Below are 115,343 nucleotides of genomic sequence, written 5' to 3' on the forward strand. Positions count from 1 at the left end.
GTTGGTCAGACTTTGCCCACCTGTGGGCGACATCAGACAAATACCCTAGAATGTCTGCCCGGGAGCCACAGGCACCACGACACGGACCCTCCGACCGCAGGTCGCCACCCCGGCCCCCACCCACCTACGCGGACAGAGCGACCACCCACACCATGGGTAACGACACGGCAACGCGCTGGCACGTAGGGCGACAATTGAAACAGGCACCCGTAGCTCAGTGGATAGAGCGTCGGACTTCTAATCCGGGGGTCGCAGGTTCGAATCCTGCCGGGTGCGCCACAAAACCCCAGGTCAAACGGGGTGCGCGAGTCGAACAGACGAGGTGCCGGACCTCGTCTGGGGGCGGATTTTGCTCCTCGTGTGCTCCCCAGTGCAAGGTCCCGTACAGGTGGGCACCCACCTCCCGGAGCATTTTGCCATCCCGTGACCCAACGGGGGCGCCCCGAGGACGGCCCGCCAGCGCCCCACAGCCGCCCCGACACGGCCCCACACGGGCACGCCAGCCCCACAACACGTCCCCCTGCCCCTGGGGCCGCCCAAGGGCGTCAGCCGCCCACACGTCCCCTTCCGGGCGCCATCCCACAACAGATGTAGCTTGCCCCTGAACGGAGTGGGCGCCTCGGCGAGGTCCTCTTCACAGGAGGAGTTCGCGCACCCACTGATGCGCCCGGCTAAAGCGCTGGTGGGCATCCTCCGGGTCGGCTGGAACATGCCCCTCGGCAGTAGTCTCCACCATGTCAACATCAACCCCCATCTCGCTGGCACGGTGGCAGAAGTCGGCGATGTGCTCGGTGTCGATCACCTCGTCACCTTGGGAGTACAGCACGCGCAGCGATGGGGCTCTCGCAAGAAGTTCTTCAGAACAGAGGTATCCGCCCTGGTCAGGGCTCCTGAAGAGAGTATCGAAGAAGCGTGTGAAGGAGTCCAGACCTGGCGTGGCGCGAATACGGCCCCGATGGCGCTCAAGGTCGACCATCGGAGAGAGCAGCACCGCCCCGACGGGTTGGGGCAGATGGGATGTACTGGCTGCTTGAAGAGCTACCCAAGCACCAAAGCTCACGCCGAGGAAACAATATGTGAGCTGCTCCATGCCCAGCTCTGCAAGGATCGAGTTCAGGCTCTGGCTAAGGGACTCGCCCCAGCAACCATGCGGTTCACCACGCCACCGAGTGCCGAAGCCGGTGCCGCCTGGATAGTTCCATACAACGACGGCAATACCGTCGTCGAGGAATCGCCGGTACAGACCGGAGTAACGCAGCCCGTCGTACTCACACGACTCCGGGCCTCCATGGCAGGAGACCACGGCGCGCAGCGCAGCGGTTTGGTCGATATCAGGGGGCAGCCAGGCCCAGGAGCGTCCCCCGTCCAGTTCGACGAGTCGAGGCTCGCTGCCGGCATGTCCGATGGGTGTCGGGAAGGAACGCACCTCGTCTTCGCTCACGGCGAGGAAGCGCACGCCTGTGAGTAGTGACTCCTCACGCAGAAACACGGCCGAGCCATCAGTGCCGACTACGGTGAGAGCGGCGAAGTCACCGATCAGATCGACCGGTACAGATCGGCCAGGAGTCCATCGTAGGAGATGCTGCCGCGGCCCACGGTTCACCACCAGCAGAGCGGTACCGTCGAGCAGCAATGCCCCGTCAACGACCTCGCCGGAGGTTTCGATGCGAGCGTTGCCGTGACCACCTGCGCGGGCGTCTACCAGCATCACGATGCTTCCGTCAGGAGACGGTGTGGTACAAAGCCCTCGCGGTCCCTGTGTGGCCAACAGACTCCCTGGGACGATCCATGGCTTCCCCGTGCGCGGATAGCAACGGAACGTGGGACGGGGCTGATGGAGGCGTTCCCAACACCATGATTGAGTCCCTTCGGTGGCGAACAGGATGATCTCCCCTGTATCGTCCCCCGCATCGAGCCACGTTGTCGTCCTTCCGGAGAACGGCTCCACAAGTCTGAAGCCCTCAGGGGACTCAAACAGCAACAGCGGAACCCCAACACCATCAGTGTTACCGAGGACGAGGTCGGTCCAGGTGTGCTGTGGATCGAGTGTAAACGTGGTCGCTCGGCTCGGGGAACCGGTGACTGCATCCACGCCTTCCACATGCACGCTGTTCTCGCCCTCAACGGCCACCACCAACTCCCGTGCGCAGGGCAGGAGCAGGCAGGTCTCGACCGGACCGTCGAGGACAGCGACAGGGACAGGTGACCATCTGTCGATGCGGGTTCGGTACCAAGTAAGCCTCTCCCCCAGATGAAGAAAGGTGAGATCATCGGAGAAAGCTACAGGAACGACGTTCTCCAGATCCGCCAAAGTGTCGATCCTCTGGGATGGCAGGGTCATGAACGGTTCACCTCTTGTGTGGCGGACACCGGAGCCGGTTTCGACTTACGGGAACCGGCCTGCACTCGGCGTCTCCAGACGACGAAGAGCGGGTAGGCCACGCAGTTCGCCGCGATGAGAACTAACGAAATCGTCAACGCCGTGGAGGACCCATGGAGGTTGTAGACGAAACCGCTAGCGAGACCGCCCAGGGCATCACCCGCCAGAAATCCACCCTGGGAAACACCGAAAAGCAAACCTAGGTGAGCGGCAGGGAAGTACTTTCCTTGAACAACCTCCTCACTCGTGGCAGAGCTAGCAAAGCCGACCGCTCGCAATGTGAGAGCCGCCACTGCTACGATCACGCCCCAACCAGGGATAAGCAATGCAGTCGCAATTAGGGCGGTACTTTCGGCAGCCACCAGTGCCGGGAGTGCGCGTTCAGCCTTCACTTTGGCGGCGATTACGGGGCCGACAAGGCCCGTCACCACGCCCACCGCAGCGACGGTAAGACCTACCAATGCCACGTCCATTCCCTTATCCCGAAGGATCAACGGAATATACGGTGTGACAAAGCTCGTGTACAAGCCACCGATAGCCCCCAAAGCCGCCACGGCCAAGGCAAGCGAGACCGGCCGTTCCGTTGGTGGTGACAGATCTGTGTGCTCTTCGGCGGAGGGTGTCGTGCGTATGCGGCCGGGGGCAAGAAGGGCGAGCAGCGCGGACATGGCTACCAGGACCGCAGCTGTCAGTAGAACGCTGCGGGCGCCACTGGTGAATCCGTAGAGGCCAAGTGCCAAACCTGCAACACCCGTGCCTAGGGAAGTGCCGAGCTGCTGTCCGACGCGTCTCGCTCCGACGACCTTGGGGCGATTGCCCTCGTTCGTCACTCCAAACGTCCACACGCGCATACCGATCAAGACGATGCTGGCGCCAATTCCAGCGAGAAGACCGGAAAGAACGACGAAGGCTGTGGAGGCATAGTGTACGCGGAGTGCCAAGCCAAGCGCATAGAGGACAGAACCAGCGATGATGAATCCGCGTGCTCCCCAACGGTCCTGGAGAGAACCAACGAAGAACGTGCTGGCCCCCGCTAGGGCCATGGTCGCATAACTGACACCAAACAACGGCAAGGCGTCGTGCTCGTCAAAGTAAAGAGGATGCGCCATCTTCGAGAGCCACATGCCGCCGAAGAAGAGGAACTGGAAGGCAATCAGCGCAACGATCGATCGATTGGAGAAGAGTTTAGGCATGGGCGCGCGCGACCTGTTTCACCGTCGCAAGGTTGTCGCGAAGATCTTCATCGTCGGGTTTCAGTTCAAGCGCATTTTCGAGGATTTCGACAGCCTTGTTAACTCTGCCAACGTTCAGGAGAGCCTCAGCAAGGACAGAGCTGATATCTGCGTGCAGGTCGGCGGGCATCCCATAAAGATCGAAGCCCTCGAGCAGGGAAATCACATTTCCCCATTCTTCGGCTTCCGACAATGAATACGCATAACTGTATGCGAGATCAATGCGCCCTGGGGCAATCCGCCACGCCTCTCGATGAAATTCGATCGCCTGACTGGTTTCTCCCATGCTCTCGGCAACTTGAGCACGCAAGGTGTGACCTTCAGGGATATAGGGGTCCAGGGAGCATGCATGGTCCAATTGACGAGCCGCCTCTTCCCAATCTCCAATCCCCATATAGCACAGAGCCAATTCCAAGTAGTATTCGGGCATATTGGGGTCAACGTCGAGGAGGGTGCGGTACTCATAGATGGCCGCAGCATTATTTCCGGTACGGCGCAGCACCTGAGCCCGATTATACATTAGTACAGACCGATGAAGGCGGTTGCGTTCGCTTGTGGCGGCGAGCTCGACAAGCGCTTCGTCGATAAAAGCTGAAGCTTCCTCTATCTGGCCAGCACGAAATTGCAGGAGAGCATACCCGTTCCGATTAAATATACGGTCGAATTTTACTTCTTCACTGAAAGAAGGATCCGCTTCGTTCAAGTCATCGAGGGCTCGGTCGAGCAGAGTTGCAGCTTTGGCATCGTCAAGCAAATATGGAGGGTGGTGACGGGCGTATAGCATGGCCTGACCATAACGAGCACGAGCAGCGTCGATCGGGGAACCAGTGGCTGCCCATGCTTCATAGTAACGTTCGGCCCTCTCGGGATATCCGAGCATGACGTTCCCGATCGCCATTACCTGGTAGAGAGAGGGGCAGCCATGATCGCGTGCCAAAGGCGCCAGAAGTTCGGTTGCAGTCCAGGAATCACCGACATGTAGATGACGCTGCGCTCGTTCGATCAGCCAGAGTATGTCGTCATCCGACTTTGTTTCGGCGGCAAACAACGTAAGCGCCTGGTGTTCGCCGTCGGTTAGAACACGTCGAGGACCATGGAAATTCCCAGGCTCGAAACTTACGGCCACCTGTTCACATATGCTACTCACCCAGGCGAACAGGCGGCGTGTGCCCTCATCAAGGTACTGGGCCCCGGACAGCCGGATGGTAGTAGGCCTGTTTATGTGCTGGTTTAGAAGGTCAGCGAAGGCAGCAAAAACACGATCCACCCGTTCCAGAAGCTGATACCGAATCTGACTCTCAACGCTGGTGGCGTCAGTAAGACTGACACCCTCCTGTCGACCGTCACGATCGAAACGGTGCAGCACAGTGGTGGCAACCCTGTCCGGCACGGTGTCACTGTCAGAAACACCCAGAAGGTTCAGCAGTTGCCGGGCCGGACCAAATGCTATGGGACCTGGTTCTGCACGAAGAAGAACTTCGTTAACCACTTTTCATCTCCCCGATTGCAATGATACGGAGGAGCCCCGAACGGGGCTCCTCCTAGACAGACCAACCGACCTACATGATGTCGATCTTACCGCCGTACATCACGGCGAAATTGACCTTGGCCGCCTTCGGCTGACGCTTCTTGAGCTTCATGAGAGGCTCCTCTCACTAGACAGCAGGGACAGTTAAGGAAGCTAGCGCATAGTGACTCAGATCCTCAAGCCCCATAGTCACGGTTAAAGAGACGGCCGAGAAGTGATCATACTGCTCTAGCTCATCTATCTCTCCTGGTAGACGCAGGTTTGATCATGGTGTTTCCTCAGAGCGGGAAGCCCAATGTCTCTCAGGTGTCCGGTTTCGGCCACCTACCGTTCTGAGATCACCCCTTCGCCTATACACCCCCCAACCTCATGCTCCAAGGAACCTTTGATCCGATCGGATGACGACCCCGGACACACGGAAACCCCAGGCCAGCAGGGGTGAACATCCCGCATGGCCTGGGGTGTGGGGCGGCGAATCGCTCCTGGTGTGCTCCCCGGTCCGGCTACCCCGCCGCTACGCGCGCACGGGCCTGAGCAGGGCCGCTGTGGCCTCGGCCGCCGCCTTGGCGACCTCGGGGAACACCGTCTGGTAGGTGTCCTGGGTGAAATGGGTGGTCGCGTGGCCCAGCTCGGTGGAGACCACCTTCACATCCGCCCCCGCCGCAAGGGCGAGGGAGGCGGCCCCGTGGCGGAGCCCGTGCAGGTGGATCGGCGGGAGCCCCGCCGCACGCACGATCCGGTTGAACCAGCGGGTCACCACCCCCGGATGCCACCCGGTCCCATCAGGCTGGGTGAACACCAACCCCGAATCCGCCCACCCCTGCCCCGCCGCGAGCCGGGCTTCGTTCTGGAACCGCTTCCAGGAACGCAACACCTTGACCGTGTCCTTGTCCAGAGTGATCGTCCTCCGTCCGGCCGCGCTCTTCGGGATGGTCGTGATCGTCTTCCACCCCAACGTCACCACCTGGGTGCGGATGTCGACCTGACCATCGGTCAACCGGGTGTTCGCCCACGGAAGGCCCACGGCCTCGCCTCGCCGCAGGCCCTTGACCGCGATGAGGTGGAACATCGGGAACAACCACACGTACTTCTTCGCGTGGGTCAGGAAGGTGATGGTCTGCTCCGGGGTCCACACCATCACCTCCCCCGGCACCACCCCGTCGATCTGCCACTGACGCACCCGCTCGGCCGTCCACACCAACGGCTTGCTGCGCGGACACGACGGCAACCGGGCGTGCGAGGCGATGTTCACGCTCACCGGCAGGTCCGGGCGTCGCACCGCTTCGGAGAACGCGCTGCGAAGGGTCGCGCGGATGCGGTGCTTGGTCGACAGCGAGATCACCCGCTGCCCACGAACGGACGCCCGCACCTTCGCGTTGTCGGACTCGCGGCACTCCAGGATGCGCTGGTTGTTCTCCTCGATCGCGGCGAACATCTCCTCCACCTGCCAGGACGTCAGCTTGTCCAGACGCGTGGCCCCCAGGTACGGCACGAGATGGTTACGGATATGGCCCTCGTAGGAAGCCCGAGTCTTCAACGCCAGATCGGGCTTGCCGTCCAACCACTCCTTGAGCCACTGAGCGACGGTGGGGATCTTCTCTCGGGTGCGGACCCCGTGCCCGATGCGGCGTTTGACCTCGACCGCCTCTGGCAAGGGGCGGCGGGCCTTGAGCGCCTGCTGGATGAGGTCGGCGACCTGCACCTCGACGTCCGTCTCCTCGTCGGCCAGGCGGATCAGCGCCTTGAGGTGATCGAGCTGGGCCTGGGCCTGCTCCTGCGAGCCCAATCCACCCCGCCGCGCCTGACGGCGCTTCCCCTCACTGGTGCGGGGAAGTTCGAGTTGGAAGGCCCACTCGCCGTGCCGGGGGTTCCAGGTCCCGTCCTCACGGCGCAGCTTCGGACACTTCACGCCCAACAGCTTGCCGGTGGTCTCGTGGCGGCATCCGCAGCGTTTGAACACCGACCCGTCCTGAGAAGCCATCAACGCCCCTCGCTTTCTGTCTGGTCACCACGCGCACCACACCCGCACCCACCCCGGTGGAAGAGAGGGGTGTCCAGGCCGAGGTGGGCCAACACCCCCACGGTGGGCACCACCCACGCCCTGCCCGAACGATGCGCGGGAACCGGGAAGACGCCTTGGCGCAGGAGCCGGTAGGTGGTGGTCCGGCCCAGGCCGAGCATTCGGCCCGCTGTGACCGGGTCCAGGACCACCGGCAGGGAGCCGATCTCGTCCAACGTCACCGGAGTCGCCTCCTTCACCTGCCCCACCTCCCCACCGTGGTTGACGTGCACGAACGCGGTGCGCGGCCCCGCGCTGTGCGGGGCAGCAGACATCCACGCTCGACCTCGTCGAGGTGGTCAAGCGGATTCGACATGTTCGCCACCGGTTCCACGCTCCCCCGTTCACCACCCGCCCCATTCGGGCGGTATGTCGCTTTCCCTGGTCAGGGCGTGTGTGCGGCCCTATCGGCCCCACCACCCCCGGATGGGGTGGTGGGGCCAGCCCGGGGCGGTGGGGCCGGTGTGGGGCGCTTGCAGCGCCCCGTACCGGCCCCGGTCCCCAGCCGCCCCGCCCACACCCGTCGCCGGGGGCGTGCCCCCGCCCCCGGCGGCGGTTGTGGGTCAGTCCGGGCGGACGTGGCCCGTGTAGGTCAACCACGCCCGGTACTCGGCGCGGACCTTCTCCGGGATCGCCACCACCCGATACCGGGCACTACCTCGGACGTGTTCGACCACGAGGTGCTCCCCCTCCCAGGCGGGCATCACCCCCAGCACGGCGCCGACACGGGAGACCTCGGCGAAGGCTTCGGCGTCACGGTCGGTACGTGGGAAGTAGGCCAGGTCCACGCTCGTGTGTGGGCTGATCGGCAGGTCCGGGTACGCCTCGAGGAAATCGGCCAGCTCCCGCAGATCGCCGATGATCCGGGCACGCCGCTCACCACTGGCCGCGCCACGGAACGCCTCGGGTGTCTGCCCCGCCTCGGGGACTCGGTCGCTGTCGTGGTGATGGTTCATGCGGCCTGGACCTCCTGGTCGGTGGCGGGGTTGGTGAAGACGAGGGCGTCCTCGTGCTGGATCACGTGCACCGGGATCCCCGCCTTGCGCAAGCGGCGGGTCTCGATGAGTTGGAAGAACGAGGTCCGCGAGACCGCCTCGCCGTCCCGCAGGGCGCACAGCAGCGCGACGCACCGGTCGACCTGCACCAGCCCCGCACGCCGGCCCGCGTCGGCCACCTGGCCGGGGAAGTCCACGAGGTGGCCGTCCTTGCGGAACGGGCGGGTGGTCACCACGACCACTCCGCCCGGAGCTAGCAGCGGGCGGCACGCCGCCAGAATCCGGGAGAACGAACCCAACAGGACCTCGGGCTTCTGGTAGGCGAGGTTGGCGACCTTCTCGTCGCGCTCCCGGGCGTAGACGTGGGCGTACTTCTCCACCGCCCGAGCCCCGTCACGGCGTGAGCGCACCTGGCCGTGGGTCATCGACCCGTACGGCGGCGAGGTCAACACCAACCGCACCCGCCCCACCAGAGGCGAGTCAGCCAGCTCGGTGGCGACCGCGGCGCCTTCTCCGGTGTGCACCCGTCCCTGGCCTCGGGCTCCTTGGATGGCTGCGGTCTCCAGGTTGAAGCGGGCGGTGGAGGCCCACTTGGGCTCCAGCTCGATCCCGACCGCGTCACGCCCGAGGTGGACGGCCTCGACCAGGGTGGTGCCGATCCCGCACATCGGGTCCAACACCACCTCCCCCGGGCGGGTGTAGGCGGAGATGGCGTGCTGGGCGATCGCGGGCAGCATCTTGGCGGGGTGCTCCACCGACAACCGCGAGTACCTGCTTCCTCGCTGCTGACGGGCCTGGTGTTGCCCGGTCACCCACACCGACCAGCCCGCCCCCGCGAGCTGGTCCTGTTCCCGAAGGTGGTCGTGGCCGTGGCCGCGGTCAGGGAAGGCGAGGTCGTTGTCGTGGTGGTCCTGGCTCACGCGTCCACCTCCCCACGGACGTCCGCGGTGGCGGGCCGGTACCGCTTGGGCAGGCGAAACACCGACACGTTCAGGTGCGCGGGCGAGGTGATGGTGGCCGCCGCTTCGGCGACCGAGGCCGGCAAGGCGTCCCCCACCTCCTCGTCGTCGGGATCCAGGTCCCGGCCCCGAACGGGGATGGTGGCGCCGAGCCCTTCCTCGCAGATCGGGACGGTCAACGCGATCACGTGCTGCACGTACACCAGCCCCGCGCACGAGGCGGCCCGCACCACCCCAGGAGCGGGGTCCACCACCTCTCCGGTGGGGGCGTGCCCGATGGGGGTGATGACGGCGACGATCCCGCCCGGGCGGGTGATGGTCGCGGCGAAGGCCACCCGTCCCCGGGTGCGGCGTTGGTGCCCGCGCCGGTTCTCCTCCCAGGCAGCGGGCAGGAGGGCGATAGTCAGGTCGGCCCAGGCCACCCCGAACACCGCCGCCTCCTTGCTCTGGTCAGCGACCGCACGGGCGGCCACCTCGCTGGAGCGCCCCCGCAGCTTCGCGATCGCCGCCACCCGGCCACTGCTCCCGGTCAGGTCCGCGACCACCTGCCCGGGGCGGGTGTACTCGCCCACCAGCCGGTGCGCCAGGCGGTCCGGCACCACATCGCCGCCCGTCGCGGGCTGGGCGGGGTGGGGTGTCGGTGCGCACGGCCACACCGCCAGCGGCGGTCGGCCCGTGGGGGTGTCGTAGCTCTGGTGTGTCATCAGGTGCACCCTCCTTCTTCTTTTTCGCCCTGATGACCTCCTAGGAAGACGCCCCCACCGCGAATGCGACACCGACCCCGGAAAAGTTCGGGGGAAGCTGAAGGCCCGGGACCCACACCAGCCGGACGCTGGTGTGGGTCCCGGGCCTTCACCCGGTGGTGTGTGGTTGCCTCAGTCGCCCGTCCGGTGGAGGCGGCAGGGACATCCGGCCTCCTGCACCATGTCCCGAACCAGTAGGGGCAGCGGGAGGGCGATGATCACCGCGAGGTGGTCCAACGGGGTGCCGTGACAGCACCGGCCGGTGTCCGCGTCGTGGACCGCGAGGTGGTGGCCGCACGCCCCGCACACCGTCCCCGGGCCGGTCTCCTCCCGGTGCACGATGCCGGGCCACCGGTTCTGGACGTAGTAGGTGCGCAGCAGCCGGTGGGTGCGGTTGACGACCCCCACCAGGGTCACGGTCACGCACAGGGCGGCCAGGGTAGCGGTGTACTCCCATTCGACACAGCCCAGGTCGGGCCAGGGCCACACGTCATCAAACACTTTATACTCCCTAGGGGTATTTGGAAGATGGGGGTGTGGGCTGGTGTTCGTCCACACCCCCGGGGCGGGGTGTTAGTTCGGGGCCTTGGCGGACTGGTAGCGGCGCGGTCGGTCGCAGGTCTGCACCGCGTAGCCGTCCTTGGCCAGGCGGGCGAGGTTGTTCTGGATCGCCCCGATCGACCGGCCCTGCAACAGGTGGCTGATCATGGTGGCGGTGAACTCCTCACCAGGGTCGGAGTCGAGGATCGCCCGCACCATCAGCTTCAGCTCGCCGGGAGCCAGCCGGGTCGGCCCGCTGACCGGGTTCACGTCCTCTGCCGTCGTGGTGACGTGGGTTCGGTGCGAGGCCGCCCGGGGCTGGGGCAAGGTGGCCGGGACCGGGGCGGGCTGTGTGGGGGCGGGCTGGGCCGGAACATCCGGGGTACGCGAGGTTGTCGTGGCCGCCTCCTCATCCGGGGTTTCCTCAACCAGGTTCTCCTCTGTGTGCGCCGTCGGCACGGAGTCCTCCGCCCGCGCCTCCAGAACAGGTGCGACCGGGGCGGAAGCGGTGTCCGGGGCGGGGGCGGGCTTTGCGGGTACGGTGTCGGCCGAGTCCACCTCCGGCTCCTCGCCCCCGTCGTCGTTGGTGGTGGCGACCTCGAGGGAGGTAGCTGCCTGCCAGGTGTCGGGCAGGCGACGGCGTCCCTCCCGCCCGCCCGGGGTGCGCACGGCCAGCCCGTCCTTCTCCAACGCGGGCAGGTGCTTGCCCAGGGTCGACCTGCCCACCCCCGCAGCCTCAGCGAGGTCGGTGACGGTGATGGGTTCGGTGGCCTCGGCCAGGGCGGCCAGGATGAGGTCGCGGGTGCGGGTCGCGGTACGGTGCGCAGTCGTAGTGGTCATGACGAACGGTTCCCTTCGGGTTACGGGTTGGATGGGGTCGCCCCGCCCCCGTGGAGGGGCGACCTGGAGACGGTTGTCGTGTTAGGCGTGGTCGGTCAGGTGGGCGGTGATCCGGTCGCGGATCCGCGTCGGCAGGCGGTGCAGCTCCTCGGTGAGGGTGCGCCAGCCGGTGACGAACGAGCCCCGGTCGGTGAACCAGGTGAGGGTCGAGGTGTCCTCAGCCGCCGTGTCCGGATACGGGGTGGAGACGGTGACCGCGACGTTCGGGTGTGCGGTGTCCAGGTAGGTGTCCTGCAGGCGGCACACGTCCTCGTTGTCGGTGTGGCCGATGTAGATCGGGCGGCGCATGAGAACGAACCCGTGGGTGCGCATGGCGTGGCGGAACCGGCCCAGGTGCGTGCGGTGGCGCGGACGGCCGGGTTCCCAGGGGTCCCATTCCAGACAGGCGTGGGCGACGTGGTCGGCAGCGGCCACAATCGCGTCCCATGCCCGCTCCGGCGGGAGGAGGCGGGCCCAGTCCAGATCGTGGACCAGGTCGCCGTAGCCGTAGACGACCGTCTCCCGCGAGTTGGTCGTCAGCCACCGGTGGTGGGTGAGCCGGTACTCAGCGGTGTCGGAGTTGGCGGTGATCAGCCCGCCGGGCCCGGTACGGGCTAGGGCTTGCAGGAGGTGGCCGGTCAGGCGTTGGCGAGTGAACCTCTCACGCATCGTGCGATACACGTTCACAGGGAGTCCCTTCGTGTGGGCGCGCCGAACACGACGCTCAGCGCGCGGGTGTGGGTGTGGGTGTGGAGGGGGTCGCCCCGCCCCCGTGGCGGGGCGACCCGGTGAGGTGGTGGTCAGGTGCGGGTGCGGCGCAGGTGCGCGTCGACCTCGGCGCGCACCCGACGGGCGTGTGTGGCGGCGAGGAACTGGTTGCGCATCCGGGCGGGCCAACCCCTCACGTGACGCCCCTGGTCCTCGACCGTGATCAGGGACAAGGCCCCAATGACTTCCTGGAGGGGCATCTTCACCGTGACCGTGATGGTCGGATTGGTGCGGTCGGTGTAGCGGTCGGCCACCATCCGGGTGGTGGGGTGCTTGTAGACCCCGGGGTCGGCGTAGCGGTGGTAGTAGTGCGGCGCGGAGGTCAGGTCGAACCCGCACGCCTGCATGTGCTGGCGCATCCGGGTAACGACGAACCCGGTCCCGGCCAGGTCCTCCAGGCGTTCGGTCATGGTGTCCCAGGTGGATTCGTCGACCGCATCCACCAGCTTCTGCCAGCCCCGCTCGGTGTACGCGGCGGTGTACTCGGCGAGGTTGAAAACAAGGTCGTGGTAGCCGAACACGATGAAGGAGGTCTGGGTAGCCGGGTTGAGGGTGCGGGCGTGGGTGACGTAGTAGTCGCGCTCGTACAGGTCGGCGATGATTACCCCGCCCGGGCCGATCCTGCCCAGGGTGCGCAGCATCCGCGAGGTGATCTCGGCCCCGGAGAACCAGTCGGCGATCGTCACTTCGGGCACGTCTTTGAACACGGTGAGTCCCTTCTTGTGGGCGCGCCGAACCACACGCTCGGCGCGAGATACATGGGTGTTGGGTGGCCGGGGCCGCCCCGCCCCTCGGGTAGGGGGCGGCCCCGGGTGGTGTCAGCGGGCTAGGACTCCAGGTGCGGCAACACCTCGCGGATCGTGTCGTGCAACACCTCGGCGGTGGCATCGACGCTGTCGGCGGTCAGTTCCCCGGACCCGTGGGCCAGTCCTCGGGTGTAGGCCTGGTACACCTCGAGGGTGAAGGGCAGGGGCGGCGGGCCGAAGGCGGCGGGGAACAGGTTGAGTGTCACGGCCATGTTGGGCGTGTACACGTAGGAGTCGACGACGGCCCCGTCCTCGCGGAACCAGGAGCGGCCGTTGATCTCGAACCCCTGGGCGCGCATGGCCTGCCGCATCTGGATCACGACCGGGTTGACCCGCACGGTGTCGGCCAGCCAGTCGTCCATCATGTCCAGGACGGTGTGGTCGACGTTGTGGGCCACGTCCTGCCAGGTGAACCCCTCGGGCTTGGTCAGGTCGGCGACCAGGTCGGCGTAGCCGTACACGATGAAGGTCGACTGTGAGGTCAGGTCCAGGGAGCGGGAGTTGACGACCCAGTAGCGGCGTCGGGGCACGTCGGCGACGATCACCGCCTGGCGTCCCTTGGCGAGCAGCTTCTTGAGCAGGCGCTCGGTGATGCGGGCATGGGCGAACCATTCCCCGGCGGTGGCGGTGGTGATTCCTGCGATCACAGTGAGTCCCTTCTTGCGGGCGCGCCGAACCACACGCTCGGCGCGAGATACACGGGTGTTGGGTGACCGGGGCCGCCTCCGCCCCTTCCGGATGGGGGCGGCCCTGGGCGGTGTGCGCGGTTAGGGGCGCAGGTCCAGGTGGGCGCGGGCGCGCACGGGGGCCTCCCTGACCGGGTCGGGCACCCCGGTCCGGGTCAGGGGCATGGGCCAGGCCCCGACCTGGTGGCCGTGGTCGAACATGGTCAGCAGGGCGCGGCCTCGGGCGGAGGTGTACTGCACCGCGCACGTGGTGAACGTGATCCGGGGGTTGTCCCGGAAGGTGTAGGTGTCGGTGACTGTGGTCAGACTCGCCTCGGTGCGCCCGTAGACCGGGCGGCGGTTCAGGTTCATCCCGTGCAGGCGCATGTCGTCGCGCAGGGCGCGGATGAGGGCCCCGGTGCGCATGGTGCGGTGGGCCCAGTTGTCCAGGCAGTCCCAGGTCTGCTCGGTCAACGCGTGAGCGATCTTGGCCAGGTTCCCGTCGTAGTGATCGAGGTCGTGGGCGAGGTCGCCGTGGCCGTAGAGGATGACGTTGGCGCGGTTGCCGGGGGCGAGCATCTGGGCGCGGGTGGCCTCGATGATGTTCTGGTTCAGCCCTGCGGTGATCAGGGTGCCCGGACCGGCCTGGCGCAGGTGGTCGAGCATGTCGGTGGTGACTTCCTGATCGGAGAACCGGTCACGCATCGTACGAACGATCGTCACGGTGAGTCCCTTCGTGTGGGCGCGCCGAGCACAGCGCTCGGCGCGAGGTGTGTGGGTTCGGGGTGGGGCCGCCCCGCCCCCGTGAGGTGGGGTGGCCCCGAGGGTGCGGTGCGGTTAGCCGTTCAGGTCCAGGGCCTGCCAGACCGTGCCCGCGATCAGGTCCGAGGCCGCCCGGTAGGTCAGCGTTCCGCCGGTGTCCAGAGCCAGGTCCGCGACCGGTCGCGCCTCGTCGGTCGGGTTATGGCTGAGGATCCGGGTCGGTTCCTGGAAGGCCCAGGTCATGGTCACCTCTGCGATCCGGTCGCAGTCGGCCAGGCGGTAGTAGTCCGTCATCCGGGGCAGCCCCCGCGTGCGCGGCTCAACGGTGGGGGCCTGCGTCAGGTATACGCACCAGTCGGCCAGGTGGCTGCGCAGGTCCTCACACATCAGGTTCATGGTGCGGACCTCCGGCCACGTGGTCAGCCAGTCGGTGGCGATGTCGGTCAGGTCCTCGGCGAGGTCCTCATCGGTGGCCTTCCGTCCCTCGGCCGTGTAGAGGTCGGTCAGCTCGCCCAGCCCGCGCTGGGAGGTGATGATCATCCGGGTCGGGACGATCGCCTTGCGGGGCAGGACCGCTTCGACGTTGCCTGTGCCCTCGTCCCAGGTCAGACACGCGCTGGGCGCGGCCTCGCGCAGATCGGCGATGTGGTCGGGCGTGATGTGGATCGGCGTCCGGTAGGGCATACTCGTGCTCACAGCACACTCCCTTTCGTGGGTTGTTGTGTAAGGCCCGCACCCGACCCGAGACGGGTTGGTAGTTCGTGCCGGGTGGGCGCGGGTGTCTTCGGTGAGGCCGGTCTGAAGGTGGCCGCCTTCAGACCGGCCGCATCAGGCCGAGGTGAACTCCTTCAGGGGCACGAACACGACCGGCCTCACGGTCTGGGCCCCGCTCTTGGTCTGACCGGGCAGGTCACCGTAGGTGGCGCATAGCGTGGACCCGTCCCGGTGGCTGTAGTCGGGCCTGTTCCAGCTCGGTGCCCAGTCGGTGGGCGGGAGGTTGCGCACCCGCTCCAGGCATTCCGGGCACGTCATCAGCGAGCCGAACACCCGAGGTGTGGTCCTCTTCGTCATCACGTCCTCCTTCGTCGTAGCGGTGGATTCAGCGCCGTGCGGTGGCCGGAAGGGTCCGGTGGGCGTGGAGCTGGAACAGCACGCTCCCCAGGTCCTCGCGGTACCGTTCGGCCCGTTCGTGGTCGCTGGCCGCCCGTCGTGCCGCCGAGCTGGTCGGTTGGGTGCGGTGCAGGTGCACCGCCCGCCCCCGTGCGGCCAGCTCCCGACCGATGGCCTCCTCGTAGTCGGTGGCCAGCTCCCGGGCGCGTTGGGCCAGGGCCCGGTTGGCCAGCTCGGCGTCCGTCGGCGGTCGGGGCGGTGCGAATACTCGCCCCGCTATCACCGCGATAGCGCACATGGTGCGCATTAGGTAAACCCCCTAAAATTGCCGGGTGTTCGTGTTTGGCGGTCCGAGGTTCACTTGGTTGACCGGTGTTTGTCAACTCGTGTCGCGAACCTTTTTCCGCCCGCCCCCGAAACGGCCCCCGTTTCCGGGGTGGGACCCAAGGTGAACTTGGGTGACGCGGGTTTGTCAACTCGCGTCGCGGAAGAATCTTCCACCCCACCCCGGGCGGGTGAACCGCCCCGGGGAGCACGCCAATATGAACTTGGTCGAGGCGGGGTTGTCAAACCGTGGCGCGGACTTTTTCACGGAAAATTTTCCGCGCGCGACCACAGGGAGGAACCGCGCCCGCGCGCGTACGCGCGTGAGGGCATCCGCCAGGCGGTGGTGGGCGATCATGATTTTTATGCTCGCCGCTGTTCTGGGTGATCATAGAAAAGGCACACAACGGGCGTTGTGTGCCTGTGGTTGTTTTTATGAGTGGTGGGGGTTGGGAGGAGGGGGAGGGGTGGGTGGGGGGAGAGATAGGGGCTGAGCGGGGGCCGGGGCGGGCCGGGCCCGCCCCGGACAAGGAGGGGGTCGCCCGCCCCCTACGTGAAGATGACTACCCACTGGGTATAAGTCTGGATTGCGAAAGGCCCACCCAGACCGGGCTTGACCTGCATGGATAGTCGCCTGTGGGTGGGCCGATCTAAGCGGCCCGCTTACCGGAACAGGCACAGGACCACTTACCGGCGTACTTACCGGCGGCGTCACAGGACCACTTACCGGACAGCATCACACACCCCTTCCTCGCCTCGACCCATTCAGGCCGTGGAGGGTGTGGCCCCCGCGCCGCGCTCGAGGTTCTCCAAAAGCTCTCTACTGCGCTGGCTCGGTTGACTCTTGACAGCCTTCAAGGATTCAGCCAGGGAATTATACGCTCGGTGCACCGAATCCATGCGCCCCATCGAGGCGTAGACTTCCATTAGTTCCTGATACAGAGCCTCGTTTCGAGTGTCTATGGAGATCACCCTCTCCAGTAGTTCGACGCGCTCTTCATGGCCAGGCACCTTCCGCGCCAGGCGCACACACGTATCCGCAAACATCATCTGCCAATGGCGGCGAGAATCTTCAATCCACTCGCCTTCCACATCACAGAGAAGATGCGCCTTATACACACCGGCCAGTCGCCGCAGGTCCTCTTCTTCGCTCTCCGACCGGTGATTCTTGATCCGAGCGTAGGCTTGCGCAAACTCCCAAACGTCGACATGGAAGAATTCTTCTTGTACCCGGTAGCGCCCCTTGTCCTGCAAGACGATGGGGGAGTTCGTACCCAAGGCATCCCGCACAGGTTTCCGGAGTCGGCTCACGGCATTGTGTACGGCCTTCCTCGCGGCATCGTCCTCGGCGCCAGGGGCGAGGACCTGCGCCGCCTCCGCAAGACTGACCCCGTTTGGGTGCAGCGCGAGAAGCGACAGCAGCGTCCGTGCTGCCGTACGCGCTCCGGTCAAGACGTCCCGACCGTTGACCTCACACACCAGGTGCGGTGCGAACAGCCGAATGGTGACCTTGGGCTGACTCCCCTCAACCTGATCCGTCGCGTCCCTTTCAGGGCCGGGAGCGTGTTCTGACTCGGCGCGGCGCTCGTGGTCGTCACTGGCCCCGGGATGTTCTTCTCCAGAGCTCGCAGGGACCTGGGGCTGTTCCGGTTCTTCCTCGCCCTGGCCGGGTGCCTCCGCCTCCGTTTCAGCGGTGTGTTCCATAACGGGTGGGGGTTCCTTGTCGCTGGGGGCGCCTTCGCGCTCCTCCCGGCCCTGTGGTGGGCTCCACAATCGCAGAGCACCCTCGCGAGTCACCTCCCCCTCCCAGGTTCGAACCCGCACCCGGTGGGTGTCCCCGCAGTCCACCGTGGCCCCGACATGGTCGGTGCCGCCGAGAGCGCACACCAGCACCCCAGAAGTGGCAGTGAGCACGGCTGGCAGCCCCTTGTCGGCGTCCAGGTCGCTCGCTTCCACCAAGACCAGCACAGGCGGAACGATGGCGACAGGTGCGCTAGCCTCGTCGCCGCGCTCGTCCTGGTCTCGTGCGCAGGCCAACAGCTCCGCCTCCACCACAACCAGTGCGTGAGCGAGGTCGGAGGCCACCTGCACACCCCCCAGCGGCGTTCCTGTTGTCAGGAGGGCCGTGGCGACCGGGCGGGTGGCGATAACGGGTCCAGGGGCGTGGCCTGCGGCCAGGGCAGCGAGCACACGCACCGCGTTGACTCCGACGAACGCCACACCCCCAGCGCTGTTCACCCGGACCGTGTCAGCAACGAGCAGGTAGCCGTCCTCGTCGACGACACCACGCGCGAGCCCTTCGGCGTCCTGGCGCACCAGGTTCTCCTGGCTCAGTGAGGTGTCATCGGTGACGGCTCCCGCCGAGAGGTCCTCAGAACCGGTCAGCGACCCACCACCAGTAGCTGGCTTCCGACGCGTCGCCGATGCCCGTCGTCGTCCAGCCGCGTAGCCGACCCCCGCACCGATCGCCCCGGAGACCAGCCCGACCCCGGCGAGGTCAAGCACGGTGTTCTCCTCGGCCGCGGTGGTCACACCGACCCCCTCCCGCTCCGGAGCGGAGGCCGCCTCCGAAGAGGTCTTGAAGGTGGCGTCGGCCCCGGACACCGCTGATGGCTCGGGCACAGGGGCGGGGGTGGGGCGTTGAAGGGTGTAGGAGATCTCCACCCGCCGATACTCGCCATACGACGCGCGAGGATGCGACGGAGGTTGGGCAGCCCCCATCCCGACCACCTGGATCTCGACGTTGGCGTCCAACTGGTCGGCTAGGTGGTCCGCGACCGCCTGGGCGCGCTGCTCGGACAGGCCCCGGTTGTAGGAGGGGTCACCGATCGGGTCGGTGTGCCCGGTCACCACGACCGGCTCCTCCGAGTGCCCGAAGTCGGCGATCAACCCGATGGTCGGCTCCAAGGACTCGGCCATCCCTGGGGTGAGGTCGGCCGAGTCGAACCCGAACCCCGCCAGGATGCTGGTGCGGTCGAAGACGTCTCCCGGCTTCGCTTCCTCCCCCACTTCTGAGGTCTCCTGGGCCGGAGGCGTGGCGGCCACGGTTGGCGCTTCGGCCACCGCGTCCGTCGTGTGCGCCGCCAGAGCCGTGGTCTGAGTAGAGGTCGCGGTCGCACCCCCGGCCACCAGCACCCACATCAATCGCACCAGCCCCACCCGGGGCACCAACCCGCGCGCTACGGCGATGATGTCCAAGGCGACGATCACCAGGTGGACCGCCCAGACCGCCCACAGGAACACGACGAAGAAGGCGAGCACGACCTCGTCGGGGAGGCTCCCTCCGCGCAGGTACTGGAGGAACCACACCCAGGTGGTGTCCTGGCCCAGCGGCCACTCCAACCGGGTCGCCAACCACGGCGGCCCCACCAACAGCACCACCGTGACCAGGACTTCCCCCGCCACGGACCACGCACTTCGCGGCATACCTAGCCCCTTTCGCTCTCTTCCGATCTGTTCCGGGACATGAGCCGCACGCCCCAGGGCGGCATCACCCCAGCGGGGGGTGGAGCGCGGTCGCGGTGGCCTCGGCCTCGATCTCACGGGACCTAACCGGCAACAGGGCGGGGGTGAAGGTGCTACGGGCCAGCACGACCACCCGGTTGTCCTCAACGACCACCTGACCGCCCAAACCTGCTGAGCCCAGGTGGTCGAGGGCGGCCTGGCTGGCCTCGTCAGCGTCCAGGACCGGGCTCCCCCCGGCAAGGCTCGCCGAGCCGTCCAGCTGGTGGGCCCCGGCACGTGCCGCGGAATGCGCCACCGACAACAGCTCCGCCTTGGCCACCAACATCTGTCCCGCCTCCCACACCAACGCGAACACGATCATCACGACGGGCACGAGCATGAGCAGGAACACCGACGCCTGACCCTCGTCCTGACCTCGCCACCGCTCTGTCAGTCGGTTCATGGCTCCTGTCCTCGGTAGGGATCGATCGGTGAGGTAGCGGTGGCGTACAGGGTGCGCTGCCCGCCAAGGCCGCCCAGGTCGATGACGGTGACCGTGCACGCCACCTCCACCGACACAGAGCCACCCGCTTCGAACCGTGTGGTGTCCACGGCGGCGGTAAAGGGGGTGCAGGCTACGCCCCGATCGGCCAGCTCCCGCTTGGCAGTCCCCCATGCCTGGGCGCGAGCGGAGACCGTGTCACGTTGCAGCGAGGCAGCACGTGCAGCGGACGAGGCGGCGCCCTGGACGATCAAGGAGGCCGAGACCTGACGTCCAGCGATAACCACCAGCACCAAGACCACGACCAGTACCGGGGCCAGCAACACCAGCTCCACCGACGCACTCCCGGAATCGTCACGATGCCCGAGCCCACGTCGCGCACACTGAATCAGAGCGTTCATGGTGTGAGGCGCTCGACCGGGCCGGACAGCTCCGAAGCCACCGGCAACCCGACCCCCGGCAGCAGACTCGCGCTTCGCGCTGTCACCTGCACACTCGCGAGGTCGACGGTGCGCTCGACCTCGACCTCCACCCGACGGAGCATCCCGCCGCCCAGCTGGGTCTGGGCCTGCTCGGCCCGCTCGTGGGCCAAGGCGGTGGAGCCGTCGAAAGCACGGGCCGCCGCTAGGGTCTGGGCGGCGATCGCCTGGGCACGGTGCTGGGCATGCGCCCACACCCCCACCTGTGCCACCCCCACCACCATCACGAACACGATCGGCAGGATGAACAGCGGCTCCGCGCTCCCCCGGTCACTGCGGCTCCCCCACCGCTGGTACCGCCTGGTCATCGGTTCACGCCCAGGTCGATGGACTCGGCCGCCGTGGTGAACTCCCTCACGAGGATGCCTCCGACGACGGTGGCGATGGTGATCGACACCATGATGATCAGGATCCAGTCCGTGGTCGCCGACCCCGCATCCGATCTGACACCGCGTGACGATATGAGCCAGGTGCGTACACGGCTGTGGGCACGCCGAAGGAGCCCTTGCATCAGCAACCCTCTTTTTCTGTCTAGAAACCGGCCATCACGTGGGTGAGGGCGACATAGCTGATCAGCACCAGGAACCCGGCCACCAGGCCCGTGGTGGGCAGGGTCATGCGTTCGGTGGCCGCGTGCGCGGCGGCCTCGGCCTCCGCCAAACGGCGGGCCCGCAACGACGACGCCTTCGCCGTCAACGAGGTGCGGGTACGCGCCCCCGACGCACCGCCCAACCGCAACGACGCGGCCAGCTCACCGAGCTCGCGCACCCCCGTCTCCTGGACGAGGGACTCCAGGCCTTCCCACTCGGGCCGGTGGCGCAGGGTCGCAACGTGCACGGCCTGGCGGAGACGCTCCGGAGCGCGGCCGTGCCCGTGTTGAAGGGCGGTGGTGAGGGCGCTGGTGGTTCCCGCGCCCGCCGCCAACCCCATGACGACCAGGTCAGCCAGACCGGAGACGACGGCGCGCAGCTCGGCCCGGTGTTCGGCGGCAGCGTGACGAGCAGCCAGATCCGGGGCCAGGAAGCAGACACCAGCAGCCAGTCCGGCGAGCAGCCACGCGACCCCAGGGGTGGGAAGGACCGCACCGCCGACCGTGACCAGTACCGCTGCCAGCAGGACTCCGACGCCGGTGGCTGCGGCCTTCTCCGCCCGGTAGGCATCCACCGGCGTTCCCAACACCTGAAGGGTTCGGGTCATGGCCGGACCAGGGATACCCGCCCTGGCCATGAGGCGTCCCGCACGGTGACCCATCCGCTGCGCCCACCCTCGTCCGGAAGGAGCCGACGGCTTCGGAGCCGGGCGAGGTGTGAGGCGTTCGACGAGCGTGGGACGACGTAGACCGTAGGCGGCGGCGAACACTCCGGCCCCCAGGAAGGTTCCGGCCGCGCCCAGCATGAGAACGCTCAACGGACGCCACCTCCTACCGTGGCGGCTTCCACGGAGGCGGGGCGGAAGGGGCGCGGTGTCTTCGGCGGTGAGGCGAGGCGGGCCAACCAGAAGAACGAGGCCGCCCACAGCCCTCCGGCCAGTGCGAGCACGAGCTGGCCAGACAGCGTGCCCAGTGGCTGGAGGAAGGCGGGGTTGAACGCAGCCATGCCCAGGAGCATGAGGGTGGTGGCGGCGGCGATGATGCGCACCGAGGAGCGCACCCTGGCCCGCGACGCCGACACCCGGCCCACCGTCGTCGCCCGCTCGCGGGCCGTTTCCGCCAACCTGGACAGGGCCCCGGCCACGTCTCCGCTCTGGCGGGAGGCGCCCATGGTCAGGGTGATCGCGATCAGGTCGCCCAGGTCGGAGTCGACCTTCTCAGCGAACACCGTGGCGGCCTGCTCCATCGGCTGTCCGGCGCGCAGCCGGGCCTCCAACGCCTGGACGTGCTCGCGGATCAGGTCCGGGGCGACGGGCACGGTGGCGGTGATGGCCTGGTGCAACCCCGAGGCTGCGGTGATCATGTCGCGGAGCTGTTCGGCCCAGGAGGCGAGGGCTTCGGCGAGGTCGGCTTCGGCCCGGGCCGTGGTGTCGGGGCCGAGCAGGGCGGGCATCGACCACCCGGCCGCTGCGGCGAGCACGACCCCGATCGGCCACCCCGTCACCACACCAACCACGGCCCCAGCAGCAAGGGCTCCAAACATGCGCATCCACAACCGGCGCTGGCGCAGAAGAGTGGTCCAACGGCGTAGCGAAGGCGCGGTGGAGACCGTGTGCCAGGGGACGAAGCTCAACGCGTAGACGGCACAGACGGCCCCTGCCCCCAGCAGGGCTCCGCCGAAGGCCAGTCCCCCAACCGTCCAATCCCAGCCGGGCATCACGCCCACCCCCGTCCCGTGTACCCGACCCTCACCAGGCGCTGGCCGACCGAACCGCTGGGAGCGCACGCCACGGTCCCGACGGGTTCGTCGACCGCTCGAACATACAGCTCGTTGGAGATGACCTGCTCGCCCTCCGAACCCACGACCTCGCGAACGCTGGTGACTACGCGCTCCCCGGCCGGGGTGGTGTCGATGTGGGCGACCAGGTGCACCGCCGTCCCCACTAGGGATGCTGTCGCCGAAGGTGTCAACCGTTCCGGGGCTTGTGCGCAGTAGGCGGCCAGTTTGGTGAACACCTGCTGGCTGGACGAGGCGTGGATGGTGGACATCGACCCGTCTGTGCCCATCGACATCGCGTTCAGCAGTGCGAGGGTCTCCGGGCCTCGGGTCTCTCCGACGATCACCCGGTCTGGGCACATCCGCAGCGCCGCCCGTACCAGCTCGGCCAATGTCACCTCGCCGACCCCTTCGATGTTCGCGGGGCGGCCCTGCAAGGCGACCACGTCCGCATCGGGCAGGTGTCGGTGCAGCCCCAGTTCGAGGGAGTCCTCGATGGTGATGACCCGCTCTCCATCGAGCAGGCTCAGCAGGGCGCGCAGCAGGGTGGTCTTGCCCGCGTTCGTGGCACCGCTGATGATGAGGTTCGCTCGGGCCCGGAGCGCCGCGATGAGCAACTCGCGTGCGGTCTGGTCGACCATCCCTGAGCGGGCCAGGTCCTTCAATCGCAGGTGGTGGGTGGGGTGGCGGCGGATCGTCACTGTCGGTCGGGCCGCGATGCCGGGCATCACCGCCGACAGCCTCTCCCCTCCGGGCAGTTCCATGGACAGGATCGGCGCCGCTGTATCGAAGCGGCGCTCCCCACCGGGGGCGCGGGCGGCGGCCCGCTGAACGAGCGCGACGAGGTCGGCGTCGGTGTCCGCCACCGCCGGGCGGTGTTCTCGGCGGCCTCCGCCGAAGTCCACGATCACCGGGTCGTTGCCGATGACGTGGATGTTCTCCACGTCCGGTTCGGCGAGCAGCTCCTCCAGCGGGCCCAGTCCCAGGACGTGGTCCAGAACCAGTTGCCGCAGCCGGGCCTCGTCCGCTGGTGTTAATCCTGCTGTTCCCTGGATCAGGGCGGTGCGGGCCCGTTCCTCCAGCAACCGGTTCACGAGCTGGGCCACCCGGTCCTCATCCACCGCCTCGCCGGGGGTGGTGATGAGCTGTTCGGTGACCCGGACGGCCAGGGCCACCGCGGTAGCCCGAAGGGAGACCTCGTCCGCCCCTGCTTCCCGAGGCGACGGGAGGCGCGGGATGTCGTTCGTCGCCGTCACGCTATGTTCACCACCGTCGAGTCACGCTGTTCTTTGGACATGCCGAGATCCTGTTCCTTCTGTTCCTCGTGGGACAGGCCGAGGCCGGAGAAGTCGTCGCACAGCTCCGCCAGGGACTTGGCGGCCTTGATCAACGGCATCCACTCCAGGCTGTCGGGGTCGCGCCGCTCAGACCACCAAGCGGCCCAGCGATCGCGTAGCCGGGTGGGGGGATGATGCTCGCCCCGCACCAGCCCCGCTCCGGTGGGGTCGCGCGGGATACGCGCCCACACCGGCAACCCCGACGCCACCTTCGACACCTCACTGTTGGAGTGCGGGCAGGACCCGGCGATGGTCAACCCCACGCGCGCTCCCTCGTCGCGGAGTGAGGCCAGGACCGGGGCGCACGCCCGCAACCGGGCGGCATGCCCCACATCGCTCGGTTCGGTGAGGACCACGACAACATCGGCGTGACGGACCAGGGCCGCCCCCGCAGACCCCGGTACCGCCCGACCCACATCCACCACGCTCACCCGACCGGTTCGCAGCAGGGCCGGGTTGTGGGCCAGCATGTCCACGGCCCTTCCCGCTTCCAACGGGTCAGCTGGGGCAGGTACGACCCGCAGCCCACCGGGCAGCTCCACCGCGTGGTTCAGCATCGGTGTGTTCGCCTCAGCCGCGTTGGCCACGCCCGCCTCCACCCACACATCCGCAGGCAGAGACACCGGTACTGGTGTGCGGGAGGCGGCGGCCAATGACACCACCCCCGCCGGAGAGTCGTGGAGGTCGATGCCGTGCCAGGCCGCCAGATCCCCACCGGAGGCGTCGGCCTCCACCAGCACCGGAACCGTCACCGGGGACGAGGGCCAGGCCGCCGCCAGGGCGGTCGCCAGACTCGTCACCCCCGGAGCCCCGCCCAGGGAGCACACCGCGACGATCATTCCCCACCTCCCATCACCGCGACCGCCCGCGCATCGTCGTGCGGGTTCAGGACTAGGAGCTGCGCTGGCGCCTGGGCCACCGCACGGGAGACGTAGGTGGCCTGGTTGCGGGACATCACCACCTCCACCACCTGCTGCCCGGCCCCGAGGGTGTCCTCGTCGGGCACGACCCGGTGCACCGACCCCGTGACCGCACGCAGCGGACCGTCCGCATCACCATCGCCTCCTGTGGGGGTGACCACGTCCACGGTGGCCCCTGCCTCCAGGCCCTGGGGCACCGTGGACACGGGAACCGCCACCACCGCCTGCCCCAGATCCGGCCACACCACGCGATCCCCGACCGAACCATCCACCAACAAAGAACCCGCGAGCGTCGGCCGGGTCAACACCTGTCCCTCCACCTCCTGCGGGGACAACATCCGCACTCCGTCAGCCTCGGCCACCTCGACCGACCTCACATCGGAGGCGGTGAGCACGTGCCCGGCCGGGAGATCGGCCGCCAGCACCGCGACCGGACGCGCGTCATCCAACACCCACCCAGCCCAGGCCCCGGCCATACCTCCCGCACCGATCAACCCTGCCGCGAGCAAGGCCCACTTCCACCGGCGGCGTGAGAGGGTCGCCAGCCGCACCGACTCCCATGCCTGTCCGGTGTTCTTCTCATCTGTTTTGCTGGTTTCCCGATCGGTTTGTTTGGGATTCGCGAGCGCGACCATCCCTCCCCCTTCCGTCCTCAACGTGATTGCTGCGCTGTCAGCGGACGTCAGTGACGACCGCGTGGATCTCACTCACCGGCACCGCCACCGTCGACGCGGTGGCCAGGTCCTCCAACTCCCCGCCCCGCCCGTCCGTGGCCGACCATGACACCGCCCACTCCCACACCGCCGTCAGATCCACCCGAGCACCAGCGCCGCCCGGGGGCAGGGTGATGTAGGTGTGGCCGCAGTCCGGAGACCCCTCTTCCCGGTAGACCTGCGGGGAGAACACCGTGCCCGGCACCTCGCACACCACCTCGCGCCCGTCACCGGTGTCCCACACCACCCGCCGCGGAGAGGCGACCACCGTCACCGATCCGGCGCTGACCGACGCGGTCGCCGACACCGGCTCCCAGTCCTGCTCGTCGATCCACATCCAGGCGGGCAGGTTCACGAACCTCGGCCTGTCCAGAGGCGGCGCGGTCCCGATGTCGGGCTCGGGCAGCCGCATCCTCGCCCGGGCCTGCTCAGCCAGCGCTCCTGGGTCAAACTCCGACTCCGCCACCCGAGGCTGTAGGACCCCCCTGCACCGGGTCGTTTCCGGAGTCACACAAGGCGTCTCAGAAACACCTGTGTTCCCGATCTCGCCAGACGGCGTACTGGGCAGGGGCGGCTCACGGGGTGGGCTGTGGATGGTGACCTGACATGAACTGCCCGAGCAGTCGGTATCGGCGAGGAAGTCGTGGGTTTCGGCTGCGGCGGGCCGCGCAGACAAGACCAGGAACACCACAACAAACCCCACACCGAGCGTTGCCCCTGGGTGTGGGAACGTTCGGGTCAGCATGATCCGTAGTCCTCCAGCCAGAGGTCGTCCACGCGCCAGCCATGGTCGGTGGAGACAACCGAGGCGGAGACGAGGCGCTTTCTCTCCCCCACATCGGCGGGTTCGCCTTCGTCCGTGACCAGCCACCCCGAGCTGTCGACGCAATCCTCGACACGCACAGTGACAGGATCGTCATCGAGCTCGGTGGCGACCACCTGGGGATTCAGTACTGGTTCCCCTATCGCCACCACTCCTTGGAGCATCGCTGAGGTGAGTTCAAGTGCCTGCCCCGAGGCGTACTTGTCCAGATCCGGGTGGCCGACCGTGCCTTCGTGGGAGCCTTCGACCACCGTCCCCCACATCCCGAGGTAGGCATCCACCGCCGCCTCCTCCGCTGTCGGAGACGGGCTGGCCTGCGCCGTAAGAGTGGGGGGCGTGGGCATCGGCTCGCTGCTGGGATCGCTCTCCTCTACCGCGCATCCCGCCAGGACCAACGCTGCCGCCACCCAACCCGTCACAGGCCCGCGCATGCCTCACCGCCGTTTCCTCACCGGGCACGGCCCCAACACCGCGCTTTCGATGAGTGACACTAACCACACCCAGAGTAACGACACAACCAGTTTTCGGATACTCACAGTGACCAAAAATGTGAAGAGAACCACCGCGATCTGATGTCGCACGCCCTACCTGCGCAAACACGAAGGCGAGGCAAACGAAAGGGCCCGCCTCCAGCAAGGAGACAGGCCCGAATCACCGCTCGTTCGTCACGCCACGGGCGTGCGTTGCGCGTGCCATTGGCGAATCAGCCCCGCCAATTCGTCCCACTCGCCAGGAGTTCCCGAATCAGTACCTTGGTCACACGCACGAGGTGTGGACGCTGGCTGGAAAGAAGCTTGGGGAGACGTTCGTCGCCGTTCGGCGCGTTGGCGCTGTTCGTGCGCGACCAGATAGGGGCGCACCGCCCGCACTCCGTCGTCGTCCTCACACCACCCGAATTCCGGCAGCTCCACCACGGTGTCGGCCGAGGTTTCCGTCTCGCCCCGGGTGAACAGGTCCCACGCCCGATTCGCGTGGGTGCGCCGCGCCTCCTCGTAGTGCTTGGTCCACTCCGGTTCACGGTCCGGAAGTGAGGTCGGTGGACTCGCGGGTTCCGGTCGCGCGGGCGAAGGCGTCGTGCTGGTCAGCGGGGCTGGGCGTGACGGTTGTGCGGGTTTCCTTCCGGCGATCGTCGCGAGCACCGCGCCCACGGCCTGCCGCGCACGGCTGGCCCATCCTTGTCGGCGCCTGCGGTGCCGACCCGTACCATGGCTCATAGATCTTCCTCCTGCTGCTGTCAGGTGGTGGATCACGCCTCGGTCGGTGCTGCTATCACCGTCCGAGGCGGCTCTCTGTTTGGGTTGTCTTCTCGACGATGGCGTGCTCGTGTTTTGGGCCGGAGAGGTGTCAATGACCCCGAATGTCGGCCGCCCCTCGGAGCTGCGCTTCCTCACCCCGCCCGACACGACGCGATCAGCTCTGCTATCTGGTGTCAGCCCCCGGCGAGGACAGGTCGAGGTGGATGTTTCTCAAGCCGCATACAGGCATGGCGAATGACCCCATTTCAGGCATACGAATAAGACCGGATAATTAGGAATGGTCGTGTTCACCCGGGATGACCAGCGGGTTTGATGTTTCCCCATACTCGCGAGAAGTTTCAACCCGCTTGGTTCAGAAAAGTCATGGCACACGAAAAAAGATGGGCGCTCGACACCGCCGTCAGGTGTGAGGGACTCAGCCGTCCCGACAGAAGTCCAACACGTCGTGGGCGCGGACACCCCCACGCAGGGGGTGTCCGCGCCCACAGCGGCGGTGGGGGGCTGTCAGCCCGGTCGGACGGCCGCCACGAACCGGGCACGGTAGTACTCGCCGTTGACCGGCTCGACCCGCACGAACCGTCCCGTTCCTGGGGCGTTGACCATCTGCCCGTCGCCGACGTACATCGTCACGTGTGAGGGCGACCCACCGGGTGCTCCGGTGTCATAGAACAGCAGATCCCCCGGCCGCACCTCCTTGAGCCCGACGCGCCTTCCCGCGTGGACCTGGTCGGTGGTCACCCGCGGAAGGCCCACACCCGCCGCCTCCCACGCCCGCATCACCAACCCCGAGCAGTCGAACGTCCCCGGCCCCGTGCCACCCCACAGATACGGCTTACCGACCTGGGCCAAAGCCCACTCCACCGCGACCCGCCCCTGCGCGCTACTGGCCTCCGTCCCCGAACCGGGTGCTGAGGCCGAGTGGGCGGCCAGCTCGGCGTAGGCGTCGATATGCCCCCTCACCTCCTCCACGTAGGACGCCGAGCGGTTGTAGCGCAGTAGCGTCGCCTCGAGATCGTCCTCGTCACCGAAGTCCACGACCGTTGCGTGCGGGTTGCTGACGCACAGGTACACCGCCGCACTCCACGCCGCGTCGACGACGTTGTGCGGATCCGCGACGCCGTCACCGATGGCGTCGAAACCATGGGACGCCCAGGTGGATGGGAGGAACTGCATCGGCCCCACCGCCCGGTCGAACTCCACATCCCCGTCCCACACCCCGCCGTCGCTGTCGGTGTGCGCCGTCGTGTTGCCCCCGGCCCCCGACCCGTCCAGACGAGGGCCGATGATCGGCGGGTGCACCCGCCCCTCCGAGGAGATCTTGTGTCCGGCCGCGTGGTTCGACTCAACCTTCCCGATCCCGGCCAGGACGGGCCACGTCATCCCCACACACCCCGGATACTCGACCTCCAACTGCCCCGCCGCTTGGGCGTAGGCGCCCAATACCACATCCGGGATCCCTTCCACTTGGCCGGGAACGGGAGCGGCCCGATGCTCGGTGTCCGACAGTGCGCCGATGAATACCGGCACCACCAGGAAGACCACCCCCGCCGCACCCATCGCGAGTCGGATCACCCTCCTCCCTGCCCCTGCTCGGGGAGGGGGTGGCGGCGGGCGATGTCCACCAACCTCAACCGGTCTCCAGAACCCGAGGAGCCCACGATCCGCCACACCGCTTCTGCCGGTCCCTGCCCGGTGATCTGAGCATGAGTGGTCACATACACCCCGACCGTTTCGGAGACGTCCTGGGCCAGCGTCGTCTCCACGTGCTGGGCGCGCTGGTCGGAGTGGACCGCGAACAGCACGATCGAGGGCACCTCGCGGTGCCGTGCCAGGTTCGCGTACCCCACCATTTTGCGGCGGACCTTGGACAAAGGCTCGGTCCCGGTGTCGTACTCGAAAAAAGCGCGCAGGACGCTCTCCTCCTGGCGCCAGCGCACGTAGCCGTCCGGGCGAATGCGTGACCCCCACTGGCGCGCGCACTCGCGCTGGCCGTACCAGCGCACCAGCTTCCCTGGTCCCCGGCCGGCCTCGGCGAAACGCACGAAGCTCTCGGCCAGCCCCTCGATGTGCCCGAGCTGCCTGGAGTAGCCCAACCGCTCTGCTTGGTCGGAGTGGAAGTCCAGGTCGGATACCTGGACGTGGCGGTGGTAGGCCAGCAGCTCCGCCCCTGTGGGGGCGAGGATCCAGTGGTCGGGGAGTTTGCCTCGCGGCGTGTACCGGCGGAACCGGTCCAGTACCCCGTAGCGGTGCAGGAGCTGCAGACGCCGCCTGGCCCTCCGGGCGCACGCTTCGGGAAAGTGCACCCGGGTGATCTGATGGGTGGTGAGCGTCTGGTGGTCATGGACGTCGCCCACGATCGCCATGTCGCGTTCGGTCAGCCGGGTCATCAACGACACCAGCGTGTACCCGTGCTCAGTCATCCAGCAGCTCCTCACCGAACTCCTCCGACGAGGCGGCCTCGTCTGCCGTCTCCGCGCCATGACGGCGCGCGGCTTCACGGACCTGCGTCGCCCGACCCGGGATCGGGGGTGGGAGGGGGCGGGTGCGCACCGTCGCCGCCCCCTGTTCCTTCGCCTCCACCAGCGGGCGCACCGCCGCCTGGTAGGCGCCCAGGTTCGTCAGGTCGTAGTCCCCCAGCACCGGCAGCGTGTGCTGGCACAGGCTCGCGGCGTCGTCGGGGGAGGCGGTGAAGTAGACCTTCGTGCGCGCGTTCGCCGACACCGCCTTACGCAACTCGGCGGGGAGCTGTCCGAGCTCCTGGTGGGCGAGCGTCAGTCCGAGCCGGTAGCCGCGGGCCTCGGCCAGCATGTCCTCCAGCGACCCGGGCAGGTTCAGGAAGTTCTGGCACTCATCCACGTACGCGCACAGATCGCTGCGCCGGTGTTCGGGGGTGTAGATGCGTGCGGTGACCGCCTGCCACGTGGCTGCCAGCGCGAACGACCCGATCAGGCTGGAGGTGTCCTCACCCAGCCGTCCCTTCGGCAAGCGGAGCAGCACCAGGTGGCCGGTGTCGAACAGGGTCGGCAGGTCGATCGTCGACGGCCCCGACGCGACCACCTGGCGCACCCACCGGCGCAGCAGCGCGGTACGCAGCTTGTTGAGCACAGGCCCCGTGACCGCCGAGCGGGCGGACTCGGTCAGCGCCCCGTACCAGCCCCAGAAGTCGGCCAGGGCGGCGTCCACGCCGGACTTCTCGGAAACCAGCGTCATGACCTGCTTGCGCAGAGCGTCGTCAGCGAGCAGGCGCGGGATGTGCCCGAGAGTGAGGGTGGGATCCTTAGCCCTGGTCAGGGTGAGTGTGGCGGCGCGCAGGATGTCGTCGGTCCGAGGACCCCAGTAGTCGGAGTAGATGCGGCGGAAGATCCCCACCACCGTGTCCGAGACGAAGTCCGGGTCCCCGCCCTGCAGCAGGTTCAACCTCGGCGGTGCGGCGTTGTCGTCGGGGTCGAACAGCACGACCTTGTCGATGGCGTGTTCGGGCAAACGGGCCAGGATGTCGGTGACCAGGTCCCCGCGCGGGTCGATCACCAGACCGGCCCGGCCCGCCTCGGCGTCTTGGAGCACCATGTTCGCCAGCAGGGTGGACTTGCCCGACCCGGTCTTGCCGAGGATGTGGGTGTGCTGGCGCGACTCGGCCACCCCCACCGCCACCGGACGGTCAATTCCGGCGTCGGCATCGCCGATCACCCTGGTGCCCTCACCTCCCCGCGGAATCGCGGGCGAGGGTGCGGCCGGTCGAGCCCCAGCGCGGATCAATCCCGGGACCGTGCTGTCGGTGGGCAGGTGAGCCACCCCTGCCAGCTCGCTGCTGGTGAGCAAGAACCCGCAGCCCAGGAACCGGTTGGTCGCCCACCAGGCGGGCTTGAGCATGAAGCGGCGGTCCAGGTGGTTGGTGCCCGAGGTGAACGCCGCGAAGCTCGAGGCCACCCCATGCGCCCGCCCCCGCAGCCGTTCCTTGGCGGCTTCGCCCTGGTGGGTGGTGGTGAGGATGTAGGCGACATCGCACGCCAACCGAGGGCTGGACGCCTTGGTCAGGATCGCCCTCACGTCATCCCCCGTCCCAGGCAGCATCGCGGGTCGGGGGCGGGTGCTGCCATGGACGGTGGGATCCACGGCATCCAGCAACGTGGTCGCCAAACCAGGGTGGCCGTGTAGGCGGGCCGCCGCCTGGCGGGCCCGGGCCAGCCGCCAGCCCGTCGCCGGACGCGCGGTGATGCGCACCAGGACGTGCTCGCCCTCGGCCAGGTCCTCCAGCGCTCCCAGCAGAGGGCGGGCCGGGTCGGTGGTGAACTTCGTGCGCAGCGGGAACACCTCAGCCCGACCGAGCCGCAGGTGTCCCCCCGTGGTGTAGGCCTCCTCCGGGAGCGGGGATGCGTCGGGGGTGAGGTGGCGGGTGGAGGTGGTGGCGCCGGGCCAGGCCGAGCTGATCGCCCGCTCGACCGCGCCCGGTGGGACGGTCCCGGGCACCCACACCTGAAACCGCACCCCAGCAGCGGAGGCCACAACCTCCAGCGCGAGGTGGGGTTGGATCAACCACCGCGACCAGCGGGGCTTGAGCAAGCCCAGGGTGTGGTTCCAGAACTCCGTGGCGTTGTCCAACGTGGCCTGGGGCGGGGGCAGGATCTCCACCATCCGCGCATCCTTCGACAGGTAGCGGTGGCGGGCCCACCTCACCTCCAACACCGCCGCGACCACCAGCGCACCGGCCGTGGGGATTGCGCCGAGCAGGAGGAAGAACCCTCCATTGAGCAGGAAGTCGACCATCATGCCTCCGACCCGTCCCCGAACCTGTCGGTGCTGTGGCCGGAGACCCCAGATTCCGGCCCATGTTCTGCTCGTTTCTCTGCTTCCAGGGCTGCGAGTTCTGCCGGATCGGAGGTGATCAGCCGATGCTCGGCCGGTGAGGCAATCGGGTGGAACCCCACCCGCTGGTGCCCGGCAACCAACAGCGCGCTGCCTCGTGCGGCGGTGGCGACCAGGTGGGACTCTCCCGCCGAGAGATGGAAGGTCTCGGTCACCTGGTCGAGGTTCTGCGGAGCCTGTTTGAGCAGGATCTGGGTGGCGGCGTTGGCGACGACCACCCGCCCCAGGTCGGTACCGAGCACGTCCCCCACGTCCTGGGTGATCAGGGTCAGCCCCGCCCAGTGCTTGCGTCCGGCCTTGGCCAGGCGGGCGAGGTAGCGGGCCGCGGCCGGATCCTGGAGCAGAAGCCAGGCTTCGTCCACCACGACCATGCGCGGCCCCGTGCGGGTGCTGGTGGTGACGTTCCGCCAGATCGCGTCCAACGCCAACAACACCCCCACCGGGCGGGTCTCGTCGGGCAACTCCTTCAGGGAGACCACGGTCAGGTGCCCGTCCACCTGGCCGGTGGAGGGCCCGTTGAACAGGGCCGCGTGCGACCCATGGACGAAGGGATCCAACCGGTCCGCCAACCGCCCAGCAGCCTGGCCGAGGTCATCCCCCGTCCCGGGGTCGGTCGCGACCTCCTCCAGCGCCGCGGACAGGTCCGCGAGCACGGGTGCAGGCCGTACCCAGGTGGCCGGGTCCCGGGTGATCCCAGCCTCGGCGTAGGCGGCGATGATCGCCCGATCCAACACCGCCTTCTCCGTAGGGGTGAGTTCTCCAACCATCGCGGTGATCAGGGTGTGCAGGAACAGCGCCCGGTTCGTGAAACCCTGCGCGTCGACCTCAACGGCTGAGAGAGCAAGGGGGTTCAACCGGTCTTCCTCCGCCCCCAAACGAAGGGTGGTGCCGCCCACCGCGTCAGCCAGACGGACGTACTCGCCCTCGGGGTCGATGACCGCGACCTGCACCCCCACCAGCAACGACCGCAGGACCTCCAGCTTGGCCAGGTAGGACTTGCCCGCCCCGGAGCGGGCGAGGATCACGCTGTTGTGGTTGTCCAGGCCACCGCAGAACCGGTCCCAGGCCACGACACCGGAGGAGTGGGTGTTGGTTCCATAGACCACCGTCGTCTCCCCCAGGTCCGCGACCAGCTCCGGCGAGGTGAACGGCAACAACGTGGCGACGGCGTCGGTGTCCATCAACCGGCCCATCCCCAGCACATCCGTGCCGAGCGGGAGGGTGGAGATCCACCCCTGCACCGTCCGAAACGTCGCCGGGACCGCGTCCACCAACAACGAGGCACACAGGGCGTGCACCTGCCCCAGTTCGGCCTCCAACGCCTCCACGGTGGGGGCGTGCACCGTGACGTACACCGCCACCTGGAACAACCGGCCCTGTCCGGTAGCGATGCGGTCGGCGATCTCAGCGGCATCCATCGCCGCCGTCACCTGGCGCGGATCCTCCACCCTCCCCTGGGAGGCGCTGGTGCGGTGCGCCGACTCCAACCGCGCCCGCCGCTTACGCAACCGGGCCGCCGCGGTCGGTGCCGGGACCGGGACCAGGTGGAAGGCGATGTCGAGCTGCCCAGGGTAGGTGAGCAAAGGTTCGGCCCACCCCGCACTCACCTGGCGCGGAAACCCGACCACCGCCAGGGTCTGACACACCCCGCCCTCGACCTGAAGGTGGCGTGCCCCCACTCCGATGGCGGGCCCTCCCAAAGCGGGCGACCCGGTTCGTGTCCAGGGCTTGTGGAGTCCCATCAACGCTCTCCTCCCTCTCGTTCGTGTGCGTGTTCCTCGCGGTGGTCGGTGCTGGGGTGGTGATCGACATCGTGGCCGGTAAGCCCCGTTGCTGGGGAGGCCATCGCCTGGCGCAGGACCTGCTCCGCCTCGACTCCCGCCAGGACGTGGGTGCGGATACCGAGAGTCGCGAGCCGATCAGCGGTGTCCTGTGCGGTGCGTCGCAGAGCCGCCCCCGCCCGGTGGGCGGAACCGGTGGCGGTGACCACAACCACCACCTGCTGATGCGACAGCTCGTGAGTGCGGGCCAGCTCGTCCAGGAAGTCGGCGTGCGCCACCGCGGCTTCGACCAACGCCCGATGCGGCAGATGGCTGGTGTTGTCGCGGACCATCGCGGTGAAGGACGACAGGTCCGCCCTGCGCCGCTGCACCAGGACCTGCACCGGCTCGGACAGCGCGTCCACCACCCCGGCGAAAGCGGCCAGGGTCTGGTCCTGCTCACGCCCCGAGGCGAGCTGGAACGGCAGCGTGGTGCAGGAGATCATCACCGCGCACCGCCCACCCAGGTCCACCACCCCGTCCGGGGTGATCGCTGAGGCCGGGAGGCGAAGCGGTTCCAACCGGGGACTCGAGCGAAGGCGCGGGGCCCACCCGGGCACGCGTGGGATCTCCCCCGACGGAGCTGGGACCAGGTGCTTGGGGGCTCGTGCCCACGCCAGCGCGCTGGCCGCGACCCGTTCCAGGCCCCGGCCGTCGCGCTCGCCCAAGGCGACGGCGATGGCCACCCCCAGGACCGGGGCCAAGGCCAGGGCGAAGACCCACAGCGGCACCGCCTCACGCAGCAGCAGGTAGGCGCCCCATGCACCGAGTAGGACGGGGGCGATGATCAGGCACTGGCGGGCGGTCAAGTTGAACAGGACGGGTTCGCTCCGGTCGATGTCGGCGGGGATGCGCCCCTGCCACGACGACGGCTCCTCAGAAACCACGCCGATTCCTTCCTCGTCGGACGATCACTGCGCGTTGTTCTTGGGGCGCGGGAACAGCCCGTACTGCTTCCACCTGCGTTTGGGGTTGGGGAACAGGGGCCGCTGTCCCTTGACGTGCGCGGGCCGCCTCGGCTCGCCCTGCTGCCTCACCCACACGTCCGCCACCCGTTCCGGAGCTCGCCGCCCGGGCACCCGCACAGGCGGCGGTGTCGGCAACACACCCTGGCGCCACCGGCGCTGAGGAGGTGCTCCCGCTGCCGACGGCCCCGCCTGCGGCGAAGCCGGGCGGCCGAACAGCACCTGCTGCCCCGTCCTCGGTGATCCGGGCATCCGTCCTTCCACCAAGGCCCGGCGCGGCGGGGCGGGCGCCCCCACACGGGGGTCAGGAACCGGGGGCAGCGCCCGAGGCCCCGGCAGGCCCGGTGGTCCGGGCGGGCCACCCTGGGGACGAGGCCAAGGCGAACCTCCGCCCGGCCCGGAGAGCGCGAGTCGGGGGCCGGGCAGGGCCCCGATGGGTTCGGGCACCTCGTGCCGGGGCCGGTACCACCACGCCTGCGGCTGCAAAGGCTGGAGTCCGGAAGGCGGCCCGGGCTTGTAGCGGGGCAGCTTCCTGCCCGGGGTGCGGCCCGGCCAGCCCAGCTGGGGCCATTTCAGTCCGAGGTTGAGCCCGTGGGTGAACACCCCGGGCATGCGCAGGTTGCCCAGGGACCGGAAGGCCAGCATCCACGCCAGGTTCCGCACCAGGGCGGCGATCGGTGAACTCCCCGGATGGGTCGGCTCCCAGATCAGCTTCTTCACCCAGGCCGGGATCCGGATCTGCGTATACAGCAGCACCAGAAGCAGCATGATCTGCAGCAGCCAGTCCGCTCCGCCAACGTCGTCGGCGGTGGGGTTCAGGGCGCCGAAGAGGGTCATCTGCCCTTCGAAGAAGAGCCGCATCATCGTGATGAACACCAATGACTGGGCGATCGGGATCGCGCACAGCCCCGCCATCAACTTCCACCACAGCTCGGCGATCCGGTTGGTCTGCGGCAGCGCATGAAACATCAACAGGACCGGCGCGGCGATCACCAGCACGATGACCGTGCAGATGCGCACCGCCTCGGTGACCATCCACACCACCAGCAGCACCACCGCGACCACCAAAAGCAGGATGGTGAAGACCACCGCCTCGGCCAACAGCACATCGAGGCGGTCCCGGAAGTTGACCGCCGCTTCGCGGGCGTTGATGCCATCAGCACCGATAGCCGCCGCCACACCGTTGGACAACCGCACGATCTCCGTGGACACCCACAACGAGGCGTTCGCCGCTACGAAGGCGAACACGAGGCGGGGCAGGATCTCGGTGGCCGAGTAGCGGTCCTGGAAGGTCCGGTAGCCCATGACCACCAGACCGCCTGCCACCACCAACAACACAAACAGGACATTCGCGGTGACCAGGATCCCGGCGTGCAGCCCCTTCATCCCCTCGGACGGCAGCGGGGTGTGGAACGCCTTCTCGGCGAGCCACCCCAGGGCGGGGTTCAACCCGCTGATGACGAAGTCGGCGAACCAGTTGGACACATGACAGCCCGGATCGACCAGGCCGCAGTCGAACACGTTCCCGTCAGTGTCCAGCTCCACCGCATCCTCGGCCGGATCCGGCCCGCGCAGGGGTGGTTCGCCCTCGCGCGTGTCCTCCGGGGGTGGGAGCGGATCATCGGTGATCTCCCGCTCTGGTGCGGGCTCCTGCACCGGTTCGTTCTCCGGTTGCGGGTTTGGCTCCACGTCCTGCGGTGGTGGCAGTGGGTCATCTGAGGGGGGAGGCAACGGCTCATCCGCAGGCAGAGCTGGGCCGGACGGGGCCTGCCGCCTCCACCACTCTGCGGGGCTCACTCGCCGCCCCCGCCCACGGCCACGATCCAGTTCAGGACGTCCATCAACACGGTCGCCAGGACCGCGATCCCGTACCCGATCGCCGCCCCCGACAGGGCGCGCTTGGCCCCATCGATCTGCCCCGGTTCACCGTTAGCGACCAGCCACCGCACCCCCGCGATCGACAAAAACAAGGTGCCAAGCGCCGACGCGAGGGCGATGAGCACCAACCGCACCCGATCCACGACCTGACGCAGCTCGGCGGTCGACTGCCCCGCCCCCGTAGCCTCACCCCCACCTTCACCAGCGTTCTCGGTGTCGGTGGCCCACGCCCACGAGGCGTCCTCTCCCACCATCACCCACCACACGGCCACCCCAACGGCGGCCAGTGCCACCGCCGCCCACCGCCACTGGATTCTGCGCTGCGGTGTGTGCGCACCCCTCGTCCTCACCCGGCCTCCTTGGACCTCGCTCCCTGGCGGGGAACCAGACCCCGCCGGTGTTGCGGCGGGGTCTGGTTCCCGAAATCAACCTCCTAGGAAGCCACCGGCCAGGGCCGATGCGACAACGGGCGCCCGGATTTCATCGGCACGACCTCGGCGGGCGGCGTCCGGTCGACGCCAGCGGTGTCCACGAGCGCGTCACCGATGGCGACCTGCCCCGTGCGTATGGCTGTGATCAGGCGTTCCTCGGCGCGCTCGCGTCGCTTCGCGCACGCCTTGTAGGACACGCCCAGCTCGTCAGCCACCCGGGCCAACGACACCCTCTCCAGCCGGGTGCGGGCGATCAGTCGGGCCTGGGCCGCCGAGAGCACCCCCACCCGGACCGCGGCGACCAGCAACAGGTCGGGGTTGCCCGCCACGGCACCCCGGCAGGTGGCCTGCTGGCCCGCAGCTCCGGCCGGAGTCGGCGCGTCCAGCTCGCGTTTGCGCACCGAGAGCGCGCTCCGGTAAGCGGGACGGGTCAGGTACCAGACCAGGCGGGCGTAGTCGGTGTTGATGGTGCGCACCTGGCGGATGGTCTCGGCCAGGATCGCCGACTCCACCTCGGCGGCGGACCCCCGGGACAGACCTCGGCAGGCGCGTCGGGCGGCGTTCCTCAGCGCGGGCATGCACAGCCCAAGAGCGCCCACCATCCAGTCCTGGGAGTGCCGTGCGGCGCGGATGGTGTGCCGCCACACCTCATCGCGCACCGCGTAGGGGGTGTCCTCGCCCATCAGGACGTCACGGAGTTCGTACAGCGAGTAGGTCCGGTCCTGGAGCCAGGGATGGATCTGGCCTCCGTGCAGGGTCAGGTGGGTGGGTGCCAGGTGAACAAAGCGGGTCTCAACGACCGCCAGCGGTGATGGCGCAAAGGCCACGGGCGCCTCCTCGAATCGCAACGAGAAACGACACCCGCATCAAAACAAACGCGATTCTCAGCAGACACTCAGAATGTGATCACCGAACGCTCAGCCCATACTCATGAGGAACTCACCAAGGCAAAGAAACAGTAAAGTTCGGGGGTTGAGCAGCAGCCAGATCCACAAGCCTTCACCCCTGCGGACCTCTCGCTCACTCATGATGACCTGCATAGACGTCAAGGTGAGCAGTCCGCGAGCATCCTCTCAGGCGACCCTCACCCACACCGCTCGACAGGCCGGGGAAGATTCTTTCGACACGCGCGACGGAGAGCCCGGTGAGGTGTTTTTCATCCCGCGACTTCGGGATGCCGCTCCCGTACTCATGATCTACTCACATCGTCGTCATTCTGTGCTCACTCATGAGGTGTGGCTAGCGTGATTTGCCACAATACGGCGGCAAACCCACCGAGGCGGGTGTCTGCCCACCGAACCGAGGCAGGATCAAACACGGGGTTCTTCCCGAACTCGTTCTTCTGTTCAGCAGTAAGGCAAGTTCGGGGCGCTCACCTTTGTGAGTGAAACGTTTTCCTTCCGTGGCCGACCGTGTGGCGTACTTCGAGCAGCATTGCCGGTCAATGACCTTGACGAGCACTGGCCCGAACACGGACGAGGTTCGGGCCTTCTGCTGCACGCGACTCTTCGGTCTACTTCTCCCGCGCCGTCCCCGAGGGCCAGATCACGTCCACTGGCACCCCACGGTCGCGCGCGGCCTCAACGGCGTCCCCCGTGCCGCCCTTACCGTCGGAGGGCTTGCCGTCCCAGACCGCGAAGAGCCGGTCGATTCCGCCGAGGACAGTCTCGTTGGCGTCCTCGTAAGCAGCCCGTCCAGCGGTCTTGTGCGGCATGTAGCGCACGAGCGTGGAGCGCATCAACAGATCGTCGAACTGGTCCAGGTTATGCGGCTTGACCTTCGTCTCCCGGTAGTCGACGGAGGGCAGGACGACTTCGAGCTGTCCACCGGCGGCGAGCACGGCCAGGGCGAAGAGCTGGTCCGCCCCGCGAGCCAGGCAGGAGACACCAACAAGGGTGTCATCGGTGTAGGAGGTCAAGGCGTCGTCCAGGGCCTTCTGTACCAGAGGGACGCTGTCGGCCGTCAGGTTCGAGTGACCGGTGATCCCAATGCGTGTCATGCCAGCTCCTTCGCGTTCGCCTGTTCGGCCAGCAGCGTAGTGGAGAGCTCTGCACGGGTCGCGGCCACGGAGGGTTCGCGGTGGAAGGCGGCGGCTTCCCGGTACCAGTCGTGGAGGCGTCGTCGCACGCGTCCGGAACCGAGGTCGCGTTCGAGGTCGGCGGCCCGGTTGATGACCCGAGCGGCCTCCTCCGGCTCTCCGAGTACGAGGTAGGTACGGCCCAGGCCGATCAAGTCGAACGCCCTGTTCCTCCGTTTGGCTGGGGCGCGCAACCGGAGGGCCTGATTGATGTAGGTAGCCGACGCCTGCGCGTACCGGTGTCGGGTGGCCTTGTCGTCCTGGGTCAGGGCGAGGTCCCGGTAGCGGGCGCCGACGACCCCCGCGAGTTCGGCGTGGTCGAAGTTGCGCGCCCAGGCCGGAAGCTGCTGGGCGGCTGCGTCGCTGAGAAGGTCTTCAGCTTGGGCGACCGATCGGGTGTAGGCCGCGGTGCGCCCCATATTGGCGTAGGACCAGCCCTCCCGGGTGCGTAGCAGAGAGAGAACCGGCAACGGTGCGTTGTGCGTTTGGGCGCTGTCGAGGGCGATCCGGGAGATGTCGAGGGCGTCCTGGGGGTTGTGGGTGTCGAGCATCTGCCGGGCTATGTCGGCGAGGACCCCGACGCCGTACAAGCGGTGCTCGGGGCCTGCTTGGTGGACAGCTCGTAGTGCGAGCGTGTAATAGCGCTGCGCGGTTGGGTGGTCTCCGGCGTCGTAGGACATCGACGCCGCGATCTTCGACAGTTCGGCCATGACGACGAACAGCCGTTCCTGCACCGGGGCCGGTTGTCCGGTCTCGGCGAGTTCGGAGACTTCGGAGAGTTGACCGACGACGGCCTTGCGGCGGATACCCAGGCGCCATCGGTCGTCCCAGTGCCGGAGTGCGGCGGTGGCGGCCTCGATCCTCTGGAGCTCCGCTTCCCCGAGTGAACCACGCCTGTGGTCGAGGATTCCGGATGTCGGCAGCAGCCAGTGTTCCAGGGTTTCGGTGAGCGCTGTGCCGATGACGAGCGTGCCACCAACGGCCAGGGCCTCTCTACGTTTCATCAGGTCCTTCAGCGTGATCTCGGCGATGTCGTCAACAGTCCTGGACGCTGACCATAGATCACCCGAATCCGCAGGTGGAGAACCGGATGGGGAGTTGCCGCCGGGGTATACGCCGTGTGCATCGGCGAGGCCGAGCAGCCTGCGGCTCTCGTTGGGCATGCCGAGGCCGTCTGCCAAGCGCTGCCAACTCCGGAACGCCGTCACCTGTTGCCGCCCCGCCATGATCCGGCTGACGTGCGGTTGCGCGAGGTCGACGGCGGCGCCGATCGTCTGCTGGCTCGCGCCGCAGTACTGGCGGACGAGTCGGAACAGGGCCCCGGCGTCGTGGTCTTTCAGGGCGTGCACGACGTTGGTGCGGGACCAGAAGGTCAAGGGGACGAACAGGCGCTGCTGGGGGTGGGGGGCACTCATTCCATACCGCCTGTGTATATCGCTGCGGAATTCCTTGTGTGCTGGGTCACGACGTTACATCGCGGTGAGACTTCCCGTCCCGGAAAACAACCGTCCTGCCGAGGTGAAGAGATGGCGATCGTTCTCGCCCAGCCGTGCACACCGGCCCCGCTGCCACGGCGCATCCCGCCCATCAGGCCCGGAGGGTGCGCGGTGGAGTACGGGTCTGACCCTCGTCTTCTGAAACAGGCCCGGCGGTGGGCGTGGACGGCCAGTCGGCTTCCCCGAGACCAAGCGGACCCGGTCGTGAGCATCGTGGACGAGCTGTTCTCGAACTCCTTGCGCCACACCGCATCCGGGCTGCCCTACGGCACGACCTGGTTGGAGATAGTGCCCTACACCGACCGGGTGCGCATCACGGTTATCGACAGGGGTACGCCGCCGGGATGCTCCCCGAGAGAGCCGCGTCTGCTCACGGCCGACGGCGACGGAGTTCCCTCGGGGTTCGGTCTGCACCTCGTCGACAGGTTGGCTGTTGCCTGGGGGTGGTTCGGGGGTCCACAGTCCCACACGGTGTGGGCCGAGGTCGTGCGACCAGCCACTGGCCATAAGACGCTTTCCGTGGCAGAAGCTCGCAGGCTCACGCAGGCGAGGGGCCGACGCTAAGAGAGCTTCTGAGGATTCGGCCGCATCCATGAGGTCGAACACGGCCATCAACCCACACCCCAATACCTGCACTGCTACGTTCAGCCACCATCCGAACACGATCGAGAGGATTTCTGTGCCTGACGACAAGGCCCACGAACTGCGCGCGGAGATGGTCGACACCCTGCTCCGCCTCCAGCAGGAATGGGGAATGCCCCCCATCTCCCCCCAGGTCGAAGCCGTGCTGCGGAAGGTCCCCCGCCATGAGTTCGTGCCTGAGGAGTCGCTGAAGGACGCCTACGCGACCGACTACGCGGTACCCGTCAAGAGTGCCGAGGACGGGCTGATCACCAGCTCAATGTCGGCGGTACGAGTGCAAGCCATGATGCTCGATCAGGCCGGTCTCGAACCCGGTATGCGGGTGCTGGAGATCGGCAGCGGCGGCTACAACGCTGCGCTGATCGCCGAGTTGGTCGGCCCCGAAGGTGAGGTGACCACCATTGACATCGACCCCGACATCACCGACCGTGCCCGCCGCTACCTCGACGTCACCGGATACAAGGACGTGCGTGTGGTGACCGGTGACGCCGAGTACGGTGTCCAGGAGTTCGCCCCCTACGACCGGATCCTCGTCACCGTGCGGGCCTGGGACCTGCCCCCGGCCTGGGCCGCGCAGCTCACCGGCAGCGGCCGCCTGGTCACCCCGATGCGACTGCGCGGCGTGAACCGCACCGTCGGACTCGACCGCGTCGGTTCCCACCTGGTCAGCCGCCCCGATCACCACCTCGTGGTGTTCGTGCCCATGCAGGGCGCCGGAGCACACGAGGAACGCGGCATTCCCGTACAGGGGGACGACATCGCCCTGTATGACACAGAGGAGCCTGTGGACGTCGCGGTACTGGCTGAGGCCCTGCACGGCCCGCGCAGGGAGTTCTGGCCGGGGATCGAATTCACTCACCCCGACCGGATGCACCTGTGGGCAGCGATCCACGTCGACCGGTACGCCATGCTGCACGTGGCTGGCGACGTTCTCGACCACGGTCCCGCCGGGCCCGTAGCCCGGCAACCGGTCCCGGTGGTGCTCGGCGACGACGGAAGCGTGGCCGTTCGGGTCAAGCGCGAACTGGGCGATGGCCGGTTCGAGGTCGGGGTGTACGCCTACGGCCCCCACGGCGAGGACGCCGCCCAGGACTACATCGACATCCTCCGCGCCTGGGATCGCCGTAAGGATCCTCTGGCGCGTATCGAAGTCTGGCCGGCCGATACACCCGACGCCGACCTCCCAGCAGACCGGGTCCGGGTCTTGGACAAACCGCACACGCGCACCGTCCTGTCCTGGCCCTGAACACACCCCTCTATCCGAAAGGAAGGCAACCATGCGGACGCTGCAGGAACACCACCAGGTCGACGCGGACGGGTTCGACCTGGACGTCGAGGTCGTCGAGGGCGGCCCCAAGCTGGACGACCTGCTCAACCTGACCGGCGATGGCTGTGGCACCACGTGCCAGAGCGCCTGCACCTCCTGCCCGTAGCCGTGACACACCACCACTGAGCCCGGTGCCGCCGCCAGCGGCACCGGGCCGTACCTAAGGAGTGCTCGTGCAGCCCCGATTCACCGCACACCGGACAGGGCTGGTGCGCGCCTCCACGCTCCCCAGCGCCCGAGACCTTCCCCGGTGGCCCGAGGCACCCGCCGACAGTCCCGATCACCGCAGTGAGTGGATCGCGTGGTTGCGGCAGGTGCGCGACCATCCGGTGGTGGGACCGGCGATTCGTGAGGCCAGCCCCGCCCTCGTCCAGCGGCTCGACCGGATCTGCCGCGACGGCGGCCACGGCCGCGACATCGCGCGGGTGTCCCGCTCGTGTGCCCGGTATGTGCTGCGTTCCCAGAGCCGGGCCACACCGTTCGGTCTGTTCGCCGGGGTCGCCCCGATCGCGTTCACCTCAACCGTGTCCGGGGGAATCGGCGATGACCACAGGCCTGTGGCACGGGTGAACGCCACCTGGATCGATGCGGCCGTCTCCCGCCTGGAGTCCTGCGCAGAGGAGTTCACCTCCCGCTTGACAGTCGTCATCAACGACCTGGTCGTGGTCAGGAACGGGCGGATCATCGTCGAACACCGCCCGCGTTCGGGTGCTGACCGCGGTACACGCTCGTCGCTGCGCCTGACCGCACCGCTGCGTCTCGTCATGGAGCTGGCCGCCACCCCCATCCCACGAGCAGAGGTGGAAGCCGCGCTGGCCAGGGCGTTCCCAGGCCGGGAAGATGCGGCCCGCACCATGGTCGACACACTCGTGGACCACCGTGTGCTGTTGACCTGCCTGCACCCGCCCATGCATACCCCGGACCCCCTGGAGCACCTCACCAGAGCGACGCGGGATGCCGATGCCGACCGGTATTCGCAGGCCGCAACGATCCTCGCCCGCCTGGACGACGCCCACCAAGCCCTGTGCGACCACAACGACGCGCCCACCACCAACGGCCGCGCGGCCGCCGCCGAGCGAGCGCACGAGGCGCTGGCGAAGGTGACGCCCGAAGCCGCCTCGGCCGTCGTCGACCTGCGGTTGGACAGCGATCTGACCCTGCCGCGCACCGTCGCGTGGCAGATGCAGGGCGCCGCCGCGGTTCTCGCGCGCCTGGCCCCCGAGCCGCGAGGCACCGCCGTATGGCGCGACTACCACCGCCGCTTCCGTGAACGGTACGGGGTCGGCGCGAGGGTGCCGGTGGCCGAGCTGACCGACCCCGACCGCGGGCTCGGCCTGCCCGTCGGGTTCTACGGCTCCCGGCTGTCATCGCCGCCCGCCCAAGCGGTGTCCGACCGCGACATCGCCCTGCTCGATTTGGCCCAACGCGCCACCTCTGAAGGTGGGAACGAGGTCGTGGTGGACGAGGCCGTCCTGGACCGCCTCGGCGCCCCGCCCGAGGCTGTGTGGCCGCACACCGAGTTGCGGGTGCGCGTTCACGCCACCAGCCGAGAAGCACTCACCAATGGCGAGTTCCGCATCGTGGTCGCTGGAGTGTCCCGTGCGGCGGGTACCACCGTCGGCCGCTTCCTCGACCTGCTCCCACCGGCCGACCGGGACGACCTGACCAACCTCTACCGGCGTCTACCCTCCCTGAGGCGGAATGCGATCACCGCTCAGCTCACCTGCCCCACGAGGTCCGGGCGCGGAGACCAGATCTCACGTACCCCCCGTGTGCTGGAGACCACGCTGGCCCTGGGACAACACCATCCGTCAGAACCGGACTCCCTACGTCTGGACGAGCTCGCCGTCACCGCCGACGCACGGCACCTGCATCTGATCTCGACTCGCCACGATCGACCTGTGGAACCGGTGGTGTTCAGCGCGATCGAGTTCACCCGCGCTGCCAACCCGCTGCTGTGGTTCCTCGCCGAACTGTCCTACGCGCGTGTCACCGTGCCCGTTCCCTTCTCTTGGGGAGCCGCTGGTCATCTGCCGTTCCTGCCCCGGGTGCGATGGCAGCAGTGCGTCCTGGCCCCCGCCCGGTGGCGGCTGGACGCCTGCGACCTTCCCGACCCCCGAGCGTCGTGGCGTGAGTGGGCCGACCACCTGAACCGGTGGTGCACCACTCACCGCGTACCGCCCCGAGTGGAGTTCGGGGACAACGACCAACGCCTCCACCTCGACCTGCACCAGCCCGCGCACCAAGACCTGGTGCGCACCGCGCTGAACCGCAACGGCCGGGTGTTCCTGCGTGAAGCCCCCACCAGCCAGGACCTGGCATGGATCGGGGGCCGTGCCCACGAGATCGTCGCCACCCTGACCACCGAGCTCCCTCAGATCCCGGTTCGATCCCGCCCCGGCTCGGCCCACCCCCGCGTTGCCGAGCACCTGCCCGGCGGCCCCGGCTGGTGCTCGGTGAAGCTGTACGGCCACCCCGACCGCACCACCCACCTGATCACCGACGAACTCCCCAGGCTGGCCGGTGCCGGAGCACCCGAAGCGTGGTTCCTGCGCTACCAGGACCCCGACCCCCACCTACGCCTCCGGATCCGGATCGATGGCCCCGACCAGCTTCGGGCCGTGCACTCCTGGACACGCGACCTCCGTGAGCGGGGCATGGTCGCCACCGTCGTCCACGACACCTACACCCCCGAGTCCGGCAGGTTCGGGCCCGGCGCCGCGATGGCCGCTGCCGAGGCGTTGTTCGTCGCTGACTCCCGCGCCGTGGCGGCCCAGCTCTCCACCACCCCAGACGAGACCGGCACGCGGGTGTGGGCGGCTGTGAGTATGACCGACCTCGCTCACCACGTTCTCGGGGACGAGCTCGCCGCCCGTACCTGGCTCATCGCCCACGCGCCTCCGGGCACCACCGACCGGGCCGAAGCCGTGCGGACGATTACGCTCACCAACCCCAACCTGGAGGGTCATCCCACGCCGATCCAGGACGTCTGGCGTCAACGCGCCGACGCCGTACACGCCTACGTAAAGGCCCTCATCGACCTTGGCCTCACCGCTGAGGACGTGCTACCGGACCTGCTCCACCTCCACTCGACACGCCTGTTCGGCCCCGACCCCGACGCCGAGCGGTCGTGTCTGGCGCTGGCACGGGCCGCTGCCCTGAGTTGGAACGCCCGCATCAAGGAGACCGCTCCGTGAACGACACCACGACCGCTGTCCAGGCAGCCACCACGGCGGAGCGGGCGCACGCCGCCGCCCAGACGATCCTGGACAGCCTCGCCGACCCTGACCGGGTGCAGTTCTCGGCGGCGGCTTCGCCGCTACGGACCCGTCCTGCCTCGGTGGGCGGCGGGGCCGCGGGGGTGGCTCTGGCTCACATCGAAGCCGTGCGCGCTGGCCACGGATCATGGGACACCGCCCGAACCTGGCTCACCCGTGCACTGTCCGTGCCGGTGAACGGCGGGGACACCGCCACCCTGTGGTCCGGCGCCCCTGCCTTGGGCCTGGTCGCCACCATCGCCGCAACCTCACCCACCCACCTGGCCACCGCACGCAAACGCCTCGATGAGGCCACCGCGCGTCTTACTCAGCACCGGTTGAAGCAAGCGCACGCACGGATCAACTGCGGCGAGCGCCCGCTCCTGGCCGAGTTCGACCTCATCCAGGGCATGGCCGGGCTGGCGGTGTATCACCTGCACAGCCACCCCGACACTGAGATCACCCGGCAGGTGCTCGCCTACCTCGTCCGCCTGTCTCTGCCGCTATCCGAAAGTCCCGACCAGCTTCCTGGCTGGTGGACCGAACAATCCCCCCACAGCCGTGTCGAACCGCAGTTCCCCGGCGGCCACCTCAACATGGGCATGGCCCACGGCATCGCCGCCCCGTTAGCAGTACTGTCGCTGGCGGCACTGCGAGGAGTCACTGTCGACGGGCACGTAGAGGCGATCGAACGGATCTGCTCCGTTCTCGACACCTGCCGTCATACCGGTCCCGCGGGGGTGTGGTGGCCCTACTACCTCACCCCCGAACGATGGAGCAGCGGCCCGAGCACCAACGCCTCTGTTACCGGCCAGAGGCCCTCCTGGTGCTACGGCACCGCCGGTCTGGCCCGAGCCCAACAACTCGCCGGGCTCGCCCTGGGCGACGACGACCGACGAGCCATGGCTGAACAGGCGATGGCCGACTGCCTGCGCGACGACGACCAGCTCAATACCCTCACCGAACTCGGGCTGTGCCACGGGTGGGCCGGGCTCTTGCACTGCGCCTGGCGCATCAACGACGACTCTCCCGACACGCCTCTGACAGCGGACCTGGACCGGATCGCCGCCTGCTTCCTCACGCGTCTGGAGCTCGACAACGGCCAGGACCCGGAGTTCCTCGACGGCCGCGCCGGGATCGCGCTGGCCCTGCACACCTATGCCAACGGCGTCGCCCCTGGTGTGCCGTGGGACGCCTGCCTCGCCCTGGCCTGACACCCCCTTAGGAGAACCCGCCCATGACCCACACCTCCGACCTGTGGTTGCATGCCACCATCGGCTTCCCCGACCCCACTGCGGCCGAACACGTGGGTATCCGCCATCTGGCCTCCGCGTTGGACGGCTTCACCTGGTTCTTCGTTCGCAAAGGAGCGTGGCGGTGCCGTATCCGCCTGCCCGAGAAAGCCGAGGAGCAGAAAGCCACCCGCGAGCGGGTGGCCAGGAGGCTGGACGAGCTCGCCGCCACCGGCACCATCCGCAGCTGGACCCAGGCCGTCTACGAGCCCGAGACCCGCGCCTTCGGCGGTGAGACCGCCACTGGCACCGCCCACACCCTTTTCTGCGCCGACACCCACCACACGATGAGATTCCTGGCCACCACGGAGTCCGGGAGGGACCGGCGCCGGGAGGTGTCACTGCTGCTGTGCCGTGCCCTCATGCGCGCCTCTGGCCTGGACCACTACGAGCAGGGCGACGTGTGGCACCGCGTGACCGCCACCCGCTTCCCGTCCAGCGACGGCCCGCAGCCGACGGAGGAGTTCCACCACCAGGTGCACCGGCTCCTCAGTGTCGACCCCGGTCCCGGCGCGGTGCACTTCACCGCTGGGGCCTTCGCGGGCTTCGCCCCCTGGGCTCGGAGCTTCCAGGCATGCGGGCAGGAGCTGGCCGCTCTGCACAGCCAAGGCCGCCTGGAACGAGGGCTACGCGCCGTCCTCGCGCACCACATCCTCTTCCACTGGAACCGGCTCGGCATACCCGGCCCACAGCAGGCGGTCCTCTCCCACACCGCCGCCCGCGTCATCTTCGACCCCGAAACGGTGGGCATATGACCCAGGACCTCTCACTCCCTCCCGCGATCCGCTACGTCCCGCTGCTGCCCCGCGCACGGCCCCCGGCTCTCCCGCTCCGACAGCGCATCAAGGAACTCCACGACCTCGCCCGTACGGCCGCCACCGCCGAGGACCCAGCTGAAGGGCTCATCAAAGCCTCCGAGGCGATGAACAAGGCCGCGCTCATCGCCAGCGACACCGGACAACCAGCGATGGCCGAGCTGCTCTGCTGGCAGCACCACGACCTGTTCGCCCCAGCCGCGCCTCTGCCCGTGCGGGCTGCGACTCTGGCCCTGCAACCTCTGGTCAACCTGGGCCGCCTCGCCATCCGCGCCGACCAGTTCGATGACGCCTACCAGACGTTCGACGCCCTGTTCGCGGCCATGACCCACGGGCACACGGCCGTGGTTCAAGGCCGCACATGCGCGGTCGCCGACCTGGTCGCCAGCCCACCCGAGCGCGCCGAACTGCGCCGATTCCTGTGGACGGTCCTGCTCGCTGACGGCACCCGAGCCCTGTGCCAAGCGGGTCGGTGGCAGGAAGCGCTCGCCCATCTGAGCCGCCACCACGGCATCGGCCACCGCCTGTTGGACGGCCGCCAGGTCGCCGTGGTCGCCGCCCTCCACCGCAACGAGCCGGACGCGGCGCACACCCTTCTGCAGGAGGCATCCTGCTCCGAACCATGGGAACAAGCCGTCGCCGCTTGCCTGGCCACCGCGGCCGCACGCGCGCGAGGCCACGACCCCGCCGACGCCATCGCCGCCATGACCGACGCCATCCTGAACCTGCCACCCATCCCGGGCGGGGCGGTGTTCACCACTCGTGTGGGGACGTTGGCGTGCGAACTGGCCCCGGATCACCACGCCTTGGCGGCTCACCTCATCCACGGAGTTATAGACAGCGACGACGCCTACGCGGCAGCCACGGTTCTGAGCTCCCCCGCTGTCGAGACACACCTGAGCCCCCGGCAGCGCGAGATACTGCGTGCACGCGTCAACCACGCGAAACTGAACAGAACCGGCCTGCCTTCGTCACTGACACAGGACTTGGCGCTCGTCTCCGAAGACGCCGCTGCGCATCTCACCCGCCACCTGAAACAGATGCTCACCCATCCTGCGTAGTGAACCGTCGTGGCGCCAGAGCCTCCATCACACCCCGAACGAAACACAGCAGGCAGATCACCGCTTTCTGCGAACGCCCCGGACCGTTGACCGTGCAGGACTGAACCTGGACAGGATGGATCCATGGACTCCACGCGCGCACTCACCCAGGCGACTACCGACGCGTCAGTCCTGACCACGAACGCCTACCGCGACGACCGCCACCTGGGCGCCCGCCAACGCCTCTACGAGTTCCAACACCCGACCTTCGACATCGCCGCGATGGCCCTGGAACGACTCTCCGGGCTCGGCGGCACCTGGGTCGACGTGGGCTGCGGCAACGGCCGCTATCTCGACCGCATCCGCTCCCAGCGGCCCGACCTGCGCGCGCTGGGGGTGGACCTGTCCCTCACGCTGCTGCACGATGTGCCCGGTCCGGTCGTGTGCGCGGACGCCTGTCGGCTTCCCCTGGCGGATAGCTCCGTGGACGCGGTGCTGGCGATGCACATGCTCTACCATCTGCCCGACCCGGGCACCGGGCTGGCCGAGTTCGCCCGTGTTCTCAAACCGGGCGGTGTGCTGCTCGCCTCCACCAATGCCAGCGTCGACAAGCGGGAACTCGACGAGCTGTGGTCCACCGCCGCCGGCCAGGTGCTGGGCATCGACCGCGGGCCCCAGCGGATCAAGCTCTCCGACCACTTCCCCCTCGAACACGCCGAGGACGCCCTACGGGCTCACTTTGCCCATGTGGTGGTCCAGGAGCTGTCCGGTGTCATCGAGGTGACTACGGCAGAACCGGTGCTCGCCCACCTGGCGTCGTACCGCGCTTGGGCCGAACAGGCGGGTGTTCCCTTCGACGCCGCCCTGGCCCAGGCCACCGCCAATCTCCACCGGCACCTTGAGCAACACGGCAGCTTCACCATCAGCACCCGGCAAGGACTGATCTCGGCCCACACCTGACCGGGCAGTCAAAGGCCCACCCCTTGCCTGGCTCTCTTGGAAACACCGGCGCGGGAGCGCGTCCGGGAGCGGCCGGTATCCAGGGACGGGCCGGTAACGGATCAGGGACTGGTGGGGGCCGGAGTCGGCTTCGCCGGGGGTCATCGGGTGGCCCCGGTGGGAAGGACACGGTGGGCGGCATCGGCGGCCAGCCCGGTCCCGACCACGGTGATCAGGAGGGCGGTGACCAGATCGTGGCCGGTGGCCTGGACAGCGAGGGCGACGATGAGAATCAGGATCATCACCAGGACCCGGGCTGCCTGCGGGGTGAGGGAAATGGACATGGGTTCCCTTTCCGAAAGGGGATCACAATGTCGGCTGGACAGCTACACGACCGGAATCGAACGGGTGGAGGCTGTGTTTGGAGACGCCGCACCCGGGGGGCACGTAGCCGGAAGGGCCGATGCGGTGGAAACTACCTGAACCCGGGGTCAAGGCGCACAGGGTTGGCGAGTGCTATGTCCGGGTAGGGGAAGTTTCCGCAGCAAAGTCATAGAACGAGCCTGGTGGTGCGTGCTGGCCCTGGCGGAGTTCGATGATGTTCACGATCGTTCAGAAACGCACTGATACCGTTCTAAGGCTTTGGAACCCAGTGGTTCTGGTAATAAGCGAATCGTCGGACGCGAACCCATCGGGCGCAGTATTGTCTGACATGAACTCCGGTTACGGTCGTTCCGTATCCGGTGTGGGGTTGTCTCGGCTGGACATCGGCCGTGCGGGGACTGGAGACCTCCGCGCGGCTGTCGGAAGGCACCCCTGTTGGCCGTTCCCGGCTGCGCTTCCGCCTGGTTGCCGGGGACGGCCCCCACCTCAACTTCGTTTGTGGACACCGGCCCGTTGTTCGTGCTGGCGGGTACACCGTCTGTATGGAAGACGAGTTCGACGACCCGGTCGAGGCCATCCGGGACCAGGAGTGGTGGGACGGTCTCTCCCCCAGCGAACGCGCGTTGGTGGACCTGATGACCGACCGGCTCGTGGATGCCGAGTGGGACAGCACATACGCCCCTCACCTGAAATAATGAGGACACCGACTGCCCTGTACCACGCCTCCTCGGGCCGTGACACTAATCTTTATTGGGAAATTGACTTTCTCCAGTTCGTTGGTGAAATACGGGCACATCTTGTTGCTACCCCTCGCAGGGGCGATGAGGACCGTCGCGGCCGCCGCCCCGCTGGGACTGGTGATCACGTTGCTACCCCTCCCAGGGGCGATGAGGACAGTAGTCGCGGTGGCGGTCGAGCTCGTCGAGGCTCATGTTGCTACCCCTCCCAGGGGCGATGAGGACGTTCAACGTCGGTGACGCCACCTTGCCCATCACCGGTTGCTACCCCTCCCAGGGGCGATGAGGACCCGGGGTACACGCCGGGCTCACGCTGCTGCTCGTGATGTTGCTACCCCTCCCAGGGGCGATGAGGACGCTTACAGGCCCAGATCGCAGTGCCCGTCTCGGTTGTTGCTACCCCTCCCAGGGGCGATGAGGACAGGGGAACGGGCTCGCGTCGGCCCCGATCGTCGCGACGTTGCTACCCCTCCCAGGGGCGATGAGGACCGCACCTTCGGGGGCTGTGCCATCGGCGACGCTGTGTTGCTACCCCTCCCAGGGGCGATGAGGACGCGATCGCCGAGTCCGGCGAGCGTGTGCTGCTGATGTTGCTACCCCTCCCAGGGGCGATGAGGACGCTCTGCCATGAACCACTTGAGCTCTCGCAAGATGTTGCTACCCCTCCCAGGGGCGATGAGGACCTCAACGGGGCGGCCACCGCCCGGGACCTGGCCCGGTTGCTACCCCTCCCAGGGGCGATGAGGACGTGTGGACCGTGACCGTCGTGGACGACCACGACGAGTTGCTACCCCTCCCAGGGGCGATGAGGACGAGGACTCAGGGCCTCAGGGGGGCCGCGAGCCCCAGTTGCTACCCCTCCCAGGGGCGATGAGGACTCCATGCCCTCATCCTGGGGCCGCTGCCCGGAATGTTGCTACCCCTCCCAGGGGCGATGAGGACGGCGGCCGGGTCGTACCCGGCCCGCTGCGCACGCTGTTGCTACCCCTCCCAGGGGCGATGAGGACAAGCAGGAGCAGAACTCCCGCGAACAGCCCAAGAGCAAGTTGCTACCCCTCCCAGGGGCGATGAGGACGCTCATCAGCCCGCCCTACCCGGCCACCGTCGCCGAGTTGCTACCCCTCCCAGGGGCGATGAGGACACTGGTGGCCCGGTTGGAGGCCACCGGCCGCCACGCGTTGCTACCCCTCCCAGGGGCGATGAGGACCCCCCCGCGGCGCGGCGTTCCGTGCCTACAACTCGTTGCTACCCCTCCCAGGGGCGATGAGGACGAGCCCTGTCCAAAAAGGCCGGCGACCGGATCGCCGGTTGCTACCCCTCCCAGGGGCGATGAGGACGCCGCGCTGGGAGCGCAGCTCGCGCGCTGGGTCTCGGGTTGCTACCCCTCCCAGGGGCGATGAGGACCGGGGGACGCTCAGTTCGCGTGTGACGCCCTGAGCGCGGTTGCTACCCCTCCCAGGGGCGATGAGGACCTGTACAGGTCGCGCACCTGCGGGCTGATCCCGGGTTGCTACCCCTCCCAGGGGCGATGAGGACGACATCGCCCCGGGCACCCGCGTGCGTGTGCTCACGTTGCTACCCCTCCCAGGGGCGATGAGGACCGCACTGTCACGAGGTCACGCCCCGGCCCGAACATGTTGCTACCCCTCCCAGGGGCGATGAGGACGAGAGTAAAGCCGCAGGCCACACCCGCTCCCTGCAGCCGTTCCCGGGGGTGTTTTTCAGCGACCCTCCGGTCCTGCACGCCACCCCGGCGTGTCGCTGAAAACCCGCCCTCCGGGCGGCACCAGCACTGGTCACAGGATGTCGCTCGGTTCCGCTCGAGCGATGCCCCAGGACATCCGCCGCGGGCTCACCCCCGGCGGGAACGTGTAGACGAGCACATGGTCGTGCCCATCGTCGATCACGTCCTTGACCGCCCGCTCGAACCGCTTGACCTGAGCATCGCTGAGCTGCCCCTCGAACACACTGCGTTGGACGTGGTGCAGATACAACCGGCAGGTGCGCAGGATCGCGGGGTTGCGTTCCTGCGCGGTGTCGTAGACCACCACAACATGCACCGGCTCTCACCACCAGATCCGGAACGGCTTGTAGACATCGCCTTCCAAACACGCCCGCGTCACCTTCAGCGCCTCCAGGTACAGCAACTCGTCGTAAGCCACCGGCCGGTTCAACTCCCGGTGCTTGACCGTGGTCGCGAACTCATCCCGCACCGCGGCCACGACCAGCTTGCGGCCCGCGTCAGTGAGCATGGCCTGGTTGGAGTCCACGTCGAAGTGGTGCTCCTTGAGCTGGTTGCGGGTGGCCATGCGCACCAGAAGCCGCTCGGCGAACAACGGTTTGAACATCTCGGCCACGTCCAGGGCCAGGGAGTGGCGTTGGCGTTCCATGGTGCTGTGCAAGAACGCGATCCCGGTGTGCAAGGGGGTCAGGCGCAGCGCGGTGACGGTCCGCGCGTAGACGATGCCGTTGACGTAGCTGATGAAGGCGTTTCCGGCGTTCTTGGGTGGTCGGCGGCTACGACCGTGTAGCTGCAGCCAGTCGGGGAGTTTGGTGTCGAGCACCTCCCACGCGCTCCGGCGGAAGTTGCCCTCGATCCCCATGAGCGAGGCCGCATCGGAGGCTGCTGCGGTCTTGTCCTTCAGGACGGTGTAGGGGGCTTTGAGCAGGTCGCGGTCCAGGACACGGCGGATGTTGAAGGCGGTGGCGCGCACGATGTCGCGGGCGATACTCACGGACCTGGTGGTGTCGGTGGCCAGAGCGACCTGGGCGATGACGGTCTCACCGGAGGTCGCGGTGTCGGCGGCGGTCAGGGAGCCGGAGTAGTCGCCGTAGTAGCTCAGGAGGTGGACGTTGATGTGGTGCTGGTTGAGCAGGCTCACCACGGAGGTGTTGACGTCCACGGGTTTGCAGGCGATGACGTCGCGCACGTCGGTGATGGGGATGCGCACGTCCTGGCCGTGTTCGCGTTCGATGAGCAGGGACTGGTCCTTGCGTCGGATGCGGCAGGCCGAGGTGAGCCAGTAGGTGCGGGCAGCGGAGGGCATCACTGGCTCCAGCAGTAGTCGAAGTAGCTGCACCCTCGGCATCGGGTACGGGACAGCCGGGGTGGACAGGTGGGTTGGGCAACGGTGTCGCGGACGGCAGCGATGTCTGTTCGGGCGCGTTCGTCCCAGTCGGGTTGGTAGGGCATGCGGTGAGTGCGGCGGGTCTTGGGGTAGTGCAGGATGCCGCCTTGGGTGTCCACTCCCACAGTGCGCAACCGGTAGCAGTAGTGGACGACTTGGGCTTCGTCGGCCTCGGTGGGGCGGGAGGAGGATTTGATCTCGTGCACCCACAACTGGCCGTCCAGGTCGTCCAGGCGGGCCGCACCGAGGTCGATGGGGTGGGCGCGCCGGTAGGAGGTGTCGTGGACGGCTTCGCCGAGCTGGACGGTGGCGCTGGTGGCTTCGGGGCGAAACCCCCGTGCATACAGCCACAGTTGGCGTGGGCAGTGGTACAGGTACTTGACGTGGACCCCGCCCACGTCCTGGTCACCAATCACAGGAGCACCCCCGGCTGGTAGGCATTGGTCGTGGTGCCGTGGGCCGGGTGGATGGCGCTCAAGCCGCGGTCGGGGTCGTAGGTGGCGTCGATGAGCAGGACGTTGAGCTTGCGGTCCCAGGTTCCCAGGCCTCGAGCGTAGTTCGGGAGCGGGATCAGGTACTGGGAGGCGAGCAGCGGCCCGGTGCCCCGTTCCTCTCCCTCGATGCGACCGGTGAGCGCTTGTTCGTAGGCGTCACGGTCCTCGGTGAGGATGCCGTCCACGCCGTCGAACATCTCATCGAAAGCGTCAGAGAGTTCGCTGGTGTCGTTGAGGGGTGTGAGGAAGTCCAGGAACTCGTTGGTGAACGTGGTGACCGAGTCGTCGACCTTGGCCCGCCAGCGGTGTCCCCAGTCGGTGTCGTACACCTGGTTCAGCCAGTCGGTGAACAGGCGCTCATCGAGGGCGGCCCCGTCGTGGCGGGCGAGGATTTCCCAGGCCAGGCGGGTGGGTTCGGCGTCGTAGACCTTGTCGGTGAACTCCGGCCCGCCCTTAGCGCGGGGTGCGTAGGTGGGCTGGTGCACGACCACCGGGGCCAGGTCGGGCAGCTGGCCGAGCCGGTTGGTGCGGCCGAACCGTTGCAGGAGGGCCTCCAGCGGGGCGGCGGAGGTGTGCAGGACGTCGAAGTCCACGTCCAAGGACACCTCCACGACCTGGGTGGCCACCAGCAGGCCGGGCTGGCGTGGCTTCCTGCCCGAGCGGAAGCGGTCGTGAATGCGCTTTTCGATGCGGGTGCGGTCACCGGTCTTGAAGCGTGAGTGCAGCAGCAGCGCCGCGTCCTCACCGTGCAGTCGCCTAGCGGTGGGGGCGAGCCGGTCATACAGGTGCCAGGCGTCGGCGACATTGTTGGCGATCACCGCGACGCTGTGCCCTTGGGTGAGGGATTGTTCGATCTCGGCGATGCTCTCCTGGCTGGTGAGGTGGTCCTCGCGCAGGTGGAGTCGGTGGCGGCGCGGCCAGGCGTCGTCGCCGCGGGGTGTGACCGTCGTGATGTCGCGGGTGAGGACGTTGTCGATCGCGTCGGTGAGCTGTTGGGGCATGGTCGCGGAGACGATGCCGATCCTGCCGCCGAGGCGTTCCCACTGGCCCATCATGGCCAGGATCATGCCGAGGCGGCCGGGCTCGTAGGCGTGCAGTTCGTCGAAGACGAACGTGGAGTTGGCGGTGTCGATGAGGGTGCTGGCGTGCCCGGTTCCTCCCAGAGCTCCACGCAGGAGCTGGTAGGGGGTGGTGACGCGGACCAGTTCCCGGAACAAGCGGCTGGCGTTCGCTTTGGCTACCGCCCGGGACGCCCGTCGGCGCTGCTGTTCATCGTCTTCGTCGTCTGTGGTCTCCGCGAGCTCATGGTCGGGGTCGTCGCAGGCCGCGGTGGCCAGGTGGAAACTGGCGGCCCGTGAGTGCACCACGCCGATCTGGTCGGGGCCGAACACCTCGCCCAAACGGGTGGCCATGGCGTTGATGGAGGCCAGGTAGGGCAGTGAGTAGAACAGCCGGGGTGTCGCGCCCGTTTCTTCGCTGAGGGCTCGGGTTTGGGTGGTGGCCCACAGCAGTGCCGCTTCGGTTTTGCCCTGGCCGGTGGGTGCGCGCACCACCACGTGGTCGGGGACGTTTTCGGCGGCGTCCTGGTGGGGGTAGGTGGCTTGTCCTTTGAGGGTGAGCTGGGTGCGCAGCCGGTGTGGGTAGTCGGTGCTGGTCAGGGGGTGGGTGGTGAGGAGTTGGCCGTGGGCGGAGGCGACGTGGTCGGCCAGGGTGATGGCGCCTTGGAGCAGGGCGGCGGTCAGCCCGGCCTCGTCGGTGGGGCTTTCCCCGCGCTGCCAGGTGGACAGGAGGTGCTCGAGCAGCCGGTGGGTGGCCTTGGCCAGCACCGCTTCGTCGACCGGGTCCGGGTCGGGTGCTCCGGCGCGGCGAGCCAGCCACTGCGCTAGGGCGTTGGCCGAGGCGACATCCACGGGCCCGAAGGTGACGGCGACCTCGTCCGGGCTGCCCAGGGACCGGTACTCACTGCGAATGGACCCCTCACCTCCGGCAAGGGGCCGATGGTGAGTGACTGCGGCGAGGCCGATCCAGGTGCGGTCCTCTCCAGGCAGGTGGGCCAGGACGTGGTCGATGAAGGCGAGCGAGTAGATCTCGTGCCGCTGACCCCAGGGGTGTGCGGGTGGGGGGTTGCCGACCATCGTCTGAAACCCCTGGGGGACCTTGCCGGCGTCGTGGAACAAGCACGCCAGGCGCGCCCACTCCCAGAACCGGTCCGGCACTTCGGGTAGGGCGCCGATACGGGTGCGCAGCACCTGCAGGGCTCGGGTGGTGGCGTCCAGGTGGGTGGTCAGCGCCTCCCCCTGCTTTTCACCACGCTGGGGGCTTTTGGCCCAGATGTGGGGTAGCTCCACCGGCGGCGGGTGGGCGGTGTGGGGGTGCAGACCGGTCAGGGGGACGACGGCTTGGCCGTCGGGGGTGCGCAGCCGGGTGTCGACCTGGGCGGGGCTTCCCGCGGGGGCGTACCGGTAGGTGCCCCACTGGATACGGGACCGGTCGGTGCTGATGGCGTGCGGCATGCGCAGCTGCATGCCCGACGTCGACACCTCAACCGGGAGCAGGGCATGGCCTTGGTGTCCGGGGCCCTCCTCCACGGTGATGCGGCGGGCTCGGGCCGAGGCCAGGTCCTGGCTACGGCCCAGCCGCAGCGGCCACACCGGGCGGCGGACCGCCCTCTCCCACACGTCCAAGTCGTCGAGCACCCACAAAGTGAGGGTCACATCGGCGAGGAACTCGTGGTCCTTGGGGGTGGCGTCCCTTTTCTTGCCGTCGGCGTCCAAGGGGTGGTAGGTCTCCAGGTCCACCCCCCTGCCGCGAGCGGTGAAGGCCATGGCCACCCGGGTGTCGGTGGGCAGGTGCTCCCACCCGCCCACCGCCGCCGCGAGCAGACCGGCCACGGTGGAGGGGGGCGGGCAGGGCAGGGTGACCTGGACCCCCGAGTAGAGGGGGTTGCGAAACGAGGCCACCGGCGCGGTGATGGTGATCTCCAGGGCGTCGGTCATGCGGTGGGGTCCTCGAACCAGGCGTCGCGCTGTCCGGCCTCGATCTCCTTGGCCAGGGTGTCCATGACGGTGCGGGGGTGGTCGATCACCACGCTGCCCGCGGCGATGTCCTCGGCCAGGTCGCGGCGCACCTGTTCGCGCTGGTCCCCTAGGAACCCGGGCGCCCACCCCAGAAGGATCGGGCCGTCCAGTTCCTCGGCCCAGGCGGCCTTCTCCTCGACGAACACGTCGGTGTCGAAGACCGCCGTGCCGTTGCGCAGGCCCAGAACACGGGTGAAGGGGTTGTTACCGCCCTTGAGGGGGGCGAGCAGGATCAACGAGGGGGCGCGGTCGCCGTAGTGCAGGGCCCGGCTGGCGCCGCCCTGCACCCTGGCCAGGGTGCGCAGCAGCACCGCGACCCGGCGTCGGCGTTCGGCGATCGGCAACTGCAGGCAGTCGATTCCGCGCAGGAGCTGCTCGGCGGCTCCGGCCTGGGTCGCTTCGGTTGCGGCGGCCGGTGCCAGGGCGCGGCGCAGCCCTCCCCCGTTTTGTTCGAAGGTGCCCGCCCTGGGCAGGTCCAGGAGCACATCACCGGCGAGTTCGGTGGTGTAGTGCTCGTGCTCGTGGATGACCGGGTCCGCCCCGGCCTCGAACCCGCGGCTCATGGTGCCGAAGTCGGTGGTGATGCGGCGGGAGGCGAGCGAGACCAGGGTTCCGGTGGCCAGGACGGTATCGCGCTGGTAGCTCTCCTTCTTGATCGCGACCATGTACCCGAACAGGTCATCGTCCAGGTACAGGTCCGGGCGGCCGGCCGTGTAGGCCTGCTGTTTCTTGCCCTTGCCCTCCTTGGTGACGGGCGAGCGCTGCTCGTTGGCCGGGAGGGAGTCGCGCAGCCAGCGGCGGAACGCCTGGGCGGAGGTGTAGGGGACGCGCTCGCCGCGGCCGGTGGTCAGCGACTTGACCTTGGCCGTGTTGTCCTCGCCGCGCCCGTTGTTGGGGGCGCCCGCGGTGATGTCCAGGGCGATCTTGCCCACGAGGAAGGTCATCTACTCGTTCTCCGCTTCCAGGTCGTCGCTGGTGATGAGGTCGTCGTCGGTCACGTCGTCGTGGTCGGCGCCGCGCCAGGAGGGTTTGAGCTCGTGCAGGTGGTTGAGCACACCGATGAACAGCAGGTCGCGGTGGAGGAAGACCTGGTCCTCGGAGTCGAACAGCAGCCGCCACTGGCGTTCAGTGATGAACGGATCGGGCTCGGTGGTGCGCAGCGTGCGGTCGACCGATTGGCGCTGCAGCCAGGCCCTCAGGGTGGCGAGCTTCTTACGGGCTTGCAGGAACTGTTTGAGCTTCTTGTCGTCCTCGGTGTTGAGGACGTGGGCGATGCGTCGGGCGAGCTGGTCGATCTGGTCCAGGTTGGTGGTGGACACCTGCAGCACCTTCGTGGCGTAGGAGGAACATGTCGTGGCCAGGAGGGGGGTGTGAGCGAAGATCCGCCCGTCTCCCACCGCGCGTTCGCGCAAGAAGTGGGAGACGGTGGGGATCACCCGGTCGGGAAGGTCGAAGAGGTTGCGCGCCAGCATGGACCGGCCCGGGACCTTCTCCCACCGGTGCGTGCGCCCCAGCAGGCGTAGCTCGTGGCGGGGCAAGCTACGGATCCACTCGGCCAAGGGCTGGTCCATGTGGTGGACGGCCAGGTCCTGCTCCTTATTGCTGTTGGTGAACACCAACAGCTCCACCCCATCGGTCACGGTCTCGTCGTAACCGCGCAGGCGGCCGAGCCCGGCGAGCTGGCGGGCATAGGAGGGGCGCTCCCCGATAGGGGAGCCGGTGATGGCGTGTCGGCGGGTCTGGTCGACCTGGAACTTGGTGGTCGCCCGGAGCAGGTCGTCGTCCCAGGTATGCAGGGCCGTGGCGCGGCCTCCGCCGATCGCGCACCCGTAGGGCAGGGCGTAGAAGCTCAGCAGGCAACCCCGGCACAGCGCCATGCCCTCATGGGAGGGGATGGTGGTGTTGCGGTCCGAGGCCCGCTCCAACAAGGGGATGTCGACCTTGCCGTAGAACCCGCACGCGGGGTGGTCGCACAGCACGCACCGTGCCTCGACCTGTGGTTCGGCCTCGGGGAGGTTCCGCCACTGGTGAAGTCTCTCCTTCAGTTGGTCGCCGAGGAGGGATTTGCGGTTGGTGGTGTTGATCGGGCAGTTGGGCCACAGCAGGTAGCTGGCCCCGAGCCAGAACCCGTGCGGACCCTTGGCATCAGTGATGGAGGTCGTGCGTTCCAGGTCCTTGGTCATGTGCGCGTTAGCCGCACGTAGGTCCTGCTCGGTCAGCTCCTGGGGGTGGGCGACTTGCCGTAGACGGACCTTCTTGGGGTGAGCGAGAACGGCCAAGGCGAACGCGCCGACTCGCTGCAGGGGGTGGGCGGTGAGCCGCACTTCGAGCCCGGTGGTCGTGGTGCTCATGCGATCACCCACCCGAACCCGGCCGCGTTCGCCTGCCCCAGCCCCCAACTCCAGATGCTGCGCAGCGTCTCCGGGGCCCCACGTAGCTCCGCCTCCACGGCAGCACCTGGTTTGTAGCCCTGGCCTACACAGAAGCTGCGTTTGGGGCCGACCCAGGTGATCGCCTGGACCGTCACATCGGGATCGGCTCCCACAGTTGTGGCTTTGCGGCGTAGATTCGCTTCGAAGTAGGCAGGGAACTCCGGCTCGGTTGGTAGCACCCACGCCTGGCGGGTCGTGCGCTGCCCGTGCTCGTCCTGGCCCGACCCCTTCATCACCACGGGGGTCGAGGTCCTCAGCAATGCTGCTCCCGATACGAAGTCTGGAGGTGGGAGGACATCGACGGTCTCCACGCGGAAGGCCGTGCCTCCCCAGTCCAACACTGACTGGCCAGCCAAGCCCTTGGCCAGTCCCTCAACGACTTCCGGCAGCGGGCTGCCGATCTCCAGCGCACCAATCCCGCCCACTGCGTAGGTGCCGCGATGGCGGCGCGCGGAGGGGAACACCGGGGCGCTGTGACCGAACGGCGTCATACCGGTCTGGCCCCACCCGTGTTCGTGGAGCCGTTCTCCGAGTTGCGGCGCTCCTCGGGCGAGCAGGTCATAGATCAGGCCGCGACCCGGGCGCAGCACGTTCTCCCAGTTCAGAGACTTCGCATTAGTGCGGACTGTCAATCGCAGACGCAAGGGTCACCTCCTCGTACTCGTTGGGGAATCGAGCAATCACGTTAGAGAGCACCAACGACAAGAAGGAGACTGAGCCAGCGAAGTGACCGCATCAGGCCAATGACTCCAAACACCACACACGACAATCACGAATCTGATATAAGCCAGGCACATTATCCAAAATGCCCTATTTTGGCGTATTTCTTGCAGGAGAACCTAGAAGAGGGGTACGGAAGGCATGGCACGAACACGGACACGACTATCACGACCGGCTATTGCTACCCCTCGCAGGGCGATGAAGGCCGCTGGAGTGGGTGGCGCAGAACGCCCCCACGTCGTGTTGCTACCCCCAGGGGCGATGAAGGCGCCGTGTACGAGGCCCCGGCCGCGCCCGGGGTGGTGTTGCTACCCCTCGCAGGGGCGATGAAGGCATCCACCACTCACCCGGACCTGCGCTGCCCGGTGTGGTTGCTACCCCTCGCAGGGACGATGAGGACCTGTGCCTGCTCACGGCGCGCATGCTCGGGGACCAGGTTGCTACCCCTCGCAGGGGCGATGAAGGCGACTGAGGGCATCACTCGCGCTCGGGAGCGTTTCAAGTTTCTACCCCTCACAGGGGTGATGAAGGCGTCCACCCACGTCGAACGTGGCGCGTTCCCAGCCGCGTTTCTACCCCTCGCAGGGGCGATGAAGGCGCGCGACCGTGTCGCCGCCCGGCTATCCCGTCTGCTGTTGCTACCCCTCCCAGGGGCGATGAAGGCCGTCCCGTCGTCGTTCACGTCGCCTCGTGCCGTTGGGGTTGCTACCCCTCCCAGGGACGATGAAGACGGTAAAGTCCCTGGCCGCAGCACGTACGACTCATCGATCCGAGCCAGATTTTTCAGCAGCCCTCCGGTAGTGTAGACAACCCCGGCGTGTCGCTGAAAACCACCCTTGGAACTCAACCACGCTCAACATCCAACACCACCCCTCCGACAGACCGACCTCACACGCAGGCCGCAGAATCGAATCCGGCCAGGCCGGATCAAGTCTTCGGTAACGTCTCAGCCAAAGCGACCCTCTGGCAGAGCCACGTAGACCAAATCTCCTACGACCAACGTGGCCTCCTGAGCTTCCTCACAGCCGGGTTGGAGTCACAGAGGATCTGTCACACCACCAGCCTGCGCGCCTCAGAGAGAACAGCGGCACAAATACCCCTGTTCAGCACAGTGCAAGAGTGACGAGAGGCGATCCCGGCGCACACCACCATTTCCACGGAACCCGGTACGGGACAGTGTGCGAGGGCAGCCTCCGATAACCTCCACGTCTACGCGCCGGGTGTGGAATCACGGGCCAGCGCAGAGAGACCTCCGAGTGAACAGTCCAGGCTGCGAGATCTCTGTTCCGCCAGGCATCGAAACACTACTCTTCAGAAAACTCTACTCAGAGTAGATATCCCGCCCAGTCTTCTCCTCATGCACCTCACGAGCCAGGTAAAGAAGACCCTCCGATGAATGCACACCTGGCTTGACATACTTGGAGAATTGAGATGCATCGCGAAGTACGGCTTCATAGCTTCGCCGACCGGACAAAATACAGGCACACCTCGCATACAAGAACCCGTCCTCGGTTTGCGGAAAACGACCAACGCGAGGAATTTCCACGTCAATACACCTTAGGCTTTCCAGGTCAAGACTCGATATCTGAGAACGAAGCTCCACATGAAACCTCCTCACCTCTTCAACATCGAGCCGCATTAGTCTACTTTTCACCCCCAGCAATGCAACCTCGACATCTTTCGCGTCTCGAATATCATTCGAGTCAATCACATGCCAGAATTTCACAATACCCCTAGAAGAGTCTCAACTGCTCGCCAACCGTTTGAGAGAGCCTTCTCCCCGGCGAATTTATTCGATTCGACAGTGGAACCCCTTGGCTCATTAGTTCACTGATTCTCTGATGCTCTCTGATGAGCAGCTGGTCATCACCTCCGCACACATGTGTGCACGTAGCATCTTCTCGTCGGGCAATTCTACCATCATTGACGTGCTCCCCGAGTCGACGACTGAAATTGTTTGTCTTTCCGACATAAGTCGACCCTGGACTCCGAAGATCTTGAAACTCATAGATTCCCTGATTTCTTGAGCAGTTGTGATTGAGTAGATCGGATTCTCCAGCCTGAACAAAGTAAGTGTGAGTTCCTTCAACAGTCAGATTGAAGACCGTTGCGGTTTCTACCCACGATTGAACTGCCGAAATTTGAATCCAGGATCCAGACGACGTTTGGAGCCACATCCCAGGAGTGAGATCGGCAGCATCCACCCACTGTTGCGCATCTGGAACCCAGAACGGATGTCCTTCAGTAGCAAGGACGTCCACCCCGACGACAGTAGGGCCGGGTTGCCCGCTAGGGATATCTGAAACCTCAGGAAATCGCTCATGCTCGGTCAGCGGATCCACGGAAATCTTAACAAACTCTTTGACCCCCTCACCAATGATCGTGGCAACGACAGGTCTTGGGCCTTGTTCGCCACTCTCAGGGTCAGTCGCGAGTACCTCATCGCCGATCTCCACGTCCTCGATGGGCTTGTACGTCCCATCAGCCAGGAGAACGTGAGTGCCTTCGAAGAAACTGTTGCGGCATCCCGCACCTCGCACCAGGCCGCTCGCCCTGGCGCCCGCAGCACCGGCAGCAGCATTCATCCCACCAAACGGAATTGCCCCTGACTGGCTGGCCTCACGCAAATAGAAGTGCGCGTCATATCCTGCTTGGAACTCAGAAGAATTGATGTCAATCCCAGACGCGAACATGACGAGTTCAGTGAGAATGATGAGGTCAATCCTGTCCTGGGCAGGCATGCGACCAGTGTCTTCCGCGTGCATCAGCGCTAGATAATCGCCCGCCTGATACTCGCTCATACCAGAGAAGGTCTCGGCCTCCAGGACAATACCCGAATCCGTCTGCTCGAAGTATGTGAGGAACTCGCTGTACTGTTCGGCCGTCATCCGGTATTCGCTGATGCTGCTGATGTTCCCAACCGCAGCGCCGCCCTGGTTGCCGACGATCGACGTCGGGCTGGAGCCATAAGAACTTCCACCGGAACCTGAGCCTCCTCCGGAGTTCGCCGATCCCGGCCCACCACCACTGGGTACCGTTCCCGAACTGCAGTGGCATCCTGCGAGCATCAGTCCGCTCGGGTCGGATGCGGCCACGGGGGTGTTGTTGGCGTAGGCGTACCCGTTGATCTGTTGGGAGTCCTCGAAGTCCATGACGGGGTCGTCAGACAGGAACCGTCCCGTAACCGGGTCGTACTCCCGGGCTCCGACGTGGATGATCCCCAGGTTCTCATCAACGGTTTTGCCGAGGAATCCCTTGTCGTCGGGCCACGGCTGCTGATCCCCGCGTGTGGAACCGAACGGTGTGAACCTGCGGATCCAGTTCTGGGCGTCAGCGGCGTTGATGGCCACGTCGGCGGTGCCGTGGTGGTCGGCTCCGAAGAAGGTGAGCCCGTCCGCCTTGCGCATGGCGACCGTGGTTCCGCCGTGGTCGTAGTAACGGGCCGCCTGGAGTTCACCGGTGACGGTGTTCTGGCGGACCTCCATACCCGGCAGGTACAGGGTGCTCTGGTCCGGCGTGTCCTTGATCAGCTTGCTGTTCTGGGGCGAGTAGACGAACGAGGTCTCCCCTGCGGGGCTCTGTGCGCTCGACAGGCTCCCCTGGGCGTCCCAGCTGAAGGTGTACTCGTCCGCTGCTTCGACACGGCGGGTGGTGTTTCCGGCCTCGTCGTAGTCATAGGTGTAGAGGGTGTCCCCGTCGGGTGCGGACTCCGTGACACCGGTGAGCGTGTGTGGTCGGCCGTCTTCCACCGTCGGGTAGGTGTAGTCGCGGACCGTGTCCGTGCCCGGGGTCTGGCCGAGGGCGTGGTTGACCTCCTGCAGGCGGTTGCCCGCGGCGTCGTAGGTGTAGGAGGTCCAGTACGGTACCGGGCCCCCGACCTGGGTGGGTGAGGGTTGTGTCGAGCAGGAGGCGTGGTCGGTGCTCGCGGTGGTCCATACGTCGACCAGGCGGTTGAGGCCGTCGTAGGTGTAGCACTGGACCTCGGGAGCCGTGTTGGCAGGGACGTTGGCCAGGCTCTGGATGTTGCCGGCGTCGTCATAGTTGTACCGGTAGTCGGAGAGGGAATCCTGGCCCTGGCGGTCGACCCTCGCGGTGAGGAGGCGTTGGGTGCCCTTCTCGTGTGTGTAGGTGAGCCACGAGGTCGGACCCTCGCCTGTGGTGAGCTCGACCTGGAGCAGTTCGCCGGTCTGGGCATAGTCGGTCCGGGTGACGTAGGTGTCCTCCCCGGCCAACGTGATGGGGCGGCGCAGCTCGTCGTAGGTGGTTTCCACCGATTCGGCTTGCAAGTCCGCGACAGCCGGATAGCCCCGTTCCTTTACGGTGCCATCCGTGTTGTAGGAGGTGGTGAAGGTGTAGTTGCCCGACAGGTCACCGTGCCCGTCGGGGATGCCGACTACGGTCCGGGTGGGCCGGTACATGGAGTCGCGTTCGGTGACCGCCGTGCGGTAGTCGCGCCCGTCGTGGTGGCGCGTCTCCATAAACAGGTGACCCAGCAGGCGGGTGTCATACTGCCAGCTCACCAAGGGGGTGCCCGTCGCGGCGTCCCCCTCGATCAGGGAGATCTGGCGCTCCAGGTCGTCGTAGGTGCGGGTCAGGCGTACGCCCCGGGCGTCCACCGTGGAGGTGAGCAGGCCGCGCTGGTCGTACTCCATGGTGACCTCGCCCGAGTCCGGGTCCACCTGGGAGAGGAGATTGCCGCGGTAGTCGTAGGCGTTGCTCCAGCGGGCACCGGTCGGTGAGACGACCGAGGACAACTCGTTGCGCAGGGTGTAGTCGTAGCGGGTGACGAGGTCCTCTTCGCCTTCGGGGGTGTGTTGGATCCTCTCCACGACGTTGTCGCGGACATCGCTGACCACGGTCTGGGGTGTGCCGCCGTCGGGTGGTGTGGTCAGGACCCGGTCGCCCCCGTAGGTGTAGGTGGTGCGCCAGGCCTCGTCGCCCGCGACCTGGCGGATCTCGTCGGTGACCCGGCCCGCACCGTCGTAGACGTAGCGGGTCTGGCCGTTGACGTCACCGTTGCTGACATCGAGCACGTCGGGGGAGGGAGCGCCCAAGGCGTAGTAGGACTCGTTCTCCAGCCGGGTCTGGCCGATGGCGTTGTAGAGGGCGTCGGTGACCAGTCGGCCGCCGTCGGGGCCCGGCTTTTGGATCTGACGCTGCCTGAGGAACCCGTCGTAGAGGGTGTAGGAGGTGTCGTAGCCGCCGTCGTTCCTGAGTTCCTCACCCTTGACCGCCACGGGTGCGTCCTCGGTGAAGAGGTACTCGAAGCGCATGCTGGGTGACTGTCCGTTGGCGCGGTCACGGTCGGGGTTCCAGATGGCGGTGCGTCGGCCCAGCGGGTCGAAGTCGGCTTCGATCTTGCGTCCGTTGGCGTCCTGTTCCCACAGGTGGTTGCCCCGGTGCGGGTCGTAGCGCACGTCGATGGTGTGGCCGAGGGCGTTCTCGACCTGGTAGTGCACGGGCAGGCCGTGTTCGTCGGTGCGTGTGACGCGCTGGGACACGACGTCACCGGGGCGCCTCACCTGGGTGATGCGGCCGTAGTCGTCGTAGGTGGAGGCCTCGATCAGGGAGTAGACGGGGGATCCGTCCACGAAGTCGGAGACCTGCTCGGTGCGTGTGACGTCGCCCTGGGTGGGTGCTTCACCGAAGCTCCCACCGTCGTAGAAGCTGCGCATGTCGGTCAGGACGGTGTCGGCCGACTCGGTCGCGGCGTCACACGATCCCGCGAGCAACAGGTCCCGCACCGGATGGTTCAGCATGTGCCGTGTGGTGTTGTCGGCGTAGGTGTACGTCCTGCACCGCTCGTCACCGTCGACCGCCAGGTCCCCGCTCTCATCGACCTGTAGGAGGCGACCGGTGGTCGTGTCGTAGGTGTTGGCGGTGCGGCTCTCGCGTGTGCCGCCCGAGGAGAGTTCGACCAGGCTGCGTTGGGTCCCGGCTGCGACGATGGTCGCGTGCCGTGTCCCCCAGTCCTCGGTCTGGGTGGCGGTGCGGTGGCGCCAGGGTTCGTTGATGGTCCGGCTCACCAGCTGTTCGCCGTCGTAGGTGGCGGTCTCCAGCGTGGTTCCGGCGAACTCGTCGCGGTCGGTCTGCTCGCCTCCGGTGGAGTCGGTGACCGAGACGCTGCGGGTGCCTCCGGCGGGGTCCTTGTCGCCGTGCATCCCCCGCAGGAAGGTGTGCTCGGTCAGCACCGGCATGTCCTGACCGTCGCCGCTGCTGACGCGCACGGTCTCATAGCCGCGCCACTGGCTCCAGGTCAGGTACTCCTCGGGGGTGATGCCATCAGCTTCGGCGTGACGCCAGGCGGTGTCGCCGACGTAGTCATAGCGTGTGAACTGCTCGTCGGAACCGCCGGTGCGGTCGGTGAGGATCAGCTCGCTGACGACGTACTTGTGGAACCAGTCCGTGACCGGGTCCTCAAAGCCCGGAGGGTTCCAGATCACCGGGTAGCAGCGGTCGGTGCTCGTCCCCGGTTCGGGCAGGTTCTGCGGGGTGCACTGGCTGCCGGAGTAGTTGACGGTGATCTTGCCGCCGGTCTCGGTGTAGATCTCGGAAAGGCGGAACCGGTTCAGGGCGGAGATCTGGTCCCCGGTCTCCCGAATGCGATTGGGCAGCTGAATGCCGTTGAACCGCACTGGGGGCAGGGATTGGGTGCCTCCGACATGGCCGGTCCGGGTGAGTTCGGACAGCCACAGGGTCTTGGATCCGTCACCGTTGTCGGTGAACAGGTGTGCCAGTTCCCAGGAGTCGACCTTGGAGTAGCCGTTGTCGGTGAGGATCTGGGTGTGAATGCCGCTCAGGCGCCTTTGGGTCCAAAAGGACGGCGAGGTCTGGGTGAGCGTGCACTCCTCGCCTTCGGCGCAGTGCAGGTCATAGGGGATGTCCGGCCAGTGGTTGGCGTTGTCCTCGTTCAGGTCAGCGGGGTCGCAGGCGAAGGTCTCGGTGGTCAGGCAGCGCTCGGCCGTGGTGAAGACGACCTGGGCCGGGGCCTGGTGAGTGTAGGCCTGGCCTTCGCGCAGACCGTAGTCGATGCGGGTGAGGTGGCCGCCTCGCACGTACTCGGTGCCCGCGGTGTCGAGATCGCCGTTGAGGGCGTAGTGGTTGGTCTCCGTGTCGTAGTGGAAGGTGGCGATGTTGCCGCGGGTGTCCTCGATGTGGTCGAGGTTCCAGCGCCAGGCCTGCTGACACCATGCTTCGGCGAAGTCAGCGTTGTGGCAGGGCTCGCCGCTGTCGTTGCCGAAGACGGGCACCGTCCACACCGAGTCGGTGACCGGGTCCCCCGAAGCCCACCCGGGAAGTCGGTTGAGACCGAAGGTGTACTGGATACCGTCGACGGTGGTCACTCGCCAGTACTCGCCGTCGTCGTCGCCGTTGGTGGCTCCGGTCAGGTGTTCGATGCGTGCCCCGTCGTCGTTACGGGGCTTCCACTCACCGGTGCTGTCGTCGCGAATCAGTTCGGTGGACTGCCCGTTGAGCATGAGGGTGGCGTTGTCGGTGGCCCAGCACTGGTCGTAGGTCTGGTCCGCTTCGCCGTCGTCCTCGCAGGTGGCGTAGCGGCGTTCGATGTAGCCGCCCTCGTAGGTGAACCCCTCACCGATCCATGAACCCTGGTTGTTCGTGGCCGCGGTGCGCCCGTCCACCGTCTGTGAGGAGTAGGACAGGGAGACCTTCGGTTCCAAACCACCCGGTACCGGTGGAACGGTCAGGCCGTAGTCCCAGGTGAACGCGCCGGAGGAAAGGTCGACGTTCCACTCGGCGGAAGGGGACAGCTCGGTGGCGGTGAAGTCGCCTTCCCAGGAGAAGGGGTCGGCTTCCAGGGCCAACAGGGTTGCTGCGGGCCCGGAGGGCTCCGACGGCAGACTCGCGGTCGGGGCCCTCCGGTCGTCGGCGGTGGAGTCGGTGCCGGGGGTGATGGTGGCGGTGACCGTCCGGGCGTCGGTGTCGTTGACCGAGGCCAGATCCTGAGCGTCATCGCCGAGATCCACCAGGCGCAGCCGCGATCCGTAGTTGCCGCCGTAGGCGTCCTGGATTGAGCTGTAGTCGACGGTCAACTCGACCTGGTCCGGGTCGGTTCCCCCCTCGACCGCGGAGACCCGCATCAGGAGTCCGCGCACACTGTTGTCCTGGGCGGCCTGCTGGTCCAACAGGTCGACCTGGACCTCTCCGGTCGCATCCGAGGCAGAGGTGACCCAGACCTCGAGGCCACCCACCTCGACCGGCCGAGGGTCATCGCCCTGTGCGGTGACCGGAACGGTCTGGGTGTCGGCGGACGGCCAGTCGACCTGTGCCGGTTCGGTGACCGCCGCGTCCTCCTCCGCCCCGGGCTCGGCGGGCATTACCTCCTGGGCGACTCCTTCGACCGGGTCACCCATGTCCTGGAGGTCGGGTGCGTCATCACGCCACCAGGCGGGGATTCCCGGGACGACACCCATGAGGGTGGCCACCAACGCAAAGACCAGGACGGTGGCGGTGACGGACAGGAACGCCCACTTGAACTTGCGCCAGGACCATTGGCGGGGGGACATGGGGGACTCCTCGTGGAGGGGTGGTGCTGGGTGGGGGTGGAGGGAGCAAGCAGTGAGGTCGCTCCCGCCAGAGGGTCACAGGTCGGGTTGCTCGGTCAATGAGCCCAGGCGGGTGATGAGGGTGGCATCGGCCGCTCCGCGGTAGACGCGCACATCGTCGACGGATCCGGAGAAGGAGGAACCCCATGCACCGTCGGTCAGGGCCCTGCCGACACTGAGCGGCCCCGTGGAGGCCCATGCGGCGGAGTGCTGGACGGTGGAGGTCTGGGAAAGTTGGCCGTTGACGTAGAAGCGCACCTCTCGGCGGAAGGCGTCGTAGACCACGGCCAGGTGGTCGCCGCTCTGTTCCGAGCTGGGGATGAACAGGTCGTTGACCACGCTGGTCGTCGTGGTGGCCGTGGTGTCGGTGTTGGCCAGCAGCAGTTCCCACCGGTTGGCCTGCGCGGAGTAGCGCACGTTGAAGGAGCTTTGCGCCTGTCCGGCCTGGGACAGGACCGTCATGTCCTGTGTGGGGGCGGGGGAGGCCAGGCGGGCCCGCATGCTCAGGGTGAAGCTGCCATCGGTTCCCGCGACGCCCTGCGCGGTGGCGGTGTGGCCCTGGCCGTCCAGAGTGAGGTGTCCGTCTCCGACGAGCGCCGGTTCTCCGAAGGGATCACCGCGGAAGATCGCGGCACCACCGTTGAGGGTCATGTCCGGGCCGTCCGCGTATTCGGGGCTGGCTCCGTCGACCTCGTCGGTGAAGTTCCAGTAGGCGAGCCTGTCCGCTGTGGGGTCGTAGATCGTGGGGACCTCGTGCGGGAGAACCATGCGGCGGAAGATACGCACGTCGGAGAGTCCGCCGTTAAGGTGGTCGGTGTAGGTCCCGCCGGTTTCGCTGCGTCCGATCTGCCAGAACCCTTGAGGGGCCTCCCAGGTGGGTTCCTCCTCGGCGAGGGCGGTGGTTCCGTGCTCCGGGGCCGCGGCGTACAGGCTGGTCGGTTCGGTGCTGGCCAGGCGCCCGTTGATGTAGATCAGCATGGTCTCTTCGAGAACCTTGCCTACGGCGGTGACGTGCACCCATTCACCTGCTGCGGCCTCGTGCGGAGCTTCGACGTAGTTCTCGACGGGCTGGATCGTTCCGGAGCTATCGGTCCAGTTCGACAGGCGCCAGGATCCGGTGTCGGCCCGGTAGGCGAGGCGACGGAAGGTGCCGCCGTCCGCGCCGAGGCTGACCACGGTCTGATCCGTGGTCAGGTCGTCCAGGCGCACCCAGGCCGACCACGTGTAGTTCTCGTACGGGTGGCCGGGACGCTCCACCCCGGGCTCCAGGTAGGAACCGTCACCGCCGTCGAAGTGCGCGGCGGACAGGCCGGTGCCCTGCGGTCCTTCCTCACCGAAGGTGACACCGGTGCCAGCTGTAGCGGTGTACACCCCGTTGTCGTCCCCGGCACTGGCCGCACTCTGCGCTCCGGCGGCTTCGTCCAACGGGTAGTGCGGAAGCGCGGGATCGCCCGGTGCGACCAGGAACAGGTGGTTGGCGCGGACACTGACCTTGCCCGCACGGTCGACGGCCTCAACGGTCAGGTTGAACGGCCCCGTCCGTTCCGGGGTGAAGGCGATGAACGAGGTGGATCCTCCTGAGGAGGAGGTGTAGGCCGGAGCCACATTGTTCTCGGAGGGGTTCTCATTGAACCCGTAGCGGAAGTGGTCGACGTCCTCGGAGGTCGAATCGAACGTGAAGTAGCCGACGTAACCGGCACCGTTCTGCCAGACGTCGTTGTCGGGGTACTCCCAGGAGGTGACGGCGGGCTCTTCGGGAGCCGTCGAGTCATAGACGAACTCACAGCGCGTCTGTTCCCCGACCCAACTCCATTCCCCCCAGGCATGCCCGTCATGCGCCCGGACGATCCATCCCAGCACGGCGTTCTCCGGGATGTCGTCGGGGACCTGGTAGTAGAAGCGGGAGTCCGCGGCCTTGTAGGACGTCGTGAACGTGCGCTCCTGCTCCTGCCCGGCGGCGTCGGTCCAAAAGAGGCGGAACTGAGCGCGCACCTGCTCCGTGGCGCTGGTGCTGTGGTCGGGGTCACGCAGGTAGGCCGACACCCGGGGCGGCTCATCGACGTAGGGGCGCTGGGTGCCGTAGACACACGCACCGCCCGGCTCCAACTGCAGATCCGTCTGACGGGGCTGGTCAGGGATCGTGTTGTAGTTGACTTCGAGCTGGGCGTTATCGCAGAAGCGCTTCCAGTGGGCGTAGCTGTCCTCGTTAACCGAGCGCAGGCCGAAGGTCGTGGTGGCGTGGCCGCCGGAGGCCGCCCACTCGACTGCGGAGCTGGCGTCGAAGCGCACGTTCTGGTTGGTGGACGTGCAGCTGCCCGCGGGTGTGGTAGGGCTCTGGGTGTCCAGGGACTGGGTCCAGGAGGGCTGGTCGTCCCAGGTCGTGGACGAGGAGATGGCGCCAGTCCGGTACAGTCTCGCGGCCCTGGGTGTGGAGTCGTAGACGTGGCGCAGGGTGACGGCGAACTCGGCCGACAGGATCTGCTTGTCGTCGTAGATGCTGGTGGGAATGCGGTAGAAAAGGCGCTTGATACCGACGTTATGGCAGTAGTAGGGGTCGCCCGCCAGTTGGGGGCAACGTCCGGCGCCCTCGTTGTCGACCCCTGAAAACTTCCAGTAGGACGTAGACCGGTACCCGCTGGAGACCATCGCCCAGGCGGAGGTGCTGGAGGTCTTCCACACCGGGTCGATGTAGACCGGGTAGTTGGTGTCCGAAGCCTGAAGAAGGGTTTCGTCCGGCACCAGGTTCAAGGAGTCCTCATCGGCCGTGACGCCGATCTCCACGACCTTGGACGACTCCAGCGGCCCCTCGGTGAGGTCGAACTCCTGCCCGACGGCCTCGGCCGACATGGTGGACAGTTCCTCGCCACCGTCCGGGTCCCCCGAATCCCACATCAGCGGTGTGGGGGCTTCGAAGACGGTGCCGCCAGCCGTTGCGTCCGTCGCTTCGATTCCGCCCTGTCCCGTGGTGTGGACCTGGAGACCATCGACGGACAGCGCCATCTGCAACTCAGCGATCTCTGGCTGGGCGGCGGCTTCAGCGTCCTCCACCACGAGTACCTGGGAGAAGCCGTCCACATCAGCCCTGACGACCAGGTCGACACCGGGAAGGACCTGCGCGTAGGTCGCGGTGTCACCTTCCACCGTGGGTTCGGGAAGGGGGGCTGGCCAGCCGAGTTCGAGGTGCCTGCCCGCTCGGGTCAACGTAGCCAACGGCCCGTCACCGCCATTGGACAACGACAGACCGATGGTCGAGGCCACCGGGTTCAACCTGCCGTCGGATCGCTCCTGGAGGGTGGAGTCAGTGTCGACCCAGGCTCCGTCCTGCCGCACCCGGACCGGCTGGACGTACTCGGTCGCGGTGAAGGTGCCGTCCGGGTTGGCCACGACGTCTCGTCGTTCCTCCAACAACTCCTCGACCGGTACGGACTCTCCGGTCTCAGCAGCCAATTCGAGGGCGGCCTGTTCGGCCTGGGCTTCCTCCGTGAGGACAGGCTCGTCCTCATCCGCGAATGCAGTGGTGGGAACGAGCAAGGACAGGGCCAGTGCCGCAGCGGTGGTGACCGCTGTCGCACGGGTCAGGGAGCGACGCATGGGGGATGCCAGTCCGGGGGTCGAGTGGCCGATGCTGCCACGGCCGTGGATGTGCCGAATCGGACAGGAAGTTATCTGTGGCCCTATCGAGCACACAAGCCCCAAGGGTCTCCGCTCCACACCACCAGGCGGGACTGAGTACCACTCATCCGCGCGCTGACATGGCGTTAAACTCTCCCTCAACCAGATTCCCTATAACAAAATCGTTACCCATCAAACGCTTGACCTTCTCGGCGAGTCACACAGGGTCACCTCCTCCCGATGCACCGCAAAATTCCAGCTCAGAAGGGCATCAGCCACTCCGGACCGATCCTGCAGCCATCTCCGATACCGCGCGGCACAGTGGCCTGCAGTCCCACGCGACAGCATCAAGAAGCGACAGAGGAAACGCCGCTCGAACAGAGAGGCCCGGTCGAGTCGATGGCACCTCGCGAGGTGCCATCGGACGCCGCCAACCGGTCGTGTGTGCTCCGTTTGTGCTCTTCAGTTCCGTACTGACACGACACGGGACGACACCACATGGTCACAGACGGCACGGCGGATCGGATGGGGTGACATGAAACGGTACGAAGCGACACGTGGCGGCACGCATTAACCGGACTTCTAATCCGGGGGTCGCAGGTTCGAATCCTGCCGGGTGCGCCACAAAATCCCAGGTCAGACGGGGCGCACGAGTCGAACAGACGAGGTGTCGGACCTCGTCTGGGGGCAGATTTTGCTCCTCGTGTGCTCCCCAGTGCAAGGTCCCGTACAGGTGGGCGAGCACCTCGCGGAGCATTTTGCCATCCCGTGACCCTGGCAGCGCTGCCCCGCGTCCGCCCGCCAGCGCCCCACAGCGCCACCACACGCCCCCAAGGGGGCCGCAGCCCACCCCCGTCCGCCATCCCCCACAGCGCGCCCACACCCTCACGTTCCCAAGCTCGCACCCCCTTCTACCCCCACGGCCGGATATGGCCGATACACCCGAAACCCCTAACCCTCTCGGGATTTGCGCGCCACAATCAGACCTATGGCCAAGACAAGTTGGGTTTGCGCAGGAGTCACGGCTGTCGCGATCATGGCCGCGCTGGCAGGCGGGCTGTGGTTCGGCGGTGGCCCCACAACACGACAGGGGTGGGAGGCGGCCTCCTGGGCGGCTGGCATCACCACGGCCCTAGGACTGATCGTCACCGCGATCGCCTGGGCCCTGTCCTCAACCCCTTCCACCGCCCCCTCTTCCAGCAAGGAAGACAAGGCAGACACGGTCAACAAGATCAACGGCGACGTCTCTGGAGACAGCACTATCGTCCAGGGACGCAGCGTGCGCGTTGAGAAGCCCTCCTACCGGGGAAGCCACAACGACTTCCGGGGCAGCACCTTCCCCGGGACGTTCATCAACGAACAACACGACCACTCTTCCAAACCCGACGCAGGGGGAGAGGCTCACCGATGAGCGAGTCCTACGACGGAAGCCACAACGACTTCCGGGGCAGCACCTTCCCCGGGACGTTCATCAACGAACAACACAACTACCTACCAGCCCACGAAGTGGACTGGCCCGTGCAAATCGGCTCAATCCCGGAACAAGCAGCGCACTACCAGCACCGGGCCATCACCGACCAACTAGACGAGGCACTGAACAGCTTCGGCACCGTCGTCCTGCGCCAAGTCCTGTCCGGTACGGGCGGCGTCGGCAAAACCCAGCTCGCCGCCCGCCACGCCCGCACCCTGCGCGACATCGCCGATCCTGACAAACGCTTGGACGTGCTGGTCTGGGCCAACGCCGCCACGCGCGAACGCATCACCTCTGCCTACGCCCAGGCCGCCCGACAGATGTTCGAGACCGTCCCTGAAGACCCTGTAGACGCCGCAGCCGCATTCCTGGCCTGGCTTCAGAATCCCAACAAGAACCAGAAACGGCGGTGGCTGGTGGTATGGGACGACCTGGTCGACCCCGCCACCGTGCGCGACCTGTGGCCCCCACACGACCAACCCTGCGGCCGCGTCTTGGTCACTACCCGAAGGCGCGACCGCTCCCTGGCCACCCAGGGACGCCACTTACTCGACGTGGACGTCTACACGCCCAACGAAGCCCGCGACTTCCTCACCCATGCCCTGGACTGGGCCGGAATCCCCCACACCCCTGACGATCTGGACACACTCGCCCACGACCTGGGATACCTCCCTCTCGCGCTGGGGCAAGCCGTCACCTACATCGCCGAGCGGAGCATGGGATGCGCTGACTATCTGGAGTTGTTCCGCGACCGAAGGCGGACGCTCCACGAGGTGTTTCCCGACTGGGAGACCCCCACTCCGCTGGCTACCACCTGGGAGTTGTCCCTGGACCAAGCCGACACCTACGCTCCCCGTGGTGTCGCCCGCCCATTGATGGAACTTGTTGCCTTACTCGACGGATCCGGGATCCCAGAGAGCGTACTCACCTCCCCACCGGTGCTGTCGTACCTAGCTTTCCGTCGCCCCAAGGAACAAACCCCTTCTGCGCCGGAGGCCTCTGACCCACCTACCGGTCGCAAGCCAGGATTCCTGAAAAGGCTCTCAGGCGCCTTGAAGCTCTCCGGCACCGCTTCCGTTCAGGCACTGACTCCGCAGCAAACCCACGCTGCCCTCGCCAACCTCCACCGATTGAACCTGGTCACCCGCACCGCCGTCTCGCCGCCGACTGACAACAACAGTTCACGAGAACCCAGTATCGCCACCGTGGGCGCACATCAACTGGTGCAGCGCGCCACCCGGGAGCACACACGGACTCACCCCACTCGACTCAGTGTGCTCATCCTCGTGAACGCGCTCCTGACAGTGTGGACCGAGGTGGGGCACGATACGACCCTGGCCCAGCACCTCCGCGACAACACGACTGCGCTGCGCAGCCACCACGCAGTGAGTGGGCGCAGCAGTGAGGACTGGCTATGGAAATCGAAGGGGCTCCTGCGGACAAACGGCATCATGCTGCTCTTCTGTGCAGGTGAGAGCTTGATTGAAACCGGTCGGATCAGCGAAGCCGTAGCCCACTGGCAATACATGACCTTCACCGCTGATCAGCGGCTGGGAGACCGCAACCGCCTCACCCTGGCTGCAAGGCACAGACTCGCCCACAGCCGGGGGCTCGCAGGGGATCTCACTGGCGCAGTCCACGACCTCCAGAACCTGCTCAACGACCTGCTGCGCACCCTTGGCCCCAACCACCGCGAAACGCTCGCCGCCCGACACAACCTCGCCTTCTTCCTAGGGCTCGGGGGGAATCCGGCGGCAGCAGCCGACGCCCTTCAGGAAGTGCTCAATGACCTCCTGCGTACCCTGGGCCCCAACCACCCCGACACCCTCAAAGCCCGACACCACCTCGCCCACCTGCGCGGCCAAACCGAAGACCCAACGACAGCCGTCCAAGGCTACGATGACCTGCTCAACGACCTCCTACGTACCCTGGGCCCCAACCACCCCGACACCCTCAAAGCCCGACACAACCTCGCCCACTGGCGTGGCCAGGCTGGGGATGTGGCTGCAGCCGCTCAAGCCCTTCAGGACCTGCTCAGCGACCAACAACGGGTCCTGGGCCCCGACCACCCCGACACCCTGACCGACCGACATAGCATCGCCCACCTACAGGGCCAGGCTGGGGATGTGGCTGCAGCCGCTCAAGCCCTTCAGGACCTGCTCAGCGACCAACAACGGGTCCTGGGCCCCGACCACCCCAATACTCTGACTACCCTCAATAATCTCGCTCACCTCCGCGGCCAAGCTGGGGATCACGCCGAAGCCGCTTCGGCCTTTCAAGAACTCCTCAACGAGCGCATGCGTATCCTGGGCCCCGACCACCCCGACACCCTCGCCACCCGCACCAACCTCGCTGGCTGGAGCTATGAATCCGGTGAACGGGACAAGGCCATCGCACTACTCGAAGCGCTCATCCCAGATCTGGAACGCATCCTGGGGCCCGACCACCCAGACACCTTCAACGCCCGCAACGGCGTCGCCCTTTGGCGAGGCGAAGTCGGGGATCCGGCCGGCGCCGCCCAAGCCTACGAAGCTCTACTCAGTGGCCAGCTGCGGGTCCTGGGGCCCGACCACCCAGACACCCTCATCACACGCAACAACCTCGCCGACTGGCGGGGCGAGGCCGGAGACGCGGCCGGAGCCACCGTGGCCTTTCAAGAACTGCTCAACGACCATCTGCGCGTCCTCGGGCCCGACCACCCAGACACCCTGACCACACGATCCAACCTAGCCGTGTGGACCCATGAGTCTGGTGATGCCATCAAGGCCGTTGAGCTTTTCACTGCCCTGCTGCGCGACCAGTTCCGGGTGCTGGGCTCCGACCACCCCGACACACAGCGCACTAAGAAGATCCTGCAACGCTGGCAAGAGGCGCTGTCTGAGGAGTGACCCGCCCCAGCAGACCTTTGATCCGATGGGATGACGATCTCGGGAACGAGGAAACCCCAGGCCAACACGGGTGAACCTCCCGCGTGGCCCGGGGTCGGAGGCGACGTTTCGCTCCTGGTGTGCTCGCCGGTCCGGCTACGACATCGGCGTCCTCACCGGAACCGGCCCACCCCGCAGCAGTGACGCCGTCGCTTCGGCCGCTGCTTTCGCTACATCCGGGAACACTGTCTGGTAGGTGTCCTGGGTGAAGTGAGTGGTGGCGTGGCCCAACTCGGTGGAGACCACCTTCACGTCCGTCCCCGCAGCCAGGGCGAGCGAGGCGGCCCCGTGGCGGAGCCCGTGCAGCGTGATCGGCGGCAGCCCCGCAGCGCGGGAGATCCTCAAGAACCAGTCACTGACCTGCGCCGGGTGCCACCCCGAACCATCGTCGCGGGTGAACGCCAGCCCTGTGTCCTCCCAGTTCTTCCCGGCCTGGAGTTTGGCCTCCAACTGCAAGCGCCGCCAAGCGCGCAGCGCTTTGATCGTGTCTGAGTCGAGGGTGATGGTGCGCTGGCCCGCCGCGCTCTTCGGTGTCGTCGTCACCGTCTCCCACGCGAGCTGGACGACCTGGACGCGGATGTCGATCTGCCCGTCCGTCAACCGGGTGTTGGACCACGGCAACCCCACAGCTTCCCCTCGCCGCAGGCCTTTGGCGGCGATGAGGTGGAACATCGCATACAGCCACCGGTACTTGCGCGCGTGCGTCAGGAAGGTACGGGTCTGCTCCGGGGTCCACACCATCACCTCCCCCGGCACCGTCCCGTCCGCCTCCCAGCGGCGCACCCGGTCAGGGGTCCACACCATCGGCTTGACCCTCGGGCACGACGGCAACCGCACGTGCGAGGCGATGTTCACCGTCACCGGCAGATCCGGACGCCGGACCGCGTCCGACAGCGCGCTGCGCAGCGTGGCGCGGATGCGGTGCTTGGTGGAGAGCGAAATGACCCGTTGGCCGCGTACCGACGCCTGCGCTGTGGGGTCGTCGGATTCGCGGCACTCCAGGATGCGGGTATTGGCCTCCTCGATCGAGGCGAACATCGCTTCGGCGTGGCGGGCCTGGAGCTTGTCCAACCGCAACCGACCCAAATACGGGGTGAGGTACTTGCGGATGTGCCCGGCGTAGGAGGCACGGGTGCCCGGAGCCAGGTCGGGTTTGCCGTCCAACCACTCCGTCAACCACGCGGCAACGGTAGGTACTTCGGCCCGAACGTCCACCCCGGTGCCGATGCGCTTGCGCACTTCCTCCATATCGGGGAGCGGTCGGCGGCTAGCGAGCGCGGCCTGGATCAGGTCCGCGACCTGCACCTCGATGTCCTCATCCCCCGAGGCCAGAGCGAGGAGCGCCTTGACCTGGTCCAGTCCTTCGACGGCCTCGGTGTGGGTGGCCAGCCCGACCCTGCGTGCCTGACGCCTCTTGCCGTCGGTGGTGCGGGGGAGTTCGTACTGGAACGCCCACGCCCCATGGGCCGGGTTCCAGCCCCCGCCCTTGCGCTTGAGCTGGGGACACGTCACCCCCAACGCCCTGCCGGTCGTCTCGTCGCGGCACCCGCACCGTTTGAACGTGGATCCTTCACGCGTGGCCATCTACGACCTCACCTTCGTCTCGGTGTTCTCGCGCGACCCGCATCCGGAACAACGGGCGCCCACCGGCAACCCGAGATAGGCGAGTACCCCCGCGGTGGGGATGACCCATGTTCTTCCGGTCCGGTGGGCGGGGACGGGGAAGGCTCCTTGGCGTAGGAGCGTGTAGGTGGTGGTCCGCCCGAGGCCGAGCATCCGCCCAGCCGTCCCTGGGTCCAGCACCACCGACAACGAGGCGACCTCGTCGAGCGTGACCGGAGTGTTCACAGCCACCTCGTCCACCTCCTCACCATGTCTGGCCTGCACGGATACGGTTCGCGGCCCCGTGTTGGACGGGGCAGGACGCATCCACGCTCGACCTCGTCGAGGTGGTCAAGCGGATTCGGCGCGTTGACCGTCCGATGGGCGAAGAACCTCACCCCAGCGTCAGCTTCGCGGGGATTCGGCCGATTCCCGCCACACACCCATCCGGCGCGGGCACCGGGGACAGCCAGGGTCGGGCCGTCAAACGGCCCGACCGCCCCGATCGGCGCACCCTGGGGTGATGAACCCGCCCCGGGCGCCAGGGCCGACGTCGGGGCGCTGGTGGCCCCACACGCCCCAGGCCGGGACAGCCCCACACAGTGACCCGAACGACCCCGCCCCCAAGGACCGTCCGCTGGCCAGGGCCGTGGTGTCAGGTACAGGTTCTCGGGTCTTGTCATCGGCGAACCTCCTCCTCGCTCGTCCTCTCGTCCAGATGAACTCCTAGGAAGACGTCTTCGCAGCGAATGCGACACCCGCCCCAGGAAGGAAGAGGGCACGACCGCAAGAACCCGACTGGCCTCGCGCGAGGCCAGTCGGGTGTCGATGAGGTGGGTCAGGTGCTGTTGGCGAGTGTGCGGGCGAGCCGAACGCATGGGCAGCCGAGCCGCTGCATGAGATCGAACACAACACCCTCCCTGGGTATTCACCGGGTGGGGGTGTGGGCTGTCGTGCGCCCACACCCCCAGGGTGGGCGGGTGTCAGCCGACGTTCGGGGCCGGGGCCTTGGTGGTGCGGTAACGGCGAGGCCGCTCACGGGTCAGCTCGGCCGACCCTTCGGCCACCAGGCGGGCGAGGTTGTTCTGGATCGCTCCGATCGACCGCCCCCGGAGGAGGTGGCTGATCTGGGTCGCCCCGAACTCCTGGTCCGGGTCACTGTCGAGGATGGCCTGGACCATCAGCTTCAGCTCACCCGGGGCGAGCCGGTTCATGCCGCTCACCGGGTTGACCGCCCCGGGCCTGCCCCCGTCCAGCCAGTGGGTGGGGGTGGCCGGAGCCTCGCAGACGTCGACCCCGTCGGGATCGGTGTCGGTGGCCTGGTGGTCGCCCTCGGTCTTCGCCTCCGGAGTCAGGTCAGCGCCCGTGGTGGCCATCGTCCAGTGGTCGGGCAGGCGCCGCCTACCGTCGCGGCCGCCCTGGATCCGGGTAGCGGCGCCTTCCATCTCCAGGTTGTTGAGGTGCTTGGTGATGGTCGAGCGGCCCATCCCGACTGCGTCGGCCAGTTCGGTGACGGTCACCGGTGCGGTGAACATGCCCAAGGCGGCGAGGATGCGCTCGCGGGTGTGCGTGGCCGAGCGGTGCGAAGTCATAGCGGCGGTCCTTACGGTTGTGGGTGTTGGCTCGCGCCCGCCCCGGAAGTGGGAGGGCATGTCGCACTGGTGCTGGGCGCGAGCGGTGACGGGTTCGGCTCCGGGCAGGTCGCGGTGTTGGCGCACCGCCCACCCCGGGGCCGAGCTAGAGCCTCGGCTGGTTGAGGCCCACCTGGGTGCGGTGGAGGTGGAGCGACACGTCCCCGAGCTGGTCGCGGTGACAGGCGAGCACCCACCTGGACGATTCGTGAATGGCGTGCGCGGTGCGCATGGAATAACTCCTGACCTTTTGCCGTACTCCTCTTTGGAGGATCGGGTTTCACTTGGGGATTGTGTTTTTCCAACCCGCCACGAAAACCCGTTTTCAGCCCACCCCGGAAACCGGTCTTCTGGTTCGGGGCGATCCAAGAGGAACTTGGTCGAGGCGGGTTTGTCAAACCGCGCCGCGAAATTTTTCTGAGTTCCGGTCGTGTGATTTGAAGGACGCACAGGAGCACACGAGATGGGACGGCTTTGAGGCACTGTTCATGAGGTCGGGCTGGGTGATCATGTTTCCATGAACGGCACGGTTCCGGATGATCACCCAGACACGCTCAAAAGGATGATGTGGACATCATTTATTTATGGGAGAAGTGGAACGGTGGGGGGAAGGAGGGAGGCCGACCAGGTATGAGAGCCGAGGGGCGGGGGCGGGCGGCGCCTGCCGAGGCAGGGGGCCGCCCGCCCCCTACGTGAGATGACGACCTACTAGGTATTCAGTCGGGGCACCCATAGGAGTAGGTGAGAACGCCCTGACCTGCGGTGAGAACGGAGTGGGGGTACTCCGCTCTAAGGGGAGTAGGCCACGGAGCACTCTCACCACCCCTGTTCACACCCTGATCAGTACCTCGACACGATCGCCGAAGGCACGCACAGCGAACGACGGCTGGGTTCGTGGCCGCCACCTGCCACGTCGGCTGGTTCCCTTCCAGCATGAACGGCACGGAGTAGCTCGTCCCGGTATAGGAGAGCCAGAGGACCGAGGTGGATCTTATTAACCACTCTCATGCCATCCGAATGAGGTGGATTTCTGATCATCGCCGATCGATTTATTCTGGCTTTTCAACTCCCCAGCTGCACAAGGGCGAACCTCGTGGGATTGCACAGACACCTTCACTGCGTTCCTCAGTGACACTCAGAGGGAGGGGAACCCAGGGGTACTCACTGTGTTTCTTTGTCCCCGAGATCAGCTGTCGGATTCCTGCAACGACCGAGTAGATTTCCCTGACGGGAATGACCACGGTGGATGCGGTGGTACCCCGGTTGCCGGAGCCGCGGTGTAGCTTCACCTCGCGACCGACTCCCCTCTCTGTAGGAAGGGCCCGACCATGGAGTTCCACGCCCCTGGGCGTCCCGAGGATCTGCCTCCGTTCGACGTCCTCTGGGCTCGTGCCGCTGCGCTGGCCGCCTTGGAGGCGGGCGGCAGCGAGAACCAGCACGCCTATGCCGGCGCGGTCGTGCACCACGACGACGCGGGCGGCAACGAGTGGAGGCTCGCGCGGATCGAGGGCGGACGCGGGGTTCTCGTTGGTGCCGACCACGAGTGCGATGACCACGTCGATATCGAGGGCTACGACCCCTACGCCGGTCCTGACTGGCTGCCCTGGACCTGGTTCACCGAGTTGGAGAACCAACGTGAACAGGGATTCGCCTACTGGTGGGACGGGGCCGTCTGGGCGCGCATCGACTACCCCGACCTCATCGACGATGACGGCCTGGGCTTCCTGCTGCCTCACCTGTCCACGGCAGAGAGAGCGGCCAACCAGGTTCTGGAGTTTCTTGACGTGGGCTCTTTCTCGGACGCGTGGGAGGAGGGGTCCCCTCTCGTGCACCGTGTACTGGAACTGGCAGAGCGGGGTACCGGAAGCGAGGAGGAGTGGCGTGCGACCCTGGACGGGGTCCTGGTTTTCGCCGCGCGCCAGAACTCGCAGTACATCCGCTGCGAGGCGGACGAGTTCGGCGTGGCCCCCGCCCTGGCGGTGGCCCGGGCGACCGGTCTGGTCAAAGGATCCGAGGCCGAAGTCAAGCCCGCCGGGGAGGGCCGCCCCGAGCGCTGGGTGCCACGCCTGGGGTAGGCATCGCTCCCGGATGATCCGGCGCTAGCTCTCACCCGCCGAGCGTGTGGCCATCAGTCGGATCACCGCGATCACGCCGACAGCCACACGGAAAGTGTCCAGCCAGTCGTCCGTGTGGTGCCCACGGACACGAAGAGCACGGAGAGCACTCCGGTTTCCGAATCGCATCCCTGACTCGTGACAACACCCGTAGGAGACACCGAACTCGGCGGGGGTGGTGTCACCGAACGTGCGGTGACACCACCCCGAGGAGCGAGTCTGTGGTCAGACGGTCATCGTCTGCCACTGGCGTATCAGGCGGGCCAGGTCGTCGAACTCTCCGGCTTCCCTCTTCTCATCACCGGAGCCGGACGGGACAGGTACCGCCCTGTGGCGGCCCACTCCCCTGGACTCCCCGTGAACCGCCTCCCTGGGCACTCGCTCACGCAGTCGGGCCATGCGCTCCTCGTGCCTGACCAGATAGGGGCGCACAGCGCTGAGCCCGGAGTCGTCCACGCACCAACCGCGCTCAACCTGCCTGGACCTGCGGGGCGGGGGCACCACGCCCGCCTCCGAGGCGGTGTTGTCGAAGGCGTACGCCCATGAGGTGAAGTGCTGGTTGCTCGCCGTGCGGTAGTTCGAGACCCACCCCGGATCATCGGCCACTCCCGTCCCAGCAGGCGGAGGCATAGAGGGCGCCTGTTTGGCCACACACGCCTCACGGGGACGCTGGGCACGGGCGTCCCGGGCTGCTTGCCTCTCTGGCCGCCGACGGGCCGCCTGCGGGCGAGAGGACACGAGCGCCAAGAGCGCGGCGAGCCACCACCGCACCCGGCTGGCCCACCCCCGTCGACGCCTGCGGTGCCTTCCAATAGACTCGGCCACGGTTACCTCCTGAAATAGCGCAGGTGGAAATCACGCCCCGGCCCGGTGTTCGCCGCACCGGCCGGGGCACCTTTCTTGAGGGATGCATCCATAGGGAATGAGGCGTTCTGTTCGACCTTGCCCCGGAACGGGTTGAGGTGGGTGTCAATGGCCCCGGGTTCACACGAACCCGAAACTGCGCTTCCTCACCCCAACCGCCCCAGGGGTCAGAGGTCGTTCATCCTGCCTCCAAGTAGGTCACATCAGGTGAGGCAGGCTTCCTACACCAACCCTCGCAAAGCACAACAGAATGACAATTTCAGACATAGGGGAACTCCGGATTCTCGATCAAACAGAAACGAAAGAATCGCCGCCGCGCGTGGCAGTGCCGATCGTTCCTGAAAGGAACGAGAATCTTCAACCGGAATCCGTCAGAACAGTCACGGCACACTGAAAATCTTCAGAAACGGTCGTGCGGGCCGCGTGCCCTGCGCATGACTGCGGCCGCCCGTCCAGGAGGCTCCTGAACAGGCGGCCGCTGGTGCGCTGCGTCAGTTGATCGGGTGGCGTGCGGCGAGTTGCATGAGCGTCAACCGGTCCTGGCTGTGGGCGGGCCTCCACACCGCAGCCGCCGGTCCCGGTTCGGCGAGATCGGCGTACGTGGCCAGATAAGCCCCCGCCCAGCTACTGCTCCTCGGGGCGAGCACCCCGGCCAGGTTGGTCTCCCTGACCCGCGAGTGCACGACGAACAGCACCACCGACGGAAAACGCGTCGCCCGCGCGAGGTCGGCGTAGCCGGTCATCTTGTCCCGCACCATCGCCAAGGTCTCCGAACCGGTGTCGTACTCCACGAACACGTGCGCCTGCTCCCCTTCCTGCTCCCAGCGCACGTAGGCGTCGGGGCGCACGTAGCGGCCCCACCGTTGGGCACACTCGGCCTCGTTCAACCACTGCACCAGCTCCGCACCCGGCATCTGGCGGGCCGCGACGGTGAAGGCGACCAGGCAGTCGACCAGGCCGAGCATGTGCCCCAGGCGGGGTGAGTCCGCGACCCCCGCCGCTCGCTCGAACCGGTAGGAGACCGCCTCGGCTCCCCGTTCCATGGCGAGCAACCGTGCGCCCGCCGAGCCGAGCACCCAGTGGTAGGGGCTGCTCCCCCGCAGCGACAGCGGCCGGAAGCGGTCCAGGAGCCCGTAGCCGTGGAGCCTGCGCAACCGGAGCCGCACCGACCTCTCCCCCGCGCGGGGGAAGTAGAGGCGGTGCAGGTGCTCGGTGGTCATCACCTTGTGGTCGTGTACCCCGCCCAGGACCTGGATGTCGCGGGGCATGATCCGCCCCCGGGCCAGCGACGAGGGACGTACCTGGCTGCGCTCCACATGGTCCTTCGCCTGCCCCCTCACGTGCGCTTCCCCCTCCGGGTGTCGGTCACCGGAAAGGGCCGCCGCTGGAACAACGGCCTCCCCGGGGACGGCCTCACCCCCGAAACAGGAGGCTGCGTAGCTGTCTGCGGGGCGTGACGCCGTGCGGCCTTGCGCACCTGGGTCGCCCGGCCCTTCACCCCGGGCGGAAGCGGGCGGGTGCGCACCGTGGCCGCTCCCTGTTCCTTGGCCCCCACGAGCGGGCGCACCGCCGCCTGGTAGGCGCCCAGGTTCGTCAGGTCGTAGGCCCCCAGCACCGGCAGGGTGTGCTGCTGCAAGCTGGAGGCGTCGTCCGGGGACGCGGCGAAGTAGATCTTCGTTCGCGCGTTCGCCGACACCGCCTTGCGCAGGTCCGCGGGAAGCTGTCCGAGCTCCTGGTGGGCGAGCGTCAGCCCGAGCCGGTAGCCGCGGGCCTCGGCGAGCATGTCCTCCAACGAGCCCGGGAGATTCAGGAAATTCTGGGCCTCGTCGATGAACGCGCACAGGTCCTTGCGCTGGTGTTCTGGCGTGTGGATGCGGGCGGTGACCGCCTGCCAGGTCGCCGCCAGGGCGAACGACCCGATCAGCGAACTGGTGTCCTCCCCCAGCCGCCCCTTCGGCAACCGCAGCAGCACCAGGTGCCCGGTGTCGAACAGGGACGGAAGGTCGATGGTGGACGGGCCCGAGGCCACCACCTGGCGCACCCACGTGCGCAGCAGCGCGGTACGCAGCTTGTTCAACACGGGCCCCGTGACCGCTGAACGGGCCGAGACCGTCAGCCCCGTGTACCAGTCCCAAAAGTCCGCGAGCGCCTCATCCTCACCCCCTGCCCGAGCGGTGACCTTGCCCATCACCTCGTTGCGTAGCGCGTCGTCGGCGAGCAGGCGCGGGATGTGCCCCAACGTCAGCCCGGGATCCTTCGCCCTGGTCAGGGTGAGTGTGGCGGCGCGCAGAATGTCATCGGTCCGCGGCCCCCAGTACTGGTCGTAGATCCGGCGGAAGATCCCCACCACCGTGTCCGAGACGAAGTCCGGATCCCCGCCCTGCAACAGGTTCAGCCTCGGCGGTGGGGCGTTGTCGTCAGGGTCGAACAGCACCACCTTGTTGATGGTGTGTTCGGGTAGGCGGGCGAGGATGTCGGTGACCAGGTCACCGCGCGGGTCGATCACCAGACCGGCCCGGCCCGCCTCGGCGTCCTGGAGAACGAGGTTGGCGAGCAGCGTGGACTTACCCGATCCGGTCTTGCCGAGGATGTGCGTGTGCTGCCTCGACTCGGCCACCCCCAACGCGATGGGACGGCGCACACCGGCGTCAGAGTCGCCGACCACCCTGGTGTTCTCCCCGCCCCTGGGCACCACCGGGCTGGGTGCGGCCGGGCGGGCTCCGGCCCTGGCCAGGCCGGGGACGCACGTGTCGGTGGGTAGGTGCGCGATCCCGGTCAGCTCGGCGGTGCAGAGCAGGAACCCGTTGGCGAGGAACCGGTTGACCGCCCACCAGGTGGGTTTGGGCATGAAGTGGCGGTCCAGGTGGTTGGTGCCGCTGCTGAAGGCCGCGAAGCCAGACGCCACACCGTGGGCTCGCCCCCGCAGGCGCTCCTTCGCGGCCGCGCCCTGGCGGGTGGTGGTGAGGATGTAGGCGATATCGCACGCCAGCCGTGGGCTGGACGCCTTCGTCAGGATCGCCCTCACGTCATCACGGGTCCCCGGCAGCACCGGCATTCGACGGGGCTGCGAGGAGACGGTGGGGTCCACGGCGTCCAGCAGCATGCTCGCCAGCCCCGGGTGACCCTGGCGTCGGGCCGCGGCCTTCCGTGCCCGGGCCAACCGGAGTCCGGTCGCCGGGCGCGCGCTGATCCGGACCAGGCAGTGCTCGCCCTCCGCCAGGTCCTCCAGTGCCCCCAGGAGGGTACGGAGCGGGTCGTCGTCGAACTTCGTACGCAGCGGGAACTCCTCACCACGTCCCAGACGCACCAGACCCCCCGTGGTGTACGCCCCTTGCGGCAGGGGCGACTCACCGACAGTCAAGTTGCGTGTGGAGGTCGTCGCGCCGGGCCAGGCCGAGGCGACGGCCCGCTCCACCGTTCCTGGCGGCACGATCCCGGGCACCCACACCTGGAAGCGCACCCCGGCGGCGGAGGCCACGATCTCCACGCACAGGTGCGGTTGCACCAGCCACCGCGACCAGCGGGGCTTAAGCAGCCCCATGGTGTGGTTCCAAAACTCGGTGGCGTTGGCGAGGGTGGCCTGCGGTGGCGGCAGGATCTCCACCAGGCGGGCCTCGCGCGACAGGTAGCGGTGGCGGGCCAACCGTGCCGTGATCAGCGCGGCGGACACCGCGACGGCTATGAGCGGGATCATGGCGATGACCGCGTACACCCCGCCTCCGACGAGGAAGTCGATCATCCGACCACCTCCCCGCGTCCCCGCACCGCCGCTGTCGGGACGGTCGGCCGGACCTCCAGCAGCCGCCTCCTGGAGCGCTGTTTCTTGCGGGTCTGTGTTGTTCTCACCTGGTCGACCTCCGTCATCGCGTGCCCTCGACCGTCGAGGGCTCCGGCACCGGGGCCATCCGCCGGGGGCTGCGCGTCGCCGCAGCACCCCCGCTTCCGGTTGCCCTGATGACCTCCTAGGAAGACGGGTGCAAGGCGAATGCGACATGCTCGTGTGAACGATGCGTCGGAGGGTCGACACAAAAGCGGTCGAATCGGACGTCGATTTCCGCAATACGCCGTCAGCTTGAAGTTTCCGCGCGTACAGATCCGCGGGTTTCCCCGGGTGTTCCAAAGGCCGGTGAGGTTGGTCAGTGGCATTCGCCGTTGAGGACACCATCGTGAGAAGAGCGATCGAGGTAACCGAGCAACTGCACGGCACTGGTCGCTTCAAGCCCCGCCTGGTCTTGTCGGTTGAAGCCAGCGCTCCCGCTCAAGGATCCAGTCCTGTACGGGCCCGATGAGGGCTGGAGCCGCTACTGCGGCAGCGGTGTACTGCCGACTGGCCACGGTCTGACTATCAGTGCGGGGATGTTCGTCCCACGGCGACTACCGGGGCGGCGTCGCCCAGTAGTCCGAGAGCATCTGGCCGGGCCACGCGGGTTGGCGGACCTCACCACGAGGGCCGAACTCGGCAAACCACGGAGCGATGTCCAGAATGGGGGTTCCGTCGACCGCGTCCAGGTCTTCCACGTAGAGGTCGCGTCCTTCGACTTTGAGCAGGCGTGGGTGGGAGATCGCGAGTCGTGCGGGGCGGCGGTGGTTGCGGTGAACGAACGTCCCGGTCTCCGGCCAGTCCGTGTTCCCTCGCGGGTGTCGTGAACCCAGGTGCACATCGTCCTGTGACCCGTGGTGGAAGTGCCACACGACCTGGAGGTGGGAGAACTCCTCCAGTCCCTTCAGGGTGTCCAGGGGCAGGTCCGCGTTGAGCCGGATGATCGACTGGATCCCTCCCCAGTAGTCGTCGGCGACCTGCGAGCGTCCACCGACGACGGTGGCGATGGGAGTGAGGGTGATCTCCACTGGAGGGTCCTTCCAGGGGCCGGTACCGGGCCGGATCAGGCTACACGCAGGACTTCGGCGGCTCGTAGGTCAACCTCTCGGACTGCGCTGATGCCGCGTCCCCGCACCGTGCTCAACGCGGTTCTCATGGTCTGGACCGTGTTCTTCGCCCGGCCCGAGCGCACGCCCTCCATCGCGTCCAGCGCCCGCGACCAGGTGGCGCAGGCTGCTTCGATCTCGCCTCGGGAGGCCTGGATCTCCCCGAGGTAGCCCAAGGTCACGGCGTGGGTACGGCTGAACGCGGCGCCTCGGAGTTGGACGCTGCGCTCGAACTCGCGCTGTGCGCTCCCCAGGTCGCCCATCGCTTGGAGGGTGCGGGCGGTCTCATGCGCGAGGCTGGCCTTGCCGAAGAACCAGACCCGGGCGGGCTCGGTGTCGGGAGTGGCATCGGAGAGATCGTCCTCAGCCCGCAGCAGGGCTTGGGAGGCGCTCTTGGTGTCGCCGACGCGGGCCAGGCTACGGGCGTGGACGACGCCCAGCAGCGCGCGCTCGCGGGGACCAGTCGCGTCGTAGCAGGAGGTCGCGGCTTCGGTGAGGTTCGCGGCTTGCGGGTAGTGCCCCAGATCCAGGGCTTGGTGGGCCAGTGCCCGCAGGATGTGACCGACGAGTGCCCGGTCCCCGGCCTCGGCGGCGAGCTTGGCGGCCAACTGGAGGTAGCGCTGCGCTGTGGCGTGCCGGTTCGCGTCGAAGCTGGACCAGCCGAGCACGTACACCAGCTCACCGGCTGCGGAGAACAACTCGCGTCGTTGTTCTTCGTGGGGGGCGTGTCGGCGCAGGGTCGGCAGGACCTCGTCGGTGAGCAGGGCAGTGGCGGCGGAGGTTCCGTAACCGCCCCCGCGCTGCTGGTCCAGGCGTTGGAAGAGCGCCGTGGCGTCCCGGATCGCCTCGATGTCGTCGGAGGTGACGGTTCCACGGGTCGTTGGGCGGGCCCGTGCCCTCTCCAGGCACTGCCGCCACCAGGACTCCTCTGGCAGAGCGAGCCCTGCCACGGAGTAGACAGCGGTGCCGATGAAGCCTCGTCTGTCCACGCTTCTCCCCAAGTCGGCCAGCGCCGTCAGGGTATCGGCTCCCCAGATGGCCCCGGCTGACGGGATCGGGGACCTGCCCAGACCGATCTCCTCCAGCCGTACTGGCCGACCCAGTCCTCGGGAGAGCGTTTCGCACAGGACAGCGGGGGCCGGGTCTTGCGGTCGGGTGCCGCAGACCCACATCGAGATGGTGGAGCGGCCCACGCTGACCAGGTCGGTGTGCCCCATTTCCTGGGCCACTCTCACGAAGCGGCTGGCGGTCTGCTGCTGGGACCAACCGAGCTCGGCGATGAGGGACTTCAGCTTGTCGTTGTGGCCACGACGCATTCCGTCCTCCGAAAACCCCTTGGCAGCGTTGGCACAGTTCGACGGTGCATACCCGTACCGATCAAACGCGCGCAGTGGTTATCTCACCGTAGCGACCTGGATCACATGCGTGAAGCGATTCGTGTTCTCTGGCCAATCCCGGTCGCAGTTCCTGTCCTTTATGAGGAGTTGCCGTGTCAAGGATCGAGATGCCGCTTCCGCCGCTTCCTCTGCCCCGGTTCGTCAGGTCGGACCAGCCCAATGTGCTCGCTGTGGAGTACGGCGCCGACTCGCGGCTAGCCGCGCAGGCGCGACGCTGGGTGTGGACGGCCAGCAGGCTCCACTGGCTCCAGGCCGAGCCCCTGGTCTGGATCGCCAACGAGCTCTTCGCCAACAGCCTGCGGCATACCCGTTCCGGGTTGCTGGGAGGGAAGACGCGGCTGGCGCTCACACACCTCCCGAACCATCTGCGTGTCGCCGTCACCGACGAGGGGCCCTTGCCCGACTCGGTACCCGGGGAGCCCTATCTCAGTGCGGAAACCGAGGCCGCTCCCCTGGGCTTGGGGTTGACGTTGGTCAGCGCTCTGGCGACCGCGTGGGGCTGGCACGGGGATCAGCACGGACACACGGTGTGGGCGGAGGTGGCACGCCCGAAGCCCGGCAAGCCCATCATCCATTTCATGCCGGCCGTCACCCGCCACGCCGTGACCACACGCCTTGAGGCGGTGGCGGGTGAGCGCTGAGCGTGCCCCGCGGGTTCTGTCCGTGCACCTGGCCACCGGTGCTGTGCGTGTGCTGTCTCCTTTCGAGGCGGCATGGCTCACGACCTCTCGGCGTGACCGGATGGTGCATCTGGTCCCCGTGGGGAGGCGGACACGCCAGGAGCTCGCGAGGCTGCTTTTCGAGACCGACCCACTTATCGGGAACGTGACCCGTCAGTATCGGGTGGTGCGTGATCCACGCACGCAGCGTGTGGTCGGTCGCGGGCTCTCCTCTCGGGGAGAGCAGGCACTGGCCGCGCTGATATCCCGGCTGTCCCGTGACTGACCTCGGAGGACTTCATGCGCGTGATCGTTGACCATCCTGGGTGGACCCCCGCTCCCGAGCTTCGCCGTACCGTGCGCACCGAGTACGGCGTATGGATCGCGACCGCTGGTTCGGCCCTCATCCTCGACCGGGTCGGAGAGGGCCACGGCCCGGATCCGACCGTAGACATGTACTCCCCGATGAGCCTCGGCGGGTCGATCCCCGAGAGCCTGCGCTCCGCTCTGGAGGAGCAGGGTCCGGTGCAGCGGTTGCGTACCGCCGACCTGTGGGAAGCGCTGGCCACCGCGATCATCCGCCAGGTGATCCGCGCCGACCAGGCCCGCCTGATGTACCACCGGTTCTGCGCCGCCTACGGCGCCCCGCTCCCGGGGGCCGGACTCTCCGCCTTCCCGCGTCCCAAGACCGTACTCGCCCTGAACGAGGACGACTTCGCCGGACTGGGAATGGCGTTCAAGCGCCGACCGCTGATCGCGGCGGCTGAGGCCTTCACCGAGTCCGGCCCCAAGTGGGCGGAGCTTCCCGCCGACGTGCTGGTGGAGGAAGTGCAGACGGTACCTCGTATCGGCCCGTGGACCGCCGGAGCCGCCGTTGCCGACGTCACTGGTGACTTCTCCCTCTACCCCTACGGCGACATGGCCGTGCGCACGTGGGCGGGCAAGGCCTGCCCCGACATCGACTGGCCCGCCGACGAGGCGACTTTCGCCCGCTGGTGGCGGTCCTTCGCCGCCACACCCGAACAGCTCTCCGCCCTGACCGTGCTCACCCTCGCACTGGGAGGACCCCGTGGACAGGACCAACCCCCTTCATGACCTGATCAGCGGCCACACCCCTGGCCGTTCCCTCGACCTGCTGCTCGTCAACGCGCCCCTGCGCGACTACGCCGAACGCCCGCGCGTCAACGACTACACGCTGCCGGTGCTGGGCATGGGCTACGTCGCCACCTACGCCGCGCAGTCCGGGTTCGCGGTTGGTGTGCTCGATGCTGAAGCGCTCGGGCTGCCGGTCGCCGACGTCATCCGGACCGTCAACGCAGCCGCGCCCCGGTGGGTGGGGTTCAACCTGCTGGCACCCACCTACGAGATCTCCGCGACCATCGCCGCGGCCCTGGATCCCGGCATCAAGGTCATGCTCGGCGGGCACCAGGCCAAGGCCATGCCTACCGAGATACTCGCCGACCCCCGCATGGCCCGATGCGAGGCCCTGGTCATCGGCGAAGGTGAGACCCGCACCGTCGAACTCCTGCACGATCACCGAAACCGAGGAGACCTGCCCGGGGTGATGTGGCTCGACCCCGTTTTGAAGACTCCAGTGACAGGCGGCCGACCGGGGCAGGGCCACCACCTCGCCCCACCGATCAACGACCTGCCGTTCGTCGACCGGGACTTCCTCACCCAGGACCCGCACTTCGAAGCAGGCCGGTGGGAGGCGAACATGGTCGGTGCCCGCGGTTGCCCCTATGACTGTTCCTTCTGCGGCGCCGCCGTCTCCGCGAACCCTGACGTCACGATCCGGGTCCGTTCCCCCGAGAACGTGGTCGCGGAGATGGAGCACCTGCGCGCCGCCTACGGGGTGAGCGCGTTCCGGTTCGTCGACGACCTCTTCCTCGGTGCCCGCCGCGTCATCAACACCATGATGGACGGCTTCGCCACCCACTGTGTCGGGGAGTGGGCGGTGTGGGACGCCACCGGCCGCATCAACGTGCTCGCCCGCGAAACCGAGGCCGCCCTGGACCGCTTGGTCGCGAACGGGCTCAGGGAGGTCGCGCTCGGCATCGAGTCCGGCTCCGAGCGAGTGCTGTCCTACATCGACAAGCGCATCACCCAGGACATGATCCGCTCGGTCGTCACCCGGCTTGTCGGCAGGGGGATCAGCGTGAAGGGCTACTTCATCCTGGGTTTCCCCGGCGAGTCACGGGCGGAGATGGCACAGACCGTGGATCTGGTGCGGGAGCTGTGGGACCTCACCGAGGGCGCCCCGGGCCGTTTCCGCAGCAGCGTGTTCGAGTTCCGCCCCTACCCCGGCACGCCGGAGTGGCACCGTCTCATGGCCTCCGGCCGCTACACCCCCGATCAGCTCCTGGACTACAGCCCGGTCGACCTGACCGACCAGGGCGTGGACGAGGCCATGAGGCAGCGAGACGAGTTCAACTTCTCCTCCAACATCCAGTTCGGCGAGGCGTCGGTGGCCGAAGTCCGCGCCGCTCTGGTCGAACTGTCCCACGGCGAGCACCAGCGAAGGGCGGCGGCATGACGGGACTGCTCGTAGCGGTCGACGGTCCAGGTGGGGCCGGAAAGTCCACCGCCGTCAAGGCGCTCGCCGCACGCCTGGCGGACGACGGGCTGCGGGTGCTGGCCACCACTCAACCCTCCACCGGGGCCATCGGTCGACTCGCCCGCAGCGGCACGCACGAGTTCTCGGGCCTGGCGTTGGCCTGTTTGGTGGCCGCGGACCGCTATCACCACCTGGCCGCCCAGATCCGGCCCGCGCTCGCCGAGGACCGACTCGTGCTGTGCGACCGCTTCACCGCGTCCTCGCTCGTCCTTCAAGCCGGTTTGGATGAGATCCCGGAGAGGTTCGTCCGAGAACTCAACAGGTTCGTGGAGCCACCAGACCTCCAGGTCGTCCTCACCGCGCCGGCCGAGGAACTGCACGAGCGCCTGGCCGTGCGCGGTTCCCACGGCCGGTTCGAGGACGATCCGGCCAACACGGTCAGGGAGGTCGCCTTGTATGAACGGGTCGCCGACCAGCTGACCCGTGAAGGAGTGCTCACCGAAGTCGTGGACACCACTCGCGGCGTGGAGGAGACCGTGGCTCGCCTCGCCGACCTCATCAGGGCGCTATGGTCGCAGGATCGAACCGCCGCCTGATCATGGACAGGACCCCGCCATGCCGTACACCAGCGTCATCGACGTGCACGTCATCCTGCAGCGGGAGGGTGAGATCGTGCTGCTGGAGCGGCAGGGCACCGGGTACTGCGACGGCATGCTGCACCTGCCTTCCGGGCACCTGGAGGAAGGCGAGCCCGTGCACGCGGCCGCCGCGCGCGAGGCGCGTGAGGAGGTCGGGGTCGACATCGATCCCGACCACCTCACTCTGGTGGCCGTGGTCCACCACCGACAAGGTCCCGGGCACGCCCGGCTGGGCTTGTTCTTCCTGGCCGCCGAATGGGCGGGCGAGCCTTACAACGCCGAACCGGATGAGTGCGGAAAGCTCGTGTGGGCGGACCCTCGGGTGCTTCCGTCGAACACCATCCCTTATCCGGCCGAGGGCGTCCGCGCGTGGCTCGACCGGGTGCCGTTCGCCCCGCACGGGTGGTGACTCAGGCAGCGGCGCGCACCAGCGTGTCGTAGGTGTCGGTAGTGCGCTCCAGCTCGACGCCGAGCCCTCGTGCCCAGGCGTCCAGCTCGGCCTGGACCGCCAGGCCGTCGCGCTCGTCGTCGATGACCAGTTCCAACTCGACGAACGTCCCCGCGTTCTCGACCGCGTCGACGCAGACCCCGATCGGACCGGCGGCCCCGGTACGACGGTGCTTGACGATGCGCACGGTGGGTTCGTAGCCCATGGCGAGCACGGCGGCGTGCATCTGCTCCCGGTCGGCGACTGCCGTCTCGTGCTCGGCGCACTCCATCGAGTTGGCCAGCGGGGTCTTGGTCGTGAAGACGTGCGCTCCGCCGTCCATACTGCGCAGCCGCGCGAAAGTGTGACCAGCTTTGCCCATCTCCGGTGTCCAGCCCGCAGGGGCGTAGGCCTGATCGTCCTGGAAGACCGGCTCGCCCAGCTCCACCCCAGCGGTTTTGAGGGCGAGCAGGACCTCTTCGAGGTCCCCTACCCGGTACTTCGTCTCGATCTCCCGCATCACGCGCCTCCTGGGCTTCGGTGTCGCCGTGCCCCAGGAGCGTACCGAGGCCGCACCAGCCGCATCCGCCAATCGGGCGAAGACCGCCCTGGGGTGGGCTGAGCGATGGACGGTGCGATCCCTTGCCCGAGTCCGCAGGGCCATGACTACGTCCCCGACCAACCTCCGGTCCGCCACGGGCGCACGGCCACGGCCACCTGCTCCCGCTGCGGAGACACCATCACCGCGACCCGGTGAAGGCTCCTTCGCTTCAACGAGCGCTCCCAGAACGAGAGTGATAGCTGCCCAGCTCACAGGAATGACGGGAGGCGACCCCGGCACATACCAGGGCCTTCGTTGAACTCCGTGCGAAACACCCGTGCCATAACAACCGGGCGAAGCTGACCGCACAGGGACGGGGGCGCTGCGAAGATCAGGGCATGGACCCTGAAACCTGGGCGGCCATCGCCTCTGTGGGCGCTGTGGGCGCCGCTCTTGTTGCCCTTGTTGCGCTCTTCTTCACCGGCCGAGCCGCTAACGCCGCGAAGGCCCAGACCAAGATCCAAAGGGAGGCAGTCAAGTCAGCAAAGGCTCAGACTCAACACCAAGAGGACGCGGTCAAGGCCGCGGAGGCGCAAACCAAGCTTCAGGAGAAAGCGGTTGAGGCTGCGATTGCCCAGACCGAGCTTCAGCGCGAGGCTGCCAAGACCGCAGCAGCCCAGACAGAGCTTCAGCGCAAGGCAGCGCAGGATGCCGTCCAACCGTACGTCTGGGTGGACGTAGTGCCAGACGAGGCCCAAGGAACAATTCTCAACCTGGTACTAGGCAACTCGGGCCTGACGTTCGCTCACAACGTCCGTGCCACCATCGACCCGCCACTGCTCCAGGAGAACCCCCACGGTGCGGGCAGTGGCCAGAAGCGGCTCAGCGAAGGCATCACAGCCCTTGGCCCTGGTCGCACGCTTGTCTGGTCTCTCGGAGTTGGACACGAGGTCGTCCAAGAGGACGAACCGAAGATCCACACGATCACGATCGACGCCGAAGGGCCGTTCGGACCGCTCCCTCAGCAGTCCTACAAGATCAACCTCACCGACCTCCGGGAGACCCGAGATGCGCCTGAGGGCAACCTGCACTTCGTCCGCAAGGCCATCCAGGAGGTCTCGAAAAAACTCGACCGCTCAAACTAGCGACCGTCAGACTTGGAGTCGCCCGGCTCGATCTCGCCCTTAGGGTCGGCCAAGAGGCTGCTGGCAATCGTCTCGGGATCGGATGTTACGCCCAGGGCCTGCAACGCCACCGCCGTGCGGATACGGTCGCGCAGGTCCTTGTCACTGACCTGGCTGATCAACTTGAGGGTGGTCCGCAGTCCGTCGTCTTTGTCTGCCTTGTCACCGATACGCCTGGCCTGCTCCGTCACGTGCGCTTTGGCTCGGCGTGCGTGAACGGCGAGCGCCCCGCCTCCAACGGTGATCAAGGCACCGGTGAGGGCGGTGACCAGAGGCACGTAGCTCAGGTCCGCGCTTTGGGTGTACACCAGGGCGAGCACAGCCCCCACCAGGATGACGATCGCGCCAGCGGCCATGAACGCAATGCTGAGCCAGAAGGTGACCTCGGCCTGCTTTAGCGACTGCTTCAGGAAGTCGAGATAGAACTTCTGCCGCTGCTTAGCCAAGCTGCTGTCGGCCTGCTCCTGCAGGACCTTCCGGGACTGGACACCCGTTCCAACGACAAAGTCACCGTGAACAACGTTGTGCACCTGTGCTCTGCCCACCACGGACTCTAGATAACTTTGAAAGTTCTCAAGCCCCGGCCTGTTGATGCTGAACTCGTTCGACTCAGTCGGATACCTGCCTTCGGGCTCTTCGTCGGGCGTGCCTGTCGCTACCGCCATAGGGGTCCCCTGCTGCCGCTGGAGCTGTACCGGTGAGCTCAGGGTAGCGCCCCGATAGCGGCACGGGTGAGCCGATCCAGAGACGCGCCCAGCGCTTAGCGAAGAGTGTTAGGACTTTGAGTCACCCTGATCTATCGCGCCCTTGGGGTCGGCTTCGCCTTCCGGCAAAGCCTGGGTGGAGGCCATCGGGTCAACCGGTTTAGGGGCCGTCAGCCACCTCACGGCGTCCCTGCGGGCCTCGTCGCGCTGCTGAGGATCGTCAATAGTGCTGGCGACCTTAAGCACCTTGTCGAAGGTGTCGTCCTCGTCGATCTTCTGCTCGATGCGATCGATTCGGGAGTCAAGAGCGGCGTCGGTCCGGCGTACGTGCCACCTCAGCCATGTCCCAAGCGCTGCGAACGGGACACCGAACAAGCTCACAAGCAGGGGCATGGCATCGGCTCTCACCAGCGCCACGACAGGTCCAGCCACGACGATGCCGACACCGACCACAATGAACACGACACTGAGCCACTGGTTCACCTCGGAGTGCCGAGCCTTCTGCTGGAGAACACTGAGGTAGATATCCTCCCGCTTCGAGGCCAGAGTCTCCGACGCCTGAGGCTCTTGAGCCTGCCCAGCAAAAGCATGGCCCGGCTGGTTGTAGAAGTTCTGGACGTGGACTTCACCGCCTCCGGTGACAACCACAGACTGGTTACTGACACCCTCAGCAGTTACGCGTTCCCAGCGTTCCTTCCAAGTTTCAAGAGCTTCGTGCTCGTCGTCGGGTCCCAGCGACAGGCACACACGAACAAAAGCCATAACAACTTCGAGGCTGGGGACTCGCTCTCCCGAGACAGCGTTGCGCAGTGAGGTGGCTGCCACCGGCATACCCAGTTCCCGCGTCCGTTGGGACATCTCACGGAAGCTAGGGGGCCCCGCATCCTCCCGCAGCTGGCGCAGTTCAAGCGCGAAGCGCCCCAGCGGACTGTTGCTATGCGGGACTGGGTGCAGAGGGCGTCCGGGGCGGGGAGGTTCAGTCACAGTCGTCCGTCCATGTCGTCTGGGGGGTCGCTCGTGTGGAACCGATTATCCCCAACCTCCCCTCCGTTATGAGGCTGCTACGCCACGTTCAGGGTGTACGGCACGGCCCCAGCCAGACCCATCGCAGATGCCCCGGAAACAGGCGTGGGCATGGCAGTTGCACCAGATAATGTAGCGGTGGAGCAGCACCGTTCCCTGGAGGCGGTCTTGGTCTTCGCCTCTCGCCAGAACTCGCAGTACCTGGACTGCAAGGGGGATGAGCTCGATGTGTCCGCCACCACTGGCAGTGGCCCTGTTCAAGGGATGCGATGCCGAGGTCAATACCGTCGAGAACGGCCACTCCGAGGGCTGAGGCCCACGCTAGGGCAAGGGCACCACTCCCGGACGATCCGGCGTACGCGTCACAGTAGACCAACGACTCCTCGAGATCTTCGCGAAATGCCATCGGACGCCACCCGCCCACGGTTCGTGCTCTGCTTTTGCTCCGCAGTTCCGTACTGACACGACACCCGGCGGCATTATGCGGTCTCAAACGACATGACGGATCGGATGAGGTGACACGAAACGGCACGAAAAGGCACGTGGCGGCACCAGATCACCGGACTTCTAATCCGGGGGTCGCAGGTTCGAATCCTGCCGGGTGCGCCACAAAATCCCAGGTCAAACGGGGTGTGCGAGTCGAACAGGCGAGGTGTGGGATCTCGTCTGGGGGCCTGAAATGCTCCTCGTGTGCTCCCCAGTGCGAGGTCCCGTACAGGTGGGCACCCACCTCGCGGAGCATTTTGCCATCCCGTGACCCTGTGGCCCCCCGGGGCGACCCGTGTCCGCCCACCAGCGGCCCACAGCCGCCCTGACGGCCCCGCGTGGGGCATCCCCGGGCCCCGGTCACGCCCTGCCGCCCCACCGTCCGCATCTGGCCGTTTCAGCCGAAACCCCTTACCCGGCAGGGGTTCCCGCGCCACAATCGGTCACATGACCAAGGCGTGGGAAGAACGAGGCGACGTCGCCAACACCGTGAACGGCGACATCTCCGATAGCACCATCGTCCAGGGCCGGAACATGAGCGTGGTCCTCTCTGAGGCTCATCAGGTTGACTGGCCGATCCGTGTCGGCGCCATACCCGAAGCAGCAGCCCACTACCAGCACCGAGCCGTCACCCACCAGCTCGATGAGGCTCTGCACAACCCCGGAACCGCCGTAAAGCGACAGATCCTCTCCGGCACCGGTGGCGTCGGCAAAACCCAACTCGCCGCACACCACGCCCGCATCCTGCGCGACATCACCGACCCCGAACAACGCATCGACGTGCTGGTGTGGACCGACGCGTCCCGCCGAGAACAGATCACCTCCGCCTACGCCCAAGCCGCACACCAGCTCTACGCCACCGCCCCGGACTCTCCCGAAGACGCCGCGCAGCTCTTCCTCGCCTGGCTGCAGGACCCTAACAAGCACCAGGACCGGCGCTGGCTCATCGTGTGGGACGACCTAGCCGACCCCGCCGCGGTGAAAGACCTGTGGCCCCCACATGACCAACCCCACGGCCGCATCCTGGTCACCACCCGCAGGCGCGACCACTCCCTCACCGGCCAGGGCCGCCACCTGCTCGACATCGACGCCTACACCCCTGATGAAGCCCGCGCCTTCCTCACTCGTGCCTTGGACGCGGCCGGAATCGCCCGCACCACCGCGCAACTGGACACCCTCGCCCAAGCTCTGGGGTTCCTCCCGCTGGCACTGGGGCAGGCGGTCACCTACATGGCCGAACTCGGCATGGGGTGCGACGAATACCTCCAGGTGTTCCGCGACCGGATGAAGACACTGGACCAGGTATTCCCCGACTGGGAACACCCCACCCCACTCGCCGCCACCTGGGAACTGTCCCTCACCCAGGCCGACACCTTCAACCCTCAAGGCATGGCCCGCCCCCTCATGGGACTCATCGCCCTCCTGGACGGAACCGGCATCCCCGAGAATGTGCTCACCGCCCCGCCAGTCCTGAAGTACCTGGCCTCCCACGGCACCAAGACGGCGACCACCGCAACCGCGCTCTCCCCGCACCAGGCCCGTGCTGCCCTGGCTAACCTTCGCCGGTTGAACCTGATCACCCATCCCACGCCACTCTCCACAGGACAGGAGGAAGAACTCGGGCAGGCATTGGTGGGCATCCACCAGCTGGTGCAGCGTGCCACCCTGGAGCGCTCCACCACCCGTCCCGACCGGCACAGCGTGCGCACTCTAGCGGACGCACTTCTGCAGGTGTGGCCTGAAGTTGAACGCAATACCGCCCTGGCCCGGCAACTCCGCAACAACACGGACATGCTACGCAACCACCACTCAGTGGAAGAGCGAAGCAGTGAGGGATGGCTGTGGGAACCCTCAGGACACGGACTGCTATTCCGTGCAGGGGAAAGCTTGGATGCATGCGGACGCACAAAAGAGGCCATCGCCTACTGGGAACAGATGGTCGACCACTCTCAGCACTACCTAGGCCCCGATCACCCCCATGCCCTCACCACTCGAAATAACCTCGCCGCCGTGCGTGGCAAATTTGGAGATACGACAGGAGCCGCTACCGCTTACGAACTGCTTCTTCAAGACGAGCTCCGCATCCTAGGCCCCGACCACCTCCAGACTCTGCCCACTCGGGCCAATCTCGCTTACATGCGTGGCGAGGCCGGGGATCCCACAGGCGCAGTTACCGCCTACGAACAACTCCTCCAAGACCAGCAGCGCATTCTGGGCCCCGACCACCCCGATACTCTTACCACGCGCAACAACCTCGCCCATATGCGCGGCCGCGCTGGAGACATCACCGGGTCCGCCCATGAGTTTGAAGACCTCCTCCAAGACCGGCTTCGTATCCTGGGTCCCGACCATCCTGACACCCTCAACACCCGTCACAACCTCGCCGAATGGCGCGGCCAGAGTGGAGACACTCAAGGCGCTGCCACCGCTTGCGAAGAGCTCCTCACCGACCAACTCCGCATTCTTGGTCCTGACCACCCGAGCACGCTGCGTGCCCGCCAGAGCATCGCTGAATGGCGTGGAAAAAACGGTGATTCCCAGGGCGCCGTTATCGAATACGAGCATCTCCTCGCCGATCGAATTCGTGTTCTAGGGGCCGACCATCCTCATACCCTCGACACCCGCCATAACCTCGCCACTTGGCGCGGTCAATCTGGAGACCCTATCGGCGCCATCACGACTCTCGGACATCTCCTCCAGGATCAGCTCCGATTCTTGGGACCCGAGCATTCCGATACCCTTACCACGCGATGCCACATAGCTGCTTGGACTTTTGGATCTGGCAACATCAAAGCAGCGATCAAACTCCTCTATGATGCCGCAGGCGATCAGAAAAGAATACTCGGCCACAATCATCCCGACACCCAAATGAGCACAAGGGCACTGCGCATATGGCAAGAGAGTCCAAACCAAGAGAGTAGAATTACAGGAGACTCTTGACCCGATGGGAAATGCGCACCGAAATCGAGGAAACCTCCGCCCAACACCTATGCGGACAGTAAAACTTGAGCAACATCACCCAAGAATCGTCCACCCATATCATGAATACCATTCTATCCGTCAAAGAATAAAAATAGAACGCCAGCTCTACAGAAGGGTAGAAATATGCCTAGCGACGATGAGTTGAACGCACTCACTCCCCCGAAAGAAAAAGGGAAAGTTAGATCACTCACTGAAACAGCTATCGAAGCAGGCACCGCAGCCATCCCCTTCGTGGGTGGAAGCATGGCAGTTATCATGGCGCGCGTTTTCAGTCAGGCCTACGAGCGACGACTCCGAAGTTGGATGGAACAACTAGCTGATGTCGTCCAAGAACTCTGCAATCAGGTGGAGGACCTCACCCTTGACGATCTCGCCGACGACGACACTTTCCTAGACGCTGTCGCTTCAACGACACGCATCGCCGAACGGAATTCATCAGAAGAAAAGCGGCAACTGCTATGCAATGCTCTACTTAACATAGGATCGGGACATGCCCCCAGCACAGACAAACAGGCCATCTATCTTCGATATATTGATGATCTGACTCCGTCGCATATGCTCTTGCTCGACTTCATGGATGACCCTGTCAGATACTTCGAACAGAGAAATCTTGAGTGGCCCTCCTCGATCCTCTCAAGTGGGCTTATCAACATCGTTTCCGTGGCGTTCCCAGAACTCGCTTCCGACAAGCCGTTCCTCAACACGCTCATGAAGGAACTCAGCGACATCGAACTAATCGACAACCCTGGATTGAACACCATGATGACGACTAACGGACTTAGCTCCCAACGCAGCACCGCCAAGGGTCGCGAGTTTATGTCGTTCGTGCGTTCCCCACTCCGGGATTAATAGTTCACACGTATACCCGAAATCTACAATCCTCTCACGCAAACAGAAACCCAGGAGATGGCGTGGATTGGCCAACCGCCGTTTTATTCGGAGCCATGGGAGGCCTGCTCGTCGAGCTGGTGGCCGTTACCAGTAACGTGATCTCCTGGCAGAACGCCCGAAGAGAGGCGCGAGGTAGCGGTGAGCCGCAGCCAGGCATCACCGACTTCATCGACCTACCGGCTGACAGCCTGGTAGCGATCACTCGGTTAGCTCTTGGCGCTCTAGCGGGTATGGCCTTTCACAAAGGGATCACCGAAGAACTAGCCGCCATCGCGGTGGGAGCCTCTGCCCCGGCACTCCTACAGCAGATCGGTGCTGCGCGAGCCTCAATCGATCTTGACCGTGAGAAGGAGAGCTGATGCCTCAACATACTCTCGCGAAGCGATACTGGAGCTCGCTCATGGGCGTACCGCGCCGCCCGATCCTTATTCCAAGCAAGCGCGGCCGAGAAGGCTACAGCTTGTGGCACCGCTACTGGTCTTCCCTCTTAGGTTTCCGACTTTCGAGCTTTCCTTTGGAAAGTGCAGATACGCGTCCACCCAACCAACCTATTCATAAACGGACGGACGCAGCCCCAACTCAAGCAACGCACCCACCTACACGACCATCCCAGGGTGTAGAGAACAAAAAGTGGCACGACACCACTAACGTGGTGTGGATACGCTCTTCGCTGTCCAGGGAGAATTCAGACGCCATCGTGGAGGTCGCGAAGTTCAACGACGGATTCCGCGCCATCCGCGACGGCAAGAACCCCGAGAAAGGCACGCTGTTCTTCACCCCCACCGAGTGGGAGGCGTTTTTGCTCGGTGCCCGCGACAGTGGGTTAGATATCCCCGAGAAGCACTCCACAGATCAGGAGCGCCCTACCCAGCACGGCGAGGCTAAGGACGCTACTGGAGCTGCCCAAGCTTTCCAGGACCTGCTCACAGACCTCCTACGGACCCTCGGCCCTGACCACCCCGACACCCTCACCGCCCGAGCCAACCTCGCCCGCTGGCAAGGCGAAGCCGGAGACCCAGCCGCAGCTGCAGCCACCTACACCGAACTCCTCACCGACCAGCTCCGTATCCTGGGACCCGATCACCCCACCACCCTCAATACCCGCCGCAATCTCGCCAGGTGGGCCTATGGATCTGGTGACATCGTCAAAGCCGTCGAGCTTCTCACCGTCCTAGTAAGCGATCAGACACGAGTGCTCGGTCCTGACCATCCCGACACGCAGGCTAGCGAGCTGGCACTGCGAAATTGGCAGGACGAGTTGTCTGAGAGGTGACCCGGTCAAGGGGACCTTTGATCCGATGGGATGACACCCCCGAACATGAGGAAACCCCAGGCCAGCACGGGTGAGTCTCCCGCGCAGCCCCAGGGCTGTTTCAAAGTCGGGATCGTGAGCCATCAGCGCTGATCACAGCCTTGTAGCGGTCCGGTCGAAGCCCCACCAACGAGCAACGGAGCCCGCTAGAAGATCAGGGACTCTCACATCTCTGACTTCCAAGGGACTCCGTTGCGCTCCCAGTCTGCCATGCCCGCCCCTGCCCCTGTCGGCCTTGCCGACAAGCTCGCCGCTCTGGCCGATCCCCGCTCGCCGGGGGGACGCCGCCACAGCCTGACCAGCGTCCTGCTGTGCGCCCTGTGCGCGATGGTGGCCGGGGCCCGCTGCCTGCGAGCGATCGGACAGTGGGCCGACGCCGCACCCCAACACACCCTGGCCCGCCTGGGGTGCCGGATCACCTGCCCCGCCCTGGGAGCGCGCACCGCCCCGTCCCCGGCGACCATCCGCCGCGTCCTGCTCGCCCTGGCCCCTGATGCCCTGACCGCGCTGACCGGGCCCGAGGCCCTTCAGGTCGTGGCTGTGGACGGTAAGACCCTGCGCGGATCGGCCACCTCCACCGACCCGGCGGTGCATCTGCTCGCCGCCCTGACCCCCGACCGGGACCTGGTCGCCCAGGTACGGGTGCCGACGGGCACCAGCGAGATCGACGCCCTGGCCACCTTGTTGGCGGGCGTGGACCTGACCGGCGTGGTGGTCACCGCTGACGCCCTGCACACCCAGATCGACACCGCCATCCATCTGGTCGAGGAGTTGCACGCCGACTACGTGTTGACCGTCAAACGCAACCAGAAGGCCCTGTTCGAGCAGGTAGCAGCGCTGCCCTGGGCTCAGGCCCCCACGTTGGGCACCACCCGGGCCCGCGGCCACGGACGGGCCGAGACCCGCACCGTCAAGGCCATCGACCTCGCGGGCCGGACGGACTTTCCGCACGCGGTCCAGGCGGTACGGGTGCGCCGCCACGTCACCGAGCTGCGTACGGGGAAGGTGTCGTGGACTGTGGCGTATGCGGTGACCTCGCTGGAGGTCGGGCGGGCGGACGCGGCCCGGATCGGTGTTCTGGTGCGCGGGCATTGGGGCATCGAGGCCTGGCATCACGTCAAGGACGTCTCGTTGGGTGAGGACGCTTGCAAGGTCCGCTCCGGCCATGCCCCCGACAACCTGGCCGTACTGCGAGCGGTCGCCCTGGTGTTCTTGAGCCGATTGGGTCAGGACACGGTGCCCGACGCGATCCGGTGGGTGTCGTATGAGGCGTTCACCCGCCCGCTGGACGTGATCGGGCTGCCGTGACCAGCGCGAACATCACCGCTCACCGAGAATGAAACAACCCTGCTTCTCAAACACGCTCTCACAGACCAGAACTTGCATCATGAGCGAAGGCGCACAGATCAGGAATCTTGTGAATCTGCGCTCAAGCGTCGTTTTAGACTCAAGCAATGCTCATTATCTCGTTCACGCTCAAGCCCTTCATTTACCCAGCGCTCAGCCGCCTCCATGTCCTTGTCATGCATGCAAAGCCAAGCCAGCCGAGAAAGATCGGTGGCGTCCGCTTCTTCGTGTCGGGCCTCGAGTAGGGCACGAAACTTGCGGACCACAAGTCGACGCTCATCCACGTCTAGAACAAGTTCTTTACGATGGAGGAGGCCATTTAGTCGAGAAGCAGACGAACTGAGATCCATAAATGTAGGATGAGTAAGTTCCGCTAGCTGAAGTCGGGCATTCATTTCTGCGAGAGGATCACCAGAAGCTCGGTATAGAGAAACAAGAAATTCCCACCCACTTTGATCATTGGGTTGATTTTCCACATACCTACTGGCAGCCTTGATCGCCTCAGTAAGATCTGACATTTGGTCACGGTGCAGTTCTGCAAGCGTTAGCCAGGCCGCTGGATAACCAGTTGCTACGTACTCGATAACAGCCAGCTCCTGAGTTATGTCTTTGCCATCGCCCGCCCGACGGGCTGCCGATCTGGCCATTCTGTCAACACGCCGCCCCAATCCATGCACCAAGTCTGTGGTTGTTGTCGCACCAAACCCTCTTATTAGCTCAAGGTCAGAATCTATTATAATTTTCAACGGACTAGTGACCAGCTTCTTTTTTCCAAATATTGAGGCAGCCAGAGGAATGGACAGGAATTCTTCTGCATCACCCCCTTCTCGAAACACCTCCACCAGAGATGCTTGTTCCAGTTCATTTATGGCGACTTCAACATCAAGATACTCATTTCCGGGACGAAGGAGTACAGCTTCCAGTCCGATTCGAGGGACGAGTGAGCGCCAACCACAGAGAGTGAGAAAGACCCTCTGGGCAGATGGAGAAAGGGCAGCATAGGAACGATCAAAAAGCGCATCCAGCAAGGCATCCTTGGCCGCCACGACACGCTTTACTGCAATCCTATTACCTGATTTTGCTATTTCCCCAAGCAGTACTTTTGCAATGTACGGATGGCCATCTGATTCACGATATAGGGAGTCCTCATATTCTTCATTGATCAGGTGGGAGATACCAAGTCTTGCAGACACCGCGCCAACCAGCTCAGAAAACTCACTTGCACTCATTCCACCAACTTCGATTGGGTAGTCGGCCTTGAAGTCTCGAGTCCGAGTAGTGATTAGAACCTTATTTGGCAAGCGCACAGAGTTGCTGATGAACTGATAGAGTGCAGCCTGCTCGCGTATCGTCTCGAAATTATCGAATACAAAGATGAACGGACCGTCTGGCGCAGCCCCAGACAAGCAGTCTGCAAAATACTTTCTCGCTTCGGCCGACTTCATTCGTGGTGAACTATACATAAGCCGGGAGAAATCTCCTGCAATGTCATCGATAGAAAGTACGTCTGGGCGCACCACCTTCGGCCCTTCAGTCAGCAAATCGATGTCCCGAGCACTGAACCAGATGATACCGAAAAAGTCATCAGACTGTGAGACCTTGTGCAAAACCTCGAGCGTAAGTGAGGTCTTGCCTACACCACCACGCCCCTGAAGAGTAACTACAGGATGCCTATCATCGCAGAGAAGGGTTTCGAGTTTGGATTCAAGCTCACTACGTTTCACGTAGTGAGCTGGACGCGGTGGCACATTACTGAAAACGTTCCCAACAACCTCCAAATTGACATGCGAGGTTGTCTCACTTCGCGGCTGAGCTTCCACTGGAAGCAAATAAGCGCTTCCATCTCCCGAACGTCGCTCATCTGTAATATAAGAGAGGGTTTCAAACTTCCCGTTTTGAAAATTTCCGTTTGGAAGAAAGAAATCAGTGAGATCAGGATCAGTAAAAAATAGCCTACAGAAGTGGGGCTTGTCTAGATAGACATAGGTACCATCGGGCAGTGAATGTTCGCTTTCACGAGCGAGATATGAAAATTCTTCACGCCCACTGCCGAACGGGCTAACTCGATACTTGCCAGACAAACTCCTCCGCAAATGGGCCCACTGCCGCTGGAAGGCCGGAGCATTTCCAAGGATCTCTTTGAGAGAAATTTCAAGCGCTGGGCAAATTGTTGACAGGATAGCCCCCCGGGGCGCTCCATGTCCGCGTGTCCTATTCCGCAGCCAGCTAAACTGCCGTGCCCACAGCCTTAGGCTGACTTTTTGGCGCGAGATGTCATCATATGCTGGCTCCAATATCCTGCAAACAGAATTCAGTTCATCTACTGCTTTTCGCTGCCAACTCTGACTTTCAGGACCGAAAGAGGTTGCAATCGCGCGCTGCGAGTCTCGCCCAGCCGAGATGAGATGCTGACTAGCAGGACCGGATACTGTTTGGTCAAGAATTTCTGACCATTTTCCAATCCCGTCAGCACGGACCAGTTCTGACTCCAAAGAGTATCGATATTGTTCACGATCGTCCTGCAGTGCAGCGAGGAGTTCTACAACTAGGACTTTTGCAACCAATTCGCCAAGGTAGAGAAGGTCGAAAAAATATGCCGTGTCGGACTCGTCTTGCGCCAAGCGAGCCCGCTCGAGCATCCGAGATGCTGGGACAAAATGCGTGGTCATGAATCCCTTCCCACCAGTCGTTACCTACACGGAGCCTAGCAAATTTAAAAAGCACCACGGGCGCTCAATCTTGCGTTCATGGTTACGTTTTCACGTACACCATTAAAAGCACAGCATGGCGCAAATACTGGCACTCAGTATAGAGGAAAGCGATCGCCCATGCACCCCTATATGTAACTTTTTATACACTTTTTGCAGTTTTGTCCGATATTAATAAACAACCTGCTGGGCAACTTAACACCAGATCAAGCACACACCGACGGTATGGGCTGTTCGCTCCAATCATGAACGCTTCATTCCCCTGGGGAGGCCTCACCACCAGGGGACCTTTGATCCGATGGGATGACACCCCGAACATGAGGAAACCCCAGGCCAGCACGGGTGAGTCTCCCACGCAGCCCGGGGTCGGTGGCGTCTTCTCGCTCCTGGTGCGCTCCCCGGTCGAGCTACGGCACCGCTATGCGCGGACCGGCCGGAGAAGGGCCGCCGTTGCCTCGGCCGCCGCCTTGGCGACCTCGGGGAACACCGTCTGGTAGGTGTCCTGGGTGAAATGAGTCGTGGCGTGGCCCAACTCGGTGGAGACCACCTTCACGTCCGCCCCCGCCGCCAACGCCAGGGACGCGGCACCATGACGGAGCCCGTGCAGGTGGACCGGCGGCAACCCCGCCGCCCGCACGATCCGGTTGAACCACCGGGTCACCACCCCCGGATGCCACCCCGCCCCATCAGGCTGGGTGAACACCAACCCCGAATCCACCCACCCCTGCCCCGCCTGCAGGCGAGCTTCGTTCTGGAACCGCTTCCAGGAACGCAACACCCGCACCGTGCCGGAGTCCAGAGTGATCATCCTCCGCCCGGCCACGCTCTTCGGCATGGTGGTGATCGTCTTCCACCCCAAAGTGACCACCTGGGTGCGGATGTCGACCTGACCATCGGTCAACCGGGTATTCGCCCACGGAAGGCCCACGGCTTCGCCTCGCCGCAGGCCCTTGACGGCGATCAGGTGGAACATCGGGAACAACCACCGGTACTTGCGTGCGTGGGTCAGGAAGGTGATGGTCTGCTCCGGAGTCCACACCATCACCTCCCCCGGCACCACCCCATCGATCTGCCACTGGCGCACCCGCTCCGGTGTCCACACCAACGGCTTGCTGCGCGGACACGACGGCAACCGGGCGTGCGAGGCGACGTTCACGGCCACCGGCAGGTCCGGGCGGCGCACCGCTTCGGAGAACGCACTCCGCAAGGTGGCGCGGATGCGGTGCTTGGTCGACAGCGAGATGACCCGCTTCCCCTTGACCGAGTCCCGCACCTTCTGATCGTCGGACTCGCGGCACTCCAGGATCCGCTGGTTGTTCTCCTCGATCGCGGCGAACATCTCCTCCACCTGCCACGACGTCAGCTTGTCCAACCGAGTCCGCCCCAGGTGCGGCACGAGGTGGTTACGGATGTGGCCCTCATAGGAAGCCCGGGTCTTGGGCGCCAGGTCGGGCTTACCAGTGAGCCACTCCTTGAGCCACTGGGCGACGGTCGGGATCTTCTCCCGTGTGCGTGCTCCGGTCCCGATACGGCGTTTGACCTCGACCGCCTCCGGCAGCGGACGCCTGGCTTTGAGTGCCTGCTGGATGAGGTCGGCGACCTGCACCTCGACGTCCGTCTCCTCGTCGGCCAGGCGGATCAACGCCTTGAGGTGATCGAGCTGGGCCTGGGCCTGCTCCTGCGAGCCCAAACCGCCCCGCCGCGCCTGACGCCGCTTCCCCTCAGCCGTGCGCGGCAGCTCGAGTTGGAAGGCCCACTCGCCGTGGCGGGAGTTCCACGCCCCGTCCTCACGGCGCAACTTCGGGCACTTCGTACCCAGCGGCTTGGCAGTGGCCTCGTGGCGGCATCCGCAGCGTTTGAACACCGACCCGTCCTGAGAAGCCATCTACGGCCTCACTTTCGTGTTGTCGTCCTCACGCGCACCACACCCGCACCCACCGCGGTGGAAGAGACGGGTGTCCAGACCGAGGTGGGCCAACACCCCTGCCGTGGGCACCACCCACGCCCTCCCCGCCCGATGCACGGGCACCGGAAACTCGTCTTGTCGGAGGAGCTTGTAGGTGGTGGTGCGGCCCAGGCCGAGCATCCGCCCCGCCGTGACCGGATCCAAGGCCACCGGCAGGGAGCCGATCTCGCCCAACGTGACCGGAGTCGTCGCCTTCACCTGCCCCACCTCCCCACCGTGGTTGACGTGCACGAACGTGATGCGCGACCCCGCACCGCGCGGGGCAGCAGACATCCACGCTCCACCTCGCCGAGGTGGTCAAGCGGATTCGACATGTTCGCCACCGGTCTCACGCTCCCCCGTTCACCACCCACCCGATTCGGGTGGTATGTCGTTTTCCCTGGTCAGGGCGTGTGCGCCCGTGTCGGCCCCGCGCACCCCCGACAGGGGTCCAGGGCCCTATCCGGGGCGGTGGGGCCGACGTCGGGGCGCTGGCGGCCCCGCACGCCCCAGGCCGGGGTAGCCCCACACGGCGGTCCGAACGGCCCCGACCCCAGAGGCCGCCCGCTGGCCAGGATCGTGGTGTCAGGCACAGGTGTTTGGGTCTCGTCATCGGCGAACCTCTTCCTCGCTCGTCCTCTCGCCCGGATGAACTCCTAGGAAGACGTCTCCGCAGCGAATGCGACACCCGACCCAGAAAGAGAACCCGGCCACCAGAACCCGGCTGGCCTCGCGCGAGGCCAACCGGGTGTCGACGAGGCGGGCCAGGCGCTGGCAGGTGTGCGGACGAGCCGAACCCACGGGCAGCCGGGCCGCTGCACCTCGTGCGCCCCGCCAGCCGCGCAGAAACCCTCCGCCCCGCACCCCCTGGTGAGCTCCGCGCCATCCCCACCAACCCACCACGCCCGCGACGCGGACGCTTCAGCACAGATCCACGCAAGAAGAAGAAAAAAGATGAAGAGATGAAAAGGGAGGAAGAAGTCGGGGCGAAGATAGAACCCTTCGGGAGGCGTAGGGGCGGGGCCGCCTCGTCGCGGGCGGCCCCGCCCGCCTACGTGAAGATCACTACCCACTTGGGTATAAGTCTGGACACGCGTCGGCCCACCTGAACAACCCCTGACCTGCACTGATAACGCCGCCAGGGTGCTCCGTTCAAAGCGGCCCTCCCGCAGGCGGAGTCACAGGCGAAGTCACAGGGCTACCTGCCGGCGGAGTCACAGGCGGAGTCACAGGCCCTCGTTCGACCCCCGCCACACGCCCGCCACAACGCGCACCGGCCGACGCCGTCGGTGCGGCACACGAACCAGACCACCTCACCCAGCCCGCCGCGAGAACACACCACCGCCTCGGCCAACACACCCGTGGAAGATTCCTCTCCAGGGCAACCAGCAAAAAGACCACGGAAGGAACCCAAAGGAATATCGACGCTGCTCATTTCCATTATCAGTTTCTCTTGAGTATTTAGAGGAAACCATCAGGAGATGTTCTCGCGGGCACGGTGGGGAACGATATTCTGAGTAGGTGCGGGCGGGGCCGTCTCGCTCCGCGAGGGGCGACTCCGCCCGCCTACGCGAAGATCACTACCCACTTGGGTATAAGTCTGGATACGCGTCGGCCCACTTAATACTCCAGCTGTAGATCGCGATCTTCACGTGAACCGACCGGGGGAACACGGCCATGACAGCTGCGGAGTTGTTTAAGCTGTTCCCGCCCTTACCTGAGTTCTACGATGTCCTCCGGGCTCAACCTCAGCGCGCTGGTGGCGATGTTCTGTTCCAGGTGGTCCAGCGAGCTGGTGCCAGGGATGAGCAGGATGTTCGGCGATCGGGCCAGTAGCCAGGCCAGGGCCACCTGCGGCACGGTCACATGATGGCGGGCGGCGACGGCTTGCAGGCGCTCGGCCGCGATGGGCTGAAAACCACCGACTGGGAAGAAGGGGACGTAGGCAATGCCAGCCTCCGCGCAGGCGTCGATGAGCGGGTCGTCATCGCGTCGGGCCAGGTTGTAAGCGTTCTGAACGCAGGCAATCGGCGCAGTCTTGCGGGCCTCGGTGAACTCGACGGCTGTGACGTTGGAGACGCCCAGGTGGCGGATCAGGCCCTCCTCACGCAGTGCGAGCAGGGTTTCCAGGGGCGCGGCCAGGGGCGTCTGCGTCCGGTCGAGGTCACCCATCCGCAGATTCACCACATCCAGGCGGTCCAGGCCGAGTGAGCGCAGATTCGCCTCGATGCCACGGCGCAGGTTGTCGGGGGTGAGCCCGGTCTTCTCCGCTGCTGGCAGGGCGAGATCAGATCCTTCGACCAGTGCGCCGACCTTGGTCACGATAACCAGGTCGTCCGGGTAGGGGTGCAGCGCCTCCCGGATCAGCTCGTTGGCCGCCACCCCGTCACGCGAGTAGTAGTGAGAGGTGTCGATGTGGTTCACGCCGAGTTCCACGGCCCGGCGCAGGATGGTTAGTGCCGTGTCCCGGCTGGGCCGGTCGCCCCTTGGCCAGCCGGTCAACTTCATCGCGCCGTACCCGATCCTCGCGACGCTCAAGTCGCCGCCCAATGCCCATCGTTCTATCGTCACAATCACCACCCTAGTGCTCCGACGGATCGTGATCTTGTTAGTTGTACCTGGTTCAGGAACGGCACGGTCACCGTTGATCATCATGGCTTGTGTGGAGCAACGATGAAACGGTGGCCGCAGGTCACAGCATAGATCCCGCTCGCTGGCGGGAGGCGTTCGAGGTGGCCATGGGCCGGCTCGCGGCCCGGATCGCCCGGATCGAACCCTGGCTGCGGGCTGGGCGGTTGGTAATGGTCCTGCTGTCGGACCTGCCGCGCAAGAACTGCTGGACGATCGCCGAGTGGGCCGGGGAGGCCGGCCCGCACGGCATGCAGCATCTGCTGTGCCGGGCCTCCTGGGACGCCGATGCGGTCCGCGACGACGTGCGCGAATACGTCGTCGAGCACCTCCATGACGAGGCCGCGGTCCTGGTTGTCGACGAGACCGGCGACGTGAAGAAGGGAACCCACACCGTCGCCGTCCAGCGCCAGTACACCGGCACCGCCGGCAGGATCGAGAACTCCCAGGTCGCCGTTTACCTCGTCTACGCCGCCGAGCGCGGGCACGCGGCGGTGGACCGCGAGCTGTACATCCCGCGCTCCTGGACGTGCGACCCCGACCGCTGCCGGGCCTCCGGGCTCGGCGAGGACACCGTCTTCGCGACCAAGCCGGAACTGGCCCGCACGATGATCGAACGGTTCCTGGACGCCGGACACCACGTCGGCTGGGTCATCGGAGACGAGGTCTACGGCGGCAACCCGAAACTGCGCACGGCTCTGCAGGAACGCGGCATCGGCTACGTCCTCGCGGTGGCTTGCACGGCCGAAGTCTCCACCAGCGCGGGGAAGTTCCGCGCCGATGCCCTGGCAGCGAAGCTGCCGAAGCGGGCCTGGCAGAAGCTCTCGGCCGGACGCGGTGCGAAGGGGCACCGCTTCTACGACTGGGCGGTCATCGACCTCGCCGACCCCGGCCACCACCAGTTGCTGATCCGCCGCAACCGCGCCACCGGTGAACTCGCCTATTACCGCTGCTTCTCACCCCGGCTGGTGCCGCTGACCGAGCTGGTGCGGGTCGCCGGATCCAGATGGCGGATGGAAGAGACCTTCCAGAGTGAGAAGGGGCTGGCCGGGCTGGATGAGCACCCGGTCCGCCGCTACCCCTCCTGGGCCCGCTGGGTCACCCTCGCCATGCTCGCCCATGCCTTCCTCGCCGTCGTCCGCGCCGACGAACACACCCGCCGCCCCGGACCGGCCGACCTGGTCCCGCTGTCCTGCAACGAGATCCAGCGCCTGTTCATCACGCTCGTCGTTCGGCCGGTCCGCGACCCCGCCCAGCGGCTCGGCTGGTCCGACTGGCGACGCCGCCATCAAGCCCGGTCCCGAACCAGCCATTACCGGCGACAAGCCACATCCCAGACATGAAGATTACGATCTACAGCTGGAGTATTAAACCCCATCTGACCTGTGAAGATGACGCTGGAGGGGTGGGTCAGCCAAAAGCGGCCCACCCGTCGGCCCCGGTAACGGCCCACCTGCTGGCCCTGGTTCGGATCGTGTTCACTCGGGGTTCAGTAGACCCTCGCGGGCAGGTGCGATGAACGCGCGAAGCCATTCCAGAAAGCGCTCGCCCGCTTTTCGATATCGCACATCTGACCTGCGACGACCGAACACGGACGAAGAACAATCCCGGGGGTACCGGCCATGCTCATGGACGGCGCCCCCGGGACAAGCACTCCGACCGGTCAGGTGGTCATCGCTTGCCAGTCGCGTACGAGGCGGGCCAGTTCAGCGAACTCACCCTCACCGCCACCCTCAGGAACCGGAGCGGGAGCGGGCACGAGTGCTGGCTCGTGAACGGTGTCCAGGAGGTCGCCGCGACCAGCCCCTGCAGGTGCTTCGGTACGGTCGCGGAGGAAGCGTTCCTCCGCTCGGGCGAGGTAGGGACGCACCCCGCGCACCCCGTCGTCGTCCACACACCACCCACGCCGCCCCAGGTACGGGTTCCTCTGACGCGGCACCACAGACGCTTCCCCTTGCGCCCCGGTCCCCGCGCGGTCGCGCGCAGCCGCCCCTGGCCTCTCCTCTGCCGCCTTCTCCCGGACGGCTTGCCGGTCTGCCCGAGCACGCCTCTCCGGACGCGGATGACGGGTCTCGGACTCTGACGTTGGTGGGGCGCTGCGGCTCGTCGGGCCGCAGAACACGGCGGCGAGTACCGCGCCGAGCATCCAGCGCACGTGTTCGCCCCATCCCTGGCGGCGTTTGCGGTGTCGCCCGCTAGACTTCTCCACAGTTTCCTCCTGCGTATCCAGGTGGGAATCACGCCCCGGGCCGGTGTTCGCGCACCGGCCTGGGGCACCTCTTCTTCTCTTCTCTCCAGCCCGGAGCCGGGCTGGCCCTTCTCCTTGTGTGGGTCAGGATGAGTGTCAATGGCCCCGAAGTCGTACGCCCCCGGAACTGCGCTTTTCACCCACAAACCCACACATATAGACACAAGACACCCCAAATCCTGAGAAATGGGTGTCTACCCTGGCCAGGGCTGGTCGATGGTCGCTTGGGTGGGTGAGAACCGTCAACCCCTTCGGCTCAGAAAAGTCCCCAGAGTCGGAAACGAGGGAGTGCTGGGGCCGTGGGGAAGCCGATAGGTGAAAACATCCCGATTTGTGAGAGGGGGCTTCACCCGGCGAAGCCCTTAACGTTGACGACAATCGCGAAGAGGGGCGTCTTCTTGACGTCAGAGATCGGCTTACGCGCTGCTCACGGTCTGTGGCTGGAAGGGAACCGACTCCGATCTGTCGAGCACCTCGACGACGTGGTCGAGGTGTTCTCGTGGGAAGAACAGGTGTGTGTCCCGGTTCCGGGCCGGTCCGCCGTAGACGTC

General features: G+C 66.6%; 91 protein-coding genes, 2 tRNA genes and 1 CRISPR repeat array (1 of these 94 only partly in view). Of the genes, 27 read left to right on the top strand and 66 right to left on the bottom strand.

What is annotated here, in order from left to right; all coding sequences use genetic code 11:
• Positions 1-203: 203 nt before the first annotated feature.
• Positions 204-279 (top strand) — tRNA-Arg (locus tag ACTVAJ_RS05760).
• 355 nt (positions 280-634) lie between these two features.
• On the opposite strand, the gene ACTVAJ_RS05765 is transcribed toward ACTVAJ_RS05760, so the two are convergent.
• From ACTVAJ_RS05765 to ACTVAJ_RS05930, 34 genes are all read right to left on the bottom strand, one after another.
• Positions 635-2,341 carry an alpha/beta hydrolase family protein gene (locus ACTVAJ_RS05765; protein WP_470387010.1) on the bottom strand — a complete coding sequence of 569 codons (1,707 nt, stop codon included), beginning with the start codon at positions 2,339-2,341 and terminating at the stop codon, positions 635-637.
• Positions 2,338-3,573: an MFS transporter gene (locus ACTVAJ_RS05770; protein WP_470387011.1), complete on the bottom strand. Its 1,236-nt coding sequence runs from the start codon at positions 3,571-3,573 to the stop codon at positions 2,338-2,340. Before ACTVAJ_RS05770 ends, ACTVAJ_RS05765 begins: the two co-directional genes overlap by 4 nt.
• Positions 3,566-5,101, bottom strand: a complete 1,536-nt coding sequence (locus ACTVAJ_RS05775; RefSeq protein WP_470387012.1) for a tetratricopeptide repeat protein — start codon at positions 5,099-5,101, stop codon at positions 3,566-3,568. Before ACTVAJ_RS05775 ends, ACTVAJ_RS05770 begins: the two co-directional genes overlap by 8 nt.
• Positions 5,102-5,654: 553 nt before the next feature.
• Complete coding sequence (locus tag ACTVAJ_RS05780; protein ID WP_470387013.1) at positions 5,655-7,121, bottom strand: tyrosine-type recombinase/integrase; 1,467 nt, start codon at positions 7,119-7,121, stop codon at positions 5,655-5,657.
• Positions 7,121-7,474, bottom strand: a complete 354-nt coding sequence (locus ACTVAJ_RS05785; RefSeq protein ID WP_470387014.1) for a helix-turn-helix domain-containing protein — start codon at positions 7,472-7,474, stop codon at positions 7,121-7,123. The genes ACTVAJ_RS05780 and ACTVAJ_RS05785 overlap by 1 nt, the downstream gene beginning before the upstream one ends.
• 288 nt (positions 7,475-7,762) lie before the next feature.
• A complete protein-coding gene (locus ACTVAJ_RS05790; protein ID WP_470387015.1) occupies positions 7,763-8,155 on the bottom strand; it encodes a hypothetical protein in 393 nt (130 codons plus the stop codon).
• On the bottom strand, positions 8,152-9,114 hold the full coding sequence (locus tag ACTVAJ_RS05795) for a TRM11 family SAM-dependent methyltransferase (protein WP_470387016.1): 963 nt from the start codon (positions 9,112-9,114) through the stop codon (positions 8,152-8,154). Before ACTVAJ_RS05795 ends, ACTVAJ_RS05790 begins: the two co-directional genes overlap by 4 nt.
• Positions 9,111-9,857 carry a hypothetical protein gene (locus ACTVAJ_RS05800; protein ID WP_470387017.1) on the bottom strand — a complete coding sequence of 249 codons (747 nt, stop codon included), beginning with the start codon at positions 9,855-9,857 and terminating at the stop codon, positions 9,111-9,113. The genes ACTVAJ_RS05795 and ACTVAJ_RS05800 overlap by 4 nt, the downstream gene beginning before the upstream one ends.
• 171 nt (positions 9,858-10,028) lie before the next feature.
• Complete coding sequence (locus ACTVAJ_RS05805) at positions 10,029-10,397, bottom strand: hypothetical protein (RefSeq protein WP_470387018.1); 369 nt, start codon at positions 10,395-10,397, stop codon at positions 10,029-10,031.
• 72 nt (positions 10,398-10,469) lie between these two features.
• Complete coding sequence (locus ACTVAJ_RS05810; protein ID WP_470387019.1) at positions 10,470-11,276, bottom strand: winged helix-turn-helix domain-containing protein; 807 nt, start codon at positions 11,274-11,276, stop codon at positions 10,470-10,472.
• 81 nt (positions 11,277-11,357) lie between these two features.
• Positions 11,358-12,002 (bottom strand): hypothetical protein, encoded by a 645-nt coding sequence (locus tag ACTVAJ_RS05815; protein ID WP_470387020.1) that lies wholly within the window; start codon positions 12,000-12,002, stop codon positions 11,358-11,360.
• Between the two features lie 113 nt (positions 12,003-12,115).
• Entirely contained in the window at positions 12,116-12,778 is a 663-nt protein-coding gene (locus ACTVAJ_RS05820) for a hypothetical protein (RefSeq protein WP_470387021.1), read from the bottom strand.
• Positions 12,779-12,909: 131 nt separating this feature from the next.
• The gene (locus ACTVAJ_RS05825; RefSeq protein WP_470387022.1) at positions 12,910-13,536 is read right to left on the bottom strand and encodes a hypothetical protein; all 627 of its coding nucleotides are present in this window, start codon (positions 13,534-13,536) and stop codon (positions 12,910-12,912) included.
• Positions 13,537-13,656: 120 nt separating this feature from the next.
• On the bottom strand, positions 13,657-14,277 hold the full coding sequence (locus ACTVAJ_RS05830) for a hypothetical protein (protein ID WP_470387023.1): 621 nt from the start codon (positions 14,275-14,277) through the stop codon (positions 13,657-13,659).
• A 114-nt stretch (positions 14,278-14,391) separates the two neighbouring features.
• Complete coding sequence (locus ACTVAJ_RS05835) at positions 14,392-15,012, bottom strand: hypothetical protein (RefSeq protein WP_470387024.1); 621 nt, start codon at positions 15,010-15,012, stop codon at positions 14,392-14,394.
• Between the two features lie 132 nt (positions 15,013-15,144).
• On the bottom strand, positions 15,145-15,387 hold the full coding sequence (locus ACTVAJ_RS05840; RefSeq protein WP_268643601.1) for a hypothetical protein: 243 nt from the start codon (positions 15,385-15,387) through the stop codon (positions 15,145-15,147).
• A gap of 28 nt (positions 15,388-15,415) precedes the next feature.
• Positions 15,416-15,724 carry a hypothetical protein gene (locus ACTVAJ_RS05845; RefSeq protein WP_470387025.1) on the bottom strand — a complete coding sequence of 103 codons (309 nt, stop codon included), beginning with the start codon at positions 15,722-15,724 and terminating at the stop codon, positions 15,416-15,418.
• Positions 15,725-16,515: 791 nt separating this feature from the next.
• On the bottom strand, positions 16,516-19,155 hold the full coding sequence (locus tag ACTVAJ_RS05850) for an OmpA family protein (protein WP_470387026.1): 2,640 nt from the start codon (positions 19,153-19,155) through the stop codon (positions 16,516-16,518).
• An 85-nt stretch (positions 19,156-19,240) separates the two neighbouring features.
• Positions 19,241-19,657: a pilus assembly protein TadG-related protein gene (locus ACTVAJ_RS05855; protein WP_470387027.1), complete on the bottom strand. Its 417-nt coding sequence runs from the start codon at positions 19,655-19,657 to the stop codon at positions 19,241-19,243.
• Positions 19,654-20,031, bottom strand: a complete 378-nt coding sequence (locus tag ACTVAJ_RS05860) for a TadE/TadG family type IV pilus assembly protein (protein WP_470387028.1) — start codon at positions 20,029-20,031, stop codon at positions 19,654-19,656. The genes ACTVAJ_RS05855 and ACTVAJ_RS05860 overlap by 4 nt, the downstream gene beginning before the upstream one ends.
• Positions 20,032-20,093: 62 nt before the next feature.
• The gene (locus ACTVAJ_RS05865; RefSeq protein ID WP_268643608.1) at positions 20,094-20,483 is read right to left on the bottom strand and encodes a TadE/TadG family type IV pilus assembly protein; all 390 of its coding nucleotides are present in this window, start codon (positions 20,481-20,483) and stop codon (positions 20,094-20,096) included.
• Positions 20,484-20,706: 223 nt separating this feature from the next.
• Positions 20,707-21,372, bottom strand: coding sequence for a type II secretion system F family protein (locus ACTVAJ_RS05870; protein ID WP_470387029.1), 666 nt, complete (start codon positions 21,370-21,372; stop codon positions 20,707-20,709).
• A 206-nt stretch (positions 21,373-21,578) separates the two neighbouring features.
• A complete protein-coding gene (locus ACTVAJ_RS05875; protein ID WP_470387030.1) occupies positions 21,579-22,481 on the bottom strand; it encodes a type II secretion system F family protein in 903 nt (300 codons plus the stop codon).
• On the bottom strand, positions 22,481-23,797 hold the full coding sequence (locus ACTVAJ_RS05880; protein ID WP_470387031.1) for a CpaF family protein: 1,317 nt from the start codon (positions 23,795-23,797) through the stop codon (positions 22,481-22,483). Before ACTVAJ_RS05880 ends, ACTVAJ_RS05875 begins: the two co-directional genes overlap by 1 nt.
• The gene (locus ACTVAJ_RS05885; protein WP_470387032.1) at positions 23,794-24,717 is read right to left on the bottom strand and encodes a hypothetical protein; all 924 of its coding nucleotides are present in this window, start codon (positions 24,715-24,717) and stop codon (positions 23,794-23,796) included. Before ACTVAJ_RS05885 ends, ACTVAJ_RS05880 begins: the two co-directional genes overlap by 4 nt.
• Complete coding sequence (locus ACTVAJ_RS05890; protein ID WP_470387033.1) at positions 24,714-25,433, bottom strand: SAF domain-containing protein; 720 nt, start codon at positions 25,431-25,433, stop codon at positions 24,714-24,716. Before ACTVAJ_RS05890 ends, ACTVAJ_RS05885 begins: the two co-directional genes overlap by 4 nt.
• Positions 25,434-25,470: 37 nt before the next feature.
• Complete coding sequence (locus ACTVAJ_RS05895) at positions 25,471-25,977, bottom strand: hypothetical protein (protein WP_470387034.1); 507 nt, start codon at positions 25,975-25,977, stop codon at positions 25,471-25,473.
• A gap of 272 nt (positions 25,978-26,249) precedes the next feature.
• Positions 26,250-26,615: a hypothetical protein gene (locus ACTVAJ_RS05900; RefSeq protein WP_470387035.1), complete on the bottom strand. Its 366-nt coding sequence runs from the start codon at positions 26,613-26,615 to the stop codon at positions 26,250-26,252.
• 1,479 nt (positions 26,616-28,094) lie between these two features.
• Positions 28,095-29,162, bottom strand: a complete 1,068-nt coding sequence (locus ACTVAJ_RS05905; protein ID WP_470387036.1) for a C40 family peptidase — start codon at positions 29,160-29,162, stop codon at positions 28,095-28,097.
• Positions 29,159-30,010: a replication-relaxation family protein gene (locus ACTVAJ_RS05910; RefSeq protein ID WP_470387037.1), complete on the bottom strand. Its 852-nt coding sequence runs from the start codon at positions 30,008-30,010 to the stop codon at positions 29,159-29,161. The genes ACTVAJ_RS05905 and ACTVAJ_RS05910 overlap by 4 nt, the downstream gene beginning before the upstream one ends.
• Positions 30,003-32,357, bottom strand: coding sequence for a type IV secretory system conjugative DNA transfer family protein (locus tag ACTVAJ_RS05915; protein ID WP_470387038.1), 2,355 nt, complete (start codon positions 32,355-32,357; stop codon positions 30,003-30,005). The genes ACTVAJ_RS05910 and ACTVAJ_RS05915 overlap by 8 nt, the downstream gene beginning before the upstream one ends.
• Complete coding sequence (locus tag ACTVAJ_RS05920) at positions 32,354-34,036, bottom strand: VirB4 family type IV secretion system protein (protein WP_470387039.1); 1,683 nt, start codon at positions 34,034-34,036, stop codon at positions 32,354-32,356. Before ACTVAJ_RS05920 ends, ACTVAJ_RS05915 begins: the two co-directional genes overlap by 4 nt.
• 158 nt (positions 34,037-34,194) lie before the next feature.
• On the bottom strand, positions 34,195-35,160 hold the full coding sequence (locus tag ACTVAJ_RS05925; RefSeq protein WP_470387040.1) for a PrgI family protein: 966 nt from the start codon (positions 35,158-35,160) through the stop codon (positions 34,195-34,197).
• A 24-nt stretch (positions 35,161-35,184) separates the two neighbouring features.
• Positions 35,185-36,783 (bottom strand): hypothetical protein, encoded by a 1,599-nt coding sequence (locus ACTVAJ_RS05930; RefSeq protein WP_470387131.1) that lies wholly within the window; start codon positions 36,781-36,783, stop codon positions 35,185-35,187.
• On the opposite strand from ACTVAJ_RS05930, the gene ACTVAJ_RS05935 reads away from it, so the two are divergent.
• The gene (locus ACTVAJ_RS05935) at positions 36,724-36,957 is read left to right on the top strand and encodes a hypothetical protein (RefSeq protein WP_470387133.1); all 234 of its coding nucleotides are present in this window, start codon (positions 36,724-36,726) and stop codon (positions 36,955-36,957) included. The genes ACTVAJ_RS05930 and ACTVAJ_RS05935 overlap by 60 nt on opposite strands.
• A gap of 74 nt (positions 36,958-37,031) precedes the next feature.
• Here the strand turns inward: ACTVAJ_RS05935 and ACTVAJ_RS05940 are convergent, their stop codons facing one another.
• From ACTVAJ_RS05940 to ACTVAJ_RS05955, 4 genes are all read right to left on the bottom strand, one after another.
• Complete coding sequence (locus tag ACTVAJ_RS05940; RefSeq protein ID WP_470387041.1) at positions 37,032-37,466, bottom strand: hypothetical protein; 435 nt, start codon at positions 37,464-37,466, stop codon at positions 37,032-37,034.
• A gap of 83 nt (positions 37,467-37,549) precedes the next feature.
• Positions 37,550-38,374, bottom strand: coding sequence for a sigma-70 family RNA polymerase sigma factor (locus tag ACTVAJ_RS05945; protein ID WP_470387042.1), 825 nt, complete (start codon positions 38,372-38,374; stop codon positions 37,550-37,552).
• 686 nt (positions 38,375-39,060) lie between these two features.
• Positions 39,061-39,546 (bottom strand): hypothetical protein, encoded by a 486-nt coding sequence (locus tag ACTVAJ_RS05950; RefSeq protein WP_470387043.1) that lies wholly within the window; start codon positions 39,544-39,546, stop codon positions 39,061-39,063.
• Positions 39,543-41,039: a helix-turn-helix domain-containing protein gene (locus ACTVAJ_RS05955; RefSeq protein WP_470387044.1), complete on the bottom strand. Its 1,497-nt coding sequence runs from the start codon at positions 41,037-41,039 to the stop codon at positions 39,543-39,545. Before ACTVAJ_RS05955 ends, ACTVAJ_RS05950 begins: the two co-directional genes overlap by 4 nt.
• 111 nt (positions 41,040-41,150) lie before the next feature.
• Here ACTVAJ_RS05955 and ACTVAJ_RS05960 point away from each other — a divergent pair, with 111 nt between their 5' ends.
• From ACTVAJ_RS05960 to ACTVAJ_RS05995, 8 genes are all read left to right on the top strand, one after another.
• A complete protein-coding gene (locus tag ACTVAJ_RS05960; protein ID WP_470387045.1) occupies positions 41,151-41,684 on the top strand; it encodes an ATP-binding protein in 534 nt (177 codons plus the stop codon).
• Positions 41,685-41,799: 115 nt separating this feature from the next.
• Positions 41,800-43,008 (top strand): methyltransferase, FxLD system, encoded by a 1,209-nt coding sequence (fxlM, locus tag ACTVAJ_RS05965; protein WP_470387046.1) that lies wholly within the window; start codon positions 41,800-41,802, stop codon positions 43,006-43,008.
• Between the two features lie 31 nt (positions 43,009-43,039).
• Positions 43,040-43,195, top strand: coding sequence for an FxLD family lanthipeptide (locus tag ACTVAJ_RS05970; RefSeq protein WP_470387047.1), 156 nt, complete (start codon positions 43,040-43,042; stop codon positions 43,193-43,195).
• A 67-nt stretch (positions 43,196-43,262) separates the two neighbouring features.
• Positions 43,263-46,286 (top strand): lantibiotic dehydratase, encoded by a 3,024-nt coding sequence (locus tag ACTVAJ_RS05975; protein WP_470387048.1) that lies wholly within the window; start codon positions 43,263-43,265, stop codon positions 46,284-46,286.
• Entirely contained in the window at positions 46,283-47,560 is a 1,278-nt protein-coding gene (locus ACTVAJ_RS05980) for a lanthionine synthetase C family protein (RefSeq protein ID WP_470387049.1), read from the top strand. The genes ACTVAJ_RS05975 and ACTVAJ_RS05980 overlap by 4 nt, the downstream gene beginning before the upstream one ends.
• 23 nt (positions 47,561-47,583) lie before the next feature.
• Positions 47,584-48,393 (top strand): thiopeptide-type bacteriocin biosynthesis protein, encoded by an 810-nt coding sequence (locus tag ACTVAJ_RS05985; RefSeq protein ID WP_470387050.1) that lies wholly within the window; start codon positions 47,584-47,586, stop codon positions 48,391-48,393.
• On the top strand, positions 48,390-49,514 hold the full coding sequence (locus ACTVAJ_RS05990; protein ID WP_470387051.1) for a hypothetical protein: 1,125 nt from the start codon (positions 48,390-48,392) through the stop codon (positions 49,512-49,514). Before ACTVAJ_RS05985 ends, ACTVAJ_RS05990 begins: the two co-directional genes overlap by 4 nt.
• 123 nt (positions 49,515-49,637) lie before the next feature.
• A complete protein-coding gene (locus ACTVAJ_RS05995; RefSeq protein ID WP_470387052.1) occupies positions 49,638-50,453 on the top strand; it encodes a class I SAM-dependent methyltransferase in 816 nt (271 codons plus the stop codon).
• 140 nt (positions 50,454-50,593) lie between these two features.
• Here ACTVAJ_RS05995 and ACTVAJ_RS06000 read toward each other — a convergent pair whose 3' ends face one another.
• Entirely contained in the window at positions 50,594-50,776 is a 183-nt protein-coding gene (locus tag ACTVAJ_RS06000; protein WP_268643636.1) for a hypothetical protein, read from the bottom strand.
• A gap of 582 nt (positions 50,777-51,358) precedes the next feature.
• Between ACTVAJ_RS06000 and ACTVAJ_RS06005 the strand changes: the two genes are divergently transcribed.
• The gene (locus ACTVAJ_RS06005) at positions 51,359-51,511 is read left to right on the top strand and encodes a hypothetical protein (protein WP_470387053.1); all 153 of its coding nucleotides are present in this window, start codon (positions 51,359-51,361) and stop codon (positions 51,509-51,511) included.
• 104 nt (positions 51,512-51,615) lie between these two features.
• Positions 51,616-53,219: a CRISPR direct-repeat array (repeat unit 30 nt; unit sequence GTTGCTACCCCTCCCAGGGGCGATGAGGAC).
• A gap of 130 nt (positions 53,220-53,349) precedes the next feature.
• Here the strand turns inward: ACTVAJ_RS06005 and cas2 are convergent.
• The 10 genes from cas2 to ACTVAJ_RS06055 all read right to left on the bottom strand — a co-directional run bounded on the left by cas2 (position 53,350) and on the right by ACTVAJ_RS06055 (position 73,559).
• The gene (gene cas2 / locus ACTVAJ_RS06010; RefSeq protein WP_470387054.1) at positions 53,350-53,613 is read right to left on the bottom strand and encodes a CRISPR-associated endonuclease Cas2; all 264 of its coding nucleotides are present in this window, start codon (positions 53,611-53,613) and stop codon (positions 53,350-53,352) included.
• A gap of 6 nt (positions 53,614-53,619) precedes the next feature.
• Positions 53,620-54,600 (bottom strand): type I-B CRISPR-associated endonuclease Cas1b, encoded by a 981-nt coding sequence (cas1b, locus tag ACTVAJ_RS06015; protein ID WP_470387055.1) that lies wholly within the window; start codon positions 54,598-54,600, stop codon positions 53,620-53,622.
• The gene (locus ACTVAJ_RS06020) at positions 54,600-55,097 is read right to left on the bottom strand and encodes a CRISPR-associated protein Cas4 (RefSeq protein WP_470387056.1); all 498 of its coding nucleotides are present in this window, start codon (positions 55,095-55,097) and stop codon (positions 54,600-54,602) included. The genes cas1b and ACTVAJ_RS06020 overlap by 1 nt, the downstream gene beginning before the upstream one ends.
• Entirely contained in the window at positions 55,094-58,171 is a 3,078-nt protein-coding gene (gene cas3, locus ACTVAJ_RS06025; RefSeq protein ID WP_470387057.1) for a CRISPR-associated helicase Cas3', read from the bottom strand. The genes ACTVAJ_RS06020 and cas3 overlap by 4 nt, the downstream gene beginning before the upstream one ends.
• Complete coding sequence (gene cas7i, locus ACTVAJ_RS06030; protein WP_470387058.1) at positions 58,168-59,196, bottom strand: type I-B CRISPR-associated protein Cas7/Cst2/DevR; 1,029 nt, start codon at positions 59,194-59,196, stop codon at positions 58,168-58,170. The genes cas3 and cas7i overlap by 4 nt, the downstream gene beginning before the upstream one ends.
• Positions 59,197-60,603: a hypothetical protein gene (locus ACTVAJ_RS06035; RefSeq protein ID WP_470387059.1), complete on the bottom strand. Its 1,407-nt coding sequence runs from the start codon at positions 60,601-60,603 to the stop codon at positions 59,197-59,199.
• Entirely contained in the window at positions 60,600-61,328 is a 729-nt protein-coding gene (locus tag ACTVAJ_RS06040) for a CRISPR-associated endoribonuclease Cas6 (protein WP_470387060.1), read from the bottom strand. The genes ACTVAJ_RS06035 and ACTVAJ_RS06040 overlap by 4 nt, the downstream gene beginning before the upstream one ends.
• Positions 61,329-62,725: 1,397 nt before the next feature.
• Positions 62,726-63,130 carry a DUF4240 domain-containing protein gene (locus tag ACTVAJ_RS06045; RefSeq protein WP_470387061.1) on the bottom strand — a complete coding sequence of 135 codons (405 nt, stop codon included), beginning with the start codon at positions 63,128-63,130 and terminating at the stop codon, positions 62,726-62,728.
• A gap of 7 nt (positions 63,131-63,137) precedes the next feature.
• Positions 63,138-69,929: an RHS repeat-associated core domain-containing protein gene (locus ACTVAJ_RS06050; protein WP_470387062.1), complete on the bottom strand. Its 6,792-nt coding sequence runs from the start codon at positions 69,927-69,929 to the stop codon at positions 63,138-63,140.
• A gap of 75 nt (positions 69,930-70,004) precedes the next feature.
• Positions 70,005-73,559, bottom strand: coding sequence for a LamG domain-containing protein (locus ACTVAJ_RS06055; protein ID WP_470387063.1), 3,555 nt, complete (start codon positions 73,557-73,559; stop codon positions 70,005-70,007).
• A gap of 1,009 nt (positions 73,560-74,568) precedes the next feature.
• Here ACTVAJ_RS06055 and ACTVAJ_RS06060 point away from each other — a divergent pair.
• Positions 74,569-74,991, top strand: coding sequence for a hypothetical protein (locus ACTVAJ_RS06060; protein WP_470387064.1), 423 nt, complete (start codon positions 74,569-74,571; stop codon positions 74,989-74,991).
• Positions 74,988-77,939: a tetratricopeptide repeat protein gene (locus tag ACTVAJ_RS06065; RefSeq protein WP_470387065.1), complete on the top strand. Its 2,952-nt coding sequence runs from the start codon at positions 74,988-74,990 to the stop codon at positions 77,937-77,939. The genes ACTVAJ_RS06060 and ACTVAJ_RS06065 overlap by 4 nt, the downstream gene beginning before the upstream one ends.
• 135 nt (positions 77,940-78,074) lie before the next feature.
• Here the strand turns inward: ACTVAJ_RS06065 and ACTVAJ_RS06070 are convergent, their stop codons facing one another.
• The 4 genes from ACTVAJ_RS06070 to ACTVAJ_RS06085 form a co-directional block, all read right to left on the bottom strand.
• The gene (locus tag ACTVAJ_RS06070; RefSeq protein ID WP_470387066.1) at positions 78,075-79,562 is read right to left on the bottom strand and encodes a tyrosine-type recombinase/integrase; all 1,488 of its coding nucleotides are present in this window, start codon (positions 79,560-79,562) and stop codon (positions 78,075-78,077) included.
• Positions 79,563-79,832, bottom strand: a complete 270-nt coding sequence (locus ACTVAJ_RS06075; RefSeq protein WP_470387067.1) for a helix-turn-helix domain-containing protein — start codon at positions 79,830-79,832, stop codon at positions 79,563-79,565.
• A 731-nt stretch (positions 79,833-80,563) separates the two neighbouring features.
• Entirely contained in the window at positions 80,564-81,172 is a 609-nt protein-coding gene (locus tag ACTVAJ_RS06080; RefSeq protein WP_470387068.1) for a winged helix-turn-helix domain-containing protein, read from the bottom strand.
• 145 nt (positions 81,173-81,317) lie between these two features.
• Positions 81,318-81,443, bottom strand: coding sequence for a hypothetical protein (locus ACTVAJ_RS06085; RefSeq protein ID WP_470387069.1), 126 nt, complete (start codon positions 81,441-81,443; stop codon positions 81,318-81,320).
• A gap of 1,096 nt (positions 81,444-82,539) precedes the next feature.
• Here ACTVAJ_RS06085 and ACTVAJ_RS06090 point away from each other — a divergent pair.
• On the top strand, positions 82,540-83,286 hold the full coding sequence (locus ACTVAJ_RS06090; protein ID WP_470387070.1) for a hypothetical protein: 747 nt from the start codon (positions 82,540-82,542) through the stop codon (positions 83,284-83,286).
• Between the two features lie 264 nt (positions 83,287-83,550).
• On the opposite strand, the gene ACTVAJ_RS06095 is transcribed toward ACTVAJ_RS06090, so the two are convergent.
• The 5 genes from ACTVAJ_RS06095 to ACTVAJ_RS06115 form a co-directional block, all read right to left on the bottom strand.
• Complete coding sequence (locus ACTVAJ_RS06095) at positions 83,551-83,931, bottom strand: hypothetical protein (protein WP_470387071.1); 381 nt, start codon at positions 83,929-83,931, stop codon at positions 83,551-83,553.
• A gap of 749 nt (positions 83,932-84,680) precedes the next feature.
• Entirely contained in the window at positions 84,681-85,529 is an 849-nt protein-coding gene (locus ACTVAJ_RS06100; protein ID WP_470387072.1) for a replication-relaxation family protein, read from the bottom strand.
• Positions 85,526-87,928, bottom strand: a complete 2,403-nt coding sequence (locus tag ACTVAJ_RS06105; protein ID WP_470387073.1) for a type IV secretory system conjugative DNA transfer family protein — start codon at positions 87,926-87,928, stop codon at positions 85,526-85,528. The genes ACTVAJ_RS06100 and ACTVAJ_RS06105 overlap by 4 nt, the downstream gene beginning before the upstream one ends.
• A 635-nt stretch (positions 87,929-88,563) precedes the next feature.
• Entirely contained in the window at positions 88,564-89,037 is a 474-nt protein-coding gene (locus ACTVAJ_RS06110) for an SAM-dependent methyltransferase (protein WP_470387074.1), read from the bottom strand.
• Between the two features lie 35 nt (positions 89,038-89,072).
• Positions 89,073-90,431, bottom strand: coding sequence for a hypothetical protein (locus ACTVAJ_RS06115; protein ID WP_470387075.1), 1,359 nt, complete (start codon positions 90,429-90,431; stop codon positions 89,073-89,075).
• Positions 90,432-90,604: 173 nt separating this feature from the next.
• Between ACTVAJ_RS06115 and ACTVAJ_RS06120 the strand changes: the two genes are divergently transcribed.
• From ACTVAJ_RS06120 to ACTVAJ_RS06140, 5 genes are all read left to right on the top strand, one after another.
• Positions 90,605-91,153, top strand: coding sequence for an ATP-binding protein (locus ACTVAJ_RS06120; protein WP_470387076.1), 549 nt, complete (start codon positions 90,605-90,607; stop codon positions 91,151-91,153).
• 318 nt (positions 91,154-91,471) lie between these two features.
• Positions 91,472-92,266 carry a DNA-3-methyladenine glycosylase family protein gene (locus tag ACTVAJ_RS06125; RefSeq protein ID WP_470387077.1) on the top strand — a complete coding sequence of 265 codons (795 nt, stop codon included), beginning with the start codon at positions 91,472-91,474 and terminating at the stop codon, positions 92,264-92,266.
• A complete protein-coding gene (locus tag ACTVAJ_RS06130; RefSeq protein WP_470387078.1) occupies positions 92,241-93,707 on the top strand; it encodes a B12-binding domain-containing radical SAM protein in 1,467 nt (488 codons plus the stop codon). The genes ACTVAJ_RS06125 and ACTVAJ_RS06130 overlap by 26 nt, the downstream gene beginning before the upstream one ends.
• Positions 93,704-94,324 carry a dTMP kinase gene (gene tmk, locus ACTVAJ_RS06135; RefSeq protein ID WP_470387079.1) on the top strand — a complete coding sequence of 207 codons (621 nt, stop codon included), beginning with the start codon at positions 93,704-93,706 and terminating at the stop codon, positions 94,322-94,324. Before ACTVAJ_RS06130 ends, tmk begins: the two co-directional genes overlap by 4 nt.
• A 19-nt stretch (positions 94,325-94,343) precedes the next feature.
• Positions 94,344-94,775, top strand: coding sequence for an NUDIX hydrolase (locus ACTVAJ_RS06140; RefSeq protein WP_470387080.1), 432 nt, complete (start codon positions 94,344-94,346; stop codon positions 94,773-94,775).
• A gap of 1 nt (position 94,776) precedes the next feature.
• Here ACTVAJ_RS06140 and ACTVAJ_RS06145 read toward each other — a convergent pair whose 3' ends face one another.
• Complete coding sequence (locus tag ACTVAJ_RS06145; RefSeq protein ID WP_470387081.1) at positions 94,777-95,313, bottom strand: class IV adenylate cyclase; 537 nt, start codon at positions 95,311-95,313, stop codon at positions 94,777-94,779.
• 419 nt (positions 95,314-95,732) lie between these two features.
• Between ACTVAJ_RS06145 and ACTVAJ_RS06150 the strand changes: the two genes are divergently transcribed.
• Positions 95,733-96,479 (top strand): hypothetical protein, encoded by a 747-nt coding sequence (locus tag ACTVAJ_RS06150; RefSeq protein WP_470387082.1) that lies wholly within the window; start codon positions 95,733-95,735, stop codon positions 96,477-96,479.
• On the opposite strand, the gene ACTVAJ_RS06155 is transcribed toward ACTVAJ_RS06150, so the two are convergent.
• Positions 96,476-97,183: a TRADD-N-associated membrane domain-containing protein gene (locus tag ACTVAJ_RS06155; protein WP_470387083.1), complete on the bottom strand. Its 708-nt coding sequence runs from the start codon at positions 97,181-97,183 to the stop codon at positions 96,476-96,478. The genes ACTVAJ_RS06150 and ACTVAJ_RS06155 overlap by 4 nt on opposite strands.
• 108 nt (positions 97,184-97,291) lie before the next feature.
• On the bottom strand, positions 97,292-98,047 hold the full coding sequence (locus ACTVAJ_RS06160; protein ID WP_470387084.1) for a hypothetical protein: 756 nt from the start codon (positions 98,045-98,047) through the stop codon (positions 97,292-97,294).
• A 736-nt stretch (positions 98,048-98,783) separates the two neighbouring features.
• On the opposite strand from ACTVAJ_RS06160, the gene ACTVAJ_RS06165 reads away from it, so the two are divergent.
• The 6 genes from ACTVAJ_RS06165 (at position 98,784) to ACTVAJ_RS06190 (ending at position 105,224) form a co-directional block, all read left to right on the top strand.
• Positions 98,784-98,854 (top strand) — tRNA-Ser (locus ACTVAJ_RS06165).
• A 324-nt stretch (positions 98,855-99,178) separates the two neighbouring features.
• Positions 99,179-101,671, top strand: coding sequence for a tetratricopeptide repeat protein (locus ACTVAJ_RS06170; RefSeq protein ID WP_470387085.1), 2,493 nt, complete (start codon positions 99,179-99,181; stop codon positions 101,669-101,671).
• Between the two features lie 183 nt (positions 101,672-101,854).
• A complete protein-coding gene (locus tag ACTVAJ_RS06175) occupies positions 101,855-102,562 on the top strand; it encodes a hypothetical protein (protein WP_470387086.1) in 708 nt (235 codons plus the stop codon).
• 62 nt (positions 102,563-102,624) lie between these two features.
• Positions 102,625-102,963, top strand: a complete 339-nt coding sequence (locus ACTVAJ_RS06180) for a hypothetical protein (protein ID WP_470387087.1) — start codon at positions 102,625-102,627, stop codon at positions 102,961-102,963.
• A gap of 290 nt (positions 102,964-103,253) precedes the next feature.
• On the top strand, positions 103,254-103,877 hold the full coding sequence (locus ACTVAJ_RS06185; RefSeq protein ID WP_470387088.1) for a DUF397 domain-containing protein: 624 nt from the start codon (positions 103,254-103,256) through the stop codon (positions 103,875-103,877).
• A gap of 249 nt (positions 103,878-104,126) precedes the next feature.
• The gene (locus ACTVAJ_RS06190) at positions 104,127-105,224 is read left to right on the top strand and encodes an ISAs1 family transposase (protein ID WP_470387089.1); all 1,098 of its coding nucleotides are present in this window, start codon (positions 104,127-104,129) and stop codon (positions 105,222-105,224) included.
• A 98-nt stretch (positions 105,225-105,322) separates the two neighbouring features.
• Here the strand turns inward: ACTVAJ_RS06190 and ACTVAJ_RS06195 are convergent, their stop codons facing one another.
• From ACTVAJ_RS06195 to ACTVAJ_RS06210, 4 genes are all read right to left on the bottom strand, one after another.
• Entirely contained in the window at positions 105,323-107,932 is a 2,610-nt protein-coding gene (locus tag ACTVAJ_RS06195; protein WP_470387090.1) for a tetratricopeptide repeat protein, read from the bottom strand.
• Between the two features lie 457 nt (positions 107,933-108,389).
• The gene (locus ACTVAJ_RS06200) at positions 108,390-109,856 is read right to left on the bottom strand and encodes a tyrosine-type recombinase/integrase (protein WP_470387091.1); all 1,467 of its coding nucleotides are present in this window, start codon (positions 109,854-109,856) and stop codon (positions 108,390-108,392) included.
• Positions 109,857-110,210 (bottom strand): helix-turn-helix transcriptional regulator, encoded by a 354-nt coding sequence (locus ACTVAJ_RS06205; RefSeq protein WP_470387092.1) that lies wholly within the window; start codon positions 110,208-110,210, stop codon positions 109,857-109,859.
• Positions 110,211-111,629: 1,419 nt separating this feature from the next.
• On the bottom strand, positions 111,630-112,487 hold the full coding sequence (locus tag ACTVAJ_RS06210) for an oxidoreductase (RefSeq protein WP_470387093.1): 858 nt from the start codon (positions 112,485-112,487) through the stop codon (positions 111,630-111,632).
• A gap of 167 nt (positions 112,488-112,654) precedes the next feature.
• On the opposite strand from ACTVAJ_RS06210, the gene ACTVAJ_RS06215 reads away from it, so the two are divergent.
• A complete protein-coding gene (locus tag ACTVAJ_RS06215; protein ID WP_470387094.1) occupies positions 112,655-113,887 on the top strand; it encodes an IS701 family transposase in 1,233 nt (410 codons plus the stop codon).
• A 1,321-nt stretch (positions 113,888-115,208) separates the two neighbouring features.
• Here the strand turns inward: ACTVAJ_RS06215 and ACTVAJ_RS06220 are convergent.
• Positions 115,209-115,343: the final stretch of a hypothetical protein gene (locus tag ACTVAJ_RS06220; protein ID WP_470387095.1), read on the bottom strand. Its footprint extends 351 nt past the window's final position; 135 of the gene's 486 nt are visible here — the last part of the coding sequence; its start codon lies off the right edge, out of view; the stop codon is at positions 115,209-115,211.

The organism is Nocardiopsis sp. KDC1DS13DA1, assembly GCF_055632325.1.

Excerpts from the sequence above, each read along its gene's own strand:
- ACTVAJ_RS05765 (WP_470387010.1), bottom strand. The coding sequence starts at position 2,341 with ATGACCCTGCCATCCCAGAGGATCGACACTTTGGCGGATCTGGAGAAC.
- ACTVAJ_RS05770 (WP_470387011.1), bottom strand. The coding sequence starts at position 3,573 with ATGCCTAAACTCTTCTCCAATCGATCGATCGTTGCGCTGATTGCCTTC.
- ACTVAJ_RS05780 (WP_470387013.1), bottom strand. The coding sequence starts at position 7,121 with ATGGCTTCTCAGGACGGGTCGGTGTTCAAACGCTGCGGATGCCGCCAC.
- ACTVAJ_RS05785 (WP_470387014.1), bottom strand. The coding sequence starts at position 7,474 with ATGTCTGCTGCCCCGCACAGCGCGGGGCCGCGCACCGCGTTCGTGCAC.
- ACTVAJ_RS05790 (WP_470387015.1), bottom strand. The coding sequence starts at position 8,155 with ATGAACCATCACCACGACAGCGACCGAGTCCCCGAGGCGGGGCAGACA.
- ACTVAJ_RS05800 (WP_470387017.1), bottom strand. The coding sequence starts at position 9,857 with ATGACACACCAGAGCTACGACACCCCCACGGGCCGACCGCCGCTGGCG.
- ACTVAJ_RS05810 (WP_470387019.1), bottom strand. The coding sequence starts at position 11,276 with ATGACCACTACGACTGCGCACCGTACCGCGACCCGCACCCGCGACCTC.
- ACTVAJ_RS05840 (WP_268643601.1), bottom strand. The coding sequence starts at position 15,387 with ATGACGAAGAGGACCACACCTCGGGTGTTCGGCTCGCTGATGACGTGC.
- ACTVAJ_RS05845 (WP_470387025.1), bottom strand. The coding sequence starts at position 15,724 with ATGTGCGCTATCGCGGTGATAGCGGGGCGAGTATTCGCACCGCCCCGA.
- ACTVAJ_RS05855 (WP_470387027.1), bottom strand. The coding sequence starts at position 19,657 with ATGAACCGACTGACAGAGCGGTGGCGAGGTCAGGACGAGGGTCAGGCG.
- ACTVAJ_RS05865 (WP_268643608.1), bottom strand. The coding sequence starts at position 20,483 with ATGACCAGGCGGTACCAGCGGTGGGGGAGCCGCAGTGACCGGGGGAGC.
- ACTVAJ_RS05870 (WP_470387029.1), bottom strand. The coding sequence starts at position 21,372 with ATGACCCGAACCCTTCAGGTGTTGGGAACGCCGGTGGATGCCTACCGG.
- ACTVAJ_RS05875 (WP_470387030.1), bottom strand. The coding sequence starts at position 22,481 with ATGCCCGGCTGGGATTGGACGGTTGGGGGACTGGCCTTCGGCGGAGCC.
- ACTVAJ_RS05885 (WP_470387032.1), bottom strand. The coding sequence starts at position 24,717 with ATGATCGTCGCGGTGTGCTCCCTGGGCGGGGCTCCGGGGGTGACGAGT.
- ACTVAJ_RS05890 (WP_470387033.1), bottom strand. The coding sequence starts at position 25,433 with ATGGTCGCGCTCGCGAATCCCAAACAAACCGATCGGGAAACCAGCAAA.
- ACTVAJ_RS05910 (WP_470387037.1), bottom strand. The coding sequence starts at position 30,010 with ATGACTGAGCACGGGTACACGCTGGTGTCGTTGATGACCCGGCTGACC.
- ACTVAJ_RS05915 (WP_470387038.1), bottom strand. The coding sequence starts at position 32,357 with ATGATGGTCGACTTCCTGCTCAATGGAGGGTTCTTCCTCCTGCTCGGC.
- ACTVAJ_RS05935 (WP_470387133.1), top strand. The coding sequence starts at position 36,724 with ATGACAGCCCGGATCGACCAGGCCGCAGTCGAACACGTTCCCGTCAGT.
- ACTVAJ_RS05950 (WP_470387043.1), bottom strand. The coding sequence starts at position 39,546 with ATGACACGCATTGGGATCACCGGTCACTCGAACCTGACGGCCGACAGC.
- ACTVAJ_RS05955 (WP_470387044.1), bottom strand. The coding sequence starts at position 41,039 with ATGAGTGCCCCCCACCCCCAGCAGCGCCTGTTCGTCCCCTTGACCTTC.
- ACTVAJ_RS05960 (WP_470387045.1), top strand. The coding sequence starts at position 41,151 with ATGGCGATCGTTCTCGCCCAGCCGTGCACACCGGCCCCGCTGCCACGG.
- ACTVAJ_RS05970 (WP_470387047.1), top strand. The coding sequence starts at position 43,040 with ATGCGGACGCTGCAGGAACACCACCAGGTCGACGCGGACGGGTTCGAC.
- ACTVAJ_RS05985 (WP_470387050.1), top strand. The coding sequence starts at position 47,584 with ATGACCCACACCTCCGACCTGTGGTTGCATGCCACCATCGGCTTCCCC.
- ACTVAJ_RS05990 (WP_470387051.1), top strand. The coding sequence starts at position 48,390 with ATGACCCAGGACCTCTCACTCCCTCCCGCGATCCGCTACGTCCCGCTG.
- ACTVAJ_RS05995 (WP_470387052.1), top strand. The coding sequence starts at position 49,638 with ATGGACTCCACGCGCGCACTCACCCAGGCGACTACCGACGCGTCAGTC.
- ACTVAJ_RS06000 (WP_268643636.1), bottom strand. The coding sequence starts at position 50,776 with ATGTCCATTTCCCTCACCCCGCAGGCAGCCCGGGTCCTGGTGATGATC.
- ACTVAJ_RS06005 (WP_470387053.1), top strand. The coding sequence starts at position 51,359 with ATGGAAGACGAGTTCGACGACCCGGTCGAGGCCATCCGGGACCAGGAG.
- cas1b (WP_470387055.1), bottom strand. The coding sequence starts at position 54,600 with ATGCCCTCCGCTGCCCGCACCTACTGGCTCACCTCGGCCTGCCGCATC.
- cas3 (WP_470387057.1), bottom strand. The coding sequence starts at position 58,171 with ATGACCGACGCCCTGGAGATCACCATCACCGCGCCGGTGGCCTCGTTT.
- cas7i (WP_470387058.1), bottom strand. The coding sequence starts at position 59,196 with ATGACCTTCCTCGTGGGCAAGATCGCCCTGGACATCACCGCGGGCGCC.
- ACTVAJ_RS06035 (WP_470387059.1), bottom strand. The coding sequence starts at position 60,603 with ATGAGCACCACGACCACCGGGCTCGAAGTGCGGCTCACCGCCCACCCC.
- ACTVAJ_RS06050 (WP_470387062.1), bottom strand. The coding sequence starts at position 69,929 with ATGTCCCCCCGCCAATGGTCCTGGCGCAAGTTCAAGTGGGCGTTCCTG.
- ACTVAJ_RS06055 (WP_470387063.1), bottom strand. The coding sequence starts at position 73,559 with ATGCGTCGCTCCCTGACCCGTGCGACAGCGGTCACCACCGCTGCGGCA.
- ACTVAJ_RS06060 (WP_470387064.1), top strand. The coding sequence starts at position 74,569 with ATGGCCAAGACAAGTTGGGTTTGCGCAGGAGTCACGGCTGTCGCGATC.
- ACTVAJ_RS06065 (WP_470387065.1), top strand. The coding sequence starts at position 74,988 with ATGAGCGAGTCCTACGACGGAAGCCACAACGACTTCCGGGGCAGCACC.
- ACTVAJ_RS06070 (WP_470387066.1), bottom strand. The coding sequence starts at position 79,562 with ATGGCCACGCGTGAAGGATCCACGTTCAAACGGTGCGGGTGCCGCGAC.
- ACTVAJ_RS06080 (WP_470387068.1), bottom strand. The coding sequence starts at position 81,172 with ATGACTTCGCACCGCTCGGCCACGCACACCCGCGAGCGCATCCTCGCC.
- ACTVAJ_RS06085 (WP_470387069.1), bottom strand. The coding sequence starts at position 81,443 with ATGCGCACCGCGCACGCCATTCACGAATCGTCCAGGTGGGTGCTCGCC.
- ACTVAJ_RS06090 (WP_470387070.1), top strand. The coding sequence starts at position 82,540 with ATGGAGTTCCACGCCCCTGGGCGTCCCGAGGATCTGCCTCCGTTCGAC.
- ACTVAJ_RS06105 (WP_470387073.1), bottom strand. The coding sequence starts at position 87,928 with ATGATCGACTTCCTCGTCGGAGGCGGGGTGTACGCGGTCATCGCCATG.
- ACTVAJ_RS06115 (WP_470387075.1), bottom strand. The coding sequence starts at position 90,431 with ATGCGTCGTGGCCACAACGACAAGCTGAAGTCCCTCATCGCCGAGCTC.
- ACTVAJ_RS06125 (WP_470387077.1), top strand. The coding sequence starts at position 91,472 with ATGCGCGTGATCGTTGACCATCCTGGGTGGACCCCCGCTCCCGAGCTT.
- tmk (WP_470387079.1), top strand. The coding sequence starts at position 93,704 with ATGACGGGACTGCTCGTAGCGGTCGACGGTCCAGGTGGGGCCGGAAAG.
- ACTVAJ_RS06140 (WP_470387080.1), top strand. The coding sequence starts at position 94,344 with ATGCCGTACACCAGCGTCATCGACGTGCACGTCATCCTGCAGCGGGAG.
- ACTVAJ_RS06145 (WP_470387081.1), bottom strand. The coding sequence starts at position 95,313 with ATGCGGGAGATCGAGACGAAGTACCGGGTAGGGGACCTCGAAGAGGTC.
- ACTVAJ_RS06150 (WP_470387082.1), top strand. The coding sequence starts at position 95,733 with ATGGACCCTGAAACCTGGGCGGCCATCGCCTCTGTGGGCGCTGTGGGC.
- ACTVAJ_RS06155 (WP_470387083.1), bottom strand. The coding sequence starts at position 97,183 with ATGGCGGTAGCGACAGGCACGCCCGACGAAGAGCCCGAAGGCAGGTAT.
- ACTVAJ_RS06170 (WP_470387085.1), top strand. The coding sequence starts at position 99,179 with ATGACCAAGGCGTGGGAAGAACGAGGCGACGTCGCCAACACCGTGAAC.
- ACTVAJ_RS06190 (WP_470387089.1), top strand. The coding sequence starts at position 104,127 with ATGCCCGCCCCTGCCCCTGTCGGCCTTGCCGACAAGCTCGCCGCTCTG.
- ACTVAJ_RS06195 (WP_470387090.1), bottom strand. The coding sequence starts at position 107,932 with ATGACCACGCATTTTGTCCCAGCATCTCGGATGCTCGAGCGGGCTCGC.
- ACTVAJ_RS06200 (WP_470387091.1), bottom strand. The coding sequence starts at position 109,856 with ATGGCTTCTCAGGACGGGTCGGTGTTCAAACGCTGCGGATGCCGCCAC.
- ACTVAJ_RS06205 (WP_470387092.1), bottom strand. The coding sequence starts at position 110,210 with ATGTCTGCTGCCCCGCGCGGTGCGGGGTCGCGCATCACGTTCGTGCAC.
- ACTVAJ_RS06215 (WP_470387094.1), top strand. The coding sequence starts at position 112,655 with ATGGGCCGGCTCGCGGCCCGGATCGCCCGGATCGAACCCTGGCTGCGG.